Source organism: Flammeovirga sp. SJP92 (genome assembly GCF_001583495.1).
In the GTDB taxonomy this organism is placed as follows: domain Bacteria; phylum Bacteroidota; class Bacteroidia; order Cytophagales; family Flammeovirgaceae; genus Flammeovirga.
The window spans coordinates 130001-245343 of sequence record NZ_LQAQ01000099.1 but is presented as its reverse complement, the minus strand read 5'-3'; the positions used below and the strand labels follow the sequence as shown (position 1 = coordinate 245343).

Here is a 115343-nt window from a genome sequence, read left to right as displayed (position 1 = left end):
CCTTGTCTGAACTTCAAAGACAGATGCTGGCATTGACATCTAATGTTTCAAAAGAAGGAAATATTTTTGAAGACGAAATAGAAGTTACTGCAACTGCTGAAAATAAAATCAACAATAAGAACGTCACAACCAAAAGCTTCCTAGAAACAAAAGGCTTACTGAAATGGCCTGTGGAAGGTGGTATGATTACAAATCATTTTGGCGTTCGTCCCCACCCCATTCTTTCTGGAGTGACCATTGAAAACCATGGTATTGACCTTAGAGTGAAACCAAATGCTATTGTAAAAAGTGTATTCAGTGGAGTAGTCACAGCTGTAACAAAAGTTCCCAACTTACAGAATGTGATCATGCTTAGACATGATAATTTCTTTACGGTTTATTCCAAACTCAACAAAGTCAATGTAAAGGTAGGCGATGTTGTTTCCATTAACTCAAAACTTGGCAATGCAGGACAAAATGCAGATGGTACTTTTGAAATACAATTTCAGATTTGGAATATGGAAGGGGAAAAATTAGATCCTGAAGAGTGGCTTAGTAAAAAGGAATAGTCTTATAGAGATTATAATTATTAAGATAAACACTCAATGTGGGTACACTATAATTTATTTTTTACCTTTCTTTTTAGGATATTTAATTAAGCATTTACCTTTATTAATACTCATTTAGGAACTCAGTGCGTTTTATAACGTTGATAAAAACTGAAAATATAAGATAACAAGATATTATGAAAAAACTTATTGGTACTATCGTCGCTCTTTTTGTATGCTTCAATCTGTATGCTCAAACTCCTTCTTATACTAGCAAGGTTCAAGGTCAGAATATGGACTTTGAAACGATAAAAACATTAATTAAAGCGGAGAAAAGAGGAGTTCTTAAAGAAAATATGAATTTATCGGAAGCGGAGGCAGAACAATTCTGGCCTGTTTATGATAAATATGAATACGAGCAAAGTCAGCTTTTAAATGAGCAATATGCTTTATTGAAAGAATATGCTGAAAGCTTTGAAACATTGGATGAGAAAAGAACTGAAGAGTTGATGAATGCCAGTTTTAAGCTGAACAAAAAAGAAATCACATTAAATCAAAAATATTTCAAGGCGATGAAAAAAGTAGTTTCTACTCAAACTGCCGCTCGTTTTGTACAAATTATGGGACAACTGAATACAGTAATTGACTTGAGTATGACACAAGAATTACCATTGGTCAATAATCTTTAGTTCTACCAAAAAATACAACAAACTGCCAAAAAACGGGCCATTTCACTTTCATGAAATGGCCCGTTTTTATATCAAAATATCAATCAATTATTATTGATTATCAAAAGTAGATATAAAGTTTACATCAAACCCGTCAGGTGTATCAGAAGCGTTGTCTTCAATTTTCACCCAAGTAAATTCTCCAGAATAAGTTCCTAAATCAAACTCATTATTAGCAATTGATGCATGACCAAGAGACACCCAATTTGGATCATTTAATAACTCATCACTGAAATATCTTGCATTGTTGCCGATAAGAATAGATACTTCTGCTTTTTCACCATAAGCATTGAAAGCATCCTCTATTGTAGCATACTCCGCTGATTTGTTCCAGGAAGTTTCAACCACTTGAAGAACTGTGTTTTCATTAATCATAACATTAGATGGGAAACGCATTAAAATTGTACCACCTCCAAGAGAAACAAACTTACTTCCGTTCTTACTGTAATCTGCAATGTCAGCATTTGCTGAATTACGTCTAGATTGTGTAGAGATGTTATGATTATCTTCTGATAAATCTAAAACTTCATACTGCTCCACATTAATTCCCGGACGATAAATTTTCACCTCGGCATATTGATGATTTGGCAAATCTCCTCTGTACCAAGCATTGTAATATTCTCCATTTAACTCTTTGTTGCTTAAGCTTGAAGTGTTAGACGTATTTTTATCAAAAGCCTGTGTAGAAGCCATATCACCCCAATTGTGAACCAAACCTGGGCTTCCATCACTCATCTGCATGGCAATTTCAGCATCTACAATTTCACCGTCCAGCGTTCTCAACTGTAAGTTGTTACTTTTATGGTGAGATGTCATCACTAAGTTATCGCCTGTTAAAGCAGCACCTGTTACCCTGCCTGCTCTTCTACTTCTGCTCTTAGTCTCTGGATCTCTTGCCTTGTTCAAACCTCCAAATATTTTTCCTGCATCAAAAGAGATCTCCATTGTTTCATAGTTCCATTGAAGCTCAAGGTAAATTGCAGTACCACCTTTCCATTGCGAGAAAGAGATCAATCGTTGTTGCTCAAAGCCATCTGTTTCAGAAGCATTTTGAGTAAACAAAATATCACCACCTTGGAAACGCACTTTTTTAGGATTAAATGGTGTAACATCTTCAAAGTATTCTTCACCATCTTCTGTTGATTCAACTTCTAGATTATTTGAGAACTTATATTCTAAAGCATGTACCCAATTTTCATTGTTGCTCAATGAAGGATCTTGTCTATTCCAGATTTCTGTCCAAATATCTTTCCCTGTATTAATACCTGAAGGGTCCACAGTTCCATTTCCTTTATCAGAAACTACTCTATAAAAACCAGCTTTACCAGCAATGAATAGGTAACCTTCCTGATCAACATCTACCTGCGTGATACCACCAATTTTTCTCATGTAATAAGCTTGAGGATTTGCTCTCACTTGATCAATACTTGTATTCAACTGATGGTGCTTATATCCCATCAGAATAGAAGATCTTACCTCACCTGTTTCAATATCTACTAAAAAGATTTTACTCTTTTTAGCCACCACAACAGTGATGTATTTATTATCAGGTGAAATACACATGTGGCCTCCGGCAGGAATTTGTTCTGAGGTCTCTAATTCTGTTAGAGTTGCCTCTCCTTGTAATCCTTGGAAATCATAATTCACTTCATAAATAATAGATTTTCCATTGGCTGAATTTAACAAAAATACTCTTTGATTGAACGGCATTCTCAAACTAGAATACAGTTCTTCACTTACATTAGTCAGCTCCTCATTTTTGTGTTGACACGAGAAACCAATGAATGCGAGTAATAGCAATAAACTTGCTTTCGTTAGCTCTTTCATAATAGATTTATTTAATAAAAATTTTGAGTTGTACCAGGCGAGTGTCCTAATACTAAGGCGAAAATTAAAAAGTAGAAAGTAGCAATGTTGCTTTATATTAGTGAACCAAAGGTAATAATTTAAAATTTACATAACATAGTGCTACACCGTAAAAAAAGAAAATCAGTAAGTGATAAATTGTTACATCCTATAGAGAAAGAACATTGATCGATATAAAAAAACAGCCTAAAAACCATAAAAAAGCAGATTATCTCCTTTAGAAGAAAGTTTCACTGAAAAAGATCTAACGCTATAAAAGTTACCTTTTTAAGATACAATTTTCTCAGTGTGAAATTTATTTCCACCTGTGATTGTGAAGGTTATTATGTGATGAGCATAAAAAAGGTTCTCTCATGCATCTTTTCTTTCAAAACAACCTCTTTATCTTTATTAGATTTCATTTTTATTTTGGTATATTAATGTTCTAATTTATCGGAATAAATAATCACTACTACATTGTAACTCCACCTTTTGTTATATGTTTTTTACAACTATCACTATTGCTGGCTCTGACACTTTGGGTGCTGAAATTTCTTGGTACATAGCCTTCAAAGGCTATTCCGTGATATTATATGATGCCTCAGATATTGGTTTAGAGATTGGCAAGGTACTTCATGAGAAGTTTGCATCAACATTTGTAGAAAAAAATATGATCAGTGAGCTTGAAGCTGAAAATATTTTAGCACAAATACGTTACACCAGCAACATTGAAGAAGCCATCACTGACTGTGACCTTCTTATTGAATCAATTCCTGAAAAAATGGAATCTAAAATAGATTTCTATCATAAAATTTCGCAATACATTTCACCGTATACTATTATCGCCTCCAATAGTGATTCTTTTGTTCCGAGCGATCTAGCTCCTCATTTCAAATATCCACAACAATTTGTCGGCGCCCATTTCACCAATAGAATTTGGGAGAATAGCCTTGTGGAAATTATGGGGCACCCTGACACTGATTTACTCGTCATCGAAACTCTGATCAATTTTATAAAAGCACTGGACATATTACCTATTGTATTACAAAAAGAAAATAGTGGTTATATTTTAAATTCTCTTCTTATTCCAATGTTGTCATCTGCATTAACCATGTTTCAGAAAGGAATTGCTTCTTTTGAAGACATTGATAGATCATGGATGTCAATTGGCAACAAATATGGACCTTTTGTAATTATGGATGCTGTGGGGTTAGATACGGTATATAATATCGAAAAATATTTAGGGGAAAAAGAGAACGATCCACAGCGTATTTCAAATGCTGACTTTATAAATAATAAATATATTAAAGAGGGTAAATTAGGTATTATCTCAGGTGAAGGTTTTTACAAATACCCCAACCCTACACATAGTCGGGAATCCTTTTTAAAAGTATAAAGAAACAAGCGTAAAAAAAACTCCTTAAGCTCTACTTGAACTTAAGGAGTTTTTAATTTGAATAACCGTCTTAGTCTAATACTTTAGGTACTCTGAAAAAGTCCGCATCTTTCTTCGGCGCATTTTTCAAAGCATCTTCGTGACTAAGCGTATATTCAGCTTTATCTTCTCTCCAAACGCTTTGCTCTTGTGTCATGTGAGTTAGAGGTGCTACACCTTCAGTATCAACCTCTTCTAATTTTGCTACCCATTCCACAATTTCATTCATGCTCTTCAGCATTTTTTCCTCACTCTTCTCATCCATTTCCAAACGAGCCAAATGAGCAATTTTCTCTATAGCTTCTTTATCAATAATCATAAAATAAATAGCTTAATTTTTCACTCTAAAACACTAATTACGTCATTTTTTAATAATTCTGTAAAATTTACATCAATATTTTACAAATTATATTCTTTTGGATAACGTAATTTTAGTTCTGATTCAATCACTTCCTTCACTTGATCCCGTAAGGTTGCCACATCATTAAGTGTCATTCCCTCCGTTGAAATGGGTTCGTGTTGGACAAGTATCAAAGGTGACCATGACAATCTTGGAGCTAATGCTGGCCAAATCTTCCAATTTGTTACAATGGTAATCGGCACCACAGGCTTTTGTGAACGAATAGCAATGATAAACGCACCATCCTTAAACTTATTCAATGTTGGCGGTGTTCTGTTTTGTGTACCCTCTGGAAAAACACCAATGCTGAAACCTTGATTCAGCTTATTGAGGCATTTTCTAAACATCTCTTCTGTTTTTTCAGGGTTACCTCTATCCACACAGATGTGTAGGTTTCTGAACATCCACCCAAACAAAGGAGCTGTGGCCAAACTTCGTTTCCCTAAAAAAACCACAAATTGATTTACAATCAACTGAATAGCTGGAATATCCAAGAAAGAAGAATGATTAGACACAAAAACATAAGACGCTTTGGTATTGAGTTTAGCTTTTCTAATACGTGTCACAGGAACAAAGATCATGAAGTAAGTAAACCTAGCCCATAATCTATTGAAATAATAAGTTGATTTTAGTAGTTTTTCATTGGAAGACCAGATAATGATAGCAAAAAATGGATAAAGCAATATCAATCCTAATGCAAAAATACTGACTCCCCAAATCAAATATAGTTTTAGAATAAATGCCATTCTTAAAAAATTATAGTAAGATGTACTTTCAAACACAATCAAGATATGCTCTTCGACAAACTAAAAAATAGGAAGAAAAATTTTCGCTTGAGTGTGTGCGGTAATTTATATAAAGTAACATGAATACTTAAAGTATGCTTGAAACACTTTCTCTGCACTTAAAAAACAATTGAATCCACATTTCGAATACTCAATTGTAGAAGTAACCGTTCAAAAATCATAAAAACTATTAGCATTTAAAAAAAACTGACATGATTTTTATTAGATTTTTTTCACCGTGAAAGAATTAAAGCCCTTTTTCAAAAAATGATGTAGATATTTCTTATTTGATAGTCAAAAATAGAGAGAGATCGCTTAATTTTATACTCTGTAGTTCAGTAAATATCCATTCTTATATGCAGTCGGTAGATCAATTAAATCCTAAAGATTTTATTATTGTTAAAGGGGCAAAAGTAAACAACTTGAAAAGTGTTGATGTTGCCATCCCAAGAAATAGTTTTGTGGTAGTCACAGGTGTTTCTGGGTCTGGTAAATCATCATTGGCTTTTGATACACTCTTTGCGGAAGGCCAAAGAATGTATGTGGAAAGTCTAAGTTCCTATGCTCGTCAATTTTTAGGGAGAATGGAGAAACCGGAGGTAGAATACATCAGAGGTATCTGCCCTGCCATTGCTGTAGAACAGAAAGTTTCTACCAAAAACCCTAGATCTACAGTGGGTACTACCACTGAAATCTACGATTACCTCAAACTCCTTTTTGCTAGAATTGGTAAAACCTTCTCTCCTATTTCTGGGCAAGAAGTAGCTAAATCATCCGTTACCGATATTGTGAATTATATCTATTCCTTTGATGAAGGGAGCCGATTTATAGTATCGTGCCCACTTGGGTTACAAGAAGGAAGAGCCATTGATGTAGTATTGAAATTATTACTTCAGCAAGGTTTCACCAGAGTGATTATGAAGGGAGATATTGTATATATCGAAGAGCTTTTGGATCAATTGGATAAAGGTGAGAAGATTGTTTTGGATGACCTTGAAATGCTGATCGATAGAAATGCTGTAAAAAAAGGGGATGAAGAAAATCAATTCAGAATTGCAGATTCTGTTCAAACAGCATTATTTGAAGGTAGAGGAGAGTGTAAAATCGAATTTGTAAAAAGAGGTGAAGAGAGTATTATCAAAACATTCTCTGATAAATTTGAGGCTGATGGAATGCTTTTCGAAGAACCAAGTGTCAATTTATTCAGCTTCAATAACCCTTATGGAGCTTGTAAAAGATGTGAGGGTTTTGGTAAAGTATTGGGTATTGACGAAGATTTAGTGATTCCTGACAAATCACTTTCTATTGTTGATGATGCCATCATTCCTTGGAGAACAGAAACGATGAAAAAGTGGCTGAAACCTCTCTTAGATACTGCACACGAAACCAATTTCCCTATTTTCAGATCTTACAGTGAATTATCTGTTGATGAAAAAGACATCCTTTGGAAAGGAAAAGGGAAGTTTAAAGGCATCAATGCTTTCTTTGATCATTTAGAATCAAAGAAACATAAAATTCAGTACAGAGTAATGCTTTCTAGATACAGAGGTAGAACAACCTGTCCTGAATGTCATGGTTCAAGATTGAGAAAAGATGCTTCATATGTAAAAGTAGATGGCAAGTCTATTGTGGATGTTGTATTAATGCCAATTGCAGAAAGTGAAGTATTCTTCAATAACATACAGCTCAGCGAACATGATCATAAAATTGCGGACCGCTTATTGGCGGAAATCAAAAACCGCTTAAAATACATGAATAAAGTCGGGTTGGGATACCTTACACTCAATCGACTTACCTCAACGCTTTCGGGTGGTGAGTACCAACGTATCAAATTAGCCACTTCTCTGGGTAGTGCTTTGGTAGGTTCTATGTATATTCTAGATGAACCTAGTATTGGTCTTCATCCTAGAGATACTCAAAACCTGATTTCTGTTCTTTTAGAATTAAAGAAACTCGGCAATACAGTGATTGTAGTAGAGCATGAAGAAGAAGTAATGAAAGCCGCCGATCAGATCATTGACATTGGACCTGATGCCGGTACTTATGGGGGTGAATTACGTTTTCAAGGTACAATCCAAGAAGCAATAGAAAACCCAGACACCTCTCATACCACTCGTTATTTGAGTGGAAAAGCGACTATTCCAACTCCTGAAAAACGAAGAAAATGGAATGAGTACATTGAGATCAAAGGAGCAAGAGAAAACAATCTTAAAAATATAGATGTAAAATTCCCACTAGGAACAGTGACCTGTATTACGGGTGTTTCTGGATCAGGAAAATCTACATTGGTTAAAAAGTGCCTTACCCCAGCTTTATTAAGAGCGATGGGACAGCACACAGATGAAAAGCCAAAGGTTGACCAGATTGATGGTAATATTTCATCCATCAACAGAGTGGAATTTGTAGACCAAAATCCTATAGGTAAGTCTTCAAGATCCAACCCTGTTACTTATGTAAAAGCCTACGATGCCATCCGAGAGCTGTTCTCCAAACAAGAACTATCCACTCAAAGAGGCTATAAACCTGCCTTTTTCTCTTTCAATGTAGATGGAGGAAGGTGTGAAGCTTGTCAAGGTGAGGGAACAACAAAAATCGAGATGCAATTTATGGCGGATATTTATCTTCCATGTGAAAGTTGTAATGGAGATCGCTTCAAGAAGGAAATTCTGGATGTAAAATATAAGGAGAAAAGCATCTCTGACATTTTACGCATGAGTGTTGATGAAGCTGTAGAGTTTTTCAGTGATCAAAAGAAAATTATCCAACGTCTTCAACCATTACTTGATGTTGGTTTAGGATACGTTCAACTAGGACAGTCTTCTAATACGCTCAGTGGCGGTGAAGCACAAAGAGTAAAGTTGGCTTCTTTCCTAGCAAAAGGAACATTGAAGGAAAGTGAAAAAGTATTGTTTATCTTTGACGAACCTACAACAGGACTTCATTTCCATGATATCGATAAACTAATGAAATCTATTAATGCTCTGATTGACAAAGGGCATTCAGCCATCATCATTGAACACAATGTGGAAGTGATCAAAACGGCAGATTGGGTGATTGATATTGGACCTGAAGGTGGTAAAAATGGCGGTACTATTGTTTTTGAAGGAAAGCCTGACGAGCTGATCAAGATCAAAGATGGATACACTGCACAATACTTACAATCGGCAATGCAAAACGCTTAGCAAAGTACAACTATGAGCATGACAATTTATCTTATCAGACACACTACACCTGATATTGATGCTAACACAACACTTTACGGACAAACAGACTTAGATGTGGTAGACTCATTCGATAAGGAGGTGGAAACCATAAAAGAAACAATTGAGCACGTGCAATTCAATTCCGTGTATTATAGCCCTCTCAAAAGGTGTAAGGTGCTGGCTGAGACATTAAAGTGCGACATGAAAGTAAGTGAGCCAAGGCTTATGGAAATTTCCTATGGTGATTGGGAAATGAAAAAGTTTGTGGACATTAAAACTGAATTAGCACAATGGTCGAAAGAGTTTGATACAGTTGCAGCTCCCAATGGTGAATCTCTGGAACTTGTAGAGCAACGTTTGATTTCTTTCTGGAATGAAATCAATAACTATAAGGAAGGAGAGAAAATTGCCCTAGTAGCACATGGTGTTGTGATGAGAATTTTCCTTGCTCATTTTTTAGAAATGCCACTTAAAAACATTTTCAGACTTCAATTTAACTTTGGGAAAGTCATCAAGCTTTCATTAAACGAAGCAGGTCGTATCCACTTACATTTATAATTTTTTCATGAGTTTCGAAATCAATCTCCCTATTTTCGAAGGTCCTTTTGACCTTTTACTTTTCTTTATTCAAAGAGATGAATTGGACATTCATGATATTCCAATCTACAGTATTACCAATGATTTTATGGAATACATGGAAGAAATGGAAAGGTTGAATATCGAATTGGCAAGTGATTTTATTGTTGTGGCGGCTACTTTGATGAGAATTAAAGCCAAAATGCTTCTTCCTAGAGTAGAAAAAGATGAAGAAGGAAATGATATTGATCCAAGAGATGAGCTTGTCAAACACCTCTTGGAATACATGAAATACAAATCTGTACTTAATACGCTTGAAGAATGGGAAGCAGACATGCTTGACCGTGAAAAAAGAGGAAATATTCAATCAGAAGTACAGCAATTAGAAGAAGAAATTGGTGTCGAACAGGAACTGCAAGACATTGACCTTTTCAAACTACTCAAATTCTATCAAACTGCATTAAGAAAAGCAGAGGCGAGAGAAAATGCTCCCCGACATCAAGTGGTTCCTTATCCGTATTCTCAAGAGGAACGTCAAGATACTATTGTCAAAAGACTTGAAACACGAAAGGAGTTTTCATTTATGGAGCTAATTCAAGAAGATTTCAATAATGTGGCTATTGTCTTCAACTTTCTTGCTGTATTAGAATTACTTTCTCAAAATAAAATCACAATTGTGGTCCATGAAGGCTTCAATAATTTTGATATAAAACGATTAGAAGAGGAGGCCGCTTAATACAACTACAAAACCAAGTCGCTTGTCTCAGATTTGTACTTATCGTCAATAAAAAAAGGATTAATATAAGTTTTTTTCAAAATGTGATGCTCTTCACATATCGTTGGTTTGGAATAAAGTATCTTTATGCTTAAGTACCAAAGTTCCCTCGTGTTCATTTTGGGACTTACAAAATTTAAATTGCTACAAAATTATATTATGAAAAACCTACAAATTCTATCTCTATTACTCATCGGTATTTTACTAAGCTGTTCAAATGATGATGATAATGTTCAACCACCTGAAGACGATGATCCTGTTACTGCAACTTATAAAGTAACTTACCAAGGAACATGGTCAGCGAGTTCGCATCCAACAGACTACCCCAGCAATTCACATTTTTCAGGGGTAATTGGAATGGCCCACAATACAGATACAACCTTATTTAAAGAAAATACATTAGCCACCAATGGAATTAAAGTGATGGCGGAAACTGGAAGCAAAGCTCCTCTTACTACAGAAATTTTAGATATTATTTCTTCAGGAGAAGCAGATTTACTAATCAGTGAGGGTGGTTTATCTTCTGGAACTTCAAAAATTGAATTTGAGATTACAGTCAACAGTGATCATAGTTATGTCAGTTTAGTTTCGATGATTGCTCCAAGTCCAGACTGGTTTGTCGCGGTAGAAAATTTAAATCTTTATGAAAACGATGAATGGATTGATGATGTAACAATAGATCCAACACATTATGATTCAGGAACAGATGATGGTGAAACTTTCACCTCTCCTAATGCTCCCACTACACCAGCTGTAAATATCTTCAAAATCACTAAAGCTCCTTTGGGTAATGGAACTGAAATAACACCAGCAGTTGCCACTTTCAGATTTCAAAAAATATAAAAAAAGCATGTTTGTAACTTCCCTGTTGAATGAAGTTGCAAACATGCTCCCCTTTTTATTAGTACACAGCTTTATTGAACTGTATAACCTTTACCACTCATACAAGCCGTAAATGCTTTATTGAAATTATCCTTTAACGCCTTTTCCTGTTGAGCCGCCGTCTCATTATGATGAGCTTGTTCTGCTGCATCGCCATACACTTTTGCTCTTCTTCCTTTTAAACCTCCTACAACAGAACCTATCGCTGCACCTTTTCCTGCATCGCCTGCAATAGCACCGATTGCCGCTCCTGCAGCCGCACCACCTGCTGCACCTACAACCATCGAACCATCTGCCGAAGTATCTGCTTGTTTTGCTTCTATTTTTGTAGGGTTCATTGGGTCATAACCTGTCTGTTCAATAGCCCATTTGTAACAAGCCATTTCATCCGCATCTAAAGTAGCCTGATCTTGACCATCAGATGGAAAAACAAATAAACCTAAGCTTTTAGCAATGGAAGTATTGGACGCTGTCTGAGCATAGATATTGAAAGATGATAATACGATCAAATTGATAAAAAGAAGTAACTTTTTCATATTAGAATTGATTTGTCTTTTTTGAAAAATTATACTTTGTTGAACGACCAACATTTTTATAAGACTATCAAAATATGATTGAAGTATATCAAATTATCACTAAAGTAGTATGAACTCTAACTTTTTGACGATTCTAGCTTTTCCCATCCATCTCTTAGGTTTAAGTCTCTTTGAGGGAAAGGAATCTCAATTTGCTCTGCATTAAATCTTTTAAAGAGGGCGTAATAGACTTTACTTTTTAATAGATCCGGTTGAGAATAATAATGGACTGTCCACACATTTAAGGTAAAATTGATAGAACTGTCTCCCCATTCTGTAAAGATCAACTCTGGTTGAGGATGTTTTAAAACACCATGTACTTTTAATGCCTCTTCCACGGCTATTTTCTCTATTCTTTCAGGATCTTCTTTATAAGACACACCAATAGGAATCCTCAGTCTCACCGTTTTCTCATTATAACTCCAGTTGATCACATTGTTAGAGATAAAATGAGAATTGGGTACAATAACTGTAATATTATCATTTGTTCTAATTGTAGAAGACCTTGAAGAAATTTCAACTATTCTTCCCCTAACATCACCCACCTCTACCATATCACCAACTTTAATAGGCTGTTCAAATAAAATAATAATACCTGACAGAAAGTTATCTGCAATAGTCTGTAAACCAAAACCAATACCAACACCTAATGATGCAATCAAGACATGCAATGAACTCAAATCAATACCTGTACTTTGAATAATAATTGCACTTCCAACAATAGTAGAAGCATATCTTACTAATTTACCAATGTTATAGCTCAGAGATTCACTGACATGATATTTCAGTAAAATTTTATTGACAAGTAGGTCTCTTACCTTTTTGGAAAAATAAAAAACACAAACAAAAAGGAAGAGTACTTGAAAGACCGAAAACGGTGTGAAAGTTTTCCCTCCTATAACGAAGGAGTAATTAAAAATCTCAAGGATGCTGTCTATGATATGATTATTTGCGAACATGATCGTTTGAATTATCCGAAGAGTCTAGCTTTGAAAAATAGAATTAAGAAACTGAAAAGTAGTTTGCTTGAGTTCTAATATAAGCAGGGATCTAAAATTTTTAAAAAATTTTGCAACAAAAAAAGGCTATCGTTTCTGATAACCTTTTCTTCATATTATAGATATTTCTTTTAGTTAGATGTCAAAATCTTCTGATATCTTTCTGTATCGTTCAGTACTTTCACAGCTTCAATCACATCAACATCTGCATTGAAAGTAGATTCAATCTCACCTGCTTCCAAATAGTATCTTTTACAGATTTCAGCTTGCAAGACATCTTTAATCTCTGACTTGAATTTGATAACATCAGATTCTTTATTATGATATATTTTTTTCTTCAATGTCTCAATTTCCTCCTGAATATCATCATAGTATTTATCAGCCTTAGCACTTTCCTCCAGTTCCTCAACTGAAACTTCTACTTTGGTTTGATAACCATAATCTTTGTCTTTCAACCAAGCAATAAACTCATCAAATTCTGCATCTGATATTTCGAAGTCTCTAGCCGGGGCAATAGACTGATGTTCATGATGGTATTTTGTAGCATAATCGAAGATCAAGCCTTTCAAGATCAAACTGATCGAAATTTGTGCAAAATTGAAAGGCTGAACTTTAATATCTGGAGCAACTCCTCCTCCATCAAGCACTACTCTACCATTGGCAGTTGTAAACTGCTCTCTTAAAGAATCTGCAACCACAGTCGCTTCTCCTTCCTCATTTCTATGGCTGTAATCAATAGCTTGAATACATCTTCCACTTGGAATATAATATTTTGCTACCGTTACTTTCAATCTAGAATTGTAATCCAACGGGCGAGTAGCTTGCACCAAACCTTTACCGAAAGACCTTGATCCTAATAAAACACCTCTGTCATAATCTTGAATAGATCCTGAAACAATTTCTGCAGCAGAAGCACTTCCTCCATTAATCAAAACAGCAATTGGAATATCAGTATCTAAAGGAGCATTCATTGCTTTGTAAGTTTTATTCCAATCCTCAATTCGGCCTTTAGTATATACAACATCAGAACCTTTCGGTACAAATAAGTTGACAATATTTACAGCCTCGTTTAGTAAACCTCCAGGGTTTCCTCTTAAATCAAGAATCACTTTAGAAGCACCTCTATCTTTCAACTCCGTCAAAGCATCCCCAACTTCCTGACTTGCATTTCTTGTAAAATCAGTCAACTGAATCAACCCAATATTATCCGTCACCATTCCGTAATAAGGAACGTTGTTAATTTGAATTTTCTCTCTTTTCACAGGAACATCAAATGATTCCTCTTTTCCATACCTTTTGATGGTAAGCACTACTTCGCTTCCTGCCTGTCCTTTTAGATATTTACTAATTTCTTCCGTTCCTTTACCCTTCATTTCTTCTCCATCCACTCTTTCTATGATATCGCCAATTTGCAAACCGGCTTCATAAGCAGGGTATCCTTCATTTGGAAGCAATACTGTGATATTCCCTTTTCTATTACCTACCACTACTCCAAGACCACCATATTCACCAGTAGTCATAGTACGGTAATCTTCAATTTTATCTTCAGGAATATAGTTCGTATAGGGGTCTAAAGTAGCCAACATTGCTTCAATACCTGTGGTCATCATTTCAGATGGGTTCACATCATCCACATAATACGTATTAACCTCTTGATATAACTGAGCGAATATTTTCATATTCTTTGCTATTTCAAAGTAATGGTTACTAACCTTGTTACTTGAAAAAGAAAAGAAAAAAAGCGTTAGAAAACTAAGGCCAATAAATACAACAAACTTTTTTCTTTTATTCATATTATATGATTCTTTTTTGTACGGATAAGGGAAGATAGCAATAGCAGTAATATTTTGATTTTACTCTATCTCTCAAAAGTAAAACTTTATTACCAAAAATTTCACCAAATTAGGCAACTAATATAAGTTAAGAAATCTAGACTTATTTTCATATTTCTTTAAAAATTATTGCTCGATTAATTATATTTACGTTTCTTAACACTAATGTTCGCAGTGTTCTTGGTACTTTCTATTCAAATAGGCCAAAAAACTATCTTCAGACTTTTATGAAAACTTATACAAAACATATATTTTTTTCACTCGCTTTCAGTTTATTATTGCTATTTTCGAATCATCTTTATGCTCAAAGTGAAGGAAGTGTTTATTCAGTGACTGGCCGTGGTGGGGTAGGTACAACTTTCGTATCCGACTATCAAGCTATTGGCATCAACCCGGCCAATATTGCCATCAGAAAAAATTACAGAGACCCTAAGTTTACTTTCGGTCTGCTGGAAGGTAATGTTGCATTCAGTTCTGAAGCAATCAATACCAATGAGCTCCTCAGTGCTATTACAGATTTCAGAACTGAGCGTTTTGATCTGGCACAAAGAGAAGAGGCTATCAGTAAGTTCACGGATAAAAGCACAACAATTGATGCAAACGTGATGCTTTTTGGTTTCAGTTGGACAATGCCTAAGAAAATGGGTGGTCTAGCTTTTAGTATTAGGGACCGAATGAGTTCGTATACAGTAACTAATAGTTTTACTTCAGAATTAATGTTCATGGGTGCCGCTACTAGCTATTTCCCAAAACTAGTAATGGCAAATGGAGACATTATTGATAACCCAAGACATAATGGCACTGGTAATTTAACTGATGATCAATTGAATCAAGTGGTTAGTGGTACTTTTGAAAATATGGATGATGCTCAACCTTTTTCATCATTATTGGATGGTACTAAAATGAAATCTACTTGGATTCGTGAATTCAACATCTCTTACGGAGTTCAACTATTAGAAACCTATGATTTATCCATTTATGGAGGTGTTGGAGTCAGGTATTTGCAAGGTTTACTAATTATGGATTTTGATGTCAATCAAAATGGAGAATTTCAAAGCCCCATTTTCTCCTCTTCATTTGTGAATCCCATTGATGTATTGGTAGATGGTTTAAATGATCCTACGTTTGATGATAGACCTATGGCTCAAAAACTTGTTAATCCAAAACCGGCTGGCAGTGGCTTCGGTCTAGACGCAGGTATCACCTTTGTTATCAAAAGAAATCTTAAACTTGGCCTTGCTCTTAATAATTATGGAGAAATGAACTGGACAGGTCAAATCTATTCTGTAGATGATGTAACGTTAGGAGCAGTTCGTGGTCAAGGAGTTGATAATTATAACATCTTTGTTCAGAATGAAGGTACAGTACAACTTGCAGGTAGTAACAACCCATTAGATTGGCAAATATTAGACGAAAGTCAAAGAATCGAGTTACCTACGACTATCCGATTAGGTGCTAGTTATGAGTTCTTCAGATTAGTTCATTTAGGTGTTGACGTTATCATACCTCAAAATGATGCTCCAGGCAACTTACAAGAACCTCTCTATGCTATTGGCGGTGATTTCAAACCCTTCAAACTTTTATCATTCTCAACTGGTTTCAACTTTGGAGGTAATAATGATGTGTTTAAATTTCCTATTGGTGTGACTTATACTTCAAGAAAAGGTTTTTATGAATTAGGAGTATCAACTCATGATGTTCTTTCTTACTTCTCACTTTCTGGCAACTCAAGTACAATTTCAATAGCTGCGGCAGCGTTAAGATTTAAACTTTAAAGGCGTTTTTTTATATTCTGCATAGTTGATTTGGATGGAAAAAAAGTTCTTGCCCAATATTTGCAGTATGCCTAATTAAATTTTCCAGATTGTCATGAAGTTTCAATTTAAATATATTTTTTCCTTTCTATTACTCACGCTGTTCTTTCAGTTTCATTCTTTTGCACAGGTTGGCGTAAACATTGAAGAAGGAGAATTAACGAACAAACAAGAGATTCAACTCAACATAAATATTCCAGAAGCTTACAAGATGAAAATCAGTGAAAACTTCGATTTCAGTGATTGTGAGTGGATTGGATATCAGAAAACTTATTTCTGGACCTTATCTGAAGGAGATGGGGCTAAAGAAGTTTTCCTAAAGTTCCAATTGAAAAGTGGTGCTACTACTGACACTTTTGTAGGTTTTATTTATCTAGATACTAAACCTCCTTACAGGGGACGTGTAAACTTCTCTAGGGGTAACTATACAAAATACAGAAGTGTTGAAATTGACTTCAAATGTGAGGAAGCCACATGGATGAATATCAGTAATACGGGCGTTTTTAATAATGCAGATTGGAGACCCTTCAGAAAACACTTGAACACGTGGTTGCTTCCAGCAGGTGATGGAATCAAAAAAATCTACGTGAAATTTAAAGATGATGCTGGAAATGAAACCAAGGTCTACACTGACCATATCAAACTAGATACTAAAGCTCCAATTCCGCAATCCATTGACATTGTTGCCGACTATGCTGTTGTAGATAAAGAAACAGGAATTATGTATGTCAATTCTCATAACAGGCAGGTGGCCCTTGAAATGAGAGCAAAAGGTGCTGAATATATGAAAGTCAGTAATAGCCTTAATTTCTATGGTCAGAAATGGAGAAGATACAGAGATTTCATGGAAGATTGGCTGATGGAAGACGATGTGTATGAAGGTTACAAAAGAGTATACATCCGATTCAGGGATAAAGCAGGTAATGAATCTGGTTTAATTAATACAGCAATATACATTGATACAAAGCCTCCTATTAACCCAAGAATTGCAATTAACAACGGAGATGAATATACAAAATCAACCAATGTAAGTTTACAATTGCATGCTACTGATGCTGTTGAAATGCGACTTTCTAATGACAAGGGATTTCATACGGCTGGCGGATGGGAACCTTTCTCTAAAGTAAAAATGTGGACTTTGGCCGAAGGGGAAACTGGAGACCGTGAAGTATGGGTAAAATATAGAGACAGAGCAAAAAACCAGTCTCGACCTATTATGACAAAAATCCGCTACGACAAAGATCCTCCCACCAATGGGATGGTTCAGGTATTTGGAGATGGAAAAACAACTGATAATAAAATAAGAGCTAGAGTTAGAGCTAAAGATGCTCTAATGATGAAAGTAGCACTTGCCGAAAACTTTGAAAATGCACACTGGAGAGAATTTTCTACAGTTCCTTTTGATGTTTTTATTGGTAATAAAGCGGGGTATAGAGTATTGAAAGCACAGTTTAGAGACCGTGCAAGAAATGTATCTGAAATCTATGCCGACTCTATTTTCAAAGAGGTAAGACCTTTGAGTCCTAGAATTTCGATAGATAATAATCAAGAATATAATACAAGACAAGACGGCAAGGTTGAATTAAGCTTGTTCTGTCTCAATGCCACTCACATGAAAATTGGTGATGATGAATATCTTGAGAATTCAGAATGGCAAGAATATACCAATAAAGTAATTTATCATCTCAAAGAACCAGATGGAATAAAAACACTTTATGCAAAATTTAAATCTGAAACAGGAACCATCAGCCAAACTGTACACGATAAAATCAATTGGGATAAAACACCTCCGTTCAACTCCTCAATTGAATTAAAAGTATTACCAACGGAATCTCGTATTTACTATACAAAGGATTACATTGCTAAGGTAAAATCAGAAACCGCAGTGGCCATGCAAATCACAGAGGATTCTACTTTTTATACTGCCTCATGGATGCCTTATACAGAAATGCCATTCTTTTATGGTATGAGTGTGAAAGGTGGACCAATTGGCTACAGAACTTTATATGTTCGTTTTAAAGATTTTGCCGGCAACATTTCGGAGCCATTGGTAGAAAAACTTTATTTTGATGCCACTTCTCCTCAGGATCTTCATGTCAACATTAATGTACCTGATTTACCAGAACAAATTGCGGTACCTAGTCAGTTTACATTTATCAGAGATGTAGCACTAGATATGAAGTTTAAAGCAGATTCGGCTTATTACATGAGAATTTCTGATCACCCTTACTGGGAAGGTGCAGAGTGGCTTCCTTATGAAGAGGAATATAATTACCCTTTAATGGGAGATGAAGGTAAGAAGAGACTTTACATTCAGTTTAAAGATGATCATGACAATGTCACTCGTATCATCAAAAAAGATATTGTTTGGGATAGAGACCCTCCTTCTCAGCCTCAATTAATTGTAGATAAAGGACAACACTACACAAGAGCTAGCAATAGAGAAGTTATTTTGAATCCAATTTGTATGGGAGCTGACTTTATGGTGATTTCTAACAACCCTGACTTTTCTGATGGTTACTGGACGCATTACCGTTCAAGAGTAAGGTGGTTGCTCACTGAAGGAGATGGAGAAAAAACAATTTATGCCAAGTTCTATGATTATGCAGGTAATGAATCCTTCGAAACAAGAGGGCAAATTATTTTGGACAGAACGGTTCCAATGGCTACTGAAATCAGCATTAATGATGGTGCTCCTTCAACCAATGAGCTTGAAGTATCTCTTAAATTGAATGCTGAGAATGCTACAGAAATGATCATCTGTAATGATTATAGTTTTGCATCTCCTTCTACTTGGGAGCCTTTTAGACGCACTAAAAAATGGAAAATCAATAATCAGGATGGTGTTGCAAAGGTTTACTTTAAAGTGAAAAATCAAGCAGGAACAGTTTCAGAACCTATTTCTGCATCTATCATATTAGATACCAGCCACCCTATTTTACATCATATTGAATTCAATGACCGTGCAACAGGTACTGAATCATTGACGGTTACAGTCAAAACGAAAGTATCAGATGATACCGTAGAAATGCAGTTGTCTAATTCCAAAGACTTCTCTTCAGCACAATGGATCAATTATAAATCTGAAGTAAAATGGACATTAGCAGGAAGAGGCAGACAATATGTTTGGGTCAGATTCAAAGATGAAAATGGTAATATCAGTCAACCAATGAGTAAAGATATTGTCGTATTCGAAAACGTAAAATAATACATTAAAACCAACTAAATTCATGTGATCTTTGTTATATGGATTTAGTTATTTTTAGGTTTTACATTCATTATATAAATTAACAACAATCACAATTACAGCGTTTTAACAGATTAACATTAACATCATACACAATTTTTTCAATTCATAAAAGCTTCATTTTTGGTATAAATCGGAGAGATCTATTTCGTCTACTTTTGCCGACGTAAATAAAACCGATTAACAAATGAAGAAATTTTTATTCCTGATTTTTTTAACTTCAATTGGACTGACATCTTGGGCACAAAAAGGTACAATCTCTGGTACTGTGCTTGATGCTGATACAGGTGAAGAAATTATTGGAGCAAGTGTGATTATCAAAGGAACAAACACTGGTGCTTCCACTGACATTTATGGACAGTTCTCTTTTCTTGCTGAAGCTGGACAAAAAGAAATTCTTGCAACTTTTATTGGTTATAAAACCATCTCTCAATCTCTCAATGTAGTTGCAGGCCAAAACCATCAATTAAAATTTACTTTAGAGGTAGATGCACAAGAACTTGACGCTGTTGAGATTGTTGCAAAAGCCAATACTGAAAGTGCTGAGGCTTTGATGGTACAACGTAAAAACGCGGATGTCATGATTGAATCTATTGGTGCAGAAGAGATGTCTGTTAAGGGTGTTTCTGATGTAGAAGGAGCCATGACAAAAATGACGGGCGTTGCTAAAGTGAGAGGCAAAGGACTTTATGTAAGAGGTTTAGGAGACCGTTATAATATCGCCACTATGAATGGGCTACCTGTTCCATCTACCAATCCTGATTTAAAAGTTATCCCATTATCAATCTTCCCTACTGATTTAGTAAAAAATATTGGTGTATCAAAAACAGCAACTCCAGAATTATACGGAGACTTTGCTGGAGCAAACATTGATATCACTTTAAAAGATTACCCTGATGACGCTTTCTTTACAATTGGCATCTCAGGAGCTTACAATACTTTGGCCACATTTAATGATTTCAAAACACATAAAGATGGTCAATATGAAGCTTTAGGTTTTAATGGAAATGCCAGACAAAGACCTGAAGGAGGCGTACCGACTATCACTCCAAACGGAGAACCTGGCGCTTATAATACATCATGGTCCCCAACTACTAGCAATGCACCGCTAAATATTGGATTGAATGCTTCTGGCGGAAAATCTTGGAATATTGGAGATGAAAGCGTATTTGGTATTATTGGGTCGTTAGCTCACAGTAACAAATATGAATATAGAGACGGTCGTTTTGCTGCATATAATGCACAAGCTACTCCTTATGTAGATTATGACCGTGAAGAATGGATCTACTCTACCAATACTTCTGCATTGCTGAACTTAACCTTCGAAGTGAATAATAAACATAAGTTTAAACTGAATAATATTGTTGTCAATGAATCTTTCAACTCTGTTGATGAGAACTATGGTTATAATAATGACTTAGATACTGAAACTTTATTTGCTAGAAGAAACACTTATCTACAGAATACAATCTTCGTAAATCAGTTCTCAGGTGATCACAAGTTTATGGAAAATGACCGATTACACTTTACATGGGGTGTTTCAAGAACGGCAACCATCTCACAAGAACCTGACCGAAGACAATTATTATTCTCGGATAAATCTGTAGATGGTAAAGAAGTCAACTTATTCTCAAGAAATGCATTTGACAATCACCGTTACTGGGGTGAAATGAACGAGGTAGAATATGCTGCGAGAACAGACGTTTCCATTGGTCTAGGTGCTTTGGATAATGCAAATGATGGCTTTAGAAGCACTTTGAGATTTGGATATCAGATGAAATCAAAAAACAGAGAGTTCGAATGGTTCCAAACGAACATCAGATCAAGCAGTGCTGTGGTGAGAGGAATTAATTCTGAAGACCCGAATGCAAGAATCAATGAGTGGATTCAGAACGAAACGATCTTCTACTCTCCTTTTACGATCCCAAATAATTATTTCCAAGCTAAAATGGATGTTCACTCCTTCTACACTGGATATGATTATGATATCATGCCAAACAAATTAAAAATGAATGTGGGTGTAAGGACTGAAATTGGTGAACAATATGTCAAATACAAAATGCAAGGTGATTTGATTGCTGATCCATACAGAGAGGACGCTTATGAATCAGTAGAATTCTTACCTTCTTTCAACTTGAAATATTCTTTGGATGAAAGATCAAATATGAGGTTCGCTGCAAGTAAAACAATTACAAGACCTGGTATGAGAGAGTTAATTCCTTTTGAATATCAAACTGTAGTTGGTGGTGAAGCCATTATTGGTAATCCTAACTTGAAAAATGCTCAGAATTATAACGTGGATTTGAAGTACGAGATCTTCCCTAATTCAGGAGAATTATTCTCAGTAGGTTTATTTGGTAAATACTTGGATAATCCAATTGAGAAAGTAGCTAGACCATCTGCCGGTAACGTTTATTCTTTCGACAATATCGGTACTGCAACAGTAGCAGGTATTGAAATTGAATTTGAAAAATCATTAGGTTTTATCATCAACAACGGTTCTGAAGCTTTAAGAAATACTACAATTGGAATGAACGGTACTTTTATGTACTCTCAAATGACAATTGGTGATGACATCAATACAATTGTAACAAATAGACAAAGAGCTTTACAAGGAGCGTCTCCTTACATTGTCAATGCCAACGTAGGTTATCAACAAGACTGGAATAATGGCAATATCCACTCCATCTTCACCTTAACTTATACCACATTTGGTGACAGAATATTTGCTGCTGGAGCAATGGGAGCTGGTGATATTTATGAGAAATCATTCGGTACATTAGACCTTATCGTAAGAAATAAAATCAAGGATGCATTAAGCTTTAATGTATCAGCTAAAAACTTATTAAATCCATCTATCGAACGTTATCAAAAATTCGAAGGTGGTACAACAAAGCAAGTTTCGGCCTATAAACTGGGGATGGAACTAGGTGTAGGTCTTTCTTACACATTCTAATTAAAATCAATTTTCAATTCATTTTTTCTAAAACCTTTCAATCAAATGAAAAACTTAGTACAAAAATTCGCAGCTATTTCAATGTTAGCTTCTGTTCTTGTCGCTTGTAACAACAACGACGAAACTACTGAAGGACCTTCACAAAGTGATGGAGAAATCCTTGCAGCAAAATTAACAGAGCAACAGCCTATCGCTATCGATGGTTCAGCTACAGGATGGACTCCAGGTGATTGGGCTGTAGATGTGAATTACCCAGGTACTGACGTTTCTGATGTAACTGCAGACAATGCAGACGGAACTCTTCCTAGAAACATCAATTCTGATCTAACATTAGAAGAAAACTCTACTTGGATCTTAGCAGGTGGTGTTCACGTTAGAAATGGTGCTACACTGACTATCGAGCCAGGTGTAAGAGTAGTAGACCTTGAAGGTGAAGATGTAGCTTACCTAATGGTTGAGCAAGGTGGTAAAATTGAAGCAAACGGTACTGCGGAAAATATGATTGTATTCACTTCTCAAGATCAAGTTCCTGGTTCATGGGGTGGTATCATCATCAATGGATATGCTCCTATCAACGTAGAGGGTGGCAAGGCGCATCCAGAAGTAGGTACTGGTATTGACGGTGAAGAGTTATGGTACGGTGGAGACAATCCTAGCGATGACTCTGGTTCATTATCATACATCCGTTTAGAGTTTGGTGGTAACGAAATCACTACTGACAAAGAGCACAATGGTTTTACATTCAACGGTGTTGGTAATCAAACTGAATGTCATCACTTACAAGCTCACAAAGGTGATGATGATGGATTTGAGTGGTTTGGTGGTACTGCAAACGCTTCTTTCTTAGTGTCTACAGACAATAAAGATGATCAATTTGACTGGACTGAAGGTTGGACTGGTACTTTAGAAAATGCTTATGCTCACGTAGCTGAAGGTTGTGACCGTGGTTTCGAAGGTGACAATAACTCACAAAACCACGAGGCAACTCCTTACTCTCACCCTACTCTGAAGAACATCACAGTGATTGCTGAAGAGAATGGTTCTGATTCACAAGGTTTCAAAATCCGTGTAGGTTCTAAAGTAACGATGGAGAACGTAATCGTGAAAGGTTTCCCTACAGGTGTTTCTATCGAGCATGATGTAACATTAGAGCACGTGGACAACACTTACAACGGTGATGCTGATGATTTCAAAGTTACAAACTTAAACGTATCTGAATCATTAGAAAAAGATATCGAATACAAAGCTTCGAGACAATAATTAGCTTTGGTTTAACATAAATCCCAAGAGCCTTTACTGTTTAATTAAAGTAAAGGCTCTTCATAAAAATCATATCAAATTTTTGGAACTCAATAACACTCATAAAACCTATTTTCTATTATCAAAGAAAGTTAAGCGTACGGCTATTTTTATTTACAATTCTTCATTTTAGTAATAAGCTGTACAAATAGATAGAGTTGAGAGATCTATCTACTATTAACTGTTCCAAAATCACATTATCAATAAAACCCCTTCTTGTAATTATACAGTAAGAGGGGGCTTTTTTATACTGTGTGTAAAGTCCTAAAATAGATTGATTGAATTGATTCAAATATGCTCTAATCCAAATCCTTCAAAGAATAAATATCCCCCCCTTCTTATAGTTACATAATGTTATAAGAAGGGAATATTTATTTGTTTTATTCCAATAAATAATATAAATTAAAGAATATTCAATTAACGTCAATTTTACCCTAATTCAATGATCCAACAAGTCAATACGTTCATGTCCAATTTGCTAATGCTTTTTTTACTATCCTTTTTACTGGAATATTTAATAGTTGAATCAAGCGAACTTACCTTATCAGGTTTTACAATAAGAGCAATGATTATAACGGTAATATACGGCATCGTGTATCTACCATTGTCAAAAAAGTATTTATAAAAAAAACACTCACTTCCTTTTACAGAAGTGAGTGTTTTCATTTTAGATTCAAACGAGCTTATGCGTTAGCTTGTTTTTTTTCATATTCTTGCCAAGCTAAAGCTGAAGAACCTAAGATTGCTGTGTTGTCACCTTCTAAGTTAGAAACTACTAATTTAGTTTTACCTTTGAAGATATGTAAGCAATTTTCCTCCATAGCTGTACGAGTTGGTTCAGTGATGTAATTACCAGCACTTGCTAAACCACCAAACAATACAATAGCTTCAGGGCTAAAGATTGCAATTGTATCTGCTAAAGCTTTACCTAAAATCTCACCAGTTACTTCAAATGCTTCTTTTGCTAATTCGTCACCAGCCTCAGCCGCATCGAAGATATCTTTTGCTGTCAACTCCTCAAACGTCTTGTCAGCTAAAGAACTTGTACCATTGCTGTCTGCTAATAATTCAAACATAGTACGTTTGATACCTGTAGCAGAAACATAAGTTTCTAAACAACCTCTACGGCCACAACCACAGATACGTCCATTTTCTACTACATTGATGTGTCCTAGCTCACCAGCAAAACCATCATGACCGTATAATAAGTCACCGTTTACGATGATACCACTACCCAAACCAGTACCTAAAGTAACTACAACGAAGTTTTTCATTCCTTGTGCTACACCAAATTTCATTTCACCTAAAGCGGCTGCGTTTGCATCATTAGTGATAGCAACAGGAACTTTGAAGTGCTCTTCCATTAAGTCAGCAATCGCAACTTCTTTTCCCCAACCCTTAAGGTTAACTGCTTCTTCAATTTTACCATTGTAGTAGTTGGCATTTGGAGCACCGATTCCAACTGCAACCATTTCTACATCACCTGCTTCTTCTTTTAATTTATCTACAGTAGAAAATACGTTCGATAAGAAGTTAGCAAACGGCTCATCTGCACCTGTAGGGATGTGAGTACTAGCCAAACATCTACCGTGTTTGTCTACAAAACCAATTTTTGTATTCGTACCTCCTACGTCAATACCTAAAGTTACGGTCGTCATGATTTAATATATATTTTGAAAAAGTGTTTGTTTGATTTTACCAAATTCAATTGAGTTGGCTAATTACAATAAAGAAATTTAATTAAGAAATGATTTTCATTACAAAATGTAAACGGGAATTAAAAAAACTTTAAAATATTAAATCTAATTTGGAAAGTGGATCTATAATATTTTGTATGACTCCAATGGTGTTTTTGCTGACCACTTGAGTTGAAGAATAATAAAAATCATCATCATAATGAGGCTGATCATAGTATTATTTACAGTCCTTTATTTATTTTTGCAACCGATACCGATTACTTATATATAACTACTCTTCGTTTTCAAGATTACCTGTTTATTAATTTACTTTACTATTCAACATTATTACCATAAACTGTTTTAACAGACAAATACAGTTCGAAATGAAAAGATTAATTTGTTGATTGATGGAATGAAATCGAAGAAATCGATAGTATTTATTATAATCTCGCAATTTTTATTTTAAACCAATAGCTATGTCAATTCAGGACAAAAAACAGATCGTCTTAACATTAGATGCCGGTGGAACTAATTTTGTATTTTCTGCGATGCAAGGTGGAAAAATGATTGTAGATCCATACAGACTACCTTCAAATGGAGACAACCTAGAACAAAGTTTACAAAATATTTTAGAGGGCTTCAATCACGTGATCAAAGCATTGGGTGATCGTAAGCCTGAGGCAATTAGTTTTGCATTCCCTGGTCCTGCTGATTACCCTAACGGTATTATTGGTGATTTGAATAACCTGCCAGGTTACAGAGGCGGAGTGGCACTTGGACCAATGTTACAGCATCACTTTGGTATTCCTGCATTTATCAACAATGATGGCGACCTTTATGCTTACGGTGAAGCTATTGGCGGTTTATTGCCTGAAATGAACGCTATGCTTGAAGCCAATGGAAGCGAAAAAAGATATAAAAATATTATTGGAATCACTTTAGGTACTGGCCTTGGTGGAGGTATTGTCAGCAACGGCAATCTTCATATTGGTGACAACAGTATGGGTGGTGAAATTTGGTTGATGCCTTCAAAAGTATTAGATCATATCAATGCAGAGGAAGCTTCTTGTATCCGTGCCGTTCAAAAATTCTATAAAGACTATTCAGGTGTTGACAATGCTGAATTAACGCCAAAAGATATTTTTGAAATTGCTAAAGGTGAGCAAGAAGGTGATAAAGCAAGTGCTCAAAAAGCATTTGACACTTTAGGTGAAAACCTTGGTGATGTTTTATGTACTTTAGGTACTACAATCGATGCATTGGTTGTTATTGGTGGTGGTCTTTCTGGTGCTTCAGAATTATTTATGCCTGCTGTACTGAAAGAAATGCGTTCTAAATACAACCATGGAGAAGATAGACTTGTTGCTGAAGTGTTTGACCTTACAAATGAGGAAGAGAAAACTAACTTCGTGAAGAATAATCAACACGAAATCAAAGTTCCTTTCACTGATCATGTTGTGATGTATGATGCTTCGCCGAAAATTGGTGTAGGTGTTTCTAAAATCGGAACAAGTGAGGCAATTTCATTAGGTGCTTATGCATATGCAGTAAGTCAGCTTGAAAAGTAAAAATTGAAGGCTGAATACAGTTGAAGAAGTGAAATAATTATTCATTCATTTTTACAACTTATTTTATATCAAAGCCTTAAACGTCTAATAATTAGATATATAATTACACTATTGTCATAACTAATTGTACTATCTCAATAAAGAGAAACTTTTAGATTGGTGACAATAGTGTATTTTTTTGAACTTTAGTAAATTAGCTTTCGAAGACAAATAAAGTAGCACTTGACAATTGTTCAAGTCCTTAATAACCACAAAATAATCGAAACAAAAACTTGTCCTTTTCAGTATTTAAATTGTCTTCAATAAAACAATAACTAATTTTCTATTTCAAACTCAATAAGTTATGGAATTACTTGCATGTGTTTTCGTGCTTGCAGTCGTTTTTATGGGTTCATACAGACTGTTAGCAAAATCGAATTAATTTTACCCCTTAATTATTTATTCACTCCCTTAAACAGATTAAATTTCTAGTTTGTACCTTTGCTGAAAAATTAATTTAAAGATACATCAATGCGTACAAGATTTGCTCCAACACCCAGCGGTTTCCTTCATATTGGAAACGCATTCTCTTTTATCCTCACATGGATTTTAGCTCGACAAGAAGATGGAGAAATACTATTACGTATTGATGATATCGACAGTACACGAACTAGAGACGAGTACATTGAAGATATATTCAGGTCGATCGAATGGCTTGGATTAGACTACGACAATGGTCCTTTCAGTGTAGACGATTTCCACAAAAACTGGTCACAAAAAATTAGAAATCACCGTTATACATCCGCTTTTGAAAAACTGAAGGATAACGGTGATTTATTTGCATGTCAATGTTCTAGAAAACAAATTCTTGAAACTTCTCCTTCAGGAATTTACACTGGTACGTGCAGAGACTTAAACCTGCCTTTTGACACTCCCGAAACTGCCATTAGGGTAACAACTTCTGATGTTCCAATATTACTTGAAGACCTTTTTATAGGTGATATTGCTCTCAATCTGAATGAGGTAATGAAGGATTTTGTGATCAGAAGAAAAGACGGTATCTATGCTTATCAATTGGCTTCTTTGATTGATGACATCGATGACAGTATCGACTTTATTGTGAGAGGTGAAGATTTAGTAGAATCTACAATTGCTCAGACTTTCTTAGCTAACAAATTAGAGATTGATGCATTTGAAGATATCGAATTTCTACACCACCCTCTTCTTGTGGATGAGAACGGCCAAAAATTATCAAAATCTTCTGGTGCTGATTCTATCAAAAACCTAAGAGAAGAAGGTATGACTCCTCAAGAAATTTATAGTCAATTTGCTGAATTTTATTTGGGAGAAGAAACACACATAGAATCTTTAGATCAGCTTTTAGAGATCAATTTCTTAGGGTCTGAAGACGATTTCGAAGAAGAATAGTCACTACTCACAACACTGAACAAACTCATTTAATAGAGAATGATAGTTATTGATTTTTAATAACGGTGGTCATCACATTTATGTTAATAAAAAAGTAATTTTGGATATCAGTAAGTTACAATAGCCCCTATTAGCAATCACTAATATTAGGACCAATGAACCGTAATGCATTTACTACTATGTAAGTGCCTGATCACTACAAGATTTACTACAATAACAATTCATCAACATGAAAAACATTTTCAGTTCTCGAAAAGGAAATGTAGTTACCATCTACTTACCAAACCAATGCTTGAATGAACTATCAAATGATAATACCATACAAATCATCAATGAAATTAATGTGATCAATGATGATGCTACTGTTGATATGGTAATATTTAGAACTATTCAAGAAAACTTCTTCCTAAAGCAATCTAGAAATGGTGATGATAAATTCATCATAGAAAGTGAATATTTTATTTCTCTAAAAGAAAAGGTCCAGAACATGAGACCAATGACCGTCTGTGTCGTGGAAGGAACAACCAATACAATAGGATCTGAATTTATTAAGGCAAGCGACCTTTCTTACGCTACAGAAGAAGCAATTTTTGCCAATGGGTTTGACATCAAAAATCAGAACCTTGAACAGTTTTCTGCACAAAAAGCAGAGGACCTTGGAATGATTACACGCTACATTCCTTCTGATAAAATTGATATCACTTTAGATTACCTGCTTCATACTTATGAATAATCCGATTGATGATTAGAAAAAGTATCGATATCAGGGAATTATGCTATCAATTTTATAAAAAATACAGAAAAAGTTTCAAATCTATCAAAACGAATTCTTAAATCGTTTTTTCCTCTACAAACTACTCCTTATTTTTGCAGTCGGTTTAGTGGCTTCTCATGCCTTATGATTTGACAAGTCCCTATATTCAAGAGAATTCAATATAAAAAAAGACATAAAATGCTTAGAACGCATAACTGCGGAGAACTCCGTGAAGGCCATATTGGGCAAAAGGTGACATTAAGCGGATGGGCGCAAGCTGTCCGTGATAAAGGTGGTTTAATCTGGATCGACATCCGTGACCGTTACGGTATCACTCAGTTGTTGATCGAAGATGATGGTAATGCAGCTGCAGCACTATTGGAAACTGCTCGTAAAGTAGGTCGTGAATATGTATTACAAGCTACTGGTGAAGTAATCGAAAGAGCGGCTAAAAACCCTAATATCCCAACTGGTAATATTGAGTTGCGTTTAAGCGATTTGGAAATTTTGAATGAGGCACAAACTCCTCCTTTCAAAATTGAAGATGAAACTGATGGTGGCGACGAGCTACGTATGAAGTATCGTTACTTGGACATCCGTCGTAATCCTGTTCGTGAGAAATTAGTATTACGTCACAAGATTGCTCAAGAGGTAAGAAGATATTTATCAGATCAAGATTTCATTGAAGTTGAAACTCCTGTTTTGATCAAATCTACTCCAGAGGGTGCTCGTGACTTCTTGGTACCATCAAGAATGAACCCAGGTGAATTTTATGCTTTGCCTCAATCACCTCAAACATTTAAGCAATTATTGATGGTCGGTGGTATGGACCGCTACTTCCAAATTGTAAAATGTTTCCGTGATGAAGATTTACGTGCTGACCGTCAGCCTGAGTTTACTCAAATTGACTGTGAAATGGCATTCGTTGATCGTGAGGACATCATCAACAACTTCGAAGGAATGATGCGTCACCTTTTCAAAATGGTGAAAGGTATCGAACTTCCTGAATTTCCAAGAATGGAGTATGCTGACGCTATGCGTGACTACGGTTCGGATAAGCCTGATACTCGTTTCGAAATGAAATTCGTGGACTTAAACGATGTTGCTCAAAACAAAGGCTTCAAAGTATTTGATTCAGCGGAAATCGTTTTAGGTATTTGTGCGAAAGGTTGTGCTTCATACACTCGTAAGCAAGTGGATGAGTTAACGAAGTGGGTACAACGTCCTCAAATCGGAGCAAAAGGTTTAGTTTATGTGAAGTGTAACGAAGATGGTTCATTCAAATCTTCTGTAGATAAATTCTACTCACAAGACGACTTGAAAGCATGGGCTGAAAAAGCAGGTGCTGAAGCAGGTGACTTGTTATTAGTATTATCAGGTGAGTTGGACACTACGCGTAAGCAAATGTGTGAGCTTCGTTTAGAAATGGGTGAGCGCTTAGGTTTAAGAAACCGTCAAGAATTCTCTCCACTTTGGGTTGTGAACTTCCCAATGTTCGAAAAAGACGAGGAAACTGGTCATTACCACGCAATGCACCACCCATTCACATCAGTACTTCCAGAAGATGCTGAAATCTTGAAAACGGACCGTTACAATGCTCGTGCAAACGCGTATGACATGGTCATCAACGGTGTTGAAGTTGGTGGTGGTTCTATCCGTATCCACGACAAATCAGATCAAGCAGACATGTTCGACGCTTTAGGATTCACTCCAGAAGAAGCACAAGAGCAGTTTGGTTTCTTAATGAACGCTTTCGAATACGGTGCACCTCCTCACGGTGGTATCGCCTTAGGTTTCGACCGCCTTTGTTCATTATTTGGTGGTGTGGATTCTATCCGTGACTTCATCGCATTCCCGAAAAACACTTCAGGTAGAGATGTAATGATCGAATCGCCATCAGTTGCTGATGCTCAACAATTGAAAGACTTAAGTATCCAATTGGATATCAAAGAATAGATTTTTAGACGATACCGTTTAAAAGAATCAGCCAATCTGCATTATTGTAGGTTGGCTTTTTTTATCTTTAAGCTAAACTCCATTCATTATGACTTACCAACGCAACCGCCTGCTTTATTTTATTTATATCGTCATCGTAATCGGCTTAGGCCTTTTATCAAGAACACGTATCACTCCTGAGTTTATCTATCCCTACTTAGGAGATTTTTTCTATGCCGTAATGTTCTATTTTATCATCGCCTTCCTACTCTATAAAAGCCCATCGAAAACGGTATTGATCATCAGTGTATTGATTTGTTACCTGATCGAACTACAACAAATCTTGGATTATGATTGGCTGGTCGCCATCCGAAAAACGACTATTGGCAGTTTGACCTTGGGACACGGATTTCTTTGGAGTGATATGGTGAGTTATACTTTTGGTGGAATTGTGGCTTATTGGGTGGAGTATTTTGTTTTGAGGAAGGTTTAAGTGATACATGTGTTAAATCCACTGGCGCAAGTGTTAAGCCGGAGGCGTCACTTGTGTCTATATTTTGAAGGAGTCTGTTGACTCCCTACCTCACAAGCCATTAGGTTTACAAGGGAAAAGGTTTAGAAAATTTGAACTTCCCATCATATCTGTTCCTTCGTTATGTAAACTAGGAAGTCGGGAGACTTTTCCGATTGTTAGAGTCAGAGAAATATTTATTCATTTGTCATAATGATTATTGAATAAATTCGGGCTCTTATTTATCACAAACTATTGAATTAAAATGAAAACTAGTAAAATACTTTTTTTGGCTCTTCTTTTTTTATACGCATGCAATCAGCCCCAAAGTGAAAAAACAGAAGTGGTAATAGCTGAAACTAAAGTGGAGCCTCAACCTCAGAAAAAAGAGAAAGTAAGTGTTGAGGTGCCTAAAGATACAATCACCAAAGCGAAGGTGAAAACTCAAGTTTCAAAGGAAAAAGTAATCGTCGAACCTGACTGTATCTTCGATGATGATATAAAAGAGATCACTACAAAATGGGCAAATCAGTTAGGATATAAATCTTTCCAATGGGATAGTTTAAGGAATCATATTGCTGTTGCTCGAGATCAAGATAGTTTGTTTTTAAGCCAAGGTGGATGTTATCATTTCAATACTTCTGTAATCCTCAAAACAACATCTAACATTGGTCTTGATAGTATGGATTATTGGATTGAAGAATCTATAAAACTAGCAAAGGAAACAGGTTTTAAAGACTATGAAAGCTCATTGTCAGACTCTTCCTACAGCATTGAAAATCATTCCGCTTCTCAAAAAATAATACTCATTAATGTTGAGGATGCTATGGAAAACATGGTTTACAATGGAATAGTATTGAAAAAGGAAAACGATGTAATTGAGATTTCTATTTCGGAGTATATCAATTAGTGAAGTACTGGTACAAGTGTTAAGCCGGAGTCTTAGATTATTCTGAATAAGATATTATTAGTTTCGTTATTGGATCTTTTTTACTGATACTACAATCCTTATTTCGGGTTTTAGTTTGAAAGACAATGTTCCAAGTGGTGTTCAAAACTTTATTTACAATTTAACTGAGGAGTTATTTGGAAGTTTACTACGAGCGGTATTTCATGCGAATGAAGTTAAAGACGGAAAAATAAAGCCACAATAAACAAACGATTAAAGAAGCAATACCAATAACTTGTAGATTACAATGATATGAAAAACTTTATTTATATATTTTTGTTTACGCTATTTCCACTGTCTTTATTCAGTCAGGTTGATGAAATCATATTACAGAGACCTGAAATGAACGGAGCTGTAAAAAAAATTATAAGAATCAATAAAGACTCTGTTCAAACAAGAAGTTATATTTTAGATTCATTGATTACAGAACAAAATATTACAGATACTTGCAAACCCAACTTTGACGAAATAGTCCGAATGGCAATGTTAATAGAAAAAGATACTATAATTCAATATTATTTTAGAGACCCAGGTTATGATAATGACACCTTTATCATTTCCTTATATGAGAAAGGTCATAGAATTCGACAAATTACAAAGATTTTAGTTTTTGATTCTGAGAAAAGTGAAAAACCAAACATCGACAATGATCTGATATTGATCCGTAATATCTTTCTATCTTATTGTATTAATCTATCACGTCAGGAACTTCTAAAACGACTTCCAAAAGATTATAAGTAGTAATTTGGAGTGCGAACTACAAGTACCGCCCCCTGGCGCAAGTGTTAAGCCAGAGGCGTCACTTGTGTCTATATTTTGAAGGAGTCTGTAGACTCCCTACCCCACAAAACATTAGGTTTACAAGGGAAAAGATTTGTAAAATTTGATTATTCTAAATTATCTGTTCCTGCGTTATGTTGATTCGGAAGTCGGGAGACTTTTCCGATTGTTAGACACAAGTGACGCCTATCGGCTTAACACTTGCGCCAAAGAAGGAAGAGAGAGGCTCTTTCCCCTATACATGGGAAAGGATTTCCCATATAGAAGGGACACCTTTTCCCATTACTATGAGACCATCTTTCCCATGAGAATGGGACAACTCCTTCCACTAGGAAACAAAAATACTTTAACCTTTAACAGTGAGTGAAAGGAGAAAAATTAACTGATTCTACAAATGTAATACCTGTTATATTTTCAGCTTTTAGAGCTTTAACTACTTTTTCAGAAAAATAAAAATGTTCATCAAAATGTCCTATCCTAAAAATATTATACTTATTGATATCAAAACCTTCAATAAAGGAAAAGCCATTTTTAGGTATTAACTGTTTGAATATATCTACACTACATATTTCTTTGTCAATATTTATCATGTTTTTTCTACTTGGTTCTAAATTTTCATTTAACACTTCAAACTCATCTAACATGTTTTCGCATAAAATGAAATTTGTTTTTCTATAATCGATTTTTGTGGTCAAATCCCCATTGAAGAACATAAATTTATATCCTTTTAAATTTTCATCTCCAATGATGTCTACAAATTGAACCTGATGAGAATCAAACCTTTCACAAATAGAATAGAATTTTTCACTAACCAGTAAACCATGAAAACTCAAGCTACCAATATCTAAAACATCTGTTTTGACTTTTGTTTTTACATAGTTAATACTATCTATGAAACTAAATTCTACTTCCTTATATATATCTTTTTTTAGTAGTTTTTCATCACCAAAGTCTACTTGTGCCTGAAACCCATATTCAGCATCATTAATACCTTTATAATACTTCATTATTTTATTTTTTATCCCCCCAGCTAGCATAAGTGTTAAGCCGGAGATATTACTTATGCCTATATCTTTAAAGAGTATATTGACTCTCCTCTCCACAAATTAATGGTCAATATTCTTTGATAAAAGGATTTATATAATTTGTAATTCTATCATGAATATTTTTTGATCTGTTGACTCGGAAGTCTGGAGACTTTTCCGATTGTTAGGCACAAGTGACGCCTATCGGCTTAACACTTGCGCCAGGGGGATTGTAACAGAAAAAGCCCCGAATTTGCATTCGAGGCTAGGTGTTTTGTGCTGATTTTATATGTTGCTTTTTTAACTTAGAATCTAAGATTAAGTTTTTATTGTCTAAAAATCTTTTTCACTGTGATCTCATTGCCACTGTAGATTCGAACAAAAAACTGAGTTCCTGGTGCGTCTACATTGATTTTTAATTCATCTGAATTCAAAGCTTCTCCGCTGTAAGTAGAAAGTAATTGCCCTGATTCATCAATTAGTTCCACTTTAGAAGCATTTGTGCCTTTTAAATCTACAGTCACTGACGTGGTAAATGGATTTGGGTAGACTGTTTGTGCTTGCTGTGTTTGAACTTGAGCTTGTGTTGCTACAGCATTAGCAGGTGCTTCAATATGGAAATGTGACCATCCAAATAACCCAACGTAACGGATTACCCACTCTCCATTGATGGCGGGAGGAATGTCTTGGCTGTATTTGTTTGTAAAGTCAACGCCATTGATTTCTAATAATTCAACATTCCATGAATTAATAATTGGGAAAGATTCTGTAGCGACCCAGCAGAAGTCTCCGGCTCCGTTTTGAACAAAAGGAACTGAAATTGGTGTTGGATTGGCACATGCTTCCCACGGATCTACAGTAATCGTGACAGTGTCTTGAGAAGATGCTCCTTCATTGTCTGTGACCAATAAAACTACATTATACGAACCTGCTGTTGTGAAGGTATGACTCACTTCTACTCCTGTTTCTGTTGTACCGTTGCCAAAATCCCAAGCGTAACTTGCAATACTTCCGTCTGCATCTGAAGAAGCCGATGCATTGAAGTTAACTGTTAGAGGTTCTGTTCCTGAAACGGGATCTGCCGAAATCATGGCAACTGGAGGAAGGTTTGGATTATTAGGGTCGTTGACAACAATATTTACTGAAGTCATGTCTGATGCTCCATTCTCATCTGTTACTTTAAGCTGTACTGCGTAAGTTCCTTTTTCTGTAAAAACCTTTGTAACGTTCACACCTGTGGCAATGCTGTCTCCGAAATTCCATTCATAACTCGCTATAGTACCATCAGGATCTGAAGAAGTGCTTCCATCAAAAGTAACGAGTAAAGGAACATCACCTGAAGTTGGTGTAGCAGTGATAGAAGCTGTTGGTGATTGGTTTACACTGCCTTCTCCGTACACTTCAAACTCAAACAATGAGTATCCCCAACGCGTTCCTCTCTGCACTCCATACATACGAACATAACGTGCAGGTTCCGCTGGAAAAATAATATCATCTTCTCCACCATCTCCACTATTTTCTGTATAAACAGTAGTCCAAGTCGTTGCGTCATCACTCAACTGAATTTCATAACGCTGACCAAAAGCGGTTTCCCAGAAAAGTTTCACTTGGCTTACTTGGTAAGTAGCTCCAAGATCTACATAATACCATGTTGGGTCTTCATAAGCACTTGACCAACGTGTATTATAATCTCCATCAGTTGCAAAAATAGGATCTGCTGTTGAGGTTCCAGGTTCGTTGGAAGAACTATAAACGGTTGTTCGGAAAAGTGCTAAGTTTCCCGTTCCTGGTTCTCTTACTGCAATGTTGAATTCAGAAATAGCCGTCAAACCACCTTCGTCTGCCACTTCAATGACCACCGTTGCTTCACCAATCATTTCTGGTGTAAAACTTAACCCTACTTGGTTTTCACTATTAATACTCACAGTGACTAAATCAGGGTTTGAATTGCTTTTTACACTAAAAGTCAAAGCTCCATTATCAGGATCATTGGCGATTGAATCTAGATCCACATAATTGCCCACAGGATCTGCATTTTTATAAAACAAACCGTTATCGATTTTATTAATGGTTGGAAAACGATTCCTTCCTGCTTCAATCTGTATATCAGGGTAATCTTTAATGCTTTCCATCAAGGCTACCATGTTCGTTCTGTAAGGTTCAATTTGCCCTTTTTCACCATACCATTGCCAAGACATAGCTCCTGCATAACCCGAATTGTACAACAAATCATGATAGGTTTGCCAAGCAATTCCTTTTGCATCAAGAGGGTAGAATTCCCCTACTAAAATAGGTTTGTCTAGTTCCCAATAAGAAGCAGGATGATGCATCACAGAAATTTCATTGTTCATCCAGTCATAATAATGCATTTGATAGAAATCCAATGTTCCTAAACTATCTCCGCCTGCAGCGATTAATTCCTCATCACTGTAGTAGTTTTTGTAAATAGGATTTTGGCTGTTGTAAATGTCAGTTCCTGCATACATAGACCAAGTACCATTGGTCACTTGTGCCTCTGGATCAACTCTGTGAATTGCCCCCGTACAACGGTTTACAAACCTTTGGATAACGCTCATAGGTACATGTCGAGTATGTGACCAGCCAAACTCATCACTCATTCCCTCTGGCTCGTTGAAAATCTCCCAAGCACCTACAGCTGGATGATCTTTGAAAGCTTCTACCATAGGGATCAAAGCATTATCAATATACGCCTGTACATTGGCCTCTTCCGTCAGAATTTTATGGCCTTGTTCAGAAACTTCAAGCGGATAATCTCTATTATTCAACATATCAAACGACCACAAGCTCATCACCAAAACAATGTTATGGTTATAGGCTAGGTTCAGCACAGCACGCATATCATCAATATGACTTTCTTCCAGTCCTGTACATTTACCATTTCCGTCTAGGTTGGGATTGTTGGCACCATTAATATGAATCCAGAGACGCATAGAGTTACCTCCTGCATTTTCGAAGTCTGTAAATACCTCATCGAAGTAATCGAAGTTTGTTGCACCCGGCCCGAAATCATTGGCAAATTGATCCCAAGCGAGGTTGCCCCCATTCATAAAGATTTTTGTTTTTGTTCCGTCAGATTTTTCTACAATTAAGCGGTTCTCTTGAGCATTCGCAAAAAAAGCAATGCACAATAAGCTAAGCGTTATAATTCTTTTCATAGTTAGATAGATTTACTATTTAGTTAGTGTTCATTATTTAATTAAGTACATGACCGGAATAGAGCTCATTTATTTAATTGGTAAGTACCTAAGGTTTTAAAAAGATAATTTTTAGCATGCTAAATACATTGTAAACTAAATTATCGTCCACTTTCAATCGACATTTCTACAAGCTTTCTATGATCTACTTTCAAGCTTCTTTCTTGTCTTGAAGCAAAAAAATCAAGGCTTAGAAGTCTCGAAAATATTCGAAAACCTAGTTTACAGTGCACTAAATTATTGGAATGAAGGTATATCGATTTAAAAGTAAAATCAATCAATGTCATAATAGTGCAGTATTAGAAACGCCATATCTGAGGGTGATTTTAAATTTTTCCACCTATTTAAAAATTTCCACCATTAGTTTTACAGCATTTCCATACTTTGTCCATTGTACATTTATCTGTTTTATTCTGCATAATGTTATAGTGACTCGTATTGAAAAAGTAAAATAGATTCTATTCAAGATAATAATGGTTAGTTTAGAATACATTGTTAGCTAAACTATTGTCAACTTTTAATCAATCTTTCCATAAGACTTTTTTGGGTCTACTTCCAAGATTCCTTCTTCTTCAACTTTGTCTTTACATCAAAACGAAACAAGTAAAAAGCTCATCAGCGATAGTAATATTCATGCCTTATAAATGGCAGAAAACACCTGATTTATATGCACTTTAAATATTCATAAACTTAGTTTACATTCTTGCTAGCTGTAATTAAAAAATTGTATCTTTAAAAAGAGCAAATGGTGTATATAAAATAAACGATTTCAATGAAACTAAGCTTAAGCAGACTAGAGTTATCCGCAACCATCAATTGGGGTAGAAAACATCTTACTTCTATTCTCAAAAAGACTTTACCTCTTTTGGGGATTGGAACCATCATCAGTTTGACGGCTATTCCTTACCCCATTTTTGAAACCTGGATCAAGGGTTTTACTTTTTTTGGTATTCCGTCACTATTGTATTTTGGCTCCTCAGCCATTCTTTATTTATCAAAAAGTAAATCAAAAATACGATGCACCAATGAGGAATTGTATATTCAAAATGGCAAAGAGGAATTTAGAATACCCACTCAACAAATTGCTCAGTTTTATTTAAAGTATAATTCCGCTAAAACGAGAAATTCAGATCAGGCAAAAGTAGATTTGATGTTGCTCACTAAAGACAGTCAAGAATATGATTGTTTCAATGGAAAAGGGCTTCCCGCAATGGACGGAAGGGAACTAGAAGATAGCCTTCAGCAATTTTTGGGAATAGAAGATTATTATGTGGAAGGGGAATACCAAGTGAAGGGACATCAAAAAGAAAGTTTAATTGAAAGCGATCTTCCTAAAGGTGAAAGTGTTGGTCAAATACTTTCCTTTGGTACAGAAGAAGGGATTATTCTCAAAAAGTTTCAATATAACTGGGACCATAGTTCACCTGATCAAATGTTTTGGGTAGAAACAGGAGAAACACTTTCTATTCTTTATAAAAAGGAAGAATTGTACCATAAAGAATTTAAGGTCAATACCACTTTATTTTTTAGAGAGATTGGCCTGGCAAACACTATTTCGTGGGAAGAACTGCCTCACATTTTTCATTATAAAGACGAGCTGTTTGAGCTGATTGAAGAAAATTCTGGGCGTTTCTTAAGTAGTTACGCTGAAAAGAAAGAGATTCCTGTGCAACAAAAACTGTATCAAAACCTTCAGAATAAACAGCTCTTCAGGATTGTACTTTATGCTGATCTTACTATTGAAATTTCTAAAAGCTAAGCAATGAATATTATTGAAACTAGAAATGGTGGGTATCTTTTTACTTTAAAAGGTAAACTTTCTAAAACATTACAAGATGAATATAAAAAGAGATTGAAGGAAGAGGAAAATAGAGATGAAAACTCTTCTTTTTTAATACTTATGCTTTTAATGATCTTTCCGGTAGTACTAATACACCCTATATTATTTTCCTTTATTCCAATCTCTTTAATTTCTTATTATTTTGGAAATCGTCTTTACATTAAAAAGAAAGAAGAAACTATTAAAGTAAATATCTTTGAGGGTAGTTTTGCTATAAATGTCCATATTAACAAGTCTCACTTCTTTAAACATTTTGACTCCAATAATATAGAACAACTTTACATCAGAAAAATAGAACAGAACAAGTATTGTCTATGTCTGATAATAAAACACCCGATTAGACAGCAAATTGCTTTAATCACTGGAAATGAAGATAAACTTGCAGAACTAGTCGATTTGAAAAATAAAATCCATAACTACTTTGATATCCAAGAAGATGAGCTAGAAGGTGAATTCAATTATGAGAAACTTGAATTACCTAAAAGGAAAAGGCAGTACTTTAATCTTTTCCATCAAGATATCAATGATATTCGATTAAACAGTGTCATTCATTTGAAAGGAAATGATCATCATATCACTAAAATAAATCAACTGGATTGGAAAAATGGCATGGTCTCTTATCAATTTACGCTTGAAACTGAAGAGGCACTATTTTATCATTCTTCTCCTGCAGAGCGACTTTTATTTCTAGAAAAAGAAATGACTGACATAAATGCTATTGGATTGAACCCCTGTCAGACAGAGCTTGAGGGATTGGATAAAATACTCTATCATAAGGGAACCAATTTCTACCAAACAGAACAAAACAAAGGAAAACTTTTTGAGGGTAAAACACTCCTTCATGACCATGTTCTTCAACTCCTTTATGAAAATAAAGAAAAGCAACGATTCTTAAGAATCTTTGTATTGGACGGTGATACCAAAGCAATGCTAGGGGAAATTGTTGAAGAGCATCAATTGCAGGAGATTTTGCCTGAAACAGAAGAATGGAATTAGAATTATTATTTTGATTAAATAATTAAACCAATAGATGAAAATTATTAAAGACAACCAACAAGTAATTATCAAAATAAATTGGGGGCAGGAATACTTAAAGAAAATTGCACTTCAAACATTATTGGTCTTCCCAAGTGTTTTTATTATTCAGCTTTTTTTCTCAGGAATTTTCCCTTTTACGTTTTCTGCATGGATAATTATTTCATCAATTTTATTTGCAATTGCTCTATATATTCAATATCTGAATTATGGTTCATCAAATTTAATATGTACGGGAGAAGAATTATGGATTTATAATGAAGAGTCAAGGTATTCAATTCCTACTTCTAGAATCGCTCAATTTTATTTAAAACATACTTCTAGTTCTTCGGGTATTAATGTCTTTTTGAAAACCATTGAGGATTCTGAAATAGATTGTTTTCGAGGGAACCACCTTCACCCTAAAAAAGCTTTAGAAATTGAGAACACATTAGAAAAGTTTTTAGGAATTGAAGACTATTATGTGGAAGGTGAATACCAAGTTGCAGGACACCAAAAGAAAGAACTTCAGGAAAGGCAACTAGCGGATATTCAACCGAAAGGGGACATTTTTTCTACTCCTTTGATAGAAGGATTGATAGAAAATGAATTTCAGTTTGAATGGAATGATGGTGAAATTGATCATGTCTACTGGGTTCATGATGGTAAGCAATTGAATACCGTTTACCAAAGTAATTTGGATACTCACATCGAAGAAAAATTAAATAAGGTATTGTTTTTCAATAAAATTGACATGGACCACAATACTCGTTTTGACCAATTGCCATACAGCTTTACGCTAGAGGGAGATCATTATCGATTAGAGCAAGATAAGAGTGGGCTTTTCTTTAATAAACATGCCGAGAAAAATAAAGTCCATGCAGATCAAAAGATGTACCTTTCCCCTAGTGAGCATCATTCCAAAACGATTAGAATCTGTCTTTTTTCTAAGATCAATCTTGAAATTTCTAAAGGTATAAGTTATTAAATATGAATATTTTTGAAACACGAAGAAGTGATGGATTTATCATATCACTCAAAAGTTTTCTTTCCAAGAAACTTATATTAGAAGGACTGAAGCAAAACATATCTCTTTACCTCGAAAATGATTTGAGTATTCTTTTTGGTGCAGTGATTTTTCTTCCTTTCACACTTCTCATCGGACTGCCCGCTTTTATATTAGGCGTTGTTGCCATCATCGCTTATCCCATTTATAAGTACACCTCACTTTCACGAAAGACAGCATTGGTTACAATTGCTATTTCGAGTCAGAACATCATTGTCAAAAGCAAACTGTTCAATTACGACTTTAAAGTGGTCTTTTATCCAAATGAACTAGAACAGCTGTTTGTACTTGAAGAGGAAGGAAATTCATTTTGCCTTTACTTTATCATTGAAAGCAATAGGGAAAGGTTCAAGTATCCCATTATGTTAGGAGATAAGGAGAAACTTCCAGAATATCACGACGTCATTAAAGCAATTCATGACTATTATAATATTCATACAGCAGGGCTTATTGGAGCTGTTGAGCTAGAAGAAAAGGTGCAACCCAAAAGAAAAAGAGAGTACTTCAAGATTTTTGATCAAGAGGTGGAGGATATCCGCAGAAACGGGGTAATTACAGTCCTTGGCAACGATTACTATATCAGTGACGATGAACAAATAGATTGGATCAACGGTCTTTCTTCTTACCGCTTCAAAATGGACGACAACCTCTTTTTGTACTACCAACCTTCTCTGACAGATCAATTATTCATCAAAGAAAAAAATGTCTCTTATATCTATGATCTTGAATTATATTCTTTTGATGATGAGCTTGTAGACATTCAACCTAGCTTAACGATCAATGGAATAACCTATTACCATAGAGATAGTAATGAAGGAGAATATTTTGTGAATAACCAACTGACCGATGAAGTGCTACATCAAGTGATGTATGAAGATGAATCAAGGGAAAACTTTTTAAGGTTTTATACTGTCAATCGCAGACTTCAAACCGCTATGGGAAGCACAGTACAAGAACATCAATTGCAGGAATTTCTACCGGAGATTGAATAATAAAATAAGAATCTATTGGTGCAAGTTTTGAGCTAGAATTTACCGGATTATTACCATGATTGAAGTCATAGGTTTATGGGTAGGTGTTCTAGATTTTGTTGTCGAAACTGAAAGAGTTAATCATCAAGAATTTGGATAAAAGAAATAGTGTAACTGAATAAGTAATTGTTCAGCTTGAACTATCCGTACACTATCCACCGTACACACCGTACGCTATTCACCGTACTGTATGTACACTATACAGCGTACGGTGTGTACGGTGAATAGTGTACATACAATACAAGTTTCTCATTGTTCTTTTAGATACTCCTGAACAATGACAACAAAGGTTAGAATATACACATGATAATCCTATCAAAGCTGGTATAGTAAAAGATGCCGTGGATTACTTCTACTCTAGTGCTTCTAACTATCATGGAATGAAATTTAATCTTTTGGAAGTCGATATTTTGGGGTGAATAATTTGATTGTGTTTTAAGTTACAAACTCAAACTGCGGGAAAAAATAACCCAATCCAAATGGGATAGATTGGATTGTTTTTTTTGTTTTAAGTTCGGAAACTTAAACAATAATATAGTTCGTAATGACGCTATCGCTTAACATTACGAACAGTGAAGGGTTGAAACATGAGATATTACCACTTTTCCATCTTTACCTACGAACTGTGGAGAGTAGACTTAAGTTAACTCCTTACACCATAATACGTAAATACAAGTATAAAATCCCTATTTTAGATAAAAATCAGTCCATTCATCTAACATCCAAAGCCCTTTCATTTCTTCAATTAATAGAATATTTTCATTTTTAAAAATTACTTCAATTTCTAAATTGAAATTTGATTCCTTTTTCATCACATTCAATTCTAATAATAGAAAAACAAATCTATTACTAGATCTATTAAGAATTGGAACAAAAAATTCACTCTCTTTCCAATTTACCAGATTTTGGGAATCAAATTTATTATTCAAATTACCATTTGAAATATTCATTTCTATGAATGATAAAAGTTTATTATTGAACTTTTTTTTATAGCTTGACGAAGCTATTGATAAAAAATGATTTAATGATTTCTTTTGATTTTTTGTAAAGTCTTGTCTACCAGACTCTAGCTCATACCAAAAATTCATTTTTTCTCCCAACCAAGGAATTAACACTTTATCTACTGATGATAAACTATAATCATCAAACCTTTCTAGTCTCATTTTGCTAAAACCTGTTTTTTCTGAATTAGTTATTTGTTCTTCATCACCTGTAAATTTACTATCACTGGCGCAAGTGTTAAGCCGGAGGCGTCACTTGTGTCTATATTTGGAAGGAGTCTGTTGACTCCCTACTCCACAAATTAATAGTCAATATTTATGGATGAAAGGGTTTATGGAATAGGTAGTTACATCATGAATATTTTTTGGTTCTGTTGACTCGGAAGTCTGGAGACTTATCCGATTATTAGACACAAGTGACGCCTGTCGGCTTAACACTTGCGCCAGGGGGGAAATTACTGTTGTTGAACCATGAGATATTGCCACTTTTCCATCTTTACCTACGAACTGTGGGGAAATTAAACTCAAAATGGTGTATTTAAATAGTATGTATCGCAATTACTATCAATTGAAAATAAGTTTTTATATCGATCTAAAGGTAGATCAATATAAGATTCCTTTGAAATATAAATATTCGAAGGTTTTAACTCTTCACATTCTTGATTTAAAATTTCGATTTCAAATAACTTCTTTTCTAAAAGAAAATATTCTTTGTAAAATACCATCTTACCAGTACCTGTTGTTGAGGCATCACCTCTATAATATTCTTTAATATAAATACCATTTAGGTTGGTATATATTTGATTAGTTCTAATTAGCTCAGATATAATTAAATTAAAACCTAAAATCCCAAATGTTGACAGGAAAAGAAGAATGCAAATATTAATACCTAAAATAAATTTTGCTAAAAAAATTAAGACCTTATTTGTAAAAATAAAAGGTAAATGGGAAGCTATAAAAAAACATAAAAGAACACTGATAATATTAAGAAAATCACTTTTCCATGAAAAAGAATAGAAGAATAAAGTCACAGAAATTAAACAAAAAATAAAAATGCAAAACAAAGCGATTCTATAATAAAATTGTTGCAAAACATTTTTCTTTATAAAGAAAATCGCCAGGTGAGATATCCATAAAAAAGTTAACACTATAATTGCCATATTATCTAATAGTCGTAGAATGATTATCTATATTTGGAAGGAGTCTGTTGACTCCCCAATCCACAAATTAACGGTCAATAGTTATTGATAAAAGGATTTATGGATTTTGTAATTCCATTGTGAATGTTTTTGGCTCTGTTGACTCGGAAGTCTGGAGACTTTTCCGACTGTTAGATACAAGTATAAGCCTAACACTTGCGCCATTAAGTAGAAACCCTTTCCCCTATACATGGGAAAGGGTTTCCCATGTATAGGGGACACCTTTTCCCATTACTATGAGACAGTCTTTCCCATGAGTATGGGACAACTTCTTCTTGTAGATGCACCACAGTACATCCTACTATGTACACGATGTAAGTCCTAGCACTTGCATTGCTTTCAATGCATAATAACGGCAAAATGATCTGATTTTATTCGGAATACTGGCTTATTTCAAATCACATTTTAATGGTGATTGTAATATACAAACAAGCCAATCTACGTGAGGGTAGATTGGCTTGTGTTTTTTTGTTTTAAGTTCGGAAACTTAAACAATGATATAGTTCGTAATGACGCCTGAAGGCTTAACATTACGAGCAGTGAGGGGGGAAATTTCGTAGTGATACTATCGTTGAACACTACGAACAGTGGGGGGTGCCCCTCTTTCCCATGGACATGGGACAATTAGATGCAACACTGTACGTCCCGGCACTTACACACCGTACATAACGAGAAGTACGGTTTGCGAGTGCTAAGACTTACACTCTGTACATGCTACTACGTACACTATGCAAGTCCTAGCACTTGCATTGCTTCAATGCATAATAACGGCAAAATGATCTGATTTTATTCGGAATACTAGCTTATTAATAGTGATTGTAATATACAAACAAGCCAATCTACGTGAGGGTAGATTGGCTTGTGTTTTTTTGTTTTAAGTTCGGAAACTTAATCAATTATATAGTTCGTAATGACGCTAGCGCTTAACATTACGAACAGTGAGGGGGGGAGATTTCGTAGTGATACTATCGTTGAACACTACGAACAGTGGGGGGAATTTATTTTAAATATCTCGGAAGTCAATAAAAAACTGTGGATCTTCTAAAACACTATCTTTGTCCAATTTATGAAAGCCTTCCTCTAATAATTCTAAGTAATTACATGTTTTATTATCATAGAATAAATGAAAGCGTCGTTTCCCTTCGTAATAATACTTTGATTTTGTGTCATAATAATCTTTCCAAATTTTAACATCATTTAAGCTATTATATGTTTGATCATTAATTAAGACCTCTCCTGAGTCATTAACCAAAATAAACCAGAAATCTTTTCTTTGATATATACGTCCAACAACGTCATTACTTTTTTTGTAAGGTATTATTTTAAATCTACCGTCATTAAAATTTATATAGACTGTATCTAGTTGATCTTTACCTTGGTCATTAGCTTTTTCAAACTTAGTTTTCAAATCTTCTCTATCAAGACATTCATTACATCCTGATAATATAAAAATAACTAAAAGTAGACTATTGAATAACCTTTCCATTATATTTTATTCCTATTTCGTGATTATTTAATTGAACTGAAATATTATCTTTTTTATCATGCTCAGTCCATTTTTTATATTTCCGGTCTGCAGTACTAAAATCAAACTCTACACCTAAATTCTTAAATTTATTGATCTGTTGATACATACCTTCTTCAGCTATTTTTCCTCCAGGATGATCTCCATATGTTAGATAGGTATTTCGCCAACCCTCCCAAATGAAAAGACCAATACCACTTAGAAATTTCTTTTTAAAGTCATCAGATGTTTTTGAAAATAATTTTTTATTTTTTAGCACTCTTTCATAACCATTTAATTCTCGAACCACATAATTATATGTTTCTTCAAGTATTCTATCTCTGGTATGAGTCTCTTCTTTCAACAAAAGTGCCATTAGATTATAAATGTTATCCTGTTCATCATAATATATTTGTATTGTTTGTGTTTTATCTCTATAAGAAGCTAATGCATCATCACTTTCTTCTCCATATACAATTTGGCTACCTTTTAAATGAGTCAAGTCTAATTTTAAAAATTGTGTGTATATAGTTTTAGAAATATCTGATTTTACAGAATTTGTATGACTCAAAAAGCTACTACCCATAGGCTCTAATTGTAGTACTTCTGATTGCAATTGCTTAACAAACTTCACATCTTCTTTAGGAACTACCCTAATTAATGGATTATTACCAACCACTTTAATAAAGCTACCATCAGCAGCAAAATAAAATTCGAGTCCATCTAGATCAACTCCTGCTATTGGGCTATTACTTGCAAATTGATAAGGAGTAAGCTCAGGGTAGGATTTCGTCAACGGATCCACACTCAAGAACTTCCCAATCGTCGGATTATACACCCTAAAGCCATAATCCTGAATCAGCTGAGAACTGCTCAAATCCGTATCGTTTTCCTTACCATTGAACCCATAACGGTACCCCTTCCCATTCTCTAAGCTCCAAGACCTACCCGCTATACTTGCACCAAAAGGATAGTAATCACTATAAGAAAGAACATTGCCAGCATCTGAAATAGTCGTCAATACATTGCCAAGGTGGTTACTTAACTCATACCTTTTATACGTCAAACTTAATGACCATGGATTTACACCACTGATAGGGGCATATTCTCCTAGGCGCTGACTACCATAGATTGGGATTTCATGAACCGACGCATCCACAATCACCGCCATCGTATTGCCACTGGCATCACGAATATACTGCGTTTCTTGAGGAGATGCACCTGTTTTCTCGATTATCTTGGAAATTCTGTTCCCACTAGCGTCATAGCGGTAACGGACGCGTTGGGTACGGTGGGTATTGTTGATCAGGTTAATATCATTTTCAAAGTGATCAACATAATCTACCTTTCCTTGTATGTTCCAATGGATTCTTACCTTTTCCGACTTATCCATGACCAAGTTACCAATGGCATCATAGATATAATTGTCATCTGCGGTTTGGTCTTTAAATACATACTCCTCAGAAGTAACAGTGCTTGCATTGGCTACTTTTCTTAGCTTGTTGTTCTGCAATTCACCGTTTTGCTTGTTATAAGAATAAGACAGTTCGTGTACCTTTTCCCCTGCCCCATTCGTACGGGAAAGTGTCTGTAAGTTTCCTACTGCATCATAACTATATGCTGAAGCGAGAAGCCCTCCCTCCTGCTTGGCACTAATGATTCTATGAAGTTGGTCATAGTGATAATTCATCGTTGACAACGTCGGTGTACCACTGTTTACCTCTTCTATATGTGCTAGATTGGTTCTCATTCTAGCAATGTTTCCATTGTATAGAGACTGATTCTCTGCCAAAGCCTTGGTCGGTTCAAAACCCGCTTTATACGTTAATGCCTGAATGGATTTATAATCTCCATTATGATAATCCAAACCATAACTGAAGGCATCTGCCAAAGCGGTGTTATCATGCTCTTTTTCTGCTAAATTGACCCCTTTGATCCACCCGTGCAAGGTGTAGTAATAATCAATGGACTGCACATTATACTGCCCTAAAATCACCTCTGCCAAAGGACCGTGAGGAAAATACACATAAGTGGCTTCTTCCACCCAATCCAGGTCGTTGGTAGAAGTTTTCACCTCTTTCAAGCGGTTGTCTGCATCATACTCATAGAGGTGCACAAACTGATCTGCAGTCCCTTTTTCGTAATAGACTTTATTGACATTTCCACTGATCAGATCATAGCGGTATTCTATGCTTTTAAATGTAATTCCATTAGTGACTGGAGCTGGAATGGATTGGTAGATTCCGGTTACATTTCCATGCGGATCATAGTCGTAAAGCGTAATACTTACTCCTTCATTGTTTTCCACAGTACCTTCTGCTTTCACCCAAGCCACTCTGTTTTTGAGGTACTGTCCTTTGTAGCTTTCCGGAATGTTCACATGTGGGAGTGTCATCAGTGCCTCTATGTTTCCGTAGTAGGTGTTGATTTTCTCTGATGTGAGATCCACTGAAGGCACTGTATTGTCTTGTACTTGTTCCAAGGTCAGTGCATCAATAGCAGGAGCACCCGTAAACCACTTTCCAGCTTCCACTACACGTCCGTGTTCATCAAACTTGCTGTACGCTAAAGTTCCTTCCTCCAATTGCAGTGCGTTCTGACTGAACCTCAGTCTCCCTAATTGATCATAGACAAACCGTGTCAGTCCGGCATCAGGCGTGTATTGCCATACCAACTGATTGAGTGAGTTATATCCATATTTTGTTCTAAGAGTATGAGGTTCAGAAGCATTTACAGGACTTCCAGAAGTATTCAGTGTATAGAAGTGTACCCCTTCAGGCGGTACTGTCTGTATTAAGTTACCAGACTGATCATAATAGTAAAGCGTGTAGTGATATTCTTTCTCTGCTAATGTTGCATAAAGTTGCTCACCTACATTGTTGATACATTTTTGCTTCGCCTCACGAATTTTAGCATTAAGTTCAGCATTGAGCAATACTTTTGCCTCATCTTCAATTAAAGCGTTAAAGTAGTCCTCTACTTCTTTTTTACAATTATCTCTTAATGTTTTCTGATCTAAGCTTGCAAAAATCAAGTCACCTAAGAAAGTACCCTCAGAGGTGTCCCAAATACTTCCTTCCGTGGTTTTGTACTCATAAACTGTAAAAGTAAATGGATCTTTGTAGGGAATAAAAATCCCTATCTGTCCAATTGAAGCATTACAAGTAGATGCCTTTTCTCCTATATAAGGGTAAACATCTGTTACTACTTCCCCATCTTCTTCCTCTCCTTCTAAATTATCAGGTATGGCATAAGCCACCAATCGTGTAGCTTCCGTATTGGTATTCGCAATATCATCAAACCTATAATTGTTGAAAGGGAAATAACATAAAAGTGCTTTGGAACGGAGATTTATACCATCATACTCGTTCATACGCTTTTGGAAGTTCTTTTTCTTTACTTTTTCAATAAGCGTATAATTAGGATCTCCTTCTTCTAAATAGAATTGAGAAGCATTCCAAAAAGATAAATCAGAAAGCAGTCCTTTGAAAGGCTTAGTACCAAAGCTTCCTAACCTTGGACCGCCACCAATCCATAAGCGGTCAAAATAATTGAGGCTGATATCTCCATCAGTGATATCACATTCGTATAGGTTTGCACCGTTTTGAGTTACACGCAGTTTATTGTCTGCCCTATAAATCCCTATATAATTCCAACATTTGCCAGAAGAATTTTGCAATGGAATTTCATATCCTCTATACGTTGACAACCTTACCAATAGGTATTTCACATTGTTCCTATTGATGATTTGTACCTCAAAACCATTATTGGGGTACACATTCAAGTTACTCATCAATAGTCTATTCTCTGTATCTGTACTACTTACAGAAAGCCTAAATTCTACGGAGAAATCTTTGGCAGAACTTCTGTCGCCTGGTAAATCTGGAATATAATAATGAGGAGAGATCAACTGATCATTCTCATCTGTCAACCCTTGGAAGTTTAATGCAGCAACATTGATTCCTCTTTGTACAGGAACAGCTGTAACAAAAGAACTGTTTCTTCTAATGTATTCAAAACCCGACTCCGTCTCTACTGGGTTGCCCTCCTCATCCGTTGTAGGTTCAGGGAAAAGGCAGTCCATAACAGAAGTAAGTTCTGATTTTTGCTCAAAATAGGCTTTGAGAATATCGATATCGATAAACTGATCAAAATAAGGATCCGCTGAAGAATAGTTTTCTGAAAAATAATCAAACAACACCTCACGTATTGCTTTCTCTTCTGCTGCTGTAAAATAAACTGCAGATTCATAATTCTCTGCGGCAGTAAGGCAAGAGTTACCTAACAAAAGAAGCACTCTATCAAAACGTCCATCATTGATAGAAGAAGGAGGACCTAAAATATCCTGTCCCTCTACATCTACATCACCTCCTACGGTATCTTCATTGAGCCAATCTTCTTTTGTGTTGCTTTCTTTCATAACATCTCCCATAAAATCAACAAAAGAAGTTAAGAAGCCAGTACTCTGTAAAGAAGTGTCGTCTGCTTTTATCAGGAATTGAATTTTTCTTTTCTCATTGATGTACATTCCAAAGAAATAAGGCAACCTATCTGAAGGCGACATCACTGTAGGGTCCGAAAGATTATTCGCAATATCATTCTTTATCTCTTCTAGCTTTCCTTCAAATTCACCTTTTTTAGCCGCCCCCTCACTTCCGGCTTTGAAATAAGGGTCATTGGCCAAAATACCATCGACATAAGATGTATAAGCAGATGCTTTATTTTCATCAGAAATTCCTTCGATAATTAGGGATACAGCTACATCAAAAACAAAACTCTGATATACATTATCGTCTGTATTAAAGTACCACTGGAAGAATAATTTATCGTTTTTATCAGAACATTTATCGTATTCGATTTGTTCAGGCTTTGACAATTCCTCTTTACTTTCCAATGCATCACAATCCGGATAACGCATTTGTGCCACTTGCATAGCAACTGAAGGGTTCCCCTCATTATCGGCTTGCATATAAGAAACTAATATTGAGCTCAAAGACTTTAGGTTACCATTTTCATCCTCAGGAGATGGCGGTGTGATAATTTCCCGATCATAAGCAGCATCACAATTGGCCAAAGCCTCTGCAATTTCATCACTGTAAACGTTATTTCTTAAATCTGCTGTAATCTCTGCAAATCGAGCATCAACATTTTCACTTAAAATCTGCGTAATAATTCTTTCATTATTCAGTGAAAGCGTTTTGGTCAATACATAATCCCCCAACTCTTTTAACCCTGAGAGTCTTGCTACGGCAACTTGTTTTTTGTTTACAGCATTACAATTACTCACATTCCCAAGCCCATCAATCACAATCACCTTAGACAAGGTTTCTGAATCTTCTGGAGAAAGGTCTATCTTACTGCCAATAGGGTTAACCAAATCAAATGTCAGTGTATATGAACACTCATAACATGCTCCTAAAAGAGTTTGGAAAGCTTGTTCGTCAAAGGAGTAATCGATCTCCAACTCACTGCCCTCTGTCAACAATATGGTATTGACTACTTTAATTTCCTCACCTGACTCAATACCTACATTCAAGTACTTACGTGCAGCATCATTAACAATAGAATTATGAGGCTGTAATAATAATGGACTCACCGATGAAGGAGATCCTCCTGCCAAAGCGGTGGCAACTACCTTGCCTCCTTGATCCCTATAATTTACTGACAGCTGTCCATTTGGATCAGATGTTACTTCTTTATGATAATGTGAAGCATAACCGGCATTTGGACCAAATAATAAATTCAGTTTATCTTGTGTTGGTTTAGCATAAAATTTTGATACAGTTGTTCTTTCTTTTGTAAGGCCTATGGATTTCTTTACTCTACCAAAATGATCCTGACTGTATTCATTGGTTGTATAAGCATACCCTTCGGCATCTGGAATTCTGCTGATCACTTCTTCATCCAATCCTCCTTTTTGATATTCATCGATATTGGGTGAATAATAGTTGCTAGTTCCACCATCCAAAGTTGATAAAGGATAGATTTTAGCACCCGTTTCATCCGTAATTACACGATCTAGATTCCCTTCATAATGCAAAACATGGTCAAGTGAAGCATTATTTAAGTTTCCAAAGTGATTGAAGTTTTGCTTGTAAGTAAGTAGTGCATCAGTTGCGGGAACTGGAAGAGTAGATACCGTCGGTCGCCCCTGTAAATCATAGAACTGCTCACTGACTAGAGTAGATTGATGGTCATTATTCTGGTAATTTACAACCGATTGGCGGCTTCTCATTACTGCATCCATATAGGATACTACAGTCTTATGTTTTCCCTCTTCAGCAAAAGAAGTAACTCTCTGCCAGTTGAAACTTGCTTCAAAGTTGCCTTTATAAACATATTTATTATATATCCAATCTCCTTCAAGCGTTTGAGACAGATTGGAAGAAAACTGTGTAATTGGTCGTACTCTTAATAGAAAAATACCATTAGGAAATTGCAGACCTAATTTATAGTATGTTTCAATGATCCTAACTCTTGCAGGATCTTTCACTTTATGTGCTAGATCAAATAATTCTTTATTTTCCTTACTCAGATTTTTTGTAAGTGAATTATATAATGTATTAGTGCTTGTTGTACTATTGCCTCTATCATTTTCTACAAAGATCCACTCTAAATCATAATAAGTAGCCCCTTCTTTAGCAATCCATGCAATGTTAAGTTTTTCCGGAGTTACATTGATATTGAATTCATTATTTGCTGATGAGGTTTGAAACCATTCATCATACATCATTTTGCGTGTGAAAGTCTCCGTTACTCTATCCCCTTCTTCTAACCCAATGAACTTATGATAAAAAACGACTAAATTAATATCTTGTAAGATACTTTCAACATTCGTATCTACCATAGATCTTACTTTCAGTGCATAATCAAGATGGTTGGTATTATTGATTTTATGACTGTCAAAAAGCCAAGAGGTTCTGTATTTCTTCTGCTTTCCATCTAATAACAACTCAATATCAGAGGCAATGACTTCAATTTCATCACCTTGCTCATCTTCTCTGATAAGGTCCAGACTTAAAGACTTTAACCATTCCTGATCACTAAGAATATCACCATTATATTCCAAGGCGATCGAAAAAATGTAATAAGAGTCCGAAGAAAAACAGCAATCATTCCAAATAGAATAACTTGATCCTTCTTGAACACCTTGCCATGAATGAGTTGCATTATTATTACCTAGTAATATAAAATTATTATCGGTGTAAAGATGTGAACTATTCAGTTGTTCAAGCTCCAAAGGATAAATTGGTACTTGATCTCCATCAGTTTGCCCAAAAGCACTAAACGTTAAAAAAGTTAGTAAACTGAGAATTAAAAAATATATCTTAAACATAAAAATGTAATACTTTTTTATTGAAATATTGAAGTAATCCCAATAGTTAGATTATTATAGGAAGCTGTTGCATAGTTTTCTGATGGCAGAGTAGGAACCTTATTTAGATATAACCCAATATGCTTTATGATTTTTACAATACCATTTGATTCTTTTCTTACAGCAACTGTTAATGTTTGCCTACTTCCAATATTGATACGTGCCATTACAATTTTATTGCTTTCTAATGTTGCATTTATTATACTAGTAGTAGTTCCGGGATGAACGATTATCTCATTAAGAGGGTCTTGATTTTTTACAGATGTATAAAACGCATCCACACTAGATGCATTGTTTATAGCCTCTAAATTTGCTGTCGTATTGTCTAATACTATTTTTGTTACACTATACCACCTAATTTTTTTGGGGTCTACCCATTTAAAATCTATGGAATTTTCTTTTACTTGAATTGACAACCCCTCCACTGAAAAATGATTCTCTAAATCTACTTTTAGAGGCAAGCTGACATCAACATTACCTATTCCATAGTAAGAGTATTCAACACCCTGAGCACTTCCTGTTAATACTAAATTACCATCGCCAGAAAATTCATTTTCCTTGACAACTACTTTATTGAAATGGACCTTTATTGACCCTGTGATACGAGGCATAGGAAATCCATTAGGATATTTTTTGAAGCTTGGAATAGAAAAAACTTTTGGAGTTGAAAATGGAGCATAACTTCTAAACAAACAGTCTGTACAATAATTATTACAACTCACCTCATAGAGTGAACTAAGATTAGGTCTCCATATGTAAACATATATAATAACAGAGCAACTCCCTTCTGTATAAGTAGTTTTATAACAACCATCTTCTTTTAAGATATCATTAATATTATTATTATTAAAAGTGCTTCCTTCATAACTCCAACTTCCAGTACCTGGCAAATTTATTGAAGCTTTAGAACTCTCATTAGGAGCTCTAAGTAAAAAGAGTCCATGGTTAACGACATAATCATCTAATGAAACAGAACATTCTATATTATCTGCGTATAAATGAGTACTTCCGCTAAAAAAGTAAGTGATTGGTAATAAGATCAGAAGAGTTATATAATTAATTGATTGCATTCTTCTCTTTATTTAAAATTTTTCTAACCGTATAATCCTCGTATTCCTCCTGCAAATCTTCCCACTTAGAAGGATCTTTTGTAATTTTTTTCAATGAAAAAAGTTCGTTCTTGAGGGGTAAATCAAATGACCATTCTTTATATACTATCCTTCTACTGCCGATATAATCTTTCTTTGGAAAAAGTCTGATTTCAACCAAATGTCCCAAAGTATTAAAGCTCATCTGTACTTTCTTATACATACTTTTTTGTTCCTGTAAGATAATTTCATAGGCTTCATCCCCATTAATCTCTCTAATTTTATAAGCCTCAGACATATTAGGCAATAGAGCTTTATAAGTATATAGAATGTTATTTTCATTATTGGCTCCCGCAGGAAGTTCGCTTACTAAGATTTTCTTGTTATCATGAACAATTGTCGCTTGAATTGTTCCATTTTTGACAATCTCAACTTTATCCATATAAGAATGTACATTATCGCCTTTCACATAGGTGGTGAAGTGTTGCTTCAGTTCATCATTAATGTACACATCTGCAACAATCTTTAGCGTTTTTGAAGAATGAACTTTCTGCTCTAGTTCAGTTAACTTTTGTTCTATGTCTTGACAAAATCCAAAATTTGATAGTGTCATATTGAGACATAATAGAATAATGCTTAAATATTTCATCGATTTTAGAAGTTATCTTTATAATTCATCATGACTTCTTGAAGCGTAACAATACCTTGCTCAGTCTCTTTTCGGATGAGCTGCAATTGCTGTTGTTCATCATAGCTATAAAAAGTAGCGAAGTTGTTCTCATCCAAAATGACTTTTAATTTGTAAGAGGTTGGATCATAAACAAAAGATTGCATGTTCCCGCTTTCAGGGTAAATTCTCAAGTCATCCAAATACACACTTCCTTGACTTTTAAATTGTACTATCAAAGGATCTTTTGAAGTATCAGTGTATGTAAATGTTTCATGTACTCTTTGCCATCCTTCAATCACATTACCAGACGGTGTCATCGCATTATTATCTCCTACTGCTATTTCGAAGGAAGTGCTCTCATCTTTTTTAACCCAACCACTTAACACATATTTTTTGCCGTTCTCTAGAGATAAGTGCTGTAATGTAAGCGTTTGTGTTCCTGATGGAATTGCTACAGAATGATTACCTGAATGGGCTTCTGTAGTATTGATAGTGAAGTTAGAAGTATTATCTGCAATAGATTCTTCCCCTTGGTTGAGAACGACTAACTCTCCTACCCATTCTCCTAAATTATCAAAACCAAAACCTTCAATACCTATTAAAAAGTATTTGATTTTTCCATCACCTGTCCCTGCATCTACTCCTCCTGGGGTATTATGATCAAAAGAAGGTGTATAATTGTAGTCAAATCTACAACTCACAACCCCTTTAAGAGTAAATGGAGCAGGTAAATCACTATCATATGCATTACCTTTGACCATAATCAACGTTTGGTCATCTTGTAAGATATCAAGATCCTCCAATTGTTGAACATCCACGATAGCTAATCTTCCTTTTGCAGATACTACTTTTAGTTTCTGGAGCTTTCTGTTTTTAAAGAATAAATCTTTTTCCACATCATCTACTTCAAAACCTGAATAAAACATTTCATCTTTTCGCATATTACTTCCTGTAGCCTTTACAAATTGTCCATCATGTGTAAACGCAACAGAAGAATAATTACCCAAAGCATCCTGTTGTTCTGAGGCATTCCCTCTTTTATTATAAGCAGTGATAGTGGATGCTCTTACCCATTTACCATTAGAATAAGTTTCAGATGACTTGTTGATTAGATACCCATTTGTTTTCCAGTTAAAATCAATTAAATCCATTAGACCATCGTTTTTAATATTCACATCACTATTCCAAGCCGTGTGAGATTTCTCTGCTAAAAATGCCATTTGTTTTTCTGCTCTCCATACTCCCGCTTGTCCACTCAACCAAGGAGACATACCCAATAAACTTTCCTGAGAGAGCTCACTCACTGGAAGATCACTAGGAGAAATTAACCAAGCATTTGAAAATGTGCCAGCAGAAATACCATATCCTTCTTTTATAATTTCTCGAGTTAATTCTATCTTCTTTTCATCTAATTTGAATTGATAAGGAGCTGTAAAAGTCACCTCTTCTGCTTGGAAAGTATGGGATTTAAAGATTCTACTGTGAGGATAATCTCCTTTTCCATCCGAATAAACAGGTAATCTGTGTTTTGTAAAGAATTTATCTTCAGGGTCAGTATAAGCAACTGATAAGTTTACGGCATAATCTTTTGTATCGCCCTCCAAATGGGTAAGAAAATCATAGGAGAAACTACCTTTAGTACTGCTTGTCACTTCAGTACCTTCGTGTAATATTTTCCATACATAACTTTGCTTTACATCCGCAAGCGTTACATTATTTTTGTTATTGAAGTAAAATTTTGTAGGACAAATCGGGTCCTTGGCTATTTCTGGTTTTGGTACAATAATCACTTTATTAGGAAAAGAATATAAGTCTTCAGGGGTCTCAGTTATTTCCTTGTCTATTTTTCTATATACCAAATACCTTTTAGCAGTATTATTTTTATCTTCTAAAACCCCAACACTAGTGTCGGTGTATTCTATTAACTCACCTTCTTCATCTCTCACTAAAGTTCCGTCTGCTAAAACAGGTCTCCAAACCTCATATCCTCTAAGCCCTTCATTGTTAAAAATTTCCTCCTTTTTAATTGATTCTGCTGGCTTAATAGTGACAATATTATCATACTCCTCATTAAGAAGAGGAGGTTTTACAAATACATTAATAGGCGATATAACTTTAAGAGGCACACTCTCTACCTCATGTTCCTCCCTATTTCTATCAACCACCGTAATAACATTTCTAAGGTCAATCCACTTTTCTCCATAGAGTCTATCTCTTTCTGAATTAAGAGTTACCCCTTGATCAAAGAAGAAAAATTTCTCAGAATTATCCTCTTGTAACTGCTTCAAATGCCTTGGACTATAATCAACATTTTTATTAAGATTATCATAAGTCGGTTCAAAGTCCCAAACATAAGCTCTTACTTTAACACCATCCTCTTGGTTTTTAAAACCAAAGTTAATATGAATATCATCTTGGGTGTTATCATCAGGATGCTTTTGAGCATATCGTTGTACAGGGTTATCCCCCAATATTGGTGAATTGGCTGTTTTAATACTAAAATACCCCCTCGCAGTTCTAGGAGCACCCTTACTTGATATCCTTGTTGATTTCAAAAGTACAAATGCTTCAATTTCAAAAATACCCCCACTTTTAAAATCATCATCTGTCAGGTCAACAGTCAGGTCAATCTGGCCTTTACGCCTTGAAGTGATTCCTTTTATTTCTTCTCTTTTTCCTTCATTAAGTTTATAAATTCTAATGTAATAAGTTGATTTTTTATACCACAAACTTCCTTTATGGGGATCTTTTATCATTCTAAAGTCCAACTTATCACCAAATGATATATCTAAAAACTTCATATTATTATAGCCTACAGAAGGCATTGTAATAAAGTCCTGATCAGAACAACTTTGCCTATATTGCAACATCGCTGCTCCATTACTTGTGGATGGTCTTGTATTACCATCCATTCCAAATTCAGGGTTTTCGCAGAAGCTTTTAAGAACATCACTCATTTCATCATTGTCTTCACAAATCATAAGCTGATTTACTCCTACTGGAGGTTGAATCAACAACAAATAGAATACAACTGACTTTGTAATTTTGTCTCCACACACATAGTATTCATGATAAATACGATACTTTCCTGCTGCAAATAATTCAAAACTAAAGTCTGTTGCATCTCCTGTAATGCTCCCTTCATCAGGTCTCAGATTCCGATAAATGTCATTACCATTATAATCTTTTTTATCATAAATCTGTAACGAAATTGTTGGATCAGTTACAGCATAATTCATATTGTTTTGGACAAAATCTCGTATCCCAGTAAATGAGCATCTTACGGCATAATCCATACCATCATCTATAGGATAGTCGAAAATACCCTTATCAGGATCTGGTTTACTTACATTAACATAGAATTTTATTGATTCATCACCTCCTTCTATATCTCTACATGAAGAGGTATATATATTCTCTAACTTATATGTACCTGAATGCTTAATTCTAAATTTACTTAGATCATTGGTATAATAAGCATATTGATTTGCAGGATCATCTTTTGCAATGTCTTGAAAAGACCTATCTTCCAACTCTCTTTTTAAAGTAATAGAGCTGGAAGCTAGACATTCAATGGATGATTTCACACTAAAATGATTATCCTTTTCAAACTCACAATATTCTCCATAACTTCCATTTGAATATACAGGGTAATTAAATTCAATTATATTAGGTTTAATAGTCAACATCAATTGACTAGAAATCTGATAACTTTTACTGCAGTTTCCACTTTTATATTGTGCAACAAAAGAAATCAAATAATCCCCTGAATCTCCCCACTTTACAGTAATTTCATTAGTTTCACCTCCTCTAATTATCAGGTCAGGTGCACTAGAGTCAAAATGTCTAACTTCCCATTCAATATCTGATAAACCTTTTTCAATCTTACTTTCATCATCATATACTGTAATTACTGACTCTCTCCCGGATATAAGATTACTATTGGAATCAACCTTTAAAGATACTATCGCGTCTTCTAAACATGGGGCTTGAGAAAATACAACTGAACAAGTCAACAGATTTAGAAAGATTATACAAAAGCAATTAATTAAAAATTTCATTATTGAGCTTAGTCGATTTGAGGTGTTAAATAATTTTCATTAAGGTTGGAAAACGTTTTATCCGCTTTATCAATAGACATAGAAGGATCTCTAGAAATATAGGAAGACGCTGTTGCTGAGAGGATATTTCTATTTCCAGATCTTACATGCTGAAAACTACCAGAATAGGATTCTTCCAACACTGGGTTCATTACTTCAACAACCGGCAAGCCAATTTTGGTCTCTCCTACATAAATAAACTTCATCACTGATACCGCTGATGCCTCTGCTGGTTTCATAATAAACTCATCTCCTTTTATGAGTTCAATGTTTTGATCAATTTCCAATTCGTAATAGTTAGGGTTAGGATTTACTTCCCCTGACAATGTAGAAGTTTCTAGTTTTTTAAGTCCACCTGTATAAATCGCACTTGAAGCTATCTCCCCTTGCCCCATAGTTGGGTATTTATAATAGCCTGGTACACTTAAAGAATATAGTTTCTTCTCTGCTGAAGGCTCACTTTTTTGATCCCAAAACTGCGTTGTATTCATCTTCACTAGAACTTCGCCTGTTTTGCTATCGTAGTATTTGTGATGAACTTCTGAAAGAGCTCCTTCGCTATACGATTTAACTTTCTCTAAGATCCCAGAACGATGAATAATCTTATTAGTAATAAGTGATGTTGTTTTTTCGTAATCTCTACTTATATCAGGTAAAACAGAGATAACAGGTATAGGAGCAAAAAGTAGTTGCAATACATCTACATTAAAATCAACTCCAGTAGTATAGGTCTCAGATTCATAAAATCTAGAATCTATAAACATATCTACCTCCACACCTTTAGTCCTTTTTTCAACATTAGATGCTATTGTATTATCTTTTCCACTTAACGTCAAACATTCTACTTCTGACAATGGTAATCGTTTCCCATTTTTAAAGTCATCTTGATAAATATATTCAGTCCATGATATGGGAGAAGAATAGAATGTTCCATCTTCATACTGAGGATAAAAAGATACCTTCTTTTGTTTCCCGTGCATGTTATTGAGTTCTATACTATATCCTTGACTTGCATCCAAAGTTCTTGACTCCTGATAGTACAAAACTGCCGTTACAAATTCTCTCCCCGAATCATTGACTCTAATGGGAGTTTGATTCGTAATCACTGGATAATCTTTAGCTGTATAAAATTCATGAACTTGTTTCCCAACCTTACTTCTTTTAAAAGGCACCGAAACCGCATCAAATGGCTTTTTCTCCGTTCCATCAATCGTTCTTCCTTTTACCATCTGAAGTAAATTCTCATTTCCAGCACCCTCATAGGCCTTGGCTGAAGCTAAATCAATGACATCAACACGACTATACCCCACCATTGGTCCAGGGTGATAGTTTTCATTGATTGGAAGCTCAAAAGTTGAATATTCATTGTTTCGTAATGGTATTAAGTCCTTATTCACCAACCCCTTTCGCTGTGGTATTTCTTCACCACCCATCTGAGGTTCATAGGAAGCTACCCCACTACTTTCCCATTTTTCTGTATCTACATTATAAGTTTTGTATTGGTAGATTTGTCCATAATATAATGGGTCTGAAGAACCATTCCATTCATCCCAATCATCATGCAGTGCAATCTGACTTACTCTATGCCCTCCTCCATATTTTTTAAGAGTTAATTTACCATCCATTTCCTTTAATGAGTTTAACCTCACAAAAGAATATTTGGGCATAATATATGTGCCTATTTTTCTAGTTTTACAATAGTTATAAAACCCTTGAATGGCCCGAACTATTTGCTCTAATAAACCTACTATCCCAAAGGCACCTGATAAAATGGCTTGTTGAGATGGGTCAGTATCGTCAAACATAGAAGATGTCCCTAACAAATTGGGTTCTGATTTTTGAACATACTGCCATGCCGCCATAGAAAAGGGATGATACCCATCTATCGTTTGTAATTCCAATTCAACTTTTTTTGAATCAGTATTATACTTGCATTTATCCTTACTAATTTTAGCATATCCATGGATATCTTTCCACCTTCCACCACCAACTCCAATATCCATCATTGCTGTAAAGGCCACTTGGGCTTCACCCTTTTCATCAAAATCCAATAGAAGAAGTGCATCTTCCTGTGATTTTACATTAGGAAGGTCTACAACAATTTTTGTATAATCATCTAAGTCATTATTCGAAGACGTACTATGTATATTCACCATCTCCATTGCAGGTAGATCCTGTACATAGGCATAATCATCTATTTCATAATTAATATACATCTTAGCTCCAGAAGGCAATGTTATTTTAGACAGACTCCATGCTCCAGCAAAATCATCCAACTTCTCTTTATCTGCAGTCTGTTCAGTATAAGGGAAAAAAAGTGAGGCTAAGTCATTTGATAATTTCCTGAATGTTCCCCATCTATCCTGTGATTCTTGATTATAAACCCACTCTGTATCCGTGTTGTATTCAAAAATATAGGGATTGAGAAAACTCTTATGTGTATTCCCATAAGTAAAATGAAGGGAGTGCAATGATAACTTACCTTTTGTCGACGCACTACTATTAGGTGTACCGTAGCATAGATCATACGCATCATTTGCTGAATTATTTTTTTTGTAATTGAAATGAACAGATTTTACTGGTGTTTTCTGATCTTGTCTTGTGTACAAATCAATACGATCCAATTTTAGTTGGTCTCCAAGTGTTTGGTTATTAGGTAAGCTTTTTAAAAATCTTCCTGCGGCTTCTCTCCCGTCAAGTCTTGGTGATAATATAAATTTGGCAATATGTGTTGCTGTTTCTACTTTTGAAAGGTAGTATATCTCTTTTTCTCCATAAACAACAATACCTTTATCATCTTTTTTATTGCTTATACTTCCAGGAGAGTAATTGGCTGTCGTCGCATCATAAGGAGATCTCCATTTGTAATTACTTGCATGTTTTGTATAACTAAACTTCACCCAATAGCCCAAATCATTCTCGGATGGGCCATTATTATCAACATCTACATAGTCGTTTCCTAAAATTGCAGTCAGTAAATGAGCATAAGTATGACTTGGAGTAATAGTTTTCTCGAAGAATCGGTCCCCTGGCAGATCTTTAATATTAAGATCTTCACCGCTCATACTCATTGATGAGATATCAACGGTTCCTGTCATATTTCCTAGGCTTTGTTCATTTACATTAAAGGTATAATTCTCACTTTCATGATTATAAGCTGGGAGAGCATAAATATACCTTACACCATTTTGATTGGTTGTTTGAAAAGCTCCAATATGATGATCTTCTCCACCTCTAACAAAATCCGTTTCATTGCTATTTTCTTCAATAAGTGTTACATTATAATCTCTGGAAGAATTATCATGCTTCAAAAATGAATTAGGAATAGCAATAACTGGTAAATTCGAAGGTGCTTGTGATGATGATAATAGATTAGATTGTGTTCTGAATTTTGATTTGGAGTTAATATCAACAACATTATCGTAATCAGATGATAGCTGGTCAATCGTTGTTTCTTCACCAAACATTTTAAAATTGGACTTTCCAACCTTGTTTGTATCTTGAATTTCATTTACCTTTTCCGACCATCTTCTAGCTACCTTATCTCCATAAAGTAATGTTCCATTTGCTCCAAATTTAAAAGCTCCTAAATCAATCCCCAAAGTACCGTAAATTGTTTCAGATTTAAGTTCTGGATCTCCTAAAAAAGGGATATAATCTAGTTTTGCTCTAAACATTCCTCCATTCCCTTGACCAGTAACATTATAAATATCAGAAGTGAAGTGAGGCATAGCTAAGTTCGTCATTCCATTTTTCAGAATACCATCCTTTTCTCTATTAAAATCTACTAACACTTCTCCTGCATTTGTTGATTCATGATGATAGTAAGCTCCATATGATGGTACTAAATTTTCTCCATCACCGTATTCGATTCTATTATAATTACCTTGCACTGTAGCATTACCAAATATTGTAAAGAGACTGACTCCGGTTTTTGCTTTAAAAGTAAATCCTAATCCTTTTTGAGGTATTCCTATAGATGGCATGAAACCGGAATGAGCAAAAGAAATTGGTGTTGATGCTCCTACACTATAACTTGTTTCGCCAAGTTCACTCATTTTGTGACCTGTCTTAGATTTAACAGTTCTATGAACTGTTGAGTATTTTGTTACATCTGTAGTTAACTGTAACCCTGTAGCTCCTCTTAAAGAATTGTAAGTGAAGCCACCGTTTAAGCTATATTCACTATCATTTTTCTTATAATTTAGTCCAATAGAAGGTGATATAGAAACACCATCTTGCGAACCTACTCCAAGGTTAAGTCCCATTCCTAATGAACCCGTTTTAAAATTAACTCCTGCTGAAATATCTAAGCCCGGACCTCTATAATTATTATAGAATAATCCTACAGTACCACTTAAAGCCACACTTTTGGGTAAGTTCACACCTGCAAACTCTAAGGAACCAGTAACTCCTAGACCAATTGTTTGATCTGGCTTCATACTGACTTGTTTTATTACTGCATCTCCCTTAAAATCATCAGGAATACCTCTTACTTGCCGGGTAATGGCTCCTGGACTTAAGCTCCAACCTAATCCAACCCAACTTGCCTCTTGATCTACAGAGTTTCCACCACTGTAAGATAAATTAAAAGGATATCCTCCATTGGGACCTGGAAGCTCAAATAATGGAATATTGTAACTAAAATCTCCAGAAAATAGATCCACCATATCTGAAGTTCCAATAGCTTGAAAAGATTGAATTTCAGGTTGAGAAGGTCCTGAAGTTAATGCATAAGTACTATTTGGTAATAAAATAAATTGTAAAAAATTGAACAACAAGAAAAAGGCAATTCCCCTTTTCAATTGTGGGTAGTTCTTAAAATAGTAAATCATTATTTTATAATTACAAATGTATAATTCTCTTATTAATAATCTGTTTTCGTTTGATTGAAGTTGGAGTTTTGGTTGAATGGATTCACAAAATTCAACTCAAATTCAATAGTTCCTGTCTGCCTACAATCGGTAAAGACTTTATATTCCTTTGTCTCCTTACAATTATCTGTCACTGTACTTTTTATATAAAATCCTTCAAAAGCTTCCACTTCTATATATGTAGAAGGAGAGTTTTCTTTTTTGTAGTATTGGACTGGTTTTACAATCAGCTCATTTCCTTCTTTATCTCTTGATATTTTATGAGTGATATTATAAGGTGGTTCACCCCCTGTAATTTCCATGGTCAAGTTAAAAATTGACTTTTTATATTCTTCACAGTTCATCACCACAGGTTGAAGTTTACTATGGATAGTTAATGGAGCGGCTTTCTTTTTGTAATAAAAATGTAAGTTAGCGATTACCCCATATTTGTTTTTCACTTTCAAATAATACTCGTTTCCTCTTACTAAAAAAAATAATTTAGTAGCATCAATGACTAAATAATTTCTTCCATTGACCATAGTTCTTTTAATCTGTCCGACAGGCTGATGGAACTTGTCTTCAAAATAAAAAGTTACTTCTTTACTTTTTTTAGCGTATTGCTCTATATATATCACAGGAATAGAATCTAATACTTTCACATCCTGATAAATAGTTTGTCCCCATTGCAAATGCACATAAGGCATCTCTTCTATATTTATATTCTTCCGATCTATTTCTCCTTCTTGAGCAAAAAGTGAAAGGGTGATGAGATAAAAAATTGAAGAAAGAATTTGAAATTTATTCATTTTGAAGTTCTAATTAAATATTGTGAACCCTAGATCAATGTTCCAGTTTTCATCAATAAAAAAGTCGTTTTTCTTTTCTAATACATTATATTTTATAGCAAACTTAAAGTCTACTAATCCCATAATTGGGATCCTTAGTGATGGTCCTACTAGAATAATAGAATCCCAGTTTTTCAACCCTTTGTATTCTGTATTCTGATCAATAGATTTTTGAGCAAGAATATGATCACAAACTACACCCAACTTATTAAACTTAGGATAGTGATAACTTAATGTGTTTTTTACACCCACTTTTATTAAAAAGGCCTTCTCATAAGGATAGGCCTGTCCATTGATGATTAATCCTGTGGAAATTGCTAATCCGAACTTAAATTTATATCCAATTTTAGGAGTTAACTGCAATCCCAAAGAATCGAATGAAGTGATACTTAAGTTGAGGTTAAAAAACATATTTTTAGGCAGCTGGAATAGCTGTTTCTTCTGTATGTAATATTTCTTTACTCCATCTTTAGCCATTTTTTCTTTCTCCTTCAAAATAAGCTCAGGGTCAAAAGAGGATGTGGAAAATCTAGCAACAGAAAGAGTATCAAAAGCTTCAGGTAACTTTATACCATTCTTAAAATCTTTCTTCTCTAGCTGTTCTAATTTTTCTTTAATATCATCCACCGATTCTATATTCAAAGCTTTCCACTTTTTCCTATTTGATTTACGGATAGAATCTAAATAAAAAACAGCTCTTACTGATTTGTGATCATCTACTTTCTCTTTCAATTGAGCGATTTCTTTGGAAACTTCTCGTTTCGCAAAAAAACGTGTCAATTCACCTTCTAACTGGGAAAGTGAATCTATATTATGGTAAACCTCTTTTAATCGTTTTACTTCTTCCAAATAGACAAATGCTGAATCTGTGTATTTATTTTCAACTAAAGGAATTTCTTTATTTTTAAGTTTAGATTGTAAGTTACCCCCTAAATCTCCTAGAGAAGGTGTGCTCATTGAACTAATTCCTTGAATGGACTCCACTCTCTCTTTTTGAAGAAGAATTAATGTCTTAACACTTTCAGCTTTACCCTCTACCGAAGAATCTTTTCCTACATTTAATAGATTATCATTAATTAAATTTAATGTGGTAACACTTTCATTTTTAAGCGTTGAATAATTACTTTTTAGTTTATTATTCGCTTTTTTTAACTCCTCATCAACAATGCTTTTTCCTTCAATGATTTTAACTGCTTTTCTGTCTAAAGTGTCTTGCTCTACAGTACTTTCTTCGACATACTGTGCAGTACAAAAAATTGGCAATATAAGTAAAAGAAATATGTAGAGCTTAATCATAATCTAATAGTTATTTTCTCTTCTTCTTTTGTATCAAAATCAAAAGAGAACCTACCCAATATTTTGCTTCTAATATTAAATGTAAATGGATTTGAAAAGCTGATTTCATCATTTTTAAACACAACATTAATGACATACTCACCATTTGAGGTTCTTCTATTTTCATTATGAAAAAACGCTGCACTCAAACTTGTATTTCCTTGTTTTAATTCAATTTCTTTACTGAAATCAAATGATAAAAAGTGATCTAAATTCATTCCCTTTTGTTTCAATAAAGCATTGAATTTGTCATCTTCAGGAACTGAGACTTTCATTAAAAATGATACTACGTCACTCCATTCTTTTATTTCTTTTGTAAAAGCAGGATCTTTTATCTCAAAATTACTTTGGAGTACTTTATAACGACTAGGCTGAAACTGTAAATTTACAATAACACCGCTAGTATCTTGCTGTATTTGACGCAGATTATTTGTTGGGTTAATGACCCACTTTATATAGTCATTTTTTGAAACACCTGTACACCCAGAAAATAATAATGCTACAAAAAATAAGTTTGCTAAATGAAGCTTTAAATTCATTGGTCTTACAATAAAGAGGTTTGTCTAGTTTTACGTATCAAATATAGGTTTATTTAAAATGAATAAATAATTTCAATTCTGGTTTAATAGAACTTTCAGTTGTTTTTCTATATTTAGCAATCTTTCTTATTGATCATTTTGTTTCTGCTTCTGTTTAAGTATATACAGTGTTAATTCTTTTATCTTTTTTAGTAAAACCATATTCCTGGTTTGAAATCATAATCATATATCCAGCCAATCTATAACTCTTCTTCAGTTTTATATTGAAACGGAAAGTCCTGTATTAATCTTTTGATTTAGTCTTTCTTTAAAGCAGACACCTCTTTTTTAAGTTCTTGAATTTCTTTGTTCTGTTGGATTAGATAAAGAGTTAACTCTTCAATTTTTTTCAAAAGTAGTTTATTCATATTTCCAAGCTCCACTCCGTTTTCATCAACTTCTTTGATCGATGGTATTTCTGGGAGATGTTTATTCATTGTAATATATGTCTCTAAGTCTTTTAGTGATGATAGTTCATAATTATCCCCGAAAACATAGTCAGGCCAATTATTAACAGACAAAATAGTCACTTCTTCTGCAATGATTTTGCCTCCTACAGCAAGATCATATCCTCTAGCATCAGAAACATTTATCATAACGCTTTTTTCATTACAACTCAAAGGAGCACAAATATTAGGACCATAATCATCTAAACACAATGAAAAAGTACCTTTCCAACTATTATTATTTCTGTTGTCAACCGAAATATAGTACTTATTTCCCGGAGTTAACTCCTCAGATTTAATAGAAACATTAGAGTTTTGATTTTCTGCAATAGCACAAGCCACTAATTGAAAATCAGAATCCCAAAGCATCAGCCTTGGATCAGTAATAGTTCCTCTTTTTAATTCAATATCAATTTTTGATGTTCTAGGAGTAAAACTATACCATCGGTTTGCAAAAGGGACTGTACAACTTTCTGGTCCATCTGGTGTACTCTCAACTGTAGAAAATTCTTCTGTACACCCTGAAGAATTAATAGGTTTTGCCCCTTCTTTAAAATCATTCGTTATTTCATTGCTTAAACATAATGTGAATGTACCTCTCCAAGATGAATTTCCTAAATTATCAACTGAGATGAAATAAACCTCACCAGAGGTTAAACTGACAGATCCTACTCTAACATCAGAACTATTTGACGCTGAAGCTTCACAAGACAATAAATTAAGGTTAGAATCCCAAAGCATCAACCTTGGAGCTGTAATAGTTCCTCTATTTAGTTTGATATCAATATTTGAAGATGTAGCTACGAATTTGTACCATTTATTTGCATATGGAGTAGTAGAACAACTTGAAGGACCGTCAGGCGTACCTCCAACATTATCAAATTCTTCAGTACATCCTGAAGAGTTCACTGTTAGTGCTCCTTCTTTGAAGTCATTAGAAATTCTATTGTAAACTGCTAAAGTAAAAGTGCCTCTGTAAGGGACATAATTTTGATTATCTACAGAGATGTAATAAGTATTTCCGGGTGTTAGGTCTGTTGAACCTACCGAGACATTAGAATAATTTGATGCATAACTATTACAGGAGATAACATTGCCTTGATCATCCCATAGAGCAATCATTGCCCTCTGAATTGAACCTCTATTCAATTGAATGTCAATATTTGAAGATTGAGCAATAAATTTAAACCACTTATTAGCACTCGGACCATCTTTCCAACAACTTGGTTTAACTCCATCTGGAGTTCCATCTTCTGTAGTAAATACATCAGAAACTGAATTAAGCACCAAAGCAACAGCAGTCTCTTTATTATCTCCCTCCTGGCAAAATGCGAAAGAGAGCGAGCAACATAATAATATTGTTGTAATTAGTATTTTTTTCATTTTAATCGATAAGTTGATTTTTCTTTAATAAATCGGTCATCAGAAGCAATTGCTTTTCAAGCAATTCTACTTTATCATTGAGTTGTTCTAGTCTTTTTATCTCTTGTTCTTGATTTATTATATGAAGAGTCAATTCCTCTATTTTTTTCAGTAATAAAGCATTCTGATCACCAATAGAAAGTCCTTTCTCTTTCACTTCTTCAGCAGAAGGTATCTCAGGTAAATGTTTATGTTCGTTCAAATACTTTTGAAGCTGATCTAATGGCATAAGTGGATAATCTTCATTGAATACATAATCTGGCCATTCAATTTGAGGTGTAACAATCACTTCCTTAGACTCAATTAGGTTACTTCCTATACTTCCGTTAACAGCTAATGAATATTTACCAGGGTCTAGTGTGTTGATGCTTAACTTACCACTCTTACTGAAACTAAACTTAGGTATCCAATCATAGCCTACTGTATAACCGATACTCAATTGATTATCTATAGGAGATATACCTGAAGCTAAATTTATTCTTAATTCACTATTATTTGAGTTATCATGCCTTGATAACCATATATTTTTATCTGCTATTGATTGCCCATTTAAAATCAACTTTTTGCTTGTACTACTCTCTCCTAATGGCATAGAAGATATTGCAATATCTCCATTAACCTCTAATGTAGAAGTAGGGTTTTCGGTACCAATTCCTACTTTCGGATATAAGGAGCTTAATGATTGATACTTTTCAATGATTGACCAATACCCATCATTCTCATCTCCTTTGATCATATTTACAGAATATTCAGTATCATCTGCTATGACATGAGCATGGACTGAAAAATAATAGACATTCCCTTTAATAAACTGAAAATCATTAGAACTAATTGTAGAAGGCTGACCATGACCATCAGACTTCTTTTTTAATAAATACTCATCTTGTTGCTCACTATTCCATAGGTCTATTTTGGATTGATCAAACAATGTTATTCTACCTATGCCTTGTTGTAGTGGGATAAATTTTATTTGCAAAGAAGGTTCATCCTCTGGATAGGTAAATTTAAACCATCTATTTGAACTCTTAGTATTTCCTCCAGCAGGAGGTACAATTGTTAAGTTTACGGGTTGTTCTACATGTTGCCAATTATTACTAAATGAATTAAAATCTATTTCAATAGCAGAAGATGGACTGTCCCCAATTTTATATTGAGTAGAAAAGTCAACCTTGTACTCTCTTGTTCCTGAATAACTAAAAAACGTAATATAATATTTTTTACCTGGCTCAAACTTACACAAATCACTTGTAACAATAATAGGCCTACCATGAATTCCTCCTTTTATGTTAAATAAGGGAGTATCAATACCATTATTCTTCCAACTATCTATACCGTCTTGATCATATAATGATAATCTTGGTAAGCCACCTCCTTTCAATATGTAATCGATCCTTAAATAATCTATATTTTGTGGACAAATAAAAGAAAACCAAATATTGGGACTATCCCCTTCATGACGAATTAATCCCATGGGTAAATCCTTAGTAAAATCATTTAAACTTCCTTCAAAAGTTTGATTGAGATCTGTCACCACAAATGGATCGTCGTGAGTATTTCCCTTTTGTCCCCAACTTACATTCGAAAAAAAGAAAAATAGGGAAAATAATAATACAGTAAAAGTTGATTGAAGATACACTTAGTTTAGCTTTTAAATTTTTAAAAACACAAAACTAAAACTTATTCCTAGCTTTACAAAGAAAATATAGTTACCCCGATAATCTGAACTGTCTAAATAGAAACGTTAATTATTTATCTTCGAGAGATTTATCCTCAAATCTTTTTTAAACCCTTTTTATGATTTGTCTTAACTGATCTTATCTCCTCCCCGATTTTTAAACACAAGTATCGGCTTGATACTTGTGCTAGAAGTGGTAAACACTTTCCCATGTATTGGGGAAAGTGTTTCTCATATAAAGAGGACTCCTTTTCCCATTACTATGAGACAATCTTTCCCATAGATATGGGACACCAAAGCATTGTACTAGTACATCCCAGCACGTACACACTGTACATGCAGAGACGTACATATTGCAAGTGCTAGGACTTACATGATGTACATGCTACTATGTACACTATGTAAGTCCTAGCACTCGCATAGCTTCAATGCTTCCTTACAACAAAAACTGATTAAGTTCATTCGGATCGCTAGCCCATTTCAAATCATAAACTTGATCTGCTTCTTCTTGATTTTCTGTAATGGTGAGTTGGTGAATTTCTGCTTTTAGCTTCAGAATATCTCCTACTTTGATTCTGGCCTCCATTTTTTGCATCAAGCTTTCTACTGTTTTCAAGTTCATATTTTGAACGACTTGACCACTGAAATCCATTTCCAACCAAATCATTTCCCGCTTTTGGATATCCAATATTCCAAAAAGTAAACCTTTGGCTAAGCCTTCTTTGATTTTGATGTGCTGTTGAATATGTGCTGGATGATACCCTACGCCTGTATCGGAAATGGTCATCGGGTATTCTGAATTCATCCAACCGACCATCATATTCGGGCTAAGGCTTCCGTTAGTGTAGGCATTGGAAGTAAAATAAACGTACTTCGCTCCCCACTTCTGCAAGTAAGCGACATCAACATCAATGTATTCTGCTGTTCCAACTTTTTCTGGAATCTGCTGTATATCTCCGCTGTGTTTACAACCTCCGATATTCAGTTGGGAGTAAGAGCAAAACTCTGCTTTTTCAGGATAAATCACCATACAGCTTACATCCATATCCAAATGTTGAGCCGGCAACCCTTCTCCCCATTGCATAAACAGACGGACTTTATCTCCCTCAATCGGGAACCTTGCTCCTGTAGGAACGTGATTCAAATCTTGGATATGATTACTTCTTTCCCCAATCGCAAAAGGAATATTATACAATTGTGGGTCGATATAAATACTATGTGGTTTGACTTCTTCCTGCTCCAACTTCTCTTTGATTTTCTCAAAAGTCAGTTGGTGGATTTGATTGACCATCTTCTTCAAATCTTCCTCCATATAAGCTTGCAACAAGTGGTTTTTCGGAATTCTTTTCGATGTCCCGCCCAAAGGTTTTACCACTCTATCTGAACTAGGGTCAAAATAGGTATCCGCATACATATTCAAAGTGTAGATCAAGCGTGATGGCAATTGATTTACAATTTCCTTAAAGTGCTTCAAAGTTACTTCTGGACCAAACCAAAGCATATTGGCAAATAAAGATCTTGCAAATAATCCTGGACGTTGCTTCAACAAAGTAAAAGTCTTTTCAGCATCAAGCTTCAGCTTAAAATGATTCACTCTACCCTGCCAAACGGTATAGTTTTGATTATAAAAAGTATCCATTAATTGAGCGAGCTTTTCATATCCTTTTCTTTTACTCAACTCCCCCAAACGTAAGGCTCTGATCACTCTAACCCACATTCCTCTATTAGGGTGCATGTCCTCACATTGCTGTTGGATATTCATGGATAAACGATTCAGCCAATAAGCATAAACCTTCGCTTCCTTTCTTGAAAATTTCAATTTCAAAGCGTCAGTCGCCTTCTTCTTTGTGGCTTGTTGAGCATCCATTTGTCGATGGATATTGACAGCATTGATCCCTTTTCTTTTGATAATCACTTTTGGTTTTACAAGTTGTAAATAACCAGTATGTTTATACCATAAATACCTTAAGACATCATTAGGAGATTGGAAAAACTGATTGGCCTTTCTGATTTCATTTTGTTGTGTCAATGTATCAATCACCAACATCTTTGTTTCCTTCATCACAATTTGTGCACCTTCAGGAAAGTCAAAGTGTTTTAATAAAATCTGAAGGTTCTCTACCTGCGTGGCATCCAATGCAACTGCAGAGACTAGTAACCCGTGAAAATATTTTTCTAATTCTTGATCTGTCCAAAGACTTAATTTTTTAAGCTTTTTCCCTTCATCCTGCAACATTAACTTCCCCACTTCGAAAGGTGTACCACAATGAGGACAACCATTGAAGTCATCAATATTAAATGTGCCTTCAGGAATGACATGATCACATGGTAAAAGGTAACCGCTTTGGGAACCCATTTTATTGGACAACCAAGTAATCACTTGATCACCAAATGTAATCTTCGAGGGTTGATCCCATGCTTTGATCAGTGGTGTCCAATTTTTCTTTAAGCCAAGAACCTCTTGTACAACGGCATAAATAGCCGTTTTTTCTGTAGGTGAAACTGCATTTAAATGAAGTAATAGATCATTGGAGAAATAAAATCCCACTTCTTCAAAAAGGCGGATATATGATTTTGTGATCGCTGTGATCACTGCTTTTTGGGGTATCTCTTTTAATGGCACATACAATGCCCCATTACGAATAGCTACTTTTTGTAATTCGTTTTTCATCATCTGGAAAATTTAATGAGGCCCACAACCTATTTGTTGTGGGCTGTTATGGTAGTTACAGGTAATGCTATTACTTCTAAATCCCTAACCTAGTGAGGTAACCCTCTGAAGTAAGTAATAGTTGACCTGTGAAGGTAATTTGCTTTCTCTATCTAGCGATTTTGAGTCGTGTGGAAGTAAGAAAGCATTGACCTCATCCATAAAAGGTAATTTTATGTACTAGAACAGAAGAAAAGGGACATTTTGTCCTAGTACTTGTATCTTTAAAAACCGACATCTAAGTGAGGACTCGAACCTCATAGTAGTAAGATACAATTGACCTTTTAGCGAGACAGGTGGGACTCGAACCCACGACCTTAAGATTAACCAATGATAGCAGTAAATATTTATTGACCATCGTAAATGGTAATTTAAATATTATCCCTTATGCTCTACCAACTGAGCTACTGTCTCGGGTGAAGGTAATGGCATAAGTAGTTCAGTAAGGGAATTGAAGTAACTTATGCTTGACCTTCGGTTATTTTGTATAGAAACTTAACTGGCGCAAGTGTTAAGCCGGAGGCGTCACTTGTGTCTATATTTTGAAGGAGTCTGTAGACTCCCTACCCCACAAACCATTTGGTTTACAAGAGAAAGGATTTAGAAAATTTGGTCTTCCTATCTTATTTGTTCCTTCGTTATGTTGATTCGGAAGTCTGGAGACTTTTCCGATTTTTAGACACAAGTGACGCCTATCGGCTTAACACTTGCGCCAGGGGGAAGAAAATCACTTCACTATCTTTTTAATCTGTCCTTTTTTCCCTTTGAATTTTAGTTTACTACAATAGTTTTTGAAATACTTTACTGTTTTTTCAATATTCTCAAATTCAGAGTCAATTCTCAACTTTTCTTTATCCCAATCAATTTCATTATTTAATTCTGGATCTTCCTTCCACTTGTAATGGACAAATGAATTCCTAGAATCAGCTAGCTTTAAAATTGTAGATAGATGTTTTTTATTGAACTTAGGATACTTCATTAGTTCCAGTAACCAAGTAAACTTACCTAATATATTTACTGATTTTATAATTGAAATCTGAGTTTTTAAATCAATTCCATTTCTAATACAATATAGAGATATTAGGTCATTAACCTTGTGCTCAAAAAAAGTTGCATAAAATATTCTTGCATAATCGAATTCTTTAGCTTTTTGACATTCTCTTGCTTTTAATGTCAAACTTTCAGTATGATCAGTTACAATTGTAATTCCGTCAACAATTCCATTATCGATGATTCGTTTAAGGCCTGAAATATATGACTCTTTATCCTTGATATCATCTTCGGTGAAAACTCCAGAAGCATATAGACTTTCAATTACATTATTGATTAGTTCCTTTTCGAACTTGGGGCTCATCTCCATATTCAATAGTTCTTTTAAAAGTATATTAAATTTTGATAATGTAAGTTACAACAACTGAACTACTGTCCCGAATGAAGGTAATTACATAAGTGAGTTCAGGAAGGGAATTGAAGTAACTTATGCTTGACCTTCGGTTATTTTTTCTTCTTCCTTCTCCAAGGCCTGTCGCTTTCCCAATCGCCAGCCATGATTGAACCGTAAGGAAGTACTTCATCAATAACTTCTCCCAAACCAAATTCTTGCATTTGACTTCTTACTTGAGAAGCATTTTTGTAGGCGGAAGGAAGTTCCGTTACATCGATTTTATCAAAGAAGAAACGAACGTCTAGCCCTTCCGTTTCTTGTGCAAAAACTTCTTCGTTGGTCATCGCTTCTTTGGTTCTTCGATGTGCCGATCTGCTGACATTTCTACCCGCACCATGAGGAGCAAAACCAATATTGGTGTCGGTTGCTTTTCCTTTAACAATCAAAATCGGTTCTGCCATATTCATTGGAATCAATCTTCTTTCATCCTGCTCTTTGGAAAAAGGTGTATGAATTGGCGTTGCTCCTTTGGCGTGGTAAAATTGGTCACCTTCTTTGAAAACGAAATTATGCTCGTTCCAAAAGCGGTCTTGAACGTCCACTTTTAATTGCTCTGCTACTGCATCATGAATGCAGATGTGATTTTGTTTTGTCCATTTTCTAATCACTTTTAATGCATCCCAATAGGCTTGCCCTTCTTCTGTATCGAAAGGAATCCAAGCATTTTGCTTTAAAGTAGTAGGGGAAAGTGTTCTTCTGAAACGCTCAGCGGTTTGCATCGCTCTTTTGAAAAGTTTTGCTCCTACACCTCTTGATCCGTGGTGCGTTACTAACATGGTGTTGCCGGTGGCTTTTGAAGTACCCACAAACAAGAAATGATTCCCATCGCCTTGCGTTCCTAAATGTGCTCTCGCTGTTTTGATGACTTCTTCTCTGTTAGTAAAGAAATTACTTTCGAAAGCTTCTAGTAAATCAGTCGGAAACCTAAACTGCGTATGTCGATCTCTTCCTCCAGGACCAAAATGGGTAACGTTTTGTGCTACATCCAACACCTCTTTAGGATTTACTTTTCCTAAATCTGTCAACATCAAAGAACAGCAGATATCTGCACTGTGCATGCCAGGATGAATTGCATTTTTTGTGACTACAATTCCGCCCACTGGGATCGTTCCTTTGCTACCCGACGGGCAAGCATCCGGCATTACTGCACCATTGACTACAGTAGGTGTTTTCATCACCAAATCCATCGTATTTTTCACCGACTGAACATTGCTCTCTTCCAATTCATTTTCAGCTTTAATGTTCATGGCATACGGAATGGACTCTTGGTGTAATTCCATTTTGGGAGTGGTTTTGAATTGCTTCAAATAGTCCTTCATTTCTTCGTCTGACAAGTCATTCGAATTGATGTACTCAAGGGCTTCTTTAAACCACTTTCCTGGGGTATAACCCATCGCTATTAAGGTATTTCCATTAATCATTTTGTGTTTTATTTTTTTGATAGTTCAAAGGTGAAAGGCTACTACGCAATCATTTTGCGTAGTTGTAAATAATTTCTAATTTTATTTTATGGCACAAAATAAAAACGCTCTAATTCGCTATAAAACCATCGACAAATGTCTTCAGAATAAGTACAGAAAATGGACTTTGAATGACTTGATTGAAGAATGCTCGGAAGCTCTTTTTGAATACGAGGGAAGGGATATTAATGTGAGTAAAAGAAGTATTCAATTGGATATTCAAATGATGAGAAGTGATAAACTCGGTTATAATGCTCCTATTATAGTTTATGATCGAAAGTATTATAAATATGAAGACGAGGATTATTCCATCACCAATATTCCTTTGACTGAAAATGATATGAGTGTTCTTTCTGAATCGGTAGAAATGCTCAAACAGTTTAAAGACTTCTCTCTTTTTTCTGAATTAAATGGCATCATACAAAGACTAGAAGATAAAGTCTACAGTGAAAAAAGTGACCAAAATGCTATTATTCATTTAGATAAAAATGAAGGTTTAAAAGGGCTAGAACATTTGGATACTTTATATCAAGCGATTCTTAAAAAGGTTTGCCTAGTGATAGAATATCAATCTTTTACTTCAAGAGTGCCTTCATCCATTAATCTCACTCCTTATATTTTGAAGGAATACAACAATAGATGGTTTGTGATTGGTAGAAAAAGAAAACGTGAAATATTAACATTAGCTTTAGACCGGATCATCAATATCAATTATGATTTTGAAAAAGAGTATAATAATGACGGATTTAATGGAGATGAATATTATAAAAACACAATCGGTGTCACTGTTCACCCTGTCGAATATGTTGAAACCATTCAATTAAAAATTGATCGAAAAAATGCCCCTTATGTAGTAACAAAACCTTTGCATCATTCTCAAAAAGTTCTTAGCAAAGAAAAGGATGGTAGTATTACTGTCGAAATAACGGTCCATGTTAATTACGAATTGGAACGTCTTCTTTTAGGGTTTGGAGCATCGCTTGAAGTGTTAGCCCCTTTAAAATTAAGGAATAAAATGAAAAAGGTACTTTTGAAAGGATTGGAACTTTATCAGGATGAAGAAACCTCATAAACCTTAAATCACTAAATCCCACAACTGGCGCAAGTGTTAAGCCGGAGGCGTCACTTGTGTCTATATTTTGAAGGAGTCTGTAGACTCCCTACCCTACAAACCATTTGATTTACAAGGGAAAGGATTTAGAAAATTTGGTCTTCCTATCTTATCTGTTCCTTCGTTATGTTGATTCGAAAGTCTGGAGACTTTTCCGATTATTAGACACAAGTGACGCCTGTCGGCTTAACACTTGCGCCAGGGAGGATATGAAGAAACCCCATAAACTTCAAATCATTAAAATTTATGGGGCTCCTATCTAACTTCTAAAATCAAAACAAAAAATTTCACCTTCGAAATTTCGAATGCTTTTCTTTAGAAATTGCTCTTCTCTCCAAAACTGAGGAAACTGTTTTGTCTTCTTAAAACCAAACTTCTGAGGGAGTTTGGTGTACAATGATTTTGGAGGTGGACAATCCTCTAACTTCTTAAAGTAATTACCACTTTCAAAAGTGTGATAATAGATTTTATCCACTCCAATTTCTTTCAATAGAAAATGAATAGAACACATCAACATGGCTTCCGACCAATATTGATTATACTTTTTTAATGAAGTGATGTACCGGTCTAAACCTTCCAAAGAAACATAATCTGTGATCCAATGGTTCTTCTGTTTTTTCTCTGGTGTTGATTTTATTTTTCGATGAATACTTAAAGCATCTCTCAACCAATCATTCTGAATTTCTTCAATAAAAGCTTCTCCTGTATCTAAGTTAAAGTCAATTCTCGACCAAGCCATAGTATTGTTCTTTTTCGATATCGGATGACAGTAACTTACAAAAGGATGCCACTTTTTCACCTTAAAGTTCTTTCTGTAAAGTAAGTCGTGTTCAAAATCAAAATTCAGCTGAAGAACCAAGTTTTCACCCGGCAATGAGGTTTGATACCAATCATCATTTCGATGCTTCTCATATTCCCCCCAACGGTCTAAAGTGACTTTGAAATATTTCAAACTTTCTTCCTCTACTGAAGTTAAACTCTCCTTTGAAAACTGAGCATTCCCACTTTGAGCCGTTAAACGATTAAAAGCAGGTTTGTTCAATAAAAATTCAAAAGCACTATTCTTCAGCGTAGATTTTGAATTGAGGTTTTGTGCGATGGCCATTTCTAAAAAATGACGTACGTATTCTTCTTTTTTATATGGAAAATAGTTTTGTTCCACATCTGTAGATGCTAGAACAAGTTCTAATATATCGGTTTGCATAACGATTTGTGATTGCAATTTGGACTTCATGTTTTATGCCCGTCAAGACATGGGAGTCCAATCCTTACCAAATCAGTACTCTCCTTCCTGTTTAATGAGGTGATAGACTCAACGGTGTTGGGTTTACTTTATCCATCATTATTTTTTGATCATTAATTTGAAAAACATAATTCTTAAATTTTAATAGTATTAGATTGCTTTATTTACTGTAAGAATTGTGGAATTTGGACGTTTACTAAAACAGCTCTTACATCTTACCTCATCCCTCTTACCTCTCTAAACTCTGTTCCTTTATAAACCTTCACTGCATTACCTCTTTCCAAGGCTAGATGATTCATCCATTGCTGTTCCAATTTTTCTTTGGTCTGTTCAAGGCGTAAAAGCTCAAACTTCTCTTTCATCTTCTCCAATGCTTTTTGCTTGTTCTGATGCTGAGATTTTCCATCCGAGACTTCCACACTAATACCACTTGGAAGGTGAATGACACGAACGGCTGTTTCCACTTTATTTCGATGCTGACCTCCAGGCCCTGATCCCCTAAATGTTTGGAATTGCAGGTCTTTGGTATTCAATTTTTCGACCGCTTTTTCTTGGAAGAAATCAATGGCGACAAACCAATTCTTTCGTTTATGGAACTTCCTAAAAGGACTTTTCCCAATCCACTGAATGGTTCCCTTCCACTCCTTCAGTTCCTCTTCCAAATCATTTCCAGTTACTTTAATAAGCACTGAACTGATGGTATGATGCAAAGGACCTTCTGACCTAGAAAGCACTTGATGATTGATATTTTTTGACTTCAAATCATCCAATACTTCTTTCAAAAGTTTAGCGACTACCCAACAACACTCAGCCGGACCTCTTCCTGAGGTGATCTGAATAAATAATTCTAAATTACTCTTTCCCATCTTCACTACGCTTTATCCATTCGAACTATTTTGGGAGAAAATGTCCCCACTATATCTACCAAATTGGTTTGGCTTTTCATCACTTCTTCAATGTTCTTGTAAGCGATTGGCGATTCATCCAAACCTCCTCCAATCAAAGTCACTTGTTCTTTTTGAAGGATTTTTTTGAGTTGACTCCCCGTCATTTTCTCTTTTGTTTTTGATCGAGAAAACTGACGGCCTGCACCATGAGAAGCCGATTGAAGAGAGGCATTTTCACCTTTACCTTGCACGATATAGCCATTGGCAGTCATGGAGCCTGGAATGATTCCCAATACGCCTTTTCCTGCTGGAGTTGCTCCTTTTCGATGCACAATACATTCCGTTCCATCTGCTTGCTTTTCTTTCCAAGCAAAATTGTGATGATTCTCTACTTTCGCTACAGCTTTAATTCCTAAAGCTTTTGCCAAGTGATAATGTATTTGATCATGACAAGCTTTGGCGTAATCTCCTGCCAGATTCATCGAAAGCCAGTATTCTTGTCCTTCTTGAGTATTCAAATCCAACCATGCTAAGTTTTGAGTGGGTGACGGAAGAAGGCATTTTTCTTTAGCAATAGAAGTATAATGATTGGCAACCGTAGCTCCTAACCCTCTCGAACCGGAGTGAGCAAGCAAACCGACATATTCACCTCCTTCTAAATCAAAAGGATTGTCAGCTGGAAGCATTACCGTCCCGAATTCCACGAAGTGATTTCCCGAACCTGAAGTTCCTAATTGTCTCCCTGCTCTTCCGTGTAACTGTCGCAATAATGGCGTTGCTAAAAACTCTTCTCGGTCCAAGATTTCATGCTCTTGAGCGATACCCAATTCTCCACCTGTACCAAAATTGGTATATTCCTTTAAGGCTTTTTTGATTTGGTACTCATATCGCTTTAAGAAATTTGTTGGAAGCGGATAGATCGTCAAACTCATTCGGCAACCAATATCAACCCCCACACCGTAAGGAATGACCACATTATTGGTCGCTAAAACACCTCCAATAGGAAGTCCATATCCTTGGTGAGCATCCGGCATCATAGCACCACTATGCACCACTGGTAATTTCATTGCCCATCGCATTTGTTGGTAGGCATTGCTACTGATATGTTGACGTCCGAAAACGTTAAAATCTTTGGCTTCCGATAAGAGTTCTACCTGCTTTCGTTGAACATTAATTTCTGGTTGAAATACTTTGGCAATTGGTGATAGTACTTCATCTTCCAAGTATTTCGAATAATTGTTTTTGATGTCCTCAAGCAACGTTAATTGATCTTGCATTGAGGTATGTTTATAATGCTTCGCCATTATTTGAACAGCAAGACTAATGGCTTTATTCGAAGCATATTGAATGGCACGAAGGTGTTTACCCTTCAGTTTCTGTTGGCCCATAATTTTTTGATATACAAATCAACCCACTGTAATTAATATTGTATTACTTTTTATGTAAAAACAATAGTATACAGTGATTCAGGATTAAATAATTAACCTGATAAGAAAAATTAAATTAAAATGGTGATAGACTGATATAGAGATTAGGCCATGCTTTTTGATAAAGATGGCGGAATTCAAAACATTAAGAAATTTTGAATTTCAGTCTACGATTCGATATGTAAATTAAAGACCAACATCATGATACCCTCCTTTTTTTAGTTTTAGAGTGAATTGTGTGTTTACGGTCACAAAGGTAATTGAAAATAAGTGAGTAATGCAAATTTTAACAGGAAGAGAAAATTCAGACACCCTACTTTTCAGCTTCAAATTATAAAAATATACATACAAAAAAAGCCAGCTTACTTTCAACAATAAACCGGCTTTCCTTCCAAAAAAACATTCCCAAAACACTAATACTCTAAGTTCTTATCTACCAAGATAATAGCAGTTTCAAACTGTATTGATTGTTCTACTTTTTCTAGGAAAATCTCTTCAAACGTTTTCTTTATTTGCTCCTCTTTTTTCTGATTTTTTTGTAAAGATGTCATCATCGCCGAAACAGGCTTTTCTGCAGTTACAATACTCACTCTATCTTGCTGATCAAGGAACATATTGATTATATTTCTCCCTGCATAAAAGTTTTCTGGGGAATAAATCTTCCATTGCTGACCATCGTAATGAACAATTTTATTTTCTTGGGTAGTAGCCCATAATTGATTGGATTTATCAAAACAAACATGCTTCACCCAACTTGATAATAGCTGTACTGGAAACTGTTCTTTCAATGTCTTCTGCAAAGTAGATAATGGCACTACTTCTGTGAAAACTCCCTCCTTCAATTTATAAATGGCGTCTTTACCAATAGAATAAGGTGTACCCTGATAATCTTCCACCATAAACATGGATAAGTAACCGCCTGCAGGGTTTTTATGGAGTTTAAATCCATCCTTATTAAACTCTCCTAGTCCTTTTAAGTGACTCACCCAAAGTGTCCCTTTTTCATCAATTTCCAACTGATGAAGGCCATATCCTGTTTCCAATCCCGTCTCTTCTGTTGTATAATATTGAATGCTATCTCCATTCATAGGGTGATAAACATATCCTTCACCAGTCACCAACCATAAAGCATCATTGACATGATCATGAACCATTCTTTTTACCTTATTACAGTTCCAATGTTCGTCCAATCCAAAAGTCAATTGCTCTATTGATTCATCTACCTTCATCTGAAAAGTGTATTTCATGGAAGGTGTGGAGAAATACAAAGTACCAGAGTTCTTATCGATCGACCAGTTTTGAGGGTATAATTTCACATCTGGATATTTATAGCCTGCGGATTTGGTCAATGCTCCGGCATTAAATTCTTTTATATTTCCTTCTGCATCAATTTTCTTAAAAGACTCTCCATCTACTGCCAAAATATATTGATTACCTAAATTGTCCGTCAATCGATCTTGCCCTACTAAATTCATAAATTTGGCATCTCTATCCGTATAAGTATTCAAAACTCTCAAGCTATTTTGAGATTGAAATGCAGGTAAATCAAATACCACAAGTGCCCCGTTTTTTACGGTTTTCTTAGTGATAAAACTGTTATTAGTGTTGTGATATTCTACAGCTACAACACCTGATGATAGCACAAATCTATTTTGGTTATCCACCTCAATATCTGTCACCTCTACCCCTTCGGTATTCAAAACACCATAAATGATGGATTCTGACTTGTCAAAACGCCATTCTGTTTTTTTACTTCTGATATTATAAGTAATCACAGTACCATTTGACAAAGCAATTAAAGCCTCACCATGTTTGTTGACTGCAAATTGCTTGATCTCATCTTCATCAACAGAAAACTGCTCTTCCAACTGCCCTTCTTTAAAAAGGAAAACTTTATTTTTTCCCGTCACCCAATAATTACCTTGCTTGTCTTCAAAAATATCTGTCAGAATATGCTCTTCTTCGATCACCGTCATTAAAGGGCTATTATCTTTTTCAGAGGGAAGTTTATGCGTCGTAACATTTTCTCCATCAAAATGAATCAAACGGTAAGCAGGCGTTTTCTTACCTTCATTATTTTCAATGTATTTTAATTGACCGGCAATAAAACCTTTCTTCAACCCTGTGATATTATACAACGACCATTCATCTTCTTCTACGTCTCCTTTAATTGTTGTTTTATGATTGATAATCTTCCAACCCGCCTTTAAATCGGGAAAATAAAAATTACCTGATTGATCCCAATCTCCCATAAGGTATTGAAAATTGGTCTTTTTAGATTTCAATAAAGAACAAAGTTTGGTAGCTGAAATATCTGTAAATTCATTATTTCCTGCTTCCTCAAGCTTTGTATTATTGAGCAGTAAAGTCGTGTTTTCTCCCACTGCTAATATAGTTCCATCACTCAGCCTTTTTAAAGAGGCAATAGAACTTGCTGTTTTAATGATCTGATCTTCTTTTTGAGAAAGTTTCCCTTGCTCATAAACATAATTATGACCGTAAACTGTCCAATGACGTGAGGATTGAGCGAATATTGAGTTAGTGTACAGGGTCAAAAAGAGTAATATGTAACTTAGTCTCATTTTTTGGAATTTAAAATTTATAAAATAGAAGAGGAGAGTAAACGTATTAGTGAGCTTTTAGAAGAGAGAAATAATAGTTTAGATCAACGAAGATGTTTGTCAGTTCAACTGTAAATGTTTACTCCAAAATTTAGATTTAAGACTTGTTCCTAATTTTAAAATCAGGCAAGCGATGATAGTTTGTTTACATAAATAAAAGCATCAAAACGACCTGTTCTGATCTTGAAAATAATATGTAAGCTGACTTTCCGATATTGCTGTGTTAGCATCACTCTTCCTTCGTAAAAAGAGTATTTTTTGGCAAGTAAATATTAGAGAGCTGAATAGTTCGTTCCATGACAATAGTTGTAATTTTTGATTTATCTTAAGTTCTAAGCTTTGTTAACGCAAAATTAGGAATTATCCGCGAATAATAAGTTTATTTTATAGATTTCTTTCTTATTGAGTATCAAAACCTTCACTATTTAGAATTAGTATTCTGATAAATCAAGACAGTACGCTATCAAATGCATTTTTAGGATTAAAAAATTGATCCAAAGTAAAAATTAAGGCTAACTCAACCGAGATTGAATTAGCCTTAATCTGAATGCTTTTGTAGATCTTTATCCTTCTTTATAAAACTTCAATTTTTGAGTGATAAACAACTGAAAACGGTGTTCATTAGGATGACCATTTTTCGATAAATACATATAGCCTGACTGAAGGTTTAAGGTAGGTGTCAATTGATACCCCAACATTGCATAAGCTCGGTTCTGATTTAATTGTGCACTTGGTGTTACATCCACAAGCACTTCATTACCAAAAGTGGTAAAAATGACTCCTTTCTCCATGACCTTACTCGTTAATGGAATACCAAACTGTAAGCGATAACGAGCTCTTGTTTTAAAGTCTCCTTCAATTGACCTCAACTCATATCTGTAACGATGTTGAAGGTGTACCCTGCCGAATGCTTGTTTACTGATCACCTGCAATGTAGTTCTATACTCACTACTATTGATTTTTGATTGTCCATCAAAAGGCTCAGACCAATTGGAATGATATTCCTGGCTCAACCCAATTTGTAAATTTTTATCTACTGAGTAACTCAAAAACGGACGTACAAAAAAGCTTTGTGCGTCTGATGCGAATTCATAAGTTCTCACTTGGCTTTCAAAGAATAATTCCCATTTAGGGTTTAATTGATAAAAGCCATTGTAGACATACCATGAACCTAAAGATGGATTGTCTTGTGCGAAAGAGAATTGACTGATTAATAGAGTTAAGATAAAGATTAGTTTTTTCTTCATTTCTATAAATTATAAATAGCCTTAGTTTAAAAATAAACACAAATTTAACCTAAAATTCATATTTTATTCACATAACACGATGCACAGTTAAATATTTGGGTCATTTTAAATAAACATTCACAATACTTACCCAAAAGAAACAAAAAAAGCTACTCTAACCTATGCGATTAAAGTAGCTTTAGTAGAATAATAATTTAAAATTCCTTATTCGTTATATAACACTTGGAGTAAAGTAACCCCAACAGCATTTAATGATTCTTTGCTGATGGCATCCATATTGTCTTGGTGTGTGTGCCAATGCTGGAAGAATGTTCTCTGTCCTGTAGGATCAAGATCGATAATATCAATCATTGGGATTCTTGCGATGCGGTTTACATACACGTGATCATCCATTAATTGAGGACCGTCTTGATTGACAAATAACCCGCCGAAACCTTTACGTTCAGCAGTCTTCCACACTTTTTTTACAATTCTCGGTGCAAATTGTCTTGATTCTCCTTCTTTTAAGAAAGTAGGATTTTTACCACCCACCATATCTAAAAGAATGCCGTAATAAGCTTGGTAACCTTCTACATGAGGGTTTTCTGCCCAGTATTTAGAACCTAAGCAATACCCAGAATCTCCTGATTGATCTTCTGCAAAAGCTGGTCTTCCATAATCTTCCACATCAAAGAAAATAATATCAATACCTACTTCTGGTTTAAGGTTAGAAGTACCCAACTGTCTTGCAAGCTCTAAAAGAATACCAACGCCACTACCGCCATCATTTGCTCCTAAGATCGGTTCATGCTGATCTACAGTATCCTGATCTGCCACTTGACGTGTATCCCAGTGTGCTGCTAAAAGAATTCTTGTTTTTTGTTCAGGGAAAAAGCTTCCAATAATATTTTTTCCATTCAACGTTGTGCCATCATAAGCAGGCACCATCACAGGCTGTTCGATCACTGTTGCTCCATGACGGATCAACTCACTAGCCAAATAAGACCCGCACATATCGTGTGCCATTGTATTGGGAACTCTTGGCCCGAAATCAACTTGAGCTTGAACATATTGATAAGCCGAGTCTGCGTTGAAAGTTGGAATAGGTTTATCTTTTACTTTTGTCGTAGTTGAAGATGATGATTCATTATTTCCACAAGAAAATAACGATAAACAACTCAACACGGCAATAATTATTTTTTGCTTAAACATGCTAATAAAATATTACACTAAAAAAATTCAATTTTTCTTGGTGTTCAAAGGTAATATAAATAGAAGTTGTCTCACTCTACATAAGAAAAAAATTGTAATCTTCTTTTGATTTGGGTTAAATTATATCATTAAACCAGCGTTAGATATAGAGCATATACTATATTAGTCTCCTCCACAAGAACCGCAACTGCTACAGCTACTACAACTAGAGCATGAACTACAACTACTATTGTCAGAATCATCACTGCTATCTCCAAAACCATCAAAGCTAAACCACCCTGAGTCAGTTTTAGTACTGTCAGGGATATCTGTAAGTGAGCTAAAAGAATAATGACGACTACCAATTTCTTCATTAAAGAAGTCTCGTGAAGTATCGGCTTCCTCTACAAAACCAAATTGATCTCCTGTATCATTTTCATAATAAGTGTCTTCAATCGTAAGTCCGTATTTGCGACTCATTGCAGACCATAACATGTTATAGAAAATAACATCTTCAAAACCGTGATATCCATAATAAACACCATAATCATTATCACGTTCTCTAAATTTGATATCCTTTGGAGTAGTAACTCTAGAAGTAGGAACCACTACCTTTGTTTTCTGCTCAATAATCACATTATCAACATTCATCAATGTTTTAAAATTAAGTTTCATTTCATCTAAGAATGCCTCAAATTGTTTTGATCGTCGCGATTTATAATTGTTGTAAACTTTTTGTGTTTTAAAGGTAGGTTTAAGTGCTTTTTCTAATTGATAACGATTTTTTCCTTTGGCACTAAACTCCTTAAGAAAACCATCTATTTTTAATTCAATAGGATACTCTCCAACATCATGCGTACGGTTAATAGTTACTTTAATTAGATATTTGAATACTTCATCTTCATGCTCTAAAACCATGATCAGTTGATCAAAGATAGTAGACATAGAAGTATCAATTTCTAAATCATATTTATCAAATGCTTCTTTTAAATCTCCCTCTTTTCCTTCTGTATCAAGGTAGAAATCAATACCATCATGAGATAACCTCACAATATTATCAATTCCTGATTTTAAAAGTACAGCATTAATTTGTTGTAGGATAGAAACAGCAGTGAATGTCTGTTTTTCAATACCATCTGAAGCATTTCCTAATGTCAGATAATAGAATAATTTTTTAAAAAATTTGGTAGGAACCCTTTTTTCAATCACAGAAACTTGTGATGGGTCTATGGCAATTTGTCCCTCGAAGTACATAAGAGTAAAAGTTATGATGAAAAGCAGGAACCACAATCTGCATCTTGGTCATTATCTTGATGATAATCTCCCCAGATATCAATAGGTGCTCCTCCAAATTCAAGAAAGTAAAGTTTTAAAGTTTTGATGTATAATTGGTGATTCTCCTTTTTCTCTCCACCTGGACTATGATGTATATATCGTTCATAATTATGATTACAAAATTCCATATAAAATCTTGTACACAGTATGAACTCATGCCAAACATAATCAACCTTTAATGAAGGTGTTAATTTGGTTTTATATTTACCAATAAGAAAAAGAAACTTTAGCATTTCCTGTATCAATATTTCAGGATCTTCCCCTTTTAGTAAGGGTTGATCTTGGATTTTTTGAAATAATACAGAAAGCTCTTCTTTTATTTTTAGAAATTGATGTTCAAGAAGCTCTTTGTTTGCTTTAGTGTTTAAGCTTAATGAAGATTGTTTAAGTGTTTGCTCTTTTTGGATCATTATCGAATATAATAAGGATAATACGAAACGTAATAAACAAACCAGCACTTTTTATAAAAAAGAATAAGTAACCCACCCAATTAACTTCTACTATTTATGTACTTTTTAGCCTCCTACTTACATAAAAATAAATAGAAAAAACGAAAGATTAAGCTAATACCAGCTGAACAATCAGCTCTATTTATATTGCAATACAAAATACCAACTATAGAGTATTTTAAAAATTAGGTATAAAAAAACTGCTTTGATCTCACAACCAAAGCAGTTTTTCTTTTTAAGCCGTTGCTTATTTTTCTTTGAATACAATACCCATTGGTACACCTTCAAAACCGAAATGCTCTCTAATTTTATTCTCTATGAAAGATTTGTAAGGACCTTTCACATGTTTAGGATAGTTAGAGAAGAATGCAAATACTGGTGTGTGAATTGGCAATTGCGTAATGTATTTGATCTGAATGTGATGTCCTCTATGTGATGGAGGTGGTCTACGTTCGATCTCTTTTCCTAACACTTCGTTCAGTACAGAAGTCATTACCTTCATCTTACGGTTTTCGTATACCTCAATCGCTTTGTCGATCACTTTGGCAATACGTTGTTTTTCATGTACCGAAGTAAAGATAATTGGCAAGTAAGCCGCGCCACCTAAACGCTGACGGATCTCTTCTGCAAATTCCTTGGCTGTGTTTGTTTCTTTTTCGATCAAGTCCCATTTGTTGACCATGATTACCACACCCTTCTTGTTTTTCAAAGCAAGGTTGATAATACTTAAGTCTTGAGATTCAATCCCTCTTGTAGCATCCAAGATAGCGATACATACATCTGATCTTTCAATCGCTTTGATGGTACGCATTACAGAGTAGAATTCGATATTTTCATTTACTTTCGTCTTTCTTCTAAGACCTGCAGTATCTGTTAAGATGAATTCTTTATTATATGCTTTATATACTGCATCTACAGCATCTCTTGTAGTACCGGCAACATCAGTTACAATACTTCTTTCTTTTTGAAGTAATAAGTTCACTAATGATGATTTTCCTACGTTAGGTCTACCAATTACTGATATTCTTGGAATTTCTTCTTCTTCTTCCTCCTCAGTTTCTTCAGGGAAATGAGAAACTACTTCATCTAAAAGATCACCCGTTCCAAAACCTGAAGCTGATGCAATAGCCATAGGCTCACCCATTCCAAGTTCATAGAATTCAAAAGCATGTAATACTTTCTCTGAAGTATCTGCTTTATTCGCCACTAAGTAAATTGGCTTATCACTTTTACGTAATAAATCAGCAAAATCACGGTCTAAGTCTGTTAAACCTGTTTCCACATCTACTACAAAAAGTAATACAGAAGCTTCATCAATAGCGATTTGAACTTGCTCACGGATGGCACCTTCAAATGTATCTTCTGAACCTACTACATATCCACCTGTATCAATTACAGTGAAATTTTTTCCCGTCCATTCGGCCTTTCCGTAATGTCTATCACGTGTCACTCCGCTTTCATTATCCATGATAGCGTCACGACGTTCAACAAGACGGTTAAATAAAGTAGATTTACCAACATTTGGTCTACCTACAATTGCGACAATATTTGTATTCTTCTTCATTGAGAATTTACCTTTTTCAAAACTTCGAATTACCCTAACACTTTCGGTAGCGTAATGATATATGTTTTTCCACGTTTGATGGTCAACTTATTTGACCTCAACCATGGATTATAGCGTTTTAAGATCTTATAATTTATTCCTTGTTCTTTTGCAAAAGAAGCTAGATCAGGAATAGATGTATCTATTTTCATAGTTTTAATGGCTTCCTCAGTATATAACTGATGTGTGGAAAGCTCAAAACTATATTTCTCCGGTTCCAACATGATTTCTTTCAAGGCCAGGATACGGAACATGTACCTTGAAGTCTCTTCATTTAATAACAGATCATAGTAACTGCTTACTTTCTGATCCTTGAGTGCTTTTGCGATACCGCTTGGTCCTCTGTTATACGCCGCCGCTGCTAATGTCCAAGTACCTAGCTTTTCTTTGGCTTTTTTGAGGTAAACACACGCTGCTCTTGTTGCTTTCTCAACATTGTAGCGTTCATCTACTTCTTTGTTGACCGTCAATCCGTATTCCCTTGCAGTTGAAGGCATAAACTGCCAGAAACCTGCTGCTCCTGCTGAAGAGCGAGCATTCAGCATCAAATCACTTTCTATAATACAAAGATATTTAAAGTCATCCGGAATACCTTCCTCTTTCAAGATTTCTTCAATTTTCGGAATCCATCTCTCCGCTCTTTTCAGTACCAAAATCGTATGCGAATGCCAATACGAGTTCACATACAACTCTCTATCGAACCTTTCATAAACGTCCGGATCATTAAGAGGTACTTTTTCATCGCAAAAAGAAAATGATTCAGGCATTGGCAACTCATAACTGTTGGCTTCCAACTCCTTCACAATCACTTTTTCTGTAATCACCTCAGATTTCGGACTAATAAATTGTGGAGCATACGTTAACAGTGCTACGGAAATTGCTCCTAAAAGGAACCATAAAAATGATTTCATATTGACTTAAGAAACACGATAATGGATACTAACTCACAAAGGTCGAATTATTCTGTTTAAGTTCTGAATATAAATGCATTAGTTAACAAATATTCTTTAGAGAATCCTTCTTTTTATCAAACTTTGCAAGTCTTTATTTGAAATAAATATCCTGTTGGGGTATTACAATATTCACTGATCTTTTCCCAAAAGAGGTGCAAAGGTAAAAAAAATAAGGTTGCCATACTTAATTTATTGTATAACAACCTCATTATTATTTTGTTGAATTGAAATTCTAGAAATTCGGAGATAATAGATATTTCCCGTAGAAGTCTTCAATTATTTTCACTGCTTCTTGTGGTGTATCCACTAGGTGAATCAAGTCTAAATCCTCTGGGCTTACATTCTTTTCTTTCTCAAGCAATGTTGACTTGATCCAATCCATCAAACCCTGCCAGTAGTCTACTCCTACTAATACGATTGGGAAGCGTCCGATCTTCTTCGTTTGAATTAAAGTATAAGCTTCAAACAGCTCATCCAAAGTTCCTAATCCACCTGGCATCACAATAAAGCCTTGAGAATATTTTACAAACATCACTTTTCTTACGAAGAAGTAATCAAAGTTCAACATCTTATCTCTGTCGATATAAGGATTGCCGTCCTGTTCAAATGGCAATACAATATTCAAACCTACGGACTTACCATTAGCTTCAGAAGCACCTTTATTACCAGCCTCCATAATACCAGGTCCACCGCCAGTAATTACACCATAACCATGTTTAACTAAAAGTCCGGCTACTTCTTCTGCCATTTTATAGTATTTGTGATCAGGGGCAGTTCTTGCTGATCCGAAAATAGAAACACAAGGGCCAATTTTCGCCAGCTTGTCAAATCCATCTACAAATTCAGCCATTACTTTAAAGATCACCCATGAGTTGGCACTTTTTATTTCAGACCAGTCCTTTTTGATAAACGCCTCTCTGATTCTCTCTTCTTCATTTTTATTCTCTTCTGACATAAGCTAATTTTTTTCGGTTTCTGTATTTAATTGAAATTTTATCATATTGTCTTCATCACTTTTCTGTGGAGAAGCAATCTTAAATGCTTTTTGATGCTCCATTTTCACACCATCCAAATAGGCTTCGTACTTCTTATCATCAATTGCTTGAAATTCTCTTAATCGTTTGGTCAAGGCCACTTTTTCTTGTGCTGCATCACCGTAATTCAGATTCAAATAAGAAGCACCGTGATATTTTGCTCTTGGCAAGAAAACCATCTCAAAACTTTGAACACTGCCGAACATTGGCTGATAGCTTTTCATTTTTGAAAGACCATCTTGATCTATCCAAAGTGGTAAATCTTGATATAAAGCTCCACCATTACCCCAGATATACATGGCTGATTTTGGGATTTTCGTTTCTTCCAAATTGATTGTTCTCTGATCCAATTTTGCATCAATCATTCGTTTCAGAGATTTAGGATGATTGGAGAAAGCTACTGCATTTCCTAGTACTGTGTAGTATGGCCTTTTGATTCGGTTAAAAGCATCGCCATATACTCTTGGCAACAACTCCTCCACGCCAATATATCCAATAGCAAAGCCTCTGTATTTTAATTCTGAAAATCTTTCCAAAGTATTTGCCTCTACTTTTACATTCAAGGCTCTCAACTTTTCTGAAGCCAATGCCGGGTTATTCGTTTTCAACAACATCACTTCCCCATCTCTTCCTTTCAGCTCACTTGCCATCAATTTCACCCAAGCGGCTTCATCACCAACCCAACTATCAAAATCCTCTTCAATAGAAATGGATAATCTATTTTCAATAGCGCTCCATGGAGCAATATTGGCACGCATCAATGCCTCTCTTCTTTCTTTTACTTTGGTTGACATCCCCCAATGAGAAGCCACTGAAATGTGAGTGGGTATAACATTCAACAATTCTTTACTTGAAGACGTTCCTGACCACATCCACCATACAGGCTCTAATTTGAAGCCTTTTTCTTTCGTCTCTATCTGTGCTTTGAGTGATAAACCATCTTCTGTCCACATCCAGTGCTGATCTCCCAACAGTCGGCCTATGCCTTTCAATGATAACTGAGGTTCTACAAAATTCGGTTCAGACAAAGCATAAATCGCATCAGGATTCATCCATACTTCAGCAATTTTTCCTTCTTCAAACTCCCCTACTTCCCATTCGGTCACTTCTCCACCATGTTCCAATGCTTCATAAGCTCTTTTCGCAAGTGTTTCGTGAGTAGAAAAAACAAGAAGGTTATTGTATACAAAATAGATTCCGAGCTTAGAAGTTCCTCTTTTCAAAACAGTCGCCTCCCCATTTCCACCTAATGACTTCTGTTCCAAGGTAAATTTCTTTCCTATTACGAAACGGAGGTGATCGGTCAGCTTCGATTGCCAACCTAAATCAATAGCCATCAATTGAGCTCTGCCTTCTTTTTCTGTCTTATAAATAGCGCCAATACTAGGATAATCCGACAAGAAATAAGGCAGTAGACTATTATTCAATACAGCATTGTTCCAAACCTTTTTTCGGCTTGAGGTTAAACTTCCTTCAATGGCATTGTTCCACTCTGAAGCGTGCAGTTCTTGCCACAAATGCAATACATCTGAAGTACCCACAATCACTCCAGCACCTGCAGGCAGTGTTTTCCATAATGCTGTTTTTGGTAATGATTGCGTCCACCACCCAAATGTTCCAAACAACAAAATAAGTATACTCAGAAATATAATTCCCTTGTTACTTTTCTTGGCTTTTTTCTCTTCGATATGTGAGGGCTCTTCATGTAACTCTTCCACTGTGTTGTCTTGCTCTTCCACGTTTTTTTAGGTTTTGTACTGATGAAAATATGTGCTCAAAATGGTATTCAGATAGCAGTCTACCTAGGAATCTATTTTTTGTAATAATAAATTTACTACTATCTCTTCATCCTTAAAAGGAAATAGGTGTCCTTTCTTCTCCAAAACCACAGTATCTACATCAATTGACCAATTATCTACAACATATTGAAGGTTTTCGAAAGGAACTAACCCATCTGTTGTACCATGAACTATGGTTGTGGGCACTTTTACTTTACTCCACTCTCCCTCTATTTTCTTTAAACTTTCAGCATGATTTGCCTTTTCATCCGTGGCTACTTTCAATCCTGATGGCAAAATAGCGTAGATCACTTTACTCTGCGCCCACCTCGAATACCATTTCATCAATTCCAATTCTGATGACATTGCAGGAGCTAGCAAAACCACTTCATCAATACCGCTACTGTCTTGCACACTTGTGTACGCAGCTATCGGTCCACCATACGAATGCCCAACAAGTATATAATGTTGTGGCTCGCCTAATTCTTCTTGCCAGTCATTTAAAACTGTCCTCACTGCCTTTCCATGTAAGCCAATAGCATCTTCTTCTTTCCCTTTTTCACTTCCATATCCCAGTCGTTCAACAGAAATGACATTTGCCTTTTCCAGGAGTGTTTTATTTTTAAGGTAATTCCCAAAGTTATCCGCTCTTCCTGGTGCTCCATGAATAAAAACTATGGTTGTAGAAGGATTATTTTCTCCTTTTACTGATAGATAATTAATGGTTTTATTGTCCAGCTTTGTATGTCGGACTTTCATCTCTACACCCTCTTTGGCATACGATTTTTCTAATTTATTCCATTCATTATTCGCATTCATATCGGAAGCACATCCACATAAGATCAAGAGTAAAATCAATAGGACGCTCTTATACTCTATCATTTTTGTAGGTTTTTATTTTGATAAGTGTTTAATTCGAAAAAAATTGAAGAGAATCGCTGAAACACTTTATTCCAAATAGTAGTTTTTATTTGATCGAAAAAGGATTTTAAAGTTATCAGATGATTTGAAAAGTTTTACATTCATACGACCCTAAATTAAAAATACTATAAATATGGATAAGAAGAAAAAATATGGCTTCTCAACTATAGCAATTCACGCTGGACAAGAACCTGATCCAACTACAGGAGCCGTTATCCCTCCAATTTATGCTACCTCTACTTATGCTCAAACTGCACCAGGCGAGCATAAAGGTTTTGAATATACTCGTAGTCACAACCCTACTCGTTACGCTTACGAAGATGCAGTTGCCGCTTTAGAAGGAGGCGTAAAAGGATATGCTTTTGCAAGTGGATTGGCCGCTTCCGCTACTATTTTAGATATGCTGGAAGGTGGTTCACATGTCATTGCCATGAACGATTTATACGGTGGTACTTTCCGTCTTTTTGATAAAGTGAGAAAGTTCTCTTCAAAATTAGAGTTCTCATTCATCGACTTGAATGATATGGAAGCATTAGAAAATGCGATCCAACCGAACACTAAAATGATTTGGGCGGAAACACCTACCAACCCGATGCTTCGTTTAGTAGACTTGGAAAAAGTGGCTGAAGTAGCTAAAAAGCACGATATCATCACGGTTTGTGATAATACTTTCGCTACTCCTTACTTACAACAACCTTTAGCATTAGGTTTTGATATTGTGGCACACTCGGCTACAAAATACATCAATGGTCACTCTGATGTAGTAGGAGGTGTAGTTGTAGTGGGTGAGAACAAAGAGTTAGAGGAAAAACTAACTTTCTTACAAAATGCCGTTGGTTCCGTTCAAGGACCTTTCGATTCTTTCTTGGTCAATAGAGGATTGAAGACATTAGGTGTAAGAATGGACAGACACTGTTCTAATGCGGAGAAAATTGCAGAATGGTTAGAAACGCATCCTTCAGTAGAGAAAGTGTATTACCCTCATTTACCATCGCACCCTGATTTCGCTTTAGCCAAAAAGCAAATGAAGAAAGGTGGCGGTATGATTTCAGTGACTTTGAAAGCAGACCTTGAACAAACAAAAGTATTCTTATCGAACTGTAAGCTATTTACTTTAGCTGAAAGTTTAGGTGGAGTAGAAAGTTTGATTGAGCACCCTGCCATCATGACGCACGCTTCAATTCCAGCTGAAACAAGAAAAGAATTAGGAATCGATGATGGTTTCATCAGAATTTCAGTAGGTATCGAAGATCTGGAAGACCTGAAAGAAGACCTAGAAAACGCATTTGCGGCCGCAGGCCTGTAGGGGTAGACCTATGTGTCTACCCGTGTTACACAACATATAAATCCATATTACAATGTTGTAACCTATTCAAAAAAATAAAATATAAAAATGGCAAATCAACAACATCTTGAAATTGAACGTAAGTTCTTGGTAAAATCTTTTGATCCTTCTATCGCATCAAAGTCATTCCGCATAGTACAAGGCTACATTTGTGCAGAGGAAAACAAAGCAGTGCGTGTGAGAATTAAAGGAGAAAAAGGGTTTATCACCATTAAAGGTAAATCTCAAGATGAAGGTCTGTCACGCTATGAATGGGAAAAAGAAATCTCCATTGCAGAAGTAGAGCAATTGCTTCACTTATGCGATGGAGGTACCATTGATAAAATCAGATATGAGGTTCCTGTGGGAAATCATACGTACGAAGTCGATGTTTTTGACGGAGACAACAAAGGCTTAACTATCGCTGAAGTTGAACTTTCTTCCACTGATGAAGCTTTTGAAAAGCCGGATTGGTTAGGAGAAGAAGTGACTGGAGAAGCGAAGTATTATAATGCCATGTTGATGAAGGAGCCATTCAAAAATTGGTCATAAAAAAATAGACAACAAGTAGAAAGGTGATCAACCTCTAATAAAATCCAAAATTGAAATTTTGTACAAAGTATAGCGTTTCAATTTTGAATTTTTTTATCATTAAAATTTGAAATACTATTTTAAACCATTCATTGAAAGTATGTGTCTTAATAGTAAGATTTGACCTTCAATCAACACTTATTTTGGAATCAAATACTTTAGATTATAGTAAACTATTCAACTTTGAAATGACCAATCTGACTGTATGAATATGCTTATTCCAAAACAAGAAATCATAGAATCACTGTAAATAGTGATTAATACGTCATCTTACTTTAATTTCATTCACCTAAAAGTAAATCATTATGAAAATTAAACTCATAAGCATCCTTACGCTTTTATTGTTTCAACTTAATGTTTCTTATGGGAGTCATCAATTTGGAGATTATATCGTCTACCAAGGTGATACATCAATTACTTTCAACTTTTTTCTTGAGAATTACTTGAAAAAAGTAACAAAGGATAATGGAAAGTTATTTGGACTGAGTTTTAGAGAAAATGCCACCTTTAATTGCTGGAGAGGATATCAAGCAATTTACTTGATAGAAAATGATAGCCTTTTCCTTACAGATATTATTACTCCCGGTGAAATCCGCAGAAACAAGACAATCGATAAAGAAAAGTCTCAGTCAAAAATAGCAGAAATATTCAAGGATAAAATTGTCAATAACAGAGTACTAATAGATTGGTATAGCGGTTCATTTATTATTGCCAAAGGAGACGTATTAAGAAGAAACGCTGCTGTACCTAAAACTTTTGAGAGAGAACTAAGTGTAATAGCTGAAAAGGGAAATATCATTGAAAAAACAATGATTAATAATTACGAGGAAGTGCCTAATGGAATTTCCCGTAGGTATAGTGATAAACCCGCCCCTGATGATGTAATACTTGAGGAGATTAAAAAATTAAAGAAACGAGAAATAGAAGATTGTTTGGGTGGCTATAATATTATTATTGGTACAAATGGAAAAATTTCAGAGGTATCAAGAACATTTAAAATACCTGAGGGAGGTGGTCTTGAAAAACTTCAAAAAGAAGCGCAAGATCTTACTACACAAAAAATAGCAAATCATTTAGCTTCTCTTTCCTTTGATATTGTAAAACATAAAGGAGTTCCTGTTGAAGAAAAGGTTGATATTATAATTTTCAAGCTCGAAAATGAAATTTCGTATTTTAAGTATTTTTGATCAGCTTTAATTGAATAGGTTTTTAAGAAAGATCGATATAAATAACCAATGAGTCACTCCATTAAAAATCCCCAAATGCTTCAATGCCGGATTGGTTAAGAAAAGAAGTATTATAATGCGATGTTGATGAAGGAGCCTTACTGTAACTGGTAAGGCGCATTGATTTACCTATAGGCAAGAACAGCCAAAAGCATCAAATTCATCTGACCACAATGAAAATGATAAATCTTTATCTATATAACGTAGAGATCTAATATAGGTCTCAGCAGCATCAATTCCTTTTTTCCCTATGGTTACGACAAAATAAATATTTTCATACCCCTTTAAACTTGCAATCACCTTTTCACTTGCCCATCCACTACCACAGTCATAACATATTGCAAAGTTATGTTCATACAAAAGAGAATCTACTTCTGTATTTCTATTAAACTCTAATTCCAATGGTAATGATGAAGTAAAAACTATTTTTTCATTTCCGATGTCATTTTTCGGTAAAATATCATAAACATAATACGACTCTAAACACATATCATTTTGATACCCTATAGATACCAACTCTACATCAACGCGCCTTTTCTCTGAATAACCATAAATTTTAATTGCATCTGTTATTTCAACAGCAGAGAAGTCTTTGAAAAGTTTGTCACCAATAAAAAGTTGTGAATCTAAAGAATCTGGAATAGCTGTTTTATCAATTAATAAGCTATCTCCTTTACTACCAGTATACATTTGATGAATTGACCACAAACCATCAGTTGATTCAAAAACTGCAGCCATTACTCTTTTATAAGTTGGTATTGAATCTTGCGATGAATCGGGCATTAATAAGGCTTGAAGTAGTTTTTTATTTGCCTCAGGAACACCATCTTTTAAAAGTATTTTTTCTTTTAAGGCTTCAATTTTAGGCTGATTTTCTTTCCATAATTCGCTTCTTATTTTCCAGTAAATAGGACACACTTTACTAATATGACTCCATACAGAATCTTTATAAAAAAGAGGTCCTTGATAATTATCTAGCTTTTCATAATACTTAATAAATGCCTGTTCATTTTCCTTTATTGTGAGAGATGGATCTATTTCATAAGTTCTTTCATAAAGAGATCTTATTGCGGTCAACTCCTCACTAGAATATATTTTATGAAGTATGACTTGTTGTAAACTGTCAGTAACTCGTTTATTTTTTTCTAAGTCTTGATTATGCTTAGATTGTAAAGAAATCAACTGATCTAATTCACTGAAAAATTCAGGACTTTTTTGGTCTTTCTTAATTGCATCAACTCTGCTTATTAATTGAAGCAAAAGCCTCTCCTGACTGTACTTATTATATTTGATATAAGTATCAAAATAGACCGATAATGAATCTTTCAATAGTTGTTGCTCCTTTTCAGAAAGAACAATATCATTTTTCTCATTAGCTATTTTACATGAAAAAATAAGTATTGAAATACTTAAAACTATTAGTAGTCTCATTGTTTGTAATAGTTTACTTTAAGTTTAAAAGCTTAAATATAAAAAAGACTTCCAACATAAAACGCTGAAAGTCTTTCCTATATCTATTTCAGTAAATTTGAATGCTCTAATTTAAAACAAGCACTTCGTACAAAACTCATCAAAATACTGATTGAATTCATCGTCCTTAATTGCAGGATCTGTAATATCGTATACCGTTGAGATACCTCTTTTGTATCTTACCAAGTTGGAAATCGGTGAATAGAAAAACTCCATTCCGCCGATACCTGCTAACTCTTTCAGCTTTTGGTGTTCAACAGTCTGATCTTTTTTATTGACAATGCCGAAAACCTCAAACTTGTAGCCTTGCTTCTCCTTCATTTCCTTGATCATCGGCAATGTTTTCAGAAAACGTATTGTTGCTCTCATATCTAAAACACTAGCCACTACAGGCACTACTACAACGTCTGAAACCAAGACACTAAAATAGATTTCCTTTCCTTCAATACGCCCAGGTACATCCAAGAAAATCGCATCATACTTTTTCTCTGCCAATGCGAGCGTCTTGTCAAAGTTCTCTTCGGCTCTAGGTTGTTTCCAATTGAAGGCAATCACATCATAAGAAGATTCCTTATCTGCGCCTTCTGTGGAATAAATATCTTTTACTGATTTTTGGGGATCACAATCAATCACCAAAACCTTTTTGTTTGTTCTATTATGTACAGCTGAGGCTGTTAACATCAGCAGGGTACTTTTACCAACGCCTCCTTTTTGAGTTGCGAAAGAAATTACTTTAGCCATACAAAATTTAAAAAATTGCTTCCTTATTCAGTGACCTTACTTCCTAATAATGAACATAAACCCACTAAAATCTTTAATAATCCAATGAAAATACGATAAAAAACCGAATATTTCCCAATATAAACATAAGAGGAATAATCGGAACTACCCAAGCAAAAAAGGGATTTTGTATGTTTGCATTCTGAATTATAAAATTTTTGAAAGATGGGTCGCCATAAGTTAAAAAAATTCGCTCAAAACAAAGAGCGTGCATATATTATTGAAGAAGGAAAACCTTTGTATGATAACATCAAAGGAAACTGGAGAAAAGAGGTTTTCAAAAACGACAATCCAATTGTTTTAGAATTGGCTTGTGGTAGAGGTGAATACACTACAGGTCTTGCACAAGTTTATCCTGACAGAAACTTCATTGGTGTTGATATCAAAGGAGACAGAATCTGGAAAGGTGGTAACGTAGTGGATGAAAAAGGTCTGACAAATGCTGCTTTTTTAAGAATTCATATTCAAAACTTAGCCAACTATTTTGAAGCGGGCGAAGTAGATGAAATCTGGATCGTTCACCCAGACCCTCGTCCAAAAGACAGAGATGCGAAGAGAAGAATGACTCACCCTCGCTTCTTAAACATCTATAAAGAATTAATTAAAGAAGGTGGTTTAATCCGTTTTAAGACCGACAGTAAAGAGCTTTTTGAGTACTCTGTAGAAACGTTGGTTCAAGAAAAAGTACAATTAGAAGCGGTGACTTTTGACCTGTATGAATCGGACTTAATGGACGATCATCATGGTATTAAAACACGCTATGAAAAGCAATTTACTGAGCTTGGTCACAAAGTGCACTACTTAAAATTCAGATTCTAAAACACCTATTTTACTTCTCCAATGAAAGTACTAATCGATTTACATTATTTTCCCAACCTTGAATATTTCACTATTCTAGCTCACTGCGACACGGTTTATATTGAGAAATTTGAGACGTTTCAAAAGCAAAGTTTTAGAAACAGATGCTTTATCAAAACAGCTCAAAAAGTAGATCGATTGAGTGTTCCGGTTGTTGGCGCTAACAAAGGTAAGCCTATGCGTAAAATCAAGGTCAACCAAAATGACAACTGGGCTGTAAAACATTGGAGAAGTATTCTTTCTGCCTATGGGAGGTCTCCTTATTACGAATATTATGAGGAAGCCATCAAGACTACATTATTAAGTGGGGAGGAATCTCTTTTTGAGCTAAACATTTCACTTTTGAAATGTGTTATTAAGCTATTAGGATTACGTACTAAGGTTGAAATTACGAATACTTATAAAAAAGAACCTGAAGATGAGATAGTTGACCTTAGAAACAAGGTTACTGCTACCGATTCATCAACTTTTGTTAACGAGATTTCGTATATTCAAGTGTTTGGTGACACTTTTGATCGAAACCTGAGTATTCTTGATTTACTTTTTTGTGAAGGACCCAATGCGATCAATATATTAAAATCACAGAATAGTCAATTAATCCATCATTAAGAGTTGTTTAATAAATTTTATATGCTTTATTTTAAGAGACAGAAACCATTATTAGATATATCCATTATCCTGATTTAAAATTTTCACTCCTTTTTATTTCGTTAATGAATATTAATTCTGTATCTTATTTTATAGAAGTAGAAATTATAATCTAAAAAATTCCCTAACCATGGAGGCAAAATTTTCGAATAGAGTCAAAGAAGTAATCTCTCTAAGTAGAGAAGAAGCTTTGCGCCTTGGCCATGATTATATTGGCACAGAGCATCTCTTGCTGGGTATGATTCGTGAAGGTGAGGGATATGCGATTACTTTACTGAAAAAATTAAGCGTCAATCTTAACGATTTGAAAGACGCTATTGAGCAGTCAACTAAAAGCACTGCCAATTTCAACGTAAAAAACCTCGCAAACATCCCACTAACGAGACAATCCGAAAAAACGCTTAAAATAACATATTTAGAAGCTAAAATCTTTAAATCTAGCCTAATTGGTACTGAACATCTGTTATTATCAATACTTAGAGATGAAGATAACTTAGCTACCCAAATTTTGCAGCGTTATGATGTAAACTATGATGTAGTCAAAGAAATGATCGAATTCCAAGGAGAAAACCCAACAGCTTCATCAAGCACTGATGACGATGAACCTCAATCAAAAGGAGGAGGATCATGGAGCTCTCGTCCAGAATCATCAAAGAGTACAGAGAAATCTAAAACTCCTGTCTTGGATAATTTTGGTCGTGACCTTACTAGCTATGCCGAAGAGGGAAAACTAGACCCAATAGTCGGTAGAGACAAAGAGATCGAAAGAGTAGCTCAAGTGCTTTCGAGAAGAAAGAAAAACAACCCTATCCTAATAGGAGAGCCAGGGGTTGGTAAGACAGCAATTGCTGAAGGACTAGCTTTACGTATAGTTCAGAAAAAAGTATCAAGAGTGTTGTTCGGCAAACGTGTCGTTACATTAGACCTTGCTTCTTTAGTGGCCGGTACTAAATACCGTGGTCAGTTTGAAGAGCGTATGAAGGCTGTAATGAACGAGCTAGAAAAAGCACCAGAAGTAATTCTATTTATAGATGAAATTCACACGATTGTTGGAGCAGGTGGCGCTTCAGGATCGCTTGATGCTTCCAATATGTTTAAGCCAGCATTAGCACGTGGCGATATACAATGTATTGGTGCCACTACTTTAGACGAGTACAGACAATATATTGAAAAAGATGGTGCATTAGCACGTCGTTTCCAAATGGTAATGGTAGACCCTACTTCCCCAGAAGAAACGATTGAAATCTTGAATAATATCAAAGGAAAATACGAGCAGCACCACCACGTAGATTATTCTGAAGAGGCGTTGCAGGCTTGTGTGAAATTCTCGGATAGATATATTAGTGACCGTTTCCTTCCAGACAAAGCGATTGACGTTTTAGATGAAGTGGGAGCACGTGTTCACATCAATAATATCCATGTTCCTGATAATATCTTGAAACTCGAGCAAGAGATTGAGGATATCAAAGAGGAAAAAAACAAGGTGGTCAAAAGACAGAAATACGAAGAAGCTGCGAAGCTACGTGATTCTGAAAAGAAATTGATTGAAAGCCTTGATACTGCTAAAGAAGCATGGGAAAAAGAAACAAATGAAACTATCTACCCTGTTACTGAAGATGATGTAGCAGCAGTTGTAGCTATGATGACGGGTATTCCTGTAAATCGTGTTGCAGAAAGCGAAGGTAAGAAACTGATGAACATGTCAGAAGACCTTAAGGGTAAAGTGATTGGTCAGGATCAAGCTATTGAAAAATTAGCAAAGGCTATCCGTAGAACGCGTGTAGGCTTGAAAGATCCTAAAAAACCAATCGGTTCATTTATCTTCTTAGGACCAACTGGTGTCGGTAAAACAGAGTTAACGAAAGTGTTAGCCTCTCATTTATTCGACAAAGATGATTCATTAGTACGTATCGACATGTCGGAGTATATGGAGAAATTCTCTGTATCTCGATTGGTTGGAGCGCCTCCGGGCTACGTTGGATATGAAGAAGGTGGTCAGTTGACTGAAAAAATCAGACGTAAACCTTATAGCGTTATCTTATTGGATGAGATTGAAAAAGCACACCCTGATGTGTTCAATATCTTACTTCAAGTATTAGATGACGGTATCTTAACAGATGGTTTAGGTAGACGTGTTGATTTCAGAAATACAGTAATCATCATGACTTCAAACATCGGTGTTAGAGATTTGAAAGATTTCGGAACAGGTATTGGTTTCAATACACAAACGAAATTAGATAATCAAGACGCTGAGATGCAGGGAACAATTCAAAAAGCATTGAAAAAGGCTTTTGCTCCTGAATTCTTAAACCGTTTGGATGATGTAATTATCTTCAACTCTTTAGAAAGAGAGCACATCCACCAAATCATTGATATTTCATTATCGAAATTATTCGAAAGAGTAATTGCTATGGGATATCAAATTGAAGTCACTGAAAAGGCTAAAGATTTCTTATCTGAAAAAGGCTATGATCCTCAGTACGGTGCGCGACCTCTTAACAGAGCAATCCAAAAGTACCTTGAAGATCCAATGGCTGAAGAGATCCTTGGTGGCGATATTGCAGAAGGTGATACTATTCTTGCTGATTATTCTGGAAAGGGTGATGCTCTGACAGTTACAATCAAAAAGAACACTACAAAAACAGAATCTGAAGAGGATTAATTCTCTTTAAAATAGAAAAAAGAAGGGTCATTTCTTAATTTGAAATGATCCTTTTTTCGTTTTTATACCTAACGAAATTGATTCCATCCATCAAAACATAGTACTATTTTATGAAAATAGGCTACTACTTGAACCTTTTTATTAAATTTATGTATCACTCAAATAGGAATACCCGTATTAAGGATTATTAGGTATTACTTTACTACACTTTATAATCCATTTTTAAATTACTCTTTATTACCATGAAATTAACTACTGATCGCTTATCATCTCTACTTATTACTAGTGCCTTATTCGGCACTAACATTGAAATAAGCGAAAAAAACAAAGCTGTTATCACAATTGAATCTCCTGTCGCTCAACACAATTTATCTACATTTGACGAACTAAAAGAAAAAATTGTCAGTGTAACTATTTCTGAAATGATGTCTGGTAAAGTAGTACTTAACCAACTTGTTCCTTCCACTTTAGACCTATCCTTTGTAAACTCAGGAAACTACATCCTTTCAATCAAAATGAAAAGCGGTGAAATTTCAAGAAAAATGTGTGTTCAACAACTTGGAAATTATGACGTTGTTCGAGCTTAGTTGAAAAGTCACTACCTTTGTCATGAACTTTTAAAATAAAGTCATGACAAAGAACTTCATTACATATTTTTTATTTGCCTGCATATCATTTTTATCCATTTCATTGTATGGTCAGAATTTGATTCCTAACCCAAGTTTTGATGACTACTTCGAAGCCACCAGAGGACACGCACATTTGGATAACTTAAAGGAATGGTACAACACCAACCAAAATAAGCCCAAGACACTCTATGGCACACCAGACCATATGTTTATCAATGAAAGTCAGCCTCTAAAAGGTATTAAAGATAATTTCAGTCCTAGAACTGGTCAATCAGTATTAGGATTGATCACTTACATGCAAAGAGTTGTCAACTATAGAGAGTACGCCTCTATCAAACTGAATAAAGTTTTAAAGAAAGGTGAAAAGTATCAGTTTACAGCTTATATAAGCAGTGGAAACAATGTAGCTTTTGGAGGAATTGCCACCAATGGTTTAGGCTTCGCATTTACCAATGAAAAACTAAAACAATCAATTTATGAACCTCTATTGAGCGTATCTCCTCAATATCAATTGGATGATATTTTCTATGCAACAGACTGGACAAAGATCACTTTTTCTTTTATAGCAGAAGAAGCGATCAAATACCTAACGATAGGCAACTTTAAAGATGATCTCCAAACGGACCTGAAATATATCAATTACGATATAGATCCTCAATGCTATATCTACATTGATGATGTATGTCTTGTACATATTCCAAGTGACACTCCTACTGAAGAAGAAAAAGAGGAAGAACCTAAACTTATTGTTGAAAAACAAGCTACTATAAAAGAAGAAGAGCCAAAAGATATTGAACCAGAACCAAATGAAGTTCCTAAAACTTTAGTGTATGAAAACCGCCCAGTTGAAAATCAATCTTCCATCTACATCACAACTTATGATATATCTATTCAAATCTGGGACGATAGAACAATAGATGGTGACATTGTTTCAATTTTTTGGAATGGAGAACATGTTGTCGAATACTATGAGTTGACAGCTAAGAAAAGGAAGTTCAAAGTAACTTATGAGCCAGGTAAAGAAAATCGTCTGATTTTATATGCCCACAACCTTGGAAAGATCCCGCCTAACACAATGGCGGTGGCAATAAAAGCAGGAAAAAAGAAGCGGGAATTGAATATTAAATCAGACTTAGGAAAATGTGGTGCAATTCAGTTCAAACGATAGAAATTAGATCACTTTTTTCCTTTAAAAAACCCTCATTTTTTGTATCTTGCATTTCCTTAAAATGGAGATTTTTTCTTCATTTTTTCAGATGTGAAAACATATTCTAATAAATATACATGGCAGACGAAAATATCATCTCTATCAACATAGAGGACGAAATGAAAAGTGCCTACATTGACTACTCAATGTCGGTGATCGTTTCTCGTGCTCTTCCAGATGTAAGAGACGGTCTTAAGCCTGTTCACAGGCGTGTATTGTACGGTATGGCTGAGCTTGGACTTAGTTATAACCGTTCATATAAGAAATCAGCAAGAATCGTAGGTGAAGTACTTGGTAAGTACCACCCTCATGGTGATTCTTCTGTATACGAAACAATGGTACGTATGGCTCAACCTTGGTCATTACGATACATGTTAGTCGATGGACAGGGTAACTTCGGATCAATTGACGGCGATTCTCCTGCAGCAATGCGTTATACGGAGGCTCGTATGAAAGAGATCTCTGGAGAAATGCTTGCCGATATCAAAAAAGATACTGTCGATTTTGAACCTAACTTTGATGATTCATTAAAAGAACCATCAGTTTTACCTGCAAGAATTCCTAACCTTCTTTTAAACGGAGCATCGGGTATTGCAGTAGGTATGGCAACAAACATGGCACCTCACAACCTTCATGAGGTATGTGATGCGATCATTGCCTATGTCGAAAATCCTGACGTAACAATGGATGAGTTAACGGATATCGTTAAAGGTCCTGACTTCCCAACAGGTGGTATCATTTACGGTTATGACGGTGTGAAAAAAGCATTGGAAACTGGCCGTGGTAGAGTAGTAATGAGAGCAGTAACTGAATTTGAAACACTTTCTTCGGGACGTGAGCAAATTGTAGTTTCTGAAATCCCATATATGGTCAACAAAGCAAATATGATTGAAAAAACTGCTGAGTTGGTCAATGAAAAGAAAATCGAAGGAATCTCTGCTATCCGTGATGAATCGGATAAAAGCGGTATCCGTATCGTATATGAATTGAAAAAAGACGCAGTGCCTGACGTGGTATTAAACCACTTGTTCAAGCAAACTGCTCTTCAAAGTTCTTTCAGTGTTAACAACATTGCGCTTGTAAAAGGAAGACCAAAACTTCTTAACCTACATGATATGATCAAGTATTATGTAGAGCACAGACATGATGTTATCATCCGTAGAACGCAATTCGAATTAGCTGAAGCAGAAAGAAGACTTCACATCTTAGAAGGTTACTTAAAAGCTTTAGATAATCTTGATGAGGTAATTGCATTAATTAGAGGTTCAAAAGATGCTGAAATCGCAAGAGCAGAATTAATTTCTCGCTTTGAATTCAGTGAACTTCAAGCAAAGGCAATCTTAGAAATGAGATTACAGCGTTTAACAGGTCTTGAAAGAGATAAAATCGTTCAAGAACACGCTGAAGTTACTGCATTAGTTGAAGATTTAAGAGACATTTTAGCTCGTAGAGAACGTCAGATGGATATCATCAAGACAGACTTAGTAGAGTTGAAAGATAAATATGGAGACGAAAGAAGATCAAACATTGTTTACAATGCTGATGATCTAGACATCGAAGACTTAATCGCTGACGAAGAAATGGTTATTACTATTTCTCATGAAGGTTACATTAAGCGTACTCCATTAAAAGAATACAAATCACAAGGACGTGGTGGTGTTGGTTCAAGAGGTGCGTCAACGAAATCTGATGACTTCACCGAACATATGTTCGTTGCTTCGAACCATAACTACTTGTTGTTATTCACGAATTTAGGTAGAGTATACTGGCAGAAAGTATTCCGTTTACCTGAAGGAAGTAAAACAGCAAAAGGTAGACCATTACAAAACCTATTGAACATTCAAGAAGGTGAAAAAGTACAGGCAGTAATTTGTACTAAGAACTTGAATGATCAAGACTACATCAATAATCATTACTTATTGATGGTTACTGAAAAAGGTATTGTGAAGAAAACGGTATTGGAAGCATATTCAAGACCAAGAACAAATGGTATCAACGCCATCAACATCAACGAAGGTGATAAACTATTCAATGTAATGTTGACAAATGGTCAAAATGATATCATCATTGCCACTCGCTTGGGTATGGCTACTCGTTTCAATGAAGACAACGTTCGTTCGATGGGTAGAGGTGCTACTGGTGTGAAAGGTATTGTTCTTAACGGTGACGAAGATGCTGTTGTAGGTTTAGCGGCTATCTCTCAAGAAGAGCTAGAAGTTAAATCATTAATGGTTATCTCTGAAAACGGATACGGTAAACGTACTTTATTAGAAGAATATCCTCTACGTACGAATAGAGGTGGTAAAGGTGTGAAAGCAATGCAAATCACTGATAAAACAGGTAAGCTTTCAGCATTATTCTCTGTAGAGGAAACAGACGACCTTATCGTAATCACTAAAGAAGGTATCACAATCAGAACTGCTGTCAATAACTTCAGAACTATGGGTAGATCTACTCAAGGAGTGAAAGCAATTCGATTAAATGATAATGACGAAATCTCATCTGTAGAAATTGTTCCGACAATTGAAGAGGAAGAAGAAGTTGTTGAAAATAATGAAACAACTGAAAACCCTACAAATGAAACAAGTAATGAAAATTCTGAAGATACAACTTCTGAAGAATAAGACTTACTTTCATTGATTTCATAAGAAAGGTACTTGTGGATAACGAGTACCTTTTTTTATGGAAAAAATAGTATCTTCGAAGTATGATCTTAAATCTTAAATGTTGGTATTTTTTGGTAATCATTTTATTTACCAATCATTACTTAAGTCATGCCCAAGTGAAAAAAGTTCAAGAGAAAAACTTGAGTATCGCTCGATTAGCCATCAACAATAATGAGCCCTACAAAGCTCTAGCATCACTCAATCAACTTCTGGAATACAATCTCACTCGTGAAGGAGAATTAGAGGTTATGACACTTCTAGGAAAGACCTATTCAATACTTTCCTTGAACGACTATTGCTCGGATCCTCGAAATAAAGAAGATTGTGATAGTTATGTCAATTCCACAACCTATTGGTACAATAAAGTTTTAGAAAATACAGATAAAAGCGAAATTTTCAATCTTTATACACAAGCAGAACTAGATCGCTTTTATGATAACCTCTTGACCAAAGGAGTTAATGCCTTTATCAATGAAGATTACCTCGAAGCTGAGTTTTATTTTGATCAAACTTTCATAATGAATAGCAATGATAGAGTCAGCTGTCGGTATGCTATGATTTGCAGTGAAGCGTCTCGCCATTTTGAAAAAGCACTCACTTATTCAGACAGGTTATTACAATTAGGTTATGATAGCACGGATGTATATGAAAGCAGAGCCTTCTTTTTTGAACAATTAAATAAACCTGAATTAGCCTTGAATGAAGTTCAAAAAGGTATTTTCAAACACCCTTCACAATACTCCCTTATCTACAGAGGAGTTGGTATATGTATTCGAAAAAAGTGGTATACACAAGCATTAGAAATTCTTAATAATTATCTCAAAATTGATCCTTTTGACACCCATACTCTTGTGGCCACAGGAATGGTCTACGAAGAGCTGAATGATTTTAACAGGGCCGTCTTAAATTATACAAAAGCAATACATTCTAATCCCTATAGTTTTGATGCCTATTTCAATCTTGGACAAATACAATTCAGGGAAGCAATTGAGAATCAAAAAATCTTATATAATTGGAGTAAATTAAAAAGGACTGAGGATTTTAAGAACATACATAGAGGTGATATCCGAAAAACTGTAAAATTCCATCTTGATCAAAGCGTCTTAAATTTAGATGTGGCTTTTGAATTAGATCATGAAAATGAGGAAGTAATCTCAACATTACGTAATGCTTATGGTTTATTAAATAAATCGAAAGAACTAAAACGTATGGATGATACGTTAGATAATATGTAAGTGCAAAATTTATGTCACACATCATCAAAAATATGCTTGGAAAATACTATGTTTGCACTTTGAGGAATAAATAATTGTATTCTAAGCTATATAACATATAATATTTCTATGAAATTTACGAAAATCATAACTGTTCTTGCATTATCAGCTGCTGTTTCAACTGCAGCTACAGCACAAGAAAAAGGTTCTGCAACAAAAGCTGCTTCTTTTTTGGCAAAAGGCGAGCTTGATCAAGCAAAGACTGAAGTTGAAAATGCAGTTAGCTATGAAAAATTCAAATTAGCTAGCAAGGGTAAAACTGCTATCGCTAAGGACAAAACATTAGACGTAAAAGGTGATGTTTACACTGCAGCAGCTAAAGTTGAAGGTCAATCTACAGAAGAAATTTCTGTTGCTATTGATTCAGTATTGTCTGCATACAACGAAATTAAATCAAACAAAGAAGTAGTAGGTAAAGAATCTCCTACTTATAAAAAAGTTTGGATCGACAATCCGGATGCAATTGATCCATTGACAATGCAACCAATGTTATCTAAACTTACAATGTTCTATAACTACTTCATCGATGCTGGTGCTAAAGCATGGCAAGACGAAGACTTTGCAACTGCAAAACAAGATTTCGATCTAGCACTACGTGTTAAAAAAGATACTACTGCAGCTCAAAATGCATTATATGCTACTATCAACTTGTTGAATGACGAGACTGAAGACGACAAAATCAAAGCTCTTCAAGACGAAGTGGTTACTTACGCTAAAGTATTATTCTCTTTAGGTAAAAATGATGCCGTTTACTACAAGCAATTGTTATTCTACGCTTCTCAAGGTGTATCTGATATCGAAGGTTCAATCGACGAGCTTGGATATGAAGTAAGAGATGCTGAAAACACAATTGAAAGATCTTCTAAAACTGTTGAATCTTCAAAAGAAAGATATGAGTACTACTCTACTGGTGCAGGTAGAAGAACTTCAAATGCATCTACAAGAGCTAAGCAAGCGAAAGCAGAAATGGAAGATGCTCAAAAAGAAGTTGCTGACGCTAAAGCTAAGTTAGAAGCTGCAAACACTAAAATTGCATCTTTAGAAACTGAAGCAAAGAAATACTACCAAGAGTCTTTAGACATCTGTCTTGAAGGTCTTAAGTACAATGCTGATGATGCTGATTTGTCAAGAACAATGATCATCAACTACTTGAAGTTAGACAAAATGGATGAGGCTATTGCTTCTGCTAAAGCGAACATCGCTAAAGATCCTAACGATGTATCTGCTAATCTTTTATTAGCGCAACTTTACGATCAAGCTACTGATAGCAACGAATCTGACGACGACGTTAAAAAATATACTGAAATGGCAATGGGACAGTATGAAAAAGTACTTTCTATTGATTCAGAAAACGGAAGTGCTCTTTATAGCCTTGCAAGATTATACTACAACCAAAGTGTTCTTTTCAACAAAGAATTACAGGAGTTACCAACAAAAGGTACTGGTCAGTATGTAGATCCTGCTAAAGCAAAAGAATTAGAGGCAGCGAAGAAAGAAGCCGCAAAGAAAGCTGTTCCTTATGCAGTTAAAGGTGCTGAAGCATCAAACGATGACCGTAAGAATTTACAACTTCTTCTTAAAATCTACTACCAAATTGGTGACCAAGAGAACATGGATAAAGTTGACAAAAAACTAAGTGCAATGGAATAATTCCTTTCTAAAGCTTAACAGTTTTTTAATTTTACATAGAAAAGCCCGAACTTCGCATTGAGGTTCGGGCTTTTTACTCTCTAAATCAAAAAGTTGTGATTCAGAGATCAAGTATATTTTACATCCATGATAAAATCAAAGAAAAAAGACATACGTAAATTATCATCTGATAAGATCAAAGATTTTCTAGTTGAAAATGGAGAAAAAGGATTCAGAGCAAAGCAAATTCAAGATTGGCTTTGGAAAAGTTCCGTTACTTCATTTGAAGATATGACCAATATATCAAAGAAAACTAGAGAATTATTGAATGAGCATTTTGAAATACTTCCAATTTCTGTTTTCAAGGCACAACAAAGTAATGATGGTACTATTAAATCTGCATTTCAACTCCATGATAAGCATTTAGTTGAAGGCGTATTAATACCTGCTGAACCAAGAATGACAGCTTGTATTTCTTCTCAAGTTGGGTGCTCTCTTACTTGTTCTTTTTGTGCTACAGGATACATGGATCGTAAAAGAAATCTTGATGCTGCAGAGATATATGATCAAGTAGTGGCCATAGACAAGCAAGCCCAAGATGCTTACAATACTGGGCTAACCAATATTGTATATATGGGAATGGGTGAACCTCTTTTGAACTATAAAAATGTTCTGGAGTCAGTTGAAAAAATAACATCTCCTAACGGTCTTGGTATGTCTGCTAAAAGAATTACTGTATCTACAGCCGGCATTGCTAAAATGATTCGTAAACTAGGTGATGATGATGTAAAGTTTAATCTTGCACTTTCTCTTCATGCAGCAAATGATGAGAAGAGGAATCAAATTATGCCTATCAACGAACAAAACACCTTAGAAGTACTTAGAGAGGCACTGAAATATTATTTTAGTAAAACAAAGAACCCTGTTACCTATGAGTACATCGTGTTTAACAACTTCAATGATTCATTACAGGACGCTGAGGAACTTTATCAGTTTACTAAACACTTACCTTCTAAAGTAAATATCATTGAATATAACCCTATCTCTGAGGCTGATTTCCTTAATGCCAAAGTAGATAAGATCCAACGATTCGCGGATTACTTATCCAAGAAAGGTGTTAACGTTCATGTAAGAAGAAGTCGAGGAAAAGATATTGATGCAGCTTGTGGACAACTCGCTAATAAAGAAAAATAAATCAAAAAAGGCTAAGTAAAAACTTAGCCTTTTTTGATGGGACAAACTAATAATGCTGAAACTCTATATGTTCACCATTTTTAACCTGGTCTGTCATGTATTTGTCTAATTCATAGTGTGTAATTCTATCAATTTCTTTCTTATGGAATAGATTAACAAAGTGATTTCGGACAAGCGATAAATTATCAAGGTCGTAAACTTTATCGATTGCATTAGTAAATACTTTCATTTTATCATTTTCATAATTATATAATGATAAAATTCCATCAAGTTGATGCACAGTTATTCCTTTTCCTTCCACTTGATTAATAAAAGCTTCTACTTTTTCACTAGAAATAGATTCTAATTGTATTGCCCTCTGAACATTAAAGAAATCTGAAGATGACATTGGTTTTTCATACCCAATCCTACCTCGGTATTCAGGTACATAAACCACCTTTACATCATAATCTCCCAAATCTTCATCTGTTTTGATTGTTTTCTGGTATTCTACAATCTCCTGTTCAGTTGTATTTAGTCCATCAGATATATTTTGATGCATATTGCTTAAAAATGCCACAAATACTTCTTGTAAAGCCTCATCTTCGAAATGAAAGTCGGTATTTACCAAACTTGATTTATTATCTGTATGTGAAAATGCATGGTATAAAAATTCTATACGATCCTGATCTGAGTGAAAATAAGATGACAATTCACCTAACTTATCACTATCCATGCAGTACCTCTCAACAAAAATTTTAGAAGATTCTAATAAGGACGAAGATGGCATTGATTTAAAAGAAGTCAATACTTCTATAAAATGTCCATTTGAAATTGGAGTACAATTTGTCGTTTCTATATTTTGTGCAAAACTTGTTAAAGTTAAAAATAAGAAACATAAGATAGTTATTAGGTTTTTCATAGTATCGATAAAGGTCAAATTCTGTAAAATCAATTTCAATTATTACAGTGACAAGCAATAGTAATTATATAAGAGTATTCTAACACCTCTAACATGACCTTTCTATTTTTTGTTACATTTATACAAATCACTAATATAATATCTTAGAATTGTACAATTCATTTATTTATTAAACACAAAAAAGGTTAGTCAACATCTTGTGTTAACTAACCTTCTGTATTTAATGAATGTGGCGCCGACTTACTCTCCCGGGGGTTAACCCAGTACCATCAGCACGGTAGGGCTTAACTGCTCTGTTCGGAATGGGAAGAGGTGAACACCTACGTCATTGGCACCATCAATTTCTTTATTGATCTTACTTAATAACGAATCTAATCACTATCATAAAGTTCTTTGTAACTTCATTGACAGTGAAAAGGAAAAACTTTGCTGAGGTAGTATCTCTACTACCCCAACCGTAAAAGAAAAAGCTATTGGGCGATTAGTACTTCTCAGCTGAATGTATCTCTACACGTACACTTGAAGCCTATCAACGTCATAATCTTTAACAACCCTTATATGGAAATCTCATCTCGAGGTGGGTTTCGCGCTTAGATGCTTTCAGCGCTTATCCGCTCCACACATAGGTACCCGGCGATGCTCCTGGCGGAACAACCGGTACGCCAGAGGTGTGTCCAACTCGGTCCTCTCGTACTAAAGTCAGAGCCTCTCAAATTTCCTACGCCCGCAACAGATAGAGACCGAACTGTCTCACGACGTTCTGAACCCAGCTCGCGTGCCACTTTAATGGGCGAACAGCCCAACCCTTGGGACCTTCTCCAGCCCCAGGACGTGACGAGCCGACATCGAGGTGCCAAACCTCCCCGTCGATTTGAGCTCTTGGGGGAGATCAGCCTGTTATCCCCAGAGTACCTTTTATCCTTTGAGCGATGGCCCTTCCATGCGGTACCACCGGATCACTATGTCCCACTTTCGTGCCTGGTCGAGATGTCTCTCTCGCAGTCAGGCTCCCTTATGCCATTGCGCTCTTCCGACGATTGCCGACCGTCGTGAGGGAACCTTGGAAAGCCTCCGTTACTCTTTTGGAGGCGACCACCCCAGTCAAACTACCCACCAAACAATGTCCGGGTTAAAACCCGTTAGACCGTCGAACAGGAGAGGGCGGTATTTCAACAATGACTCCAAAATGCCTGGCGACACTCCTTCACAGTCTCCCGCCTATCCTACACACTCCTGGCCAACGGCCAACGTTAAGTTGCAGTAAAGGTTCATGGGGTCTTTTCGTCCCGTTGCGGGTAAGCGGCATCTTCACCGCTACTTCAATTTCACCGAGCTCATGGCCGAGACAGCGTCCAGATCGTTGCACCATTCGTGCAGGTCGGAACTTACCCGACAAGGAATTTCGCTACCTTAGGACCGTTATAGTTACGGCCGCCGTTTACTGGGGCTTCAATTCAGAGCTTCACCGATGTTAACTCCCCCTCTTAACCTTCCAGCACCGGGCAGGTGTCAGGCTATATACTGAATCTTTCGAGTTCGCATAGCCATGTGTTTTTGTTAAACAGTCGCCTGGACTTCTTCGCTGCGGCCTCTTACAAAGTAAGTAGGCGCCCCTTCTCCCGAAGTTACGGGGCTAATTTGCCTAGTTCCTTAGCCATGAATCACTCGAGCGCCTCGGGTTACTCACCCTGACCACCTGTGTCGGTTTGGGGTACGGGATCTCATATCTTAATCGTAGAAGGTTTTCTTGGAAGCGTTTCACATCGTTATCAAATTGACCGTAGTCGCTCTGTACTGTCTTGTTTCCCCAAGAAGCACGCATTTAACTATGCCTCCTATAGGTACGCAATTCAACGTACTATTCCGTCAGTACGCAGATGCTGCATCACTCCGTCACTCCATCGAAAATATAAGATGCTCAGGAATTTTGACCTGATATCCATCGAATATGCCATTCGGCAATCTCCTTAGGTCCCGGCTAACCCTGGGACGATTAGCGTCGCCCAGGAAACCTTGGTCTATCGGCGGGCAGGTTTCTCACCTGCCTTATCGTTACTTATGCCTACATTTGCTTTTCTAGAAAGTCCACAGTGCATCACCACACTGCTTCAACCTCGCTAGAATGCTCCCCTACCACTTGTATTAA

At 35.3% G+C, this 115343-nt stretch carries 76 protein-coding genes, 1 tRNA gene and 2 rRNA genes (2 of these 79 running past the window's edge); 35 read left to right on the top strand and 44 right to left on the bottom strand.

Going from position 1 to position 115343, the window contains the following annotated elements; all coding sequences use genetic code 11:
• Positions 1–548, top strand: partial view of a murein hydrolase activator EnvC gene (locus AVL50_RS26140; protein WP_062619968.1) — the 3' portion only. 646 nt of this gene lie to the left of the window's left edge; only the last 548 of its 1194 coding nucleotides appear in the window; its start codon lies beyond the left edge, outside the window; it ends in the stop codon at positions 546–548.
• 176 nt (positions 549–724) lie between these two features.
• Positions 725–1216 (top strand): hypothetical protein, encoded by a 492-nt coding sequence (locus tag AVL50_RS26135; RefSeq protein WP_062619966.1) that lies wholly within the window; start codon positions 725–727, stop codon positions 1214–1216.
• 90 nt (positions 1217–1306) lie between these two features.
• Here AVL50_RS26135 and AVL50_RS26130 read toward each other — a convergent pair whose 3' ends face one another.
• Positions 1307–3082 carry a hypothetical protein gene (locus AVL50_RS26130; RefSeq protein ID WP_062619964.1) on the bottom strand — a complete coding sequence of 592 codons (1776 nt, stop codon included), beginning with the start codon at positions 3080–3082 and terminating at the stop codon, positions 1307–1309.
• Positions 3083–3599: 517 nt separating this feature from the next.
• Between AVL50_RS26130 and AVL50_RS26125 the strand changes: the two genes are divergently transcribed.
• Positions 3600–4496: a 3-hydroxyacyl-CoA dehydrogenase NAD-binding domain-containing protein gene (locus tag AVL50_RS26125; RefSeq protein ID WP_062619963.1), complete on the top strand. Its 897-nt coding sequence runs from the start codon at positions 3600–3602 to the stop codon at positions 4494–4496.
• Positions 4497–4566: 70 nt separating this feature from the next.
• Here AVL50_RS26125 and gatC read toward each other — a convergent pair whose 3' ends face one another.
• Positions 4567–4854, bottom strand: a complete 288-nt coding sequence (gene gatC / locus AVL50_RS26120; RefSeq protein ID WP_062619961.1) for an Asp-tRNA(Asn)/Glu-tRNA(Gln) amidotransferase subunit GatC — start codon at positions 4852–4854, stop codon at positions 4567–4569.
• A gap of 80 nt (positions 4855–4934) precedes the next feature.
• Entirely contained in the window at positions 4935–5681 is a 747-nt protein-coding gene (locus AVL50_RS26115; RefSeq protein WP_157491560.1) for a 1-acyl-sn-glycerol-3-phosphate acyltransferase, read from the bottom strand.
• Between the two features lie 395 nt (positions 5682–6076).
• On the opposite strand from AVL50_RS26115, the gene uvrA reads away from it, so the two are divergent.
• From uvrA to AVL50_RS26095, 4 genes are all read left to right on the top strand, one after another.
• Positions 6077–8902, top strand: a complete 2826-nt coding sequence (gene uvrA / locus AVL50_RS26110) for an excinuclease ABC subunit UvrA (protein WP_062619957.1) — start codon at positions 6077–6079, stop codon at positions 8900–8902.
• An 18-nt stretch (positions 8903–8920) separates the two neighbouring features.
• Complete coding sequence (cobC, locus tag AVL50_RS26105) at positions 8921–9481, top strand: alpha-ribazole phosphatase family protein (protein ID WP_062619955.1); 561 nt, start codon at positions 8921–8923, stop codon at positions 9479–9481.
• Between the two features lie 7 nt (positions 9482–9488).
• Entirely contained in the window at positions 9489–10235 is a 747-nt protein-coding gene (locus AVL50_RS26100; RefSeq protein ID WP_172826919.1) for a ScpA family protein, read from the top strand.
• Between the two features lie 198 nt (positions 10236–10433).
• Positions 10434–11117, top strand: a complete 684-nt coding sequence (locus AVL50_RS26095; protein WP_172826918.1) for a spondin domain-containing protein — start codon at positions 10434–10436, stop codon at positions 11115–11117.
• Positions 11118–11188: 71 nt separating this feature from the next.
• Here AVL50_RS26095 and AVL50_RS26090 read toward each other — a convergent pair whose 3' ends face one another.
• The 3 genes from AVL50_RS26090 to AVL50_RS26080 all read right to left on the bottom strand — a co-directional run bounded on the left by AVL50_RS26090 (position 11189) and on the right by AVL50_RS26080 (position 14408).
• Positions 11189–11692 carry a glycine zipper family protein gene (locus AVL50_RS26090; protein WP_062620043.1) on the bottom strand — a complete coding sequence of 168 codons (504 nt, stop codon included), beginning with the start codon at positions 11690–11692 and terminating at the stop codon, positions 11189–11191.
• A gap of 116 nt (positions 11693–11808) precedes the next feature.
• Entirely contained in the window at positions 11809–12690 is an 882-nt protein-coding gene (locus AVL50_RS26085) for a mechanosensitive ion channel family protein (protein ID WP_062619951.1), read from the bottom strand.
• 170 nt (positions 12691–12860) lie between these two features.
• Entirely contained in the window at positions 12861–14408 is a 1548-nt protein-coding gene (locus AVL50_RS26080) for a S41 family peptidase (protein ID WP_371259058.1), read from the bottom strand.
• A 380-nt stretch (positions 14409–14788) separates the two neighbouring features.
• On the opposite strand from AVL50_RS26080, the gene AVL50_RS26075 reads away from it, so the two are divergent.
• From AVL50_RS26075 to AVL50_RS26060, 4 genes are all read left to right on the top strand, one after another.
• Positions 14789–16336 (top strand): DUF5723 family protein, encoded by a 1548-nt coding sequence (locus tag AVL50_RS26075; protein ID WP_062619947.1) that lies wholly within the window; start codon positions 14789–14791, stop codon positions 16334–16336.
• A gap of 94 nt (positions 16337–16430) precedes the next feature.
• The gene (locus AVL50_RS26070) at positions 16431–19583 is read left to right on the top strand and encodes a hypothetical protein (RefSeq protein ID WP_062619945.1); all 3153 of its coding nucleotides are present in this window, start codon (positions 16431–16433) and stop codon (positions 19581–19583) included.
• Between the two features lie 226 nt (positions 19584–19809).
• Positions 19810–22578, top strand: coding sequence for a TonB-dependent receptor (locus tag AVL50_RS26065; protein WP_062619944.1), 2769 nt, complete (start codon positions 19810–19812; stop codon positions 22576–22578).
• Positions 22579–22623: 45 nt separating this feature from the next.
• Positions 22624–23838, top strand: coding sequence for a hypothetical protein (locus AVL50_RS26060; protein ID WP_062619942.1), 1215 nt, complete (start codon positions 22624–22626; stop codon positions 23836–23838).
• Positions 23839–24560: 722 nt separating this feature from the next.
• Here the strand turns inward: AVL50_RS26060 and AVL50_RS26055 are convergent.
• Positions 24561–25535, bottom strand: coding sequence for an ROK family protein (locus AVL50_RS26055; protein ID WP_062619940.1), 975 nt, complete (start codon positions 25533–25535; stop codon positions 24561–24563).
• A 497-nt stretch (positions 25536–26032) separates the two neighbouring features.
• On the opposite strand from AVL50_RS26055, the gene AVL50_RS26050 reads away from it, so the two are divergent.
• From AVL50_RS26050 to AVL50_RS26020, 7 genes are all read left to right on the top strand, one after another.
• On the top strand, positions 26033–27124 hold the full coding sequence (locus AVL50_RS26050) for an ROK family protein (protein WP_062619938.1): 1092 nt from the start codon (positions 26033–26035) through the stop codon (positions 27122–27124).
• Positions 27125–27634: 510 nt separating this feature from the next.
• Positions 27635–28531, top strand: a complete 897-nt coding sequence (locus tag AVL50_RS26045; protein ID WP_062619936.1) for a glutamate--tRNA ligase family protein — start codon at positions 27635–27637, stop codon at positions 28529–28531.
• A 229-nt stretch (positions 28532–28760) separates the two neighbouring features.
• Complete coding sequence (locus tag AVL50_RS26040) at positions 28761–29264, top strand: hypothetical protein (RefSeq protein WP_062619934.1); 504 nt, start codon at positions 28761–28763, stop codon at positions 29262–29264.
• 219 nt (positions 29265–29483) lie between these two features.
• Positions 29484–31241, top strand: coding sequence for an aspartate--tRNA ligase (gene aspS / locus AVL50_RS26035; protein ID WP_062619932.1), 1758 nt, complete (start codon positions 29484–29486; stop codon positions 31239–31241).
• Positions 31242–31329: 88 nt separating this feature from the next.
• Positions 31330–31713, top strand: coding sequence for a DUF2809 domain-containing protein (locus tag AVL50_RS26030; RefSeq protein ID WP_062619930.1), 384 nt, complete (start codon positions 31330–31332; stop codon positions 31711–31713).
• A 283-nt stretch (positions 31714–31996) separates the two neighbouring features.
• Positions 31997–32641, top strand: a complete 645-nt coding sequence (locus AVL50_RS26025) for a hypothetical protein (protein WP_062619928.1) — start codon at positions 31997–31999, stop codon at positions 32639–32641.
• A 291-nt stretch (positions 32642–32932) separates the two neighbouring features.
• Positions 32933–33421: a hypothetical protein gene (locus AVL50_RS26020; RefSeq protein WP_062619926.1), complete on the top strand. Its 489-nt coding sequence runs from the start codon at positions 32933–32935 to the stop codon at positions 33419–33421.
• A 392-nt stretch (positions 33422–33813) separates the two neighbouring features.
• On the opposite strand, the gene AVL50_RS26015 is transcribed toward AVL50_RS26020, so the two are convergent.
• Positions 33814–34563, bottom strand: a complete 750-nt coding sequence (locus AVL50_RS26015; RefSeq protein ID WP_157491558.1) for a hypothetical protein — start codon at positions 34561–34563, stop codon at positions 33814–33816.
• 248 nt (positions 34564–34811) lie between these two features.
• Positions 34812–37661 carry a PKD domain-containing protein gene (locus AVL50_RS26010; protein ID WP_062619922.1) on the bottom strand — a complete coding sequence of 950 codons (2850 nt, stop codon included), beginning with the start codon at positions 37659–37661 and terminating at the stop codon, positions 34812–34814.
• Positions 37662–38472: 811 nt separating this feature from the next.
• Here AVL50_RS26010 and AVL50_RS26005 point away from each other — a divergent pair.
• From AVL50_RS26005 to AVL50_RS25990, 4 genes are read left to right on the top strand one after another with little or no spacing between them, the layout of a single operon-like run.
• Positions 38473–39459, top strand: coding sequence for a hypothetical protein (locus AVL50_RS26005; RefSeq protein ID WP_062619920.1), 987 nt, complete (start codon positions 38473–38475; stop codon positions 39457–39459).
• A gap of 3 nt (positions 39460–39462) precedes the next feature.
• Positions 39463–40536: a hypothetical protein gene (locus AVL50_RS26000; protein WP_062619918.1), complete on the top strand. Its 1074-nt coding sequence runs from the start codon at positions 39463–39465 to the stop codon at positions 40534–40536.
• A 34-nt stretch (positions 40537–40570) separates the two neighbouring features.
• Positions 40571–41542, top strand: coding sequence for a hypothetical protein (locus AVL50_RS25995; protein WP_062619916.1), 972 nt, complete (start codon positions 40571–40573; stop codon positions 41540–41542).
• A 2-nt stretch (positions 41543–41544) separates the two neighbouring features.
• Positions 41545–42612: a hypothetical protein gene (locus AVL50_RS25990; RefSeq protein ID WP_062619914.1), complete on the top strand. Its 1068-nt coding sequence runs from the start codon at positions 41545–41547 to the stop codon at positions 42610–42612.
• 725 nt (positions 42613–43337) lie between these two features.
• Here the strand turns inward: AVL50_RS25990 and AVL50_RS25985 are convergent.
• The 17 genes from AVL50_RS25985 to AVL50_RS25910 form a co-directional block, all read right to left on the bottom strand.
• Entirely contained in the window at positions 43338–43814 is a 477-nt protein-coding gene (locus AVL50_RS25985) for a hypothetical protein (protein ID WP_062619912.1), read from the bottom strand.
• A gap of 362 nt (positions 43815–44176) precedes the next feature.
• The gene (locus AVL50_RS25980; protein ID WP_157491555.1) at positions 44177–44812 is read right to left on the bottom strand and encodes a hypothetical protein; all 636 of its coding nucleotides are present in this window, start codon (positions 44810–44812) and stop codon (positions 44177–44179) included.
• Between the two features lie 1042 nt (positions 44813–45854).
• Entirely contained in the window at positions 45855–46337 is a 483-nt protein-coding gene (locus tag AVL50_RS25975; RefSeq protein WP_062619909.1) for a hypothetical protein, read from the bottom strand.
• Positions 46318–53691, bottom strand: a complete 7374-nt coding sequence (locus AVL50_RS25970; RefSeq protein WP_062619906.1) for an RHS repeat-associated core domain-containing protein — start codon at positions 53689–53691, stop codon at positions 46318–46320. Before AVL50_RS25970 ends, AVL50_RS25975 begins: the two co-directional genes overlap by 20 nt.
• Positions 53692–53708: 17 nt before the next feature.
• Positions 53709–54800: a hypothetical protein gene (locus AVL50_RS25965; RefSeq protein WP_062619904.1), complete on the bottom strand. Its 1092-nt coding sequence runs from the start codon at positions 54798–54800 to the stop codon at positions 53709–53711.
• Entirely contained in the window at positions 54787–55431 is a 645-nt protein-coding gene (locus AVL50_RS25960) for a hypothetical protein (protein ID WP_062619902.1), read from the bottom strand. Before AVL50_RS25960 ends, AVL50_RS25965 begins: the two co-directional genes overlap by 14 nt.
• A gap of 41 nt (positions 55432–55472) precedes the next feature.
• Entirely contained in the window at positions 55473–59504 is a 4032-nt protein-coding gene (locus tag AVL50_RS25955; RefSeq protein WP_062619900.1) for a carbohydrate binding domain-containing protein, read from the bottom strand.
• Positions 59505–59557: 53 nt separating this feature from the next.
• A complete protein-coding gene (locus AVL50_RS25950) occupies positions 59558–64423 on the bottom strand; it encodes a hypothetical protein (RefSeq protein ID WP_062619897.1) in 4866 nt (1621 codons plus the stop codon).
• Positions 64424–64455: 32 nt separating this feature from the next.
• A complete protein-coding gene (locus AVL50_RS25945) occupies positions 64456–65250 on the bottom strand; it encodes a hypothetical protein (RefSeq protein WP_062619896.1) in 795 nt (264 codons plus the stop codon).
• 9 nt (positions 65251–65259) lie between these two features.
• Complete coding sequence (locus tag AVL50_RS25940; RefSeq protein WP_062619894.1) at positions 65260–66585, bottom strand: hypothetical protein; 1326 nt, start codon at positions 66583–66585, stop codon at positions 65260–65262.
• Complete coding sequence (locus AVL50_RS25935; protein ID WP_062619892.1) at positions 66582–67163, bottom strand: hypothetical protein; 582 nt, start codon at positions 67161–67163, stop codon at positions 66582–66584. Before AVL50_RS25935 ends, AVL50_RS25940 begins: the two co-directional genes overlap by 4 nt.
• 296 nt (positions 67164–67459) lie before the next feature.
• Positions 67460–69031 carry a hypothetical protein gene (locus AVL50_RS25930; RefSeq protein WP_062619890.1) on the bottom strand — a complete coding sequence of 524 codons (1572 nt, stop codon included), beginning with the start codon at positions 69029–69031 and terminating at the stop codon, positions 67460–67462.
• 1 nt (position 69032) lies between these two features.
• Positions 69033–70706, bottom strand: coding sequence for a hypothetical protein (locus AVL50_RS25925; RefSeq protein ID WP_062619888.1), 1674 nt, complete (start codon positions 70704–70706; stop codon positions 69033–69035).
• Between the two features lie 475 nt (positions 70707–71181).
• Entirely contained in the window at positions 71182–73416 is a 2235-nt protein-coding gene (locus AVL50_RS25920) for a hypothetical protein (RefSeq protein WP_062619887.1), read from the bottom strand.
• A gap of 327 nt (positions 73417–73743) precedes the next feature.
• Positions 73744–73869 (bottom strand) — tRNA-OTHER (locus AVL50_RS33140).
• Between the two features lie 313 nt (positions 73870–74182).
• On the bottom strand, positions 74183–74821 hold the full coding sequence (locus AVL50_RS25915; protein WP_157491552.1) for a hypothetical protein: 639 nt from the start codon (positions 74819–74821) through the stop codon (positions 74183–74185).
• A 128-nt stretch (positions 74822–74949) separates the two neighbouring features.
• Complete coding sequence (locus AVL50_RS25910; RefSeq protein WP_062619883.1) at positions 74950–76320, bottom strand: RtcB family protein; 1371 nt, start codon at positions 76318–76320, stop codon at positions 74950–74952.
• A gap of 88 nt (positions 76321–76408) precedes the next feature.
• On the opposite strand from AVL50_RS25910, the gene AVL50_RS25905 reads away from it, so the two are divergent.
• Positions 76409–77431, top strand: coding sequence for a YafY family protein (locus AVL50_RS25905; protein WP_062619881.1), 1023 nt, complete (start codon positions 76409–76411; stop codon positions 77429–77431).
• A gap of 298 nt (positions 77432–77729) precedes the next feature.
• On the opposite strand, the gene AVL50_RS25900 is transcribed toward AVL50_RS25905, so the two are convergent.
• The 13 genes from AVL50_RS25900 to AVL50_RS25835 all read right to left on the bottom strand — a co-directional run bounded on the left by AVL50_RS25900 (position 77730) and on the right by AVL50_RS25835 (position 94099).
• A complete protein-coding gene (locus tag AVL50_RS25900) occupies positions 77730–78674 on the bottom strand; it encodes a hypothetical protein (protein ID WP_157491550.1) in 945 nt (314 codons plus the stop codon).
• Between the two features lie 254 nt (positions 78675–78928).
• A complete protein-coding gene (gene prfH, locus AVL50_RS25895; protein WP_063850928.1) occupies positions 78929–79579 on the bottom strand; it encodes a peptide chain release factor H in 651 nt (216 codons plus the stop codon).
• 5 nt (positions 79580–79584) lie between these two features.
• A complete protein-coding gene (locus AVL50_RS25890) occupies positions 79585–80988 on the bottom strand; it encodes an RtcB family protein (protein WP_062619875.1) in 1404 nt (467 codons plus the stop codon).
• Positions 80989–81440: 452 nt separating this feature from the next.
• The gene (locus AVL50_RS25880; protein ID WP_062619870.1) at positions 81441–83609 is read right to left on the bottom strand and encodes a hypothetical protein; all 2169 of its coding nucleotides are present in this window, start codon (positions 83607–83609) and stop codon (positions 81441–81443) included.
• A 602-nt stretch (positions 83610–84211) separates the two neighbouring features.
• Positions 84212–84895: a DUF2490 domain-containing protein gene (locus tag AVL50_RS25875; RefSeq protein WP_062619869.1), complete on the bottom strand. Its 684-nt coding sequence runs from the start codon at positions 84893–84895 to the stop codon at positions 84212–84214.
• Positions 84896–85099: 204 nt separating this feature from the next.
• On the bottom strand, positions 85100–86086 hold the full coding sequence (locus AVL50_RS25870; RefSeq protein WP_062619868.1) for a M28 family peptidase: 987 nt from the start codon (positions 86084–86086) through the stop codon (positions 85100–85102).
• A gap of 162 nt (positions 86087–86248) precedes the next feature.
• The gene (locus AVL50_RS25865) at positions 86249–87319 is read right to left on the bottom strand and encodes a hypothetical protein (protein WP_062619864.1); all 1071 of its coding nucleotides are present in this window, start codon (positions 87317–87319) and stop codon (positions 86249–86251) included.
• A gap of 11 nt (positions 87320–87330) precedes the next feature.
• Positions 87331–87810, bottom strand: a complete 480-nt coding sequence (locus AVL50_RS25860; RefSeq protein WP_062619863.1) for a hypothetical protein — start codon at positions 87808–87810, stop codon at positions 87331–87333.
• 286 nt (positions 87811–88096) lie between these two features.
• On the bottom strand, positions 88097–89413 hold the full coding sequence (gene der / locus AVL50_RS25855; RefSeq protein WP_062619861.1) for a ribosome biogenesis GTPase Der: 1317 nt from the start codon (positions 89411–89413) through the stop codon (positions 88097–88099).
• Between the two features lie 29 nt (positions 89414–89442).
• Positions 89443–90363 carry a lytic transglycosylase domain-containing protein gene (locus AVL50_RS25850; RefSeq protein ID WP_062619859.1) on the bottom strand — a complete coding sequence of 307 codons (921 nt, stop codon included), beginning with the start codon at positions 90361–90363 and terminating at the stop codon, positions 89443–89445.
• A gap of 274 nt (positions 90364–90637) precedes the next feature.
• The gene (locus AVL50_RS25845) at positions 90638–91360 is read right to left on the bottom strand and encodes a TIGR00730 family Rossman fold protein (protein ID WP_062619857.1); all 723 of its coding nucleotides are present in this window, start codon (positions 91358–91360) and stop codon (positions 90638–90640) included.
• 3 nt (positions 91361–91363) lie between these two features.
• Complete coding sequence (locus AVL50_RS25840) at positions 91364–93178, bottom strand: hypothetical protein (protein WP_062619855.1); 1815 nt, start codon at positions 93176–93178, stop codon at positions 91364–91366.
• 63 nt (positions 93179–93241) lie between these two features.
• Complete coding sequence (locus AVL50_RS25835; RefSeq protein ID WP_082796015.1) at positions 93242–94099, bottom strand: alpha/beta fold hydrolase; 858 nt, start codon at positions 94097–94099, stop codon at positions 93242–93244.
• Between the two features lie 172 nt (positions 94100–94271).
• Here AVL50_RS25835 and AVL50_RS25830 point away from each other — a divergent pair, with 172 nt between their 5' ends.
• The 3 genes from AVL50_RS25830 (at position 94272) to AVL50_RS25820 (ending at position 97240) form a co-directional block, all read left to right on the top strand.
• Complete coding sequence (locus AVL50_RS25830; RefSeq protein ID WP_082796014.1) at positions 94272–95444, top strand: cystathionine gamma-synthase; 1173 nt, start codon at positions 94272–94274, stop codon at positions 95442–95444.
• An 87-nt stretch (positions 95445–95531) separates the two neighbouring features.
• Complete coding sequence (locus AVL50_RS25825) at positions 95532–96014, top strand: CYTH domain-containing protein (RefSeq protein WP_062619850.1); 483 nt, start codon at positions 95532–95534, stop codon at positions 96012–96014.
• A gap of 344 nt (positions 96015–96358) precedes the next feature.
• Entirely contained in the window at positions 96359–97240 is an 882-nt protein-coding gene (locus AVL50_RS25820; protein ID WP_062619849.1) for a hypothetical protein, read from the top strand.
• Between the two features lie 168 nt (positions 97241–97408).
• Here the strand turns inward: AVL50_RS25820 and AVL50_RS25815 are convergent, their stop codons facing one another.
• A complete protein-coding gene (locus tag AVL50_RS25815; RefSeq protein WP_157491548.1) occupies positions 97409–98608 on the bottom strand; it encodes a hypothetical protein in 1200 nt (399 codons plus the stop codon).
• 213 nt (positions 98609–98821) lie between these two features.
• Positions 98822–99490: a ParA family protein gene (locus tag AVL50_RS25810; protein ID WP_044204637.1), complete on the bottom strand. Its 669-nt coding sequence runs from the start codon at positions 99488–99490 to the stop codon at positions 98822–98824.
• Positions 99491–99694: 204 nt separating this feature from the next.
• Between AVL50_RS25810 and trmB the strand changes: the two genes are divergently transcribed.
• From trmB to rlmN, 9 genes are all read left to right on the top strand, one after another.
• A complete protein-coding gene (gene trmB / locus AVL50_RS25805) occupies positions 99695–100348 on the top strand; it encodes a tRNA (guanosine(46)-N7)-methyltransferase TrmB (RefSeq protein ID WP_062619844.1) in 654 nt (217 codons plus the stop codon).
• 21 nt (positions 100349–100369) lie between these two features.
• On the top strand, positions 100370–100996 hold the full coding sequence (locus AVL50_RS25800; protein WP_062619842.1) for a WbqC family protein: 627 nt from the start codon (positions 100370–100372) through the stop codon (positions 100994–100996).
• Between the two features lie 169 nt (positions 100997–101165).
• The gene (locus tag AVL50_RS25795; protein WP_062619840.1) at positions 101166–103697 is read left to right on the top strand and encodes an ATP-dependent Clp protease ATP-binding subunit; all 2532 of its coding nucleotides are present in this window, start codon (positions 101166–101168) and stop codon (positions 103695–103697) included.
• A gap of 242 nt (positions 103698–103939) precedes the next feature.
• A complete protein-coding gene (locus AVL50_RS25790; RefSeq protein ID WP_062619838.1) occupies positions 103940–104284 on the top strand; it encodes a hypothetical protein in 345 nt (114 codons plus the stop codon).
• A 43-nt stretch (positions 104285–104327) separates the two neighbouring features.
• On the top strand, positions 104328–105494 hold the full coding sequence (locus AVL50_RS25785) for a hypothetical protein (RefSeq protein WP_062619836.1): 1167 nt from the start codon (positions 104328–104330) through the stop codon (positions 105492–105494).
• A 116-nt stretch (positions 105495–105610) separates the two neighbouring features.
• Complete coding sequence (gene gyrA, locus AVL50_RS25780) at positions 105611–108157, top strand: DNA gyrase subunit A (protein WP_062619834.1); 2547 nt, start codon at positions 105611–105613, stop codon at positions 108155–108157.
• Positions 108158–108315: 158 nt separating this feature from the next.
• Positions 108316–109434 carry a hypothetical protein gene (locus AVL50_RS25775; RefSeq protein ID WP_157491546.1) on the top strand — a complete coding sequence of 373 codons (1119 nt, stop codon included), beginning with the start codon at positions 108316–108318 and terminating at the stop codon, positions 109432–109434.
• 108 nt (positions 109435–109542) lie between these two features.
• A complete protein-coding gene (locus AVL50_RS25770; RefSeq protein ID WP_062619826.1) occupies positions 109543–111123 on the top strand; it encodes a hypothetical protein in 1581 nt (526 codons plus the stop codon).
• Positions 111124–111249: 126 nt separating this feature from the next.
• Positions 111250–112296, top strand: a complete 1047-nt coding sequence (rlmN, locus tag AVL50_RS25765; protein WP_062619825.1) for a 23S rRNA (adenine(2503)-C(2))-methyltransferase RlmN — start codon at positions 111250–111252, stop codon at positions 112294–112296.
• A gap of 46 nt (positions 112297–112342) precedes the next feature.
• Here the strand turns inward: rlmN and AVL50_RS25760 are convergent, their stop codons facing one another.
• From AVL50_RS25760 to AVL50_RS25745, 3 genes are all read right to left on the bottom strand, one after another.
• Positions 112343–113197 (bottom strand): DUF4476 domain-containing protein, encoded by an 855-nt coding sequence (locus tag AVL50_RS25760; RefSeq protein WP_082796013.1) that lies wholly within the window; start codon positions 113195–113197, stop codon positions 112343–112345.
• A gap of 227 nt (positions 113198–113424) precedes the next feature.
• Positions 113425–113536: ribosomal RNA gene (gene rrf / locus AVL50_RS25750) — 5S ribosomal RNA — on the bottom strand.
• A gap of 121 nt (positions 113537–113657) precedes the next feature.
• Positions 113658–115343: ribosomal RNA gene (locus AVL50_RS25745) — 23S ribosomal RNA — on the bottom strand; it runs 1190 nt beyond the window's last position.

Bases quoted from the DNA above. Each gene is read 5' to 3' on its own strand.
- AVL50_RS25900 (WP_157491550.1), bottom strand. From the start codon at position 78,674: ATGCAAACCGATATATTAGAACTTGTTCTAGCATCTACAGATGTGGAA.
- AVL50_RS25795 (WP_062619840.1), top strand. From the start codon at position 101,166: ATGGAGGCAAAATTTTCGAATAGAGTCAAAGAAGTAATCTCTCTAAGT.
- AVL50_RS25860 (WP_062619863.1), bottom strand. From the start codon at position 87,810: ATGATCCAAAAAGAGCAAACACTTAAACAATCTTCATTAAGCTTAAAC.
- AVL50_RS25785 (WP_062619836.1), top strand. From the start codon at position 104,328: ATGACAAAGAACTTCATTACATATTTTTTATTTGCCTGCATATCATTT.
- AVL50_RS26070 (WP_062619945.1), top strand. From the start codon at position 16,431: ATGAAGTTTCAATTTAAATATATTTTTTCCTTTCTATTACTCACGCTG.
- AVL50_RS25835 (WP_082796015.1), bottom strand. From the start codon at position 94,099: ATGATAGAGTATAAGAGCGTCCTATTGATTTTACTCTTGATCTTATGT.
- AVL50_RS25830 (WP_082796014.1), top strand. From the start codon at position 94,272: ATGGATAAGAAGAAAAAATATGGCTTCTCAACTATAGCAATTCACGCT.
- AVL50_RS26050 (WP_062619938.1), top strand. From the start codon at position 26,033: ATGTCAATTCAGGACAAAAAACAGATCGTCTTAACATTAGATGCCGGT.
- AVL50_RS26005 (WP_062619920.1), top strand. From the start codon at position 38,473: ATGAAACTAAGCTTAAGCAGACTAGAGTTATCCGCAACCATCAATTGG.
- der (WP_062619861.1), bottom strand. From the start codon at position 89,413: ATGAAGAAGAATACAAATATTGTCGCAATTGTAGGTAGACCAAATGTT.
- cobC (WP_062619955.1), top strand. From the start codon at position 8,921: ATGACAATTTATCTTATCAGACACACTACACCTGATATTGATGCTAAC.
- AVL50_RS26010 (WP_062619922.1), bottom strand. From the start codon at position 37,661: ATGAAAAGAATTATAACGCTTAGCTTATTGTGCATTGCTTTTTTTGCG.
- AVL50_RS25945 (WP_062619896.1), bottom strand. From the start codon at position 65,250: ATGAATAAATTTCAAATTCTTTCTTCAATTTTTTATCTCATCACCCTT.
- AVL50_RS25965 (WP_062619904.1), bottom strand. From the start codon at position 54,800: ATGCAATCAATTAATTATATAACTCTTCTGATCTTATTACCAATCACT.
- uvrA (WP_062619957.1), top strand. From the start codon at position 6,077: ATGCAGTCGGTAGATCAATTAAATCCTAAAGATTTTATTATTGTTAAA.
- AVL50_RS26075 (WP_062619947.1), top strand. From the start codon at position 14,789: ATGAAAACTTATACAAAACATATATTTTTTTCACTCGCTTTCAGTTTA.
- AVL50_RS25940 (WP_062619894.1), bottom strand. From the start codon at position 66,585: ATGATTAAGCTCTACATATTTCTTTTACTTATATTGCCAATTTTTTGT.
- AVL50_RS25920 (WP_062619887.1), bottom strand. From the start codon at position 73,416: ATGAAAAACGAATTACAAAAAGTAGCTATTCGTAATGGGGCATTGTAT.
- trmB (WP_062619844.1), top strand. From the start codon at position 99,695: ATGGGTCGCCATAAGTTAAAAAAATTCGCTCAAAACAAAGAGCGTGCA.
- AVL50_RS26065 (WP_062619944.1), top strand. From the start codon at position 19,810: ATGAAGAAATTTTTATTCCTGATTTTTTTAACTTCAATTGGACTGACA.
- AVL50_RS26020 (WP_062619926.1), top strand. From the start codon at position 32,933: ATGAAAAACTTTATTTATATATTTTTGTTTACGCTATTTCCACTGTCT.
- AVL50_RS25935 (WP_062619892.1), bottom strand. From the start codon at position 67,163: ATGAATTTAAAGCTTCATTTAGCAAACTTATTTTTTGTAGCATTATTA.
- AVL50_RS25800 (WP_062619842.1), top strand. From the start codon at position 100,370: ATGAAAGTACTAATCGATTTACATTATTTTCCCAACCTTGAATATTTC.
- AVL50_RS26055 (WP_062619940.1), bottom strand. From the start codon at position 25,535: ATGACGACCGTAACTTTAGGTATTGACGTAGGAGGTACGAATACAAAA.
- AVL50_RS25865 (WP_062619864.1), bottom strand. From the start codon at position 87,319: ATGTACTTCGAGGGACAAATTGCCATAGACCCATCACAAGTTTCTGTG.
- AVL50_RS25820 (WP_062619849.1), top strand. From the start codon at position 96,359: ATGAAAATTAAACTCATAAGCATCCTTACGCTTTTATTGTTTCAACTT.
- AVL50_RS26085 (WP_062619951.1), bottom strand. From the start codon at position 12,690: ATGTTCGCAAATAATCATATCATAGACAGCATCCTTGAGATTTTTAAT.
- AVL50_RS26100 (WP_172826919.1), top strand. From the start codon at position 9,489: ATGAGTTTCGAAATCAATCTCCCTATTTTCGAAGGTCCTTTTGACCTT.
- AVL50_RS25995 (WP_062619916.1), top strand. From the start codon at position 40,571: ATGAAAATTATTAAAGACAACCAACAAGTAATTATCAAAATAAATTGG.
- AVL50_RS25970 (WP_062619906.1), bottom strand. From the start codon at position 53,691: ATGTTTAAGATATATTTTTTAATTCTCAGTTTACTAACTTTTTTAACG.
- AVL50_RS25825 (WP_062619850.1), top strand. From the start codon at position 95,532: ATGGCAAATCAACAACATCTTGAAATTGAACGTAAGTTCTTGGTAAAA.
- AVL50_RS25790 (WP_062619838.1), top strand. From the start codon at position 103,940: ATGAAATTAACTACTGATCGCTTATCATCTCTACTTATTACTAGTGCC.
- AVL50_RS25880 (WP_062619870.1), bottom strand. From the start codon at position 83,609: ATGAGACTAAGTTACATATTACTCTTTTTGACCCTGTACACTAACTCA.
- AVL50_RS25910 (WP_062619883.1), bottom strand. From the start codon at position 76,320: ATGATTAATGGAAATACCTTAATAGCGATGGGTTATACCCCAGGAAAG.
- prfH (WP_063850928.1), bottom strand. From the start codon at position 79,579: ATGGGAAAGAGTAATTTAGAATTATTTATTCAGATCACCTCAGGAAGA.
- AVL50_RS25770 (WP_062619826.1), top strand. From the start codon at position 109,543: ATGAAATTTACGAAAATCATAACTGTTCTTGCATTATCAGCTGCTGTT.
- AVL50_RS26025 (WP_062619928.1), top strand. From the start codon at position 31,997: ATGAAAACTAGTAAAATACTTTTTTTGGCTCTTCTTTTTTTATACGCA.
- AVL50_RS26000 (WP_062619918.1), top strand. From the start codon at position 39,463: ATGAATATTATTGAAACTAGAAATGGTGGGTATCTTTTTACTTTAAAA.
- AVL50_RS25905 (WP_062619881.1), top strand. From the start codon at position 76,409: ATGGCACAAAATAAAAACGCTCTAATTCGCTATAAAACCATCGACAAA.
- AVL50_RS26115 (WP_157491560.1), bottom strand. From the start codon at position 5,681: ATGGCATTTATTCTAAAACTATATTTGATTTGGGGAGTCAGTATTTTT.
- AVL50_RS25870 (WP_062619868.1), bottom strand. From the start codon at position 86,086: ATGTTTAAGCAAAAAATAATTATTGCCGTGTTGAGTTGTTTATCGTTA.
- AVL50_RS26135 (WP_062619966.1), top strand. From the start codon at position 725: ATGAAAAAACTTATTGGTACTATCGTCGCTCTTTTTGTATGCTTCAAT.
- AVL50_RS26080 (WP_371259058.1), bottom strand. From the start codon at position 14,408: ATGAAAATATTCGCTCAGTTATATCAAGAGGTTAATACGTATTATGTG.
- AVL50_RS26040 (WP_062619934.1), top strand. From the start codon at position 28,761: ATGAAAAACATTTTCAGTTCTCGAAAAGGAAATGTAGTTACCATCTAC.
- AVL50_RS26130 (WP_062619964.1), bottom strand. From the start codon at position 3,082: ATGAAAGAGCTAACGAAAGCAAGTTTATTGCTATTACTCGCATTCATT.
- AVL50_RS26095 (WP_172826918.1), top strand. From the start codon at position 10,434: ATGAAAAACCTACAAATTCTATCTCTATTACTCATCGGTATTTTACTA.
- AVL50_RS26090 (WP_062620043.1), bottom strand. From the start codon at position 11,692: ATGAAAAAGTTACTTCTTTTTATCAATTTGATCGTATTATCATCTTTC.
- aspS (WP_062619932.1), top strand. From the start codon at position 29,484: ATGCTTAGAACGCATAACTGCGGAGAACTCCGTGAAGGCCATATTGGG.
- AVL50_RS25960 (WP_062619902.1), bottom strand. From the start codon at position 55,431: ATGACACTATCAAATTTTGGATTTTGTCAAGACATAGAACAAAAGTTA.
- AVL50_RS26125 (WP_062619963.1), top strand. From the start codon at position 3,600: ATGTTTTTTACAACTATCACTATTGCTGGCTCTGACACTTTGGGTGCT.
- gatC (WP_062619961.1), bottom strand. From the start codon at position 4,854: ATGATTATTGATAAAGAAGCTATAGAGAAAATTGCTCATTTGGCTCGT.
- AVL50_RS25850 (WP_062619859.1), bottom strand. From the start codon at position 90,363: ATGAAATCATTTTTATGGTTCCTTTTAGGAGCAATTTCCGTAGCACTG.
- gyrA (WP_062619834.1), top strand. From the start codon at position 105,611: ATGGCAGACGAAAATATCATCTCTATCAACATAGAGGACGAAATGAAA.
- AVL50_RS25990 (WP_062619914.1), top strand. From the start codon at position 41,545: ATGAATATTTTTGAAACACGAAGAAGTGATGGATTTATCATATCACTC.
- AVL50_RS25810 (WP_044204637.1), bottom strand. From the start codon at position 99,490: ATGGCTAAAGTAATTTCTTTCGCAACTCAAAAAGGAGGCGTTGGTAAA.
- AVL50_RS25975 (WP_062619909.1), bottom strand. From the start codon at position 46,337: ATGGAAAGGTTATTCAATAGTCTACTTTTAGTTATTTTTATATTATCA.
- rlmN (WP_062619825.1), top strand. From the start codon at position 111,250: ATGATAAAATCAAAGAAAAAAGACATACGTAAATTATCATCTGATAAG.
- AVL50_RS25985 (WP_062619912.1), bottom strand. From the start codon at position 43,814: ATGAGACTAGAAAGGTTTGATGATTATAGTTTATCATCAGTAGATAAA.
- AVL50_RS26045 (WP_062619936.1), top strand. From the start codon at position 27,635: ATGCGTACAAGATTTGCTCCAACACCCAGCGGTTTCCTTCATATTGGA.
- AVL50_RS25980 (WP_157491555.1), bottom strand. From the start codon at position 44,812: ATGGCAATTATAGTGTTAACTTTTTTATGGATATCTCACCTGGCGATT.
- AVL50_RS25890 (WP_062619875.1), bottom strand. From the start codon at position 80,988: ATGGGCCAACAGAAACTGAAGGGTAAACACCTTCGTGCCATTCAATAT.
- AVL50_RS25845 (WP_062619857.1), bottom strand. From the start codon at position 91,360: ATGTCAGAAGAGAATAAAAATGAAGAAGAGAGAATCAGAGAGGCGTTT.
- AVL50_RS25930 (WP_062619890.1), bottom strand. From the start codon at position 69,031: ATGAAAAAAATACTAATTACAACAATATTATTATGTTGCTCGCTCTCT.
- AVL50_RS25950 (WP_062619897.1), bottom strand. From the start codon at position 64,423: ATGATTTACTATTTTAAGAACTACCCACAATTGAAAAGGGGAATTGCC.
- AVL50_RS25875 (WP_062619869.1), bottom strand. From the start codon at position 84,895: ATGAAGAAAAAACTAATCTTTATCTTAACTCTATTAATCAGTCAATTC.
- AVL50_RS25760 (WP_082796013.1), bottom strand. From the start codon at position 113,197: ATGAAAAACCTAATAACTATCTTATGTTTCTTATTTTTAACTTTAACA.
- AVL50_RS26030 (WP_062619930.1), top strand. From the start codon at position 31,330: ATGACTTACCAACGCAACCGCCTGCTTTATTTTATTTATATCGTCATC.
- AVL50_RS26060 (WP_062619942.1), top strand. From the start codon at position 22,624: ATGAAAAACTTAGTACAAAAATTCGCAGCTATTTCAATGTTAGCTTCT.